Genomic DNA, 115343 nt, shown 5'->3' on the forward strand with positions numbered 1-115343 from the left:
CGGAAACCTAAAATTTCGTTAGCTTTTTCGAATAATTCTTTGGCAAGTGGAGAGTTCTCATATAAGTCTTTGCCCATTCCTGTGAACTGTGCGCCTTGACCTGGAAAAACGTATGCTTTCATAATAGTATGTTTATGTCGTAAATAATTTTAGTAGCAGCAAAAGTACTATTTTTATGGAATGTAAAAAAAACACTCCTGCCTTTTCTTTTTTACTGGTTGTAACGTTTAAAAAATTAAAAGACTAATAGGTAAATCTCTTCAAATTATGAAAAAAGTAATCTTAGTATTCTTTACAGTTTTTATCGCATTCCTTTTGATTTATTTCGGTTTGCCGGTACTTAACTATGGCTTTTTCAAATTGCCTTTCTTTCTATTATTGTTAATTGGAGTAGTGAGTTTATTTTTTATTAAACTAAAAGTAGACCCGAAAACCCACAAGACAACAGTTTTGAAGGTACCTCACAAGGTATTTTATTACAGTATATTGGTCTTACTTTTTTATGTAACTATTGTCCCATTGTTTACAACGGTAAAAATGTTCAGAAGCGAGGCGTACCAACAATTGCTTGGCAAAGTGCATAAAGGTGAAAAAATTACCCAACATATTGCACCTATCGCCATAGACAAAATCCGTGTAGTCGATGAAGAATTGGCGTATTTATTGGGCGAAAAAATATTAGGCTCGCAACCAGCTTTAGGAAGTCAAGTAGAGTTGGGACATTTTTGCATTCAAAAAGTACAAAACGAATTGTATTGGGTAGCTCCATTGTTGCATTCTGGTTTTTTTAAATGGATTAATAATTCCGAAGGAACTGCGGGTTATGTTATGGTTTCGGCTACTAATGAGCGTGATGTAAAATTGGTTCAGCAAATTGACGGGAAACCTTTAAAAATAAAATACCAACCTTCAGCTTATTTTCAGTCCGAAATTCATCGCCACGCGTATCTTAACGGGTATGCAACCATTGGCTTAACCGATTTTACTTTTGAAATTAATGACGAAGGAAAGCCGTTTTGGGTGATTACAACCTATGACAAAACCATTGGTTTCTCTGGAAATAATGCTACTGGTGTTTTGGTAGTCGATGCACAAAACGGAGCCATTCAAGAATATTCCATTGCCAACACACCAAAATGGGTAGACCGCATACAGCCTATAGATTTTATCGAAGACCAATTAGACGATTGGGGAACGCTAATTCACGGGTATTTTAATTTTTCAAATGAAGACAAATTACAAATCACCGAAGGGATGACTCTGGTGTATGGAAAAGACAATAAATCATATTGGTATACAGGCATCACTTCAACCGGTAAAGACGAATCTGCCGTGGGCTTTGTATTGGTTGATACCCGTACCAAAGAAACCACTTTTTACAAGCAAGGTGGCGCTACCGAATTTGCGGCTCAAAGTTCAGCCCAAGGTAAAGTTCAAGAAAAAGAATATACTGCTTCTATGCCAATTCCATATAACATCAATTCCATTCCTACCTACGTAATGACCTTAAAAGACAAGGGTGGATTGGTCAAAATGTTTGCTATGGTTGCCATTTCTGACTATACGATTGTGGGCGTAGGCAATACGATGCGTGAGACCCTTACTGCATACAAAAATGTGTATAATATGGCCGATAATAAGATTAATCCCAATTCGGTAGCCAATAAAAAAATCATTCAATCGGTGGTGACAAGAATTCAAAACGACGTCAAAAACGGCAATAGTTTTTATTACTTCACCCTGCGAAAATCACCCACTATTTATGTAGGTTCTTCACAAATTTCGAGCGAATTACCAGTAACTGTTGTGGGAGATTCTATCAAAATCACCTATGATTTAGACCTTGAAAAAGTAGTAGATATTTCTAGTTTTCAAAATCTAACCTTGAGCAAGAAGTAAAGCGTTTTATTTATTTTTGTAGTTAAATCATAAAGACAATGCCTTCTGAAAAAGAAAAAATGCTCGCTGGCGAATCCTATCTCAGCAACGACAAACAATTGGTGCAAGAGCGATTGTGGGCCAAGAAAATGCTGCAACAAATCAATGCCGAGTATATCGTAAACGGCAAAACACGCGGATTGTTCAAGCAATTATTACCCAATGCCCACAAGCGTTTGTATATAGAGCCGCCGTTTCATTGCGATTATGGGTACAACATCCACACGGGCGAGAATGTCTATTTCAACCTCAATTGTGTGGTGCTCGATACGATGAAAATCACCATTGGCAACAACGTCTTTTTTGGGCCAGGCGTACATATTTACACCGCCTCGCATCCCTTGGATATTGTCGAACGACGCACCTTCGAGCTGTCCAAACCCGTCACGATTGGCGATGATTGCTGGATTGGCGGCAATACCGTGATTTGCCCCGGAGTGACCATTGGCGACGGTTGCACGATTGGCGCCGGCTCGGTGGTGACCAAGAATATCCCGGCACATTCGCTGGCTGTAGGCAATCCCGCGCGTGTCATTCGAAAATTGCAGTAAACTTTTTTAGGAGCAGAAAGAAGGGGCTTTTTTATAGGTAAAGTCCCGTCATCCGCTGTATCTTTGCGGCCGAACCCCGGCCACAAAGGATGCCGCTACTACCGGGGCTAGAAGGCAAGAAAAGGCTTGATTAGCCAACATCCCAAAAAAATAAAAGAATGAAAGTTATCCTACTTACCCCAATGGAAATCGAAGCCGAGAAAGTGCAAAATGCCTTGCAACGCTTTCCATCTTTACAAAATGACTACCAAATCGTAATCTCAGGTGTGGGAAGAGAAACCACCGCCAAAGCGATGATGCATTTGCCTGCGCACGATTTGTGTGTGTTAATCGGCTTTGCCGCCATCGTAGGAAAACCCGAAAATTTGCCAGCCGAATTGCAATTAGGAATGCCGATTGAAATTACCAATGCTTCTCTTTATGGTTACGAAGGACAATTGTTCGAAAACGGTAAACCTATTTTGACGGAACCCAAAACGAACTTGCTTTGTTTGTCTTCGTTAACTTCGGATAAATTTGTCAAAACCACTAATTTGGCCGAACGCACCGTGGTGAATATGGAAGATTATACCTTTATGTATCTCAAACAACCACAGGATTTTATCGTGCGTATTATTTCAGATTTCTTGCCACACACCCACGAAATCGACTTTTTTGAAGAAGTAAAACCCATTGACTTTTACAAAGCCATCGAAGCTATTGAGAAGGTGTTTTGAGTTATGAGTTATGAATTATAAGTTATGAATTATAAGTTATGAAGTTGTAACAAAAACTAATCGTAGCTTTTAATGCAAAGAGTGATTGCTAAATGAAATCGCTAAATACTTTTCACCCCTCACTTCTCACTCTTCACTTCTCACTCTATTGAAGCAATAATTTCTAGCAATTGTGCTTTCAACGCCTCGTTGGTGATTCCTTTTTCTGCATCAAAATTGGTGGCAAAACTTGGTAACGAAAAAGCACCTTTAACATCGGCTCCTTGGAAAGGAAATCTGTTTTTGGCCATCTCCAAAACCGAAGCACCTCCTCGTGGTCCGGGAGAAGTAGCGAGCAAAAGCGTTGGTTTTTCTTGAAAGGTTTTACCGTTGATGCGGGAAGTCCAATCCAAAATATTTTTGAAAGCAGTCGAATAGGCGCCATTGTGTTCTGCAAAAGAAATGACAATAACATCGGCACCGCCCAGTTTGGTAAGAAAATCGTGCGCTAGTTGCGGAATTCCGGTTTTGGTTTCTTTGTCTATTGAGAAAATGGGCATTTCGTAGTCGTTCAAATCAAAAACTTCAACTGTTGCGTTGGCAAATTGATGTGCGGCATAGGTTGCCAATTGTTTGTTGATAGAGGTCGCGCTAGACGATGCGCCAAAGGCTAGTATTTTTTTCATAATTATCATTTTTCTGATTACTAAGAACTGATCACTGACTACTTTTTTTATTGTTCCATCGGGATTTCCATCACCAAAAATTTAGCAGCTGTTGTTGCTTTGATGTCAATTTCTGGAGTATCCCAAATTCCAAGGGCATCTCTTTTGCTCAGTTTTTCTCCGTTGACTTCTATTTCGCCCTCAATAGTCATAATGTAAAAACCGTTACCTACTTTTTGTAAGGCTAATTTTTTAGAAAAATCGGCATCAAAATCAGACAAATAAAACCAAGCATCTTGATGAATCCATACCCCTGCATCGTCTGGATTTGGCGATAGAATTTGAGCAAAATTGTTTTTTTGCTCGGTAACGTCCAAAGTGATTTGTTGGTAGCGAGGTGCTACATTGCGGTATTTTGGAAACAACCAAATTTGGAATAGCTTGGTTTGTTGGTTCGCATTCGGATTGAATTCACTGTGCTGAATACCCGTTCCGGCGCTCATTACTTGTACATCGCCCGTTTTGATAGTTGCGGCATTGCCCATACTGTCTTTGTGCGCCAAATCGCCTTCTAACGGAATGGTGATGATTTCCATATTATCGTGTGGATGCGTACCAAAGCCCATTCCCGCAGCAACAGTATCGTCGTTCAAAACGCGTAGCATACCAAACTGCACTCTATCGGGGTTGTACCAACTAGCAAAGCTAAAACTATGATAAGCATTCAACCATCCGTGGTTAGCGTGTCCTCTTGAATCTGCGGTATGTAAAACTGATTTTTTCATCTTCGTATAAATTTAGTGATTACTAGGATACAAAGGTATGCTCGTTGTGAGCAAAAGTCACTTAACCTAGATTAAGAAAAAAATATGACCTCAAAAAAGCAGGGATTGTGGTTTTATAAAAGTAAGTGCGACTTTTGATTCTCGACTTGTGAAGGCTCCTAAGCGGAAGTGTTTCTACTTTGAGGAATGCTCCAGAACCCGATTGGTATGGGTTGATGGGGTTGGGGTAGCTAACCCAAACGACTTACTCCCCGAAATGACTTTGAAAAAAAATGTGGTTTTGGGATTTTAGGTCTTGGATGGTCATTTACATCTTTTTTTGATTACACCTGTCAGGTTTCAAAAAACTGACAGGTGTGATATTACTAACTCCCTGAAATGACTTTGAAAAGGATGCCGTTTTGGGAGCGGAGGTTTTGGGTGGTCATTATGATTAAGTAACGATTTAACTTTATAGTTGTAATTTAATAAACTTATTTACATTATATAAAACTTCAAAGTTATATTTAATATAAATATCTTCATTTTCTATTTTGAATATATTTTTTAAGGTATCATTATCATAAGTAAAATGAAAATTATATTTTGAGTTTTTGGAACGTTGTTTATTTCTTAAAATTCGAGCTATACATTCTTTAGAGGGTAAATTATGTTTATTTTCTCCATTGACGCTAAACAAATAATTATTACAATCAATTAAATTGTAAAGGGCATCACCATTATTTCCTTTACTACCATGATGAGTAACTTTAACCCAGTCACACACTAGTTTATTATCCTGATTAAATCCTAGTTTTGTTAATGATTTAACAATATCAGTGGGGTGTGAATCTGCTAACCAAAGTATTTTATTATTATTATATTCAGTAAGAACCGAAATACTACTTCCATTTTCAACGGAGTCATCTTCTTTCCATTTATCTAAATTGAAATCATCGATAAGTGTTTTGTAGTCATTTTGTTTTGTAGCAACCGGTTCGCTTATTTTTTCATCTTCTTCTCTTTCAAGTAATTTATTACTATCCAAAGGATATTTTGATCTTAAACGATCTAATTTATTAGAAGTTGGTGACAAGATTGTCAACTTTAAACCATATAATTCAATTGGCTCAATCAAATTTGTAATATCATAATCTAAAAGCTTATTGTTTGTTTTTAAATATTCATAGAATACATCTCCCTGGCCTATACTTTTAAATTCACTAATGCTCTTTGCAGATTTATTGACACTATAAATCCTAGGCGGGTTGTAAAAATATTGTTTAACAATATCACTATATTCCCTATCATTGATAGTATCAATATATTTAACTACACCGCCAATGTGGTCATCGTGGATATGTGAAATAATCCATAAATCAATGATTTCATTATTGACAACAATATTCTGAATTTCATTTTCTAAAACATGACGAAATGTTCTTTCATAACCTGAATCAATAAAAACGTTATGATATTTATTATCATTCCCCAAAAACCTAATACATGAAGCATCTCCACATTCTGCTTGAAAAAATTTGATTTCCATATTTTAATCTCTTTCAAATGAAACCATTTTACCTTTTATTTCACCATTTTCTATAGAATAGACACCACTTAATTCCTTATAATAATTATTATTACTTCTTGAATTATATGAACTTTTCTCTCCTAAAACAGTCCAAATTACGTCTAAATTATTATGAATCAAGAACTCTAAAAATTCTTTCTTTTTTATAAGTAATCCTTTGTAATTCTTATTTGTTACAATAATTTCATTAAATTGATTTTTAAATTCACCATCAATTGGCGCATATTGTAAATTCATACCCTCAAAAATTGTTTTGCAAGGCATATCATAACTAAATTGAGCACCAGATTTATCATCGCTCATATTACTAACGGCATTTGTAGAGGCAATAATAACTTTTAGGTTTGTATCTCGTATCGCACTCCATTTTAATTCTTCATCACTATCAAAATAGGCTGGTGACCAAAATTTTTCCCGATTTATCAAATGACTATGGTCACTACTTTCAGGCATCCAATTACCCCAAAAATTTTGTTGAGCAAGCCAATTAATTATTTTCTTTTTATGATTCTTATTAACTAAATAACCTTGTATTTTATAAAAAAATTCTTTTCGTTGAACTTCATATTTGTCTTGTCCTATAGGCTTTGGTTCGTCCCAAGAAGTAAACTTCTTTAAGTAAATCCAATCCTTATTATCTAAATCTTTTTTTTCTAAAACATCTTTAAGGTTTGGTAAATCTTCTAATTTTTCAATCCATTCAGAGTTTGGTTGATTCCAATATTTATAATCTAAATCTTCCCACCATTCTTTTTTTTCATTTAGAATACCTAAATCATCATTTTCTTCATCTTCTTCAATGTTTTTCACTATAAATGCAGGGTCAATGTCTCTAATGTACAATTGCCAAGCTCCTTTGTAGAACTCATATTTTTTATCGCTACTCCAACTAAATTTATTGAGCTTATAATTATCCGAAATCATTGCAAGAATTTCAAATAATGCTATTTGTTGGTATTTTTTTCCAATTCGGTCAATTTTATTATCATTTCTATAATTGTATCTGCTAACTTGATCATCATAGTCACCGTGCCATTTATGGTTGTAACCAAGTTTAAATACTCTGTCAATTATCCAATATTTAAAAGAAGTAATGTTAGTTTTGCCTAGCTTCCAATTTTTATATTCGTTTTTGGCTTCTAGATAAGGTAGGACTTTGTTTATTACAAGGGCTTTTTCTTCATTTACAAATGTACTGTCAATAAATTCTAGACATTTACTTACCAAATCTTCCAATGACTTTATATGCGCATTGTATTTGTCAATCCCAAAATCATTTCTAAAGCGGTATTGGTTTTCTTTAGACTGAGCCTTTGTTTTAAATATTGAAATTATTGTATTTAAAAACTTCCTTTTATTTTTATCTAATGAATTATAGAACAATTTATACTCAACTTCAAATGTAAAACTTGTGGGTGCAAAGTCATCTAAACATCCATCAATATGCTTACTAAAATCTCCAAATCCAGTAACAGAATGATAAATTCGATTATTCATTAATCTGTAATCTCTTTTTGCTTCGTTGCCATTATTAGGAAAATTATATTTTAATACTTCTTCTTTTGAAGGCAATCTCTCTGGAAGATTGCTTTTATACGGAGGTTTAATGAGATTTGTATCTATTTTAATCTTTGGATTTTTATAAATTGCATATTCAATTGTATTTCGAGCATAATCTCGCAATAAAATATGCTTTGGAGGATTTCCTTTTTTAAAAACCGACTTATAAACAAACATTCCTATTTTATTAATTGAATCAATGTTTTCAGTTCTTAAAATACATCCATAGGCTATAGCATATAACCGTTCTGAAATATATAAATCATCAATTCTTTTAAACTTCTTCAATATTTGTATCAAGGCGTCTGGTTGTTGTTCCAAAAGATTGACCATAGCTTTGGTTGTTTGATCTCTTAATTTACGGTTAGTACTTGATAAAACCCAAGTTAATGTTTGTGCAGTAAGTTTTGTAGTCTCAAAGTCTAATTTACTTGAAATATCCGGAGTCCAAGCCCAATCTATTAATCTGCGAATAGGACATGCAGTATTATCGTCATTATATCCGCTATAATACCTTAAATGTTGTTGCCAAAAGCTATCCCTTTGAGGCATTCTATAGCTTTTTAAAATTCTAAATAGCCTATCACTATTAAAAGGATGACCTATAACTGTAGATAATTCAGTCAGTTTGTAAAAATAATCATCATCCGAGATGCGAAAGTATTCTCCTCTAAACCAATTGACTAATTTTTCATTATCAATACTCTCAATTTTTCTCCAATTCAAGCTGTCTAATAAAAACCTGTTTAATTCACCAATGACGTGGTGTTTATGAAGTTTATCTTCATCACATTCAAAATACCAATTAAAAACTTCAAAAATTTCAAGATTAAATTTTTCGGGTAATAATATAGAAAATGCTTCTAAAATTCCGTCATTGTACCAATATCCATTTCTATCTGAAAGTAACTTTCCAAATTCATTTTCTTTTTTAAATAACTCAATAACTTCAGATTGATTTTCAAATTTCTTTAATAATTCATCAGCAACGTAAAAGTCTCCAAATCGCTGATAAGCAAAGTATAAAATTTCTTCTGTTTGATTACTTTTATAGTTTCGTTGTGGATTTGTAATAAATATGTTTTCTTCAATCAAATCATTTAGTAAAAGTTTATTGTCTGGAAACTCTACTTTTAGTAAATTCTTTACATCTTTTAGAAGTAATAATTTGTTTTCATTATTATAATTTGCAAAAGCAACTTTATGAATTGCATCAAGGACAACATTAGAATATTTATACTCTTCACGTTTTTTCTGGAACTTTAAATTAATTGAATCAATGTAAATTTCAAATATTTTGCTAACACCTTGAAAACCTTGAGGGAAATTTTTATCTGGCGTATCTTTAATAGCATTACAGATTAGTTGCAAAAACAATGGTTTTGTAAATTCGGGTGCAAGTATCGGAAAATGTGGTTGTTTTAGATCGTGAAATTCACAAAATAATTTTAGTGCTGCATATTCATTTCCCTTGAAACCTTCGTGGTTTTTAAAGGTTATAACAGAGTTGTTTTTTACATTTTCAGGGATTACAAAATCCAAATAGGTTGTTCTAATAGTTAAAACTAAACCAACAAAAGGGTATTCATGAAATTCATTTATAAAACCAGCAATTTGTGATTCCCACAAATTTGCTCCAGCACCTTCATTTATAGCATCAATCAATACTAAAACTCTCGAACCAATATGTTTCCCTATGTTATTTAAAGTTTCTAACAGTTGCTTATTTGTACAAGAAATTGATAAGCTAGAATTGATGTTTTCCCAAATATTTTTGCTATCCACAAAATGCTGTCCTAGTAATAACAATGTTGGTAAATTCCTTTCGATTCTTGTTTTTGCTATATCCCCGAGTAAATGAGATTTTCCATTTCCAGCATCTCCTTTGATTATTAGATAAGGATTATTAGCTAAATTGACATTTACTTTATTCGATATATTATCAATAAATTCATTACTATCTTGCTCAATCTCTCTTAATCGACTGATTTCTTGTTCGTAAGGAGACCGATAATTATAATCTTTTGGGATATCTTTGTTTTTTTTCTCTTCCTCCCATTGTAATTTGTAAAGTTCAGTTGTTTTAACTTCAATTTCTTCATTGATTTTGTCTATAGAATTGAATATCCAATTCATTTCTATTTTTTCAGTAACAGAATTTTCTTGTTTCTTAATCCAATGGGTTACTTTTTGTTTTAGTTCAACATAATCAGATTCAGTTTTATCAAGATGAATATTATTCGTTATTTTTCTATAGCCTTTTTCTATAACCCATTTATCAACTATGTTTAAAAAACGTTTAAAGAATAAATTATCTTTTGCAATATCATTGAAAATTTTTGCAATAGGTAATTGAAAATTTAAATCTTTATTAAATCGTGGACCTAAATTTTTAATTGCATTTTGTATGTGTTTATTAAAAAAATCGGGAGTTAATCCGTAATTTCCAAAATAACTAAAAGATATTTTTTGTAAATAATTTATATCTAATAATTCATTAATTGTTTCAACATATTGGCAATAGATTACTTTTCCTTTTTCTTCAGGTCGGAATCTAGTAAAAATACCATAGAGATAAATCTCTTTTCCAGCTATTAAAAATATCGGACTTCCAGAAAATCCTTGAGTAGAATACGCTGAATACGCTTCATTTAATTCGATTTGAAATCTATCATTTTCAAAATGTTGCAACCAAGTCGGATATAATACGGCAATTTCCTCTCCCAAAGTAGCTTTCGGAAAGCCTTTTGTTATGAAACCACTGTAAGTACTTCTTTCTTTTACAGAAGATATTTTAGGAATTTCTCCAATTATACCTTCAACTTCTTTTTTATCTAAAATTAAAACAGCAACATCTTTTTTTTCAGATGTAAATAGTAAGTCTGAATCTACTTGAACTTTAATTGTCTCATAATCGGAGAAATTCGACTTTAATAAATCGATATAGATTTCATTTCTTTGGTTCTGGAACTGATCTGCATCTGTAAACAAACAATGTGAAGCTGTCAGTATATAAACTTTGTCTTTGAAGTTATCCTGATAGTATATGACACCACTACCGATATAGTTATCGTCACTAGCTTTTAGCCTTACTGTAATTCTAGAAATTGTTTTATCTAAAGATGAATTAATCATAAAGATTTATTTTATTTAAACGTATCTCAAAATATCTACTCAGATAGTTTATTAATTTTTTAATTGATTTCTAAAAACCCCATCCAACTCCTCACTCATCTTCTTCCCACTTCTCAACTTACTCGCATTCTCCTGATTAAACTGTATCGTTTCTATCAAAAAATCAGTGATCAAGGTTTCTTTTGGGTGTAAGTAACTTTCGTCTTGGTGGGCTTTTAGTTGCATTAATTCTTTTATTTTATCTTGTATGTTTTGTGGCGCAATGGGCAGCAAGTCGGCAAAAGCAACGGGCGGAAAGCTGATGTTTTCTATAATCCATTTTCCGGCTAAGGCGGTGCGTAACGCATAAAAATAACTTTTTAGTTTTACCTCATCTTGCTCGCATACGGCCATGAATTTTTTGGTCGTGCCCAAATAATGGTGCAAACAGGCGATAGGCGAGAAGCAGTCTTTGGCCAAAGCACGCATTTGGGTAGCAAACGTCTCATTTTCATAATACACCACCGGCGAGTACAGCCACTCCAGCAAAGGTGCATTGCTTTTGGCTAATAATTGTACGGTTTTCCGTAAATCCCAACCGCTACCGTCTAAATCGTCTTCGGTCATGAACTCAATCACATCGTGTTGTTCCCAAAGCGAGAGGTAATAGTCCAAATCGTGGCGGTATATAAAACGTATGTCGTAATCGCTATCGGGCGAGGCAAAGCCCCAGGCACGACTGCCAGATTCTACCGCATAGAGTAGGGTCACGCCTTTTTCGTGTTCTATTTGTTGTAATTTATGGAGGATTTTATCTTTCATTTCTATTTTATAAATTAACAAATAATAAAAGACAAATTCGCAAAAAAGAGATGCGAATTTGTCTTTTAAAACTAATCTTCTCTACTTCCGTCATCAGCCATTCGTACCATTTTTGGGGTGAATTTTGCGACAACTTCAAGCAGTTCTTGTTGAGCAGCCATTACTTGATGAATGTCTTTGTAGGCCATTGGGGCTTCGTCTAGTCCTGCGCCAATAAGCGTTACGCCTTGATCTTTCAGGATGGTTTGCATTTGGTTTGGAGTGATAGTTTTGATGGCTTGCGTACGGCTCATTTGTCTACCAGCACCGTGTGAGGCGGAGTTGATGGCATTTTCCTCGCCTTTTCCTCTAACCAAAAATCCTGGCGCGGTCATACTACCAGGAATAATTCCCATCACGCCTTTTGCTGCAGGAGTTGCACCTTTTCTATGTACAATTACTTCTTCGCCATTCCAGATTTCTTTCCAAGCAAAGTTGTGATGGTTTTCGACTTTTGTCAAAACTTCTGCACCTAGAGCCTGCTGTATTTTGTTATGGATAATCTCGTGACAAGCCGAGGCATAGTCACCAGCCAAATTCATCGCTAGCCAATATTCTTGACCCAATTGGGAATTTAGGTCTAAATAGGCCAAGTTTTTTGCCACGTCTGGAAGTTTACAAACTTCTTTGGCAATTTTGGTATACTGTCCCGCAATGGTTGCGCCCATTCCACGTGAACCAGAATGCGTTAACAAAGCCACATATTTTCCTTTTGGAATATTCAAAAGGACATCGTCTTGTTCAAACTCGATAATTCCAAATTCCACAAAATGGTTTCCACCACCAGAAGAACCCAATTGCGACCAAGCTTTGTCTTTTAAATTTTTCACAAACGGATTCAGATTGAAAGCATCATTTTCTAAAACTGCATGATCTGATTTGTATTGTCCATGAAAGCCATGTCCTGCACCAAACTTAGTATGAGCAATCAATTCTCTTTTGAATTTTGCTTCGTTCTCATAATAAAAAGCCTCTGGAATATCATAGACCGACAATGCCATTCTGCACCCAATATCGACTCCCACACCATAAGGAATAATGGCATTTTTGGTGGCTAGGACTCCGCCAATGGGCAATCCGTAACCTTGATGCGCATCTGGCATTAAAGCACCTGCAACGGTAACGGGAAGTTTCATCGCGACTTCCATTTGTTTTCTGGCACCCTCTTCGATATATTCTAATCCATAAGCGGAATACGCAGTTGGATTTTGGTTTAGAGCGATAAAATCTTCTGGTTTTTCATTGGCTTTCTCGATTAGTGCAACAGCCAATGAGCTGAAAATTGTATCTTCTACATATTGTTCTGGAGTTTCTAATACATTTTTGAAATGTGCTATCATTTCATCTCTTGTGAATCCATTTCTTTTACTGTTTATTTTTAAAGCGATTCCGATTGTTTTTCCTTCAGGGAATCCAAGTGCTTTTATATCGTTTCCTGTTATGGGTGTTTTCATTTTTATTTTCTTTCAAAGGAGCAAAGACTTATAATAATAAAGGGTCTTTACTGCTCTATAGTTATTTTAATACAAACCGTCCACCATTTTCTTGCTGTAGTAGCAAAATTTCATGAATTCGATTTATTTCATCTATAATTGGTTTTATTTCATATTCAACATTGAGCATCTTAAAAACTTGTTTATCATAAAAATATGCTCTAAAAAATATTCTTGAATCATCTACATAAGTTATTGGTCCCACATATTTCGGCATTACTATTCCATTAGTAAATTTTTTTAAAAAATCATCTAATTTTTCATCAAAATGTTCAATATGATTTCGCATATCTCGATTTTTTAAAACACTTGAATCTCTAATGCCATATACTTCGCACAACTTTTTCCCTCTAATTTTATAATTTGCAATATTCTTTGAAGGCCAAAAAAATCGTGAAATTCCTGCTATATTAACAATGATATTTTGAAATATATCTAGAATTGCATCGTCATTTTTACAATCATGATTCCCGTTTTTCCAAATTTCGTTTAATGATTCAACATCATTCAAAATTGCACGTGTTTTATTTAACAAAGATTCTATATAGAAAACTTCATTAAAAGGATGGATTTCAAATTCAGAACTTCCCATGTTTTGTCAATTTATTTTTATAAAGATTCAATTATTACTGTGAATTTTTTCTCAACTTTTTTTAAAATTAATAATTTTTAAAAGAGGTAATGTTTAGGAATGGGTTTATATTCTTTGGACGAAGTATCCATTTCCTGACGACACTCTTTTTAGAGCAATATACTATAAGTGATATTTTAGGATTCGAACCTAATTAAATCAACCAACGAAGTAGCACTTATATACGGCATCTAATATAAAAAGAAGTAAAAAGCAATAAGAGAAACGGGGCATGTCTTGCCAGAGTCGAACTGGATAACCTTGCTGATTTTACAACTTCGCTATTCCTCCCCAAATTTGGACGAAGTAACTCTTATTTACGACATTCTTTTTTATTTATAAAACAAGACAACATTCAAAAAGATATTTCTGCTCTACCAACTGAGCTACATTTCTATTTTTATTATATTTCAGATATGATAGGAATCGAACCTATGACACGAAGGAATTCTTTTTTACGGCACTTGTTTTTTTATTTTCAATGAACATTTCTATTGCAAAGATTCAAATACTACTGCGCAATAATTTTACGCAGTAGATTTTTTTCTACAATTCTATTCGATTAATATAATTCAATGCACTGTTTTTATCCTCTAAAGCATTTAAAACATCAAATACCTTATCTGACCAGCCGGCTATTAAATACACATCTTTTTTTTCGATGTTTATTGGTGTTTGACCATAACCTGCCAAATCAAATAAATACAATTTAGCATTTGGTGCGATAGTTTTATATCGGTTCCAGGAATTTGCAAATGAATTGTTTGTCGAATTGCTATTCCACATTTGAACATCTGTAAACAACATTATTTTATCAGCTATTTCTTTTCGATTTATTAAATCTTCCAAAACCAAATAACCATTTGTTGCGTAACCGACTTCACCTTCACGTTTATAGTATTCATTTACATTTGACAATATGCTTCGTTTTTGCATGTTGATTATTTTCCATCGATCACCAAACATACCGCTAACGACATTTTTACAACGGTTCTGCATCAACATACCCAACATCAAACCAATATCGTAAAGCATTACTTTACTTTTTGGAGAAATATTTTTTTGCATCGAACCTGAAACATCACAAGCAATCACAACAGATGTATTGATGTCAAAACCTTTTATATTTTGCGCACTTATCATAACAGCATCTTCCAAAGCATCCAAAACCATCGAAGTATATTTCAACTTCAATTCTTTCAATTCACGATAAGCAGCTAAAAATCGAAATGGCAATTGTTTTGAATTCAAAACCGCTTTTTCATTAGTAAGGTAATCACATACTTTCATTATATGAAAACCAGAAACATTTGCTTCTAATATATTACGCAAATTACGCATCAAAGCCATATAGCCAATTTTGTTGCTGTCTATCAATTCCTCCCATTTTTGAGTGAAGGCTTTTTGCTTTTCGGTTTCGTTAGCATACTTAAATTGACCCAAATTTGACAACTCAGTTTCCCAAGTATAAGGTGTCTGCAAAGTATTATTTACAATTTTATTGAATAATATTTGCTGTGCTTCATCTTTTGCCTTTGGGTGTACCAAAAACAAAGCATCTTTCAATTTCACAGCACCGTCCCGATTGTATTTTGATAATTGGTATTCATCAAATTTATTGAAAGAAACTGCCAAACCTTTTTGTATTTGTTTAGACAAACGGTTCAATTTTTTAACATCATTGCGATTATTTGCCATTTGATAATACGCCAACAATTCGGTTATCTCATCGGCACGCTGTATTACATGAGAAATCATTTTACTGATCAAAGAATCACCGGAATATATTTTGGCCAATTCAACAACCAAAACCAATGGCACCGAACGCATATGCATTTCATTTCGGACATAAACCGCCAATTTTGCTACGAATACTCGATTGCTTTTTTGGATTAAACTTTTGATTCTTTCCAAACGATCGGTGTCTTTTTCATAGAAAGAAGTATTTAAACTTGTTGTTACAACAGCTGCATACAATTCATATTCTGGAGTTAATGGAAAAGCAATAGTATTTTCATAATTAACAATGGTATTTTTCTGTTTGGTTAAAAAATTGAATTTCATAATTTCTAGTTTTAAAATTAAACAATCATTTGTTGTTTCTTTTTGATGGTACAAAGATTTTAGAACTACTACGCAATTATTTTGCGTAGCAAAAAAGAAATTGTATTTTTGAGCAAAGAAGACTTATGAATTTGCAAGAAAGACATTCTGAATTGTTAGTTTCAATTGGTGTAAATCATAATGAAATTAGCGGTTTATGGCTGGATTTAGAAAAAGCTTATTTAGGACAATCGCGACACTATCATAATTTGAACCATGTACAGGAAATGATTGAATTGTTTGATATTTATCATAGTTACCTCAAAAAGCCTAATAAGGTTTTGTATAGTATTTTCTACCACGACTATGTTTATAAAGCGACTCGAAAAGACAACGAATTGAAAAGTGCTAACCACGCTTTGTCTATTTTGGGAGAGCACGTGACTATGGATGAACAATTGGTTTTTGAAGCCATTTGTGCGACACAATTCCATCAGCATAATGAGATAGAAGACATCAACTGGTTGATTGATTTTGATTTGAAAATACTTTCTAAAGACTGGGAAGCGTATCAAATCTATTGCAGTCAGATTCGGAAAGAATACCGCATGTATCCTGATTTTTTATACAAACCCGGAAGAAAAAAAGCTTTGGAACATTTTTTAGAAAATGAATTTATCTTTCGAACGGAAACCTTTCGAAGTTTGTATGAGGAAAAAGCAAGAACCAATATTAAAAAAGAGATTTCTTTAGTAACGTGACTGCGTGAGGGATGGAAACGGCATCCTATTGTGGCGGGGTTCGCCACAATAGATATAGTGTACAGCCCGACCCTTGGGGCACGCTCAAAACAAATCAATGCAACGATGGCTCAAAATAAAAACGCTTTAATTCGTTATAAAACTATCGATAAATGCCTGCAAAACCAATATAGAACTTGGACTTTGGAGGATTTAATAGCTTCGGTTAGCGATGCTTTGTATGAATATGAAGGCAAAGAAAATCCAGTGAGCAAGCGAACCCTGCAATTGGATATTCAAATGATGCGGAGTGAGAAATTGGGCTACAATGCACCTATTGTGGTGTATGATAAAAAGTTTTACAAGTACGAAGACGAAGATTTTTCGATAACTGATATTCCGCTCACAGAAACGGATATTAATGTGTTGAGTGAAACGGTTTCGATGTTAAAGCAGTTCAAGGATTTTTCTTTATTTAATGATGTTTCGGATATTTTACAGCGGTTAGAAGACAAAATTTATGCTGAGAAGTCGAATACACAACCCGTAATTCATTTGGATAAAAACGAAAATTTAAAAGGATTGCATTTTTTAGATGAGTTGTATCAAGCAATCATTAAGAAAGTGGTTTTAAAAATACGTTACAAATCATTCAAGTCTAGAGAGGAAAGTGAATTTTTATTTCACGCATTCATACTGAAAGAGTTTAATAATAGATGGTTTTTGGTGGGTAGAAAAAAGAAATCACAACCTATTACCAACTTGGCCTTAGACAGAATAATTGCGATTGATTATGATTTTCAAACCCCTTATATTGACGAAGTATTTGACGCTGATCGTTATTATAAAAACACTATTGGAGTCACTGTAAATTCGGGAATACAAGCCAGAAAAATTGAACTTTGGATTGACAAAATCAATGCACCTTATGTGATAACGAAACCCCTTCATGCTACGCAGCGCCTTATTACAACCAATGCTGATGGTAGTATAATAATCCATTTGTTAATCATTGTAAATTATGAATTCGAACGCCTATTGTTGGGTTTTGGTAAAGGTCTAGAAGTCCTAAAGCCGGAAGGTCTGCGTAATAGAATGAAGCAGATTTTAATAGGTGCTCTTGAAAATTACGAAGAGAATGAATCACTTCTTCAATAACCGACTCTTCATTTTACTAAAGAATTCAGGTGTTACGCCAATGTAGGAAGCGATGTGTTTTTGAGGGAGTTTGTGAATTAAAGTGGGGTATTTTTTGCAGAATTTTTCGTAGCGTTCCTCAGCGGTCAAGCTCAAATTATCCATCAAGCGCTCTTGGTGAGTTACTAAGGAATTCTCGGCGAGTATTCTGAAAAAGCGTTCCAATTTTGGGATGGCTTTATAGAGTTCTTGATGGTTTTCTTTGGTTATGGTAACTATTTCAGCATCTTCTAGGACTTCGATAAAAAGATTGCCTGGTTTTCCAGAAATGTAACTGTACATATCGCCCATCCACCAACCTTCGCAGGCAAAATGCAATACGTGTTCGATAATATTATCGTTGATATTGAAGCTTCTCAAAATCCCAGAATTGACAAAATAAGTACTATCGGCCACTTTACCTGCGTGCAACAAAACCGATTTGGCTTTTTGTTGTTGAGTCGTTGTTTTGGACAAAAATAAGGCCTCTTCCTCAGGGGTTAAGGCCACGTGTTTGGCAATATTTTGAAGAATTAAAGCCATTTATTTTACTTCGGGTAACAATTTGAAATACGTCACCTTAAAGCGATTGTCTACAATTTCACCAATTACTTCAGCTTTTCTCACTTTGGCACAAAAGCCTTCTGCTGCATGCGCATCGCCGTGTTTGTCAATGTGTGTACCGTCTACGAAATAAGACTTTCCGTTGATGCGAACGGCTAAATCACACTCTTTTCCTTCCATACCAAATTGGCATTGCCCACAAGAAGCTTCTACAATTTGTTTCTTAGGGGTTTCTTTTTTTTCTTGTGCTGTTACAGCAAAACTTACGAATACCAGAATAAGAGTTATAATTTTTTTCATAAACGAAATAAAAATAGGGTTAGATTTTTTCAAAAATAGGAATAAAAAAGGACAGCTCGCAAGCTGTCCGTACATTATTTAATGAAAGTGATCTTCCTCGATTTCGAATTCGGCGTCTTTTTCCCAAATCTCCATTTCGCAGGGTTTGCAATTGAATTTGAGTTTGTATTCCAATTCACCTTGTTTTAATACCAATGGTTCTTTTACTTTTTTGTCCATATTTTCTCGATGGTATTTTGGACAACGTTCCAATTCGTATTTGATACAATATTTCGTAGTCATTACTCTGGATTTTCCAGGATCCCATTGCAGTTCAAAGGCTTTTTCGATTTCGGTAACGCCGTGACGTTCGTAGAATTTACGGGCTAGTTTGTTCGAAACATTGTACATAAAATCTAGCTTGGTTTCAGGGAAAGGATGGTCTGTTTTTACCAATTGATGTTCTTCGCGATGGTAGTTTTTCAAACGAATCTCGGATAATTGTTCCAAAACGGTGCGTCGCATTTCGTTGATTTTGGAAATTGGCAAGAACCAATTCTCAGTGAACAAAATAGTGATCTCATCTACTGTGTAAGGAGTGAAACCAGTTTTGGCTAAATTGATTTTGAAATTATCAGCGAGTGATTCGTTGTTTTTGGTCGTTTCTTTGGCATGAACCAAGCTAACACTGCTTACGTTGCCATCTTCGTCGGTGGCAATTAATTCAAATCCATTTTCATTCTCGGTCAACAATAAATCCGTATGTATTTTACGAATCGCACTGTCTTCACGAGCTACTAATTTGATAAAAGCCGCATCATTATTACGATAAATAAACGTACCGTCTTTGATTTCTTTCAACACATTAGGATACGCCAAACCATTTTCAACTTTGTTGATGTATAATCCCTCGGCTTCTTTATTTTCATTAATAAAACAAAGGCCATCACCGTTGTTTAGGAATTCGCCGTTTTCGATTTCGTAGGCATTTCCAACGGTTTTAATCAATTTACCAATGTATTGTCCTTTCGATTTTGGGCTTTCCCAAGAACCAATGGACTGATGTCTTTCGTTGACAAAATAATCGGTATAACCACGGTTAAAGGTTTTGTTCAAAGCGGAATCAAAAGTGTAGGTACAAGTTCCAGAAGAAGCTTTGGTGTATTTGTCATAACCATCTCCTTCTAAGAAAGCGTCTAATTTTTGACGTAAATACGAAACGTTATTTTTTACATATACAATATCTTTCAAACGACCTTCGATTTTGAAAGAGCAAATTCCTGCTTCCACTAAATTTGGAATTTGGTCCGAAACGTCAAAATCCTTAATCGAAAGTAAATGACTGTTTTTGATTAAAGTCTCGCCATTGCCATCGATAAGGTTGTAGGGTAAACGACAGTTTTGGGCACATGAACCACGATTGGCAGAACGTTCTCCATTGGCTACACTCATATAACAGTTGCCGCTGAACGACACACAAAGTGCTCCAGTCACAAAAAACTCTAGTTCTACATCGGCTGTGTCTGCAATTTCTTTGATTTGGTGTAAATTCAATTCACGAGCCAAAACCACGCGTTTCATTCCCGCATCTTTTAAGAATTTGATTTTGTGTGGGTCGCGGTTGTTGGCTTGCGTACTGGCGTGTAAAACGATAGGAGGTAAGTCCATTTCCATAATGGCCATGTCTTGAACAATCAAGGCATCAACTCCAATATCGTAGAGTTTCCAAATCATTTGGCGGCATTCTTCCAATTCGTTATCGTACAAAATAGTATTGATTACAACAAAAACTTGCACGTTAAAAAGATGCGCATATTTTACTAATTCGGCAATATCATTAATGGAATTGGTGGCGTTAGAACGTGCTCCAAATTTTGGTGCTCCAATATACAGTGCGTCTGCTCCTGCATTGATGGCCGCCATACCATGAATTAAATCTTTGGCGGGAGCGAGTATTTCAATTTTCTTCTTCATTACTACAACTTTAGCTTTTTATCGGTTAGTGAAAAAAAGTGTGCAAAGGTCTTATAAAAAATTTAAGATTTCTAATTCAGGAATAGATTTTTTTCGGAATAAATGTATCGAAGTATTGGTTTCATTTATTGGTCCATTGATTTTACAAAAAAAAGCCTCAAGAATGATCCTTGAGGCTTAGTGTAAAAATATAACTTTGGTTTATCCAGCCAAAGCGTCTTTGATTCTTTTTAAAGCTTCGGTTAATACAGCTTCGCTGGTAGCGTAAGAGAAACGAATACAATTTGGATTTCCAAAAGCGTCACCTGTTACGGTTGCTACGCAAGCTTCGGCCAAAAGATACATCGAAACGTCGTTAGCGTCTTTTATTTCAGTTCCTCTTAGTGTTTTTCCGAAGAAAGAAGAAACGTCAGGGAATACATAAAAAGCGCCTTCAGGAACATTGATTTTGATGCCAGGAATTTCTTTTAATAGTCCCACCACTAAATCTCTACGACTGTGGAACGCTTGTACCATTTCGTTAAGTACTGATGGATCGGCATCAAGAGCCGTGATGGTAGCGCGCTGTGCAATACTGTTAGCACCAGACGTCACTTGACCTTGGATTTTAGTACATGCTTTGGCGATAAATTCTGGGGCACCAATGTAGCCAATTCTCCAGCCTGTCATAGCAAAAGCTTTAGCCACACCATTAACGGTAATGGTTTTTTCTAACATGCCAGGGATAGAGGCGATGCTACAAAAAGTTCCTGAGAAATTAATGTGCTCATAGATTTCGTCTGCTACCACATAAATATTTGGGTGTTTTTCTAATACTTTGGCCAATGCAGTCAATTCTTCTCGGCTGTAAACGGATCCAGAAGGGTTGCAAGGTGAAGAAAACCACATCATTTTTGTTTTAGGAGTGATGGCTGCTTCTAATTGTTCTGGGGTGATTTTGAAATCGGTTTCTACTGAAGTCGGAACTTCTACAGGTACACCACCTGATAATTTCACAATTTCGAAATAAGAAACCCAGTAAGGTGCAGGCAAAATCACTTCGTCACCATCGTTTAACATCACTTGGGCAATGTTGTACAATGATTGTTTGGCCCCCGTTGAAACTACAATTTGAGTTGGTTTATAGTCTAAATCATTGTCTCTTTTGAATTTTCTGCAAATAGCTTCTTTTAATTCTTGATATCCATCTACAGGAGAATAGGTGCTGTAGTTTTCGTCGATGGCCTTTTTTGCAGCTTCTTTTATAAAATCAGGAGTGTTAAAGTCAGGTTCTCCTAAACTTAAACTGATAATGTCTTTTCCTTGTGCTTTTAATTCTCTTGCTAAGGCTGCCATCGCCAGAGTTTGCGAGGTAGCAAGGTTGTTAATCCTGTCTGAAAGTGGGTTCATTGTTATAGTAAATAGATATTAGTTTGTCTTAGTTTTGGTATTCGAGACCTAGGCTAGTTCTGGTTTGGTACCAAGGTCTTTCAAGTGCTTGAAGTGAGCAATTACAGCACTTGTCATTGTTTTGTATTCGTAATAAGGAAGGTTGCATTCTTTAGCCGTTTCCTTTACTATTTTAGCAATTTTACTATAGTGAATATGACTGATGTTTGGAAAAATATGATGCTCAATTTGGTGATTTAGTCCTCCAGTGTACCAGTTGATAAGCCAGTTTTTTGGCGCAAAATTGGTTGTAGTGAATAATTGGTGAATAGCCCAAGTATTTTCTATTTCTCCGTTTTCATTTGGTAGCGGATTGGTAGTTTCTTCTACTACGTGAGCCAATTGAAAGACAACACTCAAGATTAATCCTGCGGTGTAATGCATTACAAAAAAGCCAATCAATACTTTCCACCAAGTAATTCCAATGACCATTGGCAATACAATCCAAATGGATACATAAATCATTTTGGTAATGATTAAAGTGGTCCACAATATTTTAGGGCTTTTAGGTGTGCCATAGGATAATTTACGTTTCAAGTAACTTTTCATCTGTTTGAAATCGGTGGTAATGGCCCAATTGAACGTCAATAAACCGTACAAGAAAATAGAGTAGTAGTGCTGAAAACGGTGGAATTTTTGCCATTTGGCTTCTTTCGTAAAACGAATAATTCTTCCTGCATCTAAGTCTTCGTCGTGTCCAGGAATATTCGTGTAAGTGTGGTGTAAAACATTGTGTTGCACTTGCCAGTTGTATACATTTCCAGCTAGGATGTAGATCGAGCCTCCCATGAATTTATTGACCCAATTTTTGGTGGAATACGATCCATGATTTCCGTCGTGCATTACATTCATTCCAACACCTGCCATTCCAATCCCGATAACGATGGTTAGCAATAGATAGGCCCAAAATGGTAAATCAAGAGTTAGAATTATGAAATAGGGAGCCAAAAAAACAGTAAACAAAATAATTGTTTTTAAATGTAGTTTCCAGTTACCCGTTTTTTGAAGGTTGTTTTCCTTAAAGTAGTTGTTAACCCGAGAGTTGAGTGTTCTAAAGAATTTTAAATTATCTTGTTTAGAAAAAGTGGGCGCAGTAGTGTTCATAACGATTTTTATCTAGGGGCAAATGTAAGTATTATAAATTTTCGATTATACATTATAGACTTAAAAATTTCCGCGCTAAAATAAGTACTTTTGTTAAAAATTTTACCATGGACGAGATTCTAAAGTATTTTCCTAATCTGACTGATTTGCAAAAAGAACAGTTTGCCAAATTGGATGTTTTATATCATGATTGGAACGAAAAAATAAACGTTATTTCTAGAAAAGATATTGATGCATTGTACACCAAACATGTTTTGCATTCGCTAGGAATTGCTAAAATAAATAAATTCGAGCCCGGAACTTTTGTTTTGGATGTGGGCACTGGTGGCGGTTTTCCCGGAATACCTTTGGCTATTTTGTTTCCAGAGACTCGTTTTTATTTGATTGATGTGATTGCCAAAAAAATAAAAGTAGTCAAAGCGGTGGCGGAAGCTTTGGAATTGAAAAATGTAAAAGCAGAACAAATACGTGCCGAAAATGTAAAAGGAGATTTTGATTTTATTGTAAGCCGTGCCGTGACCAATATGCCCGATTTTGTATCTTGGGTAAAAACTAAAATCAAAAAGCAACACAAGCACCAATTAAAGAATGGTATTTTGTATTTAAAAGGAGGTGACTTGACCGAGGAATTGAAAGATTTTCCGAAAGCCACGGAATACAATTTAGCTGATATTTTTGAAGATGAATTTTTCGAAACCAAAAAAGTAGTGCATTTACCCTTGAAGTTTGTGGTATAAATCGATCAACTTTGAGAAATGGATAAACTAAGTTGTAATTTGGTTTTTTACAAATTTTAATGACGAATATTCTTATTCTATTTCAGATTTGGTCTTGTTTTGTTTTCTTTTTGAATACTTTTGCTAATAATTTAGTAGGTGTATTTTAAATCAAAATTTGTATGTTGACAAAGAGAAAAATTGTTGTTTTTGTAGTTTTGTTTGTATTTTCTATGAGTTCGAATGCTCAAAAAATCAATGACAAAATTTTAGGTTCTGTAGGTAAAGCGGTTAAAGGTTTTAGTTTTAGTAATGAAGAAGCAGTTGCTTTAGCGAAAGCTGCGGTTGATCAGATGGATAAGGAAAATCCGGTGGCTGACGCTAAAGATAAATATGATATTCGTTTAAGAAAAATTTTCGGAAAGCATGCCACAGAAAATGGACTTAAGCTAAACTTCAAAGTTTATAAGCTAAAAGAAGTCAATGCTTTTGCCTGCGCAGATGGAAGTGTTCGTGTGTACCAAGGTTTGATGGATGCAATGGATGATAACGAGGTTTTGGCTGTGATTGGTCACGAAATTGGCCATGTTGCTAATAATGATTCTCAAGATGCTGTGAAAGCCGCCTACAAGAAAGAGGCTTTTATGGATGCGATTGCTTCCCAATCCGATAAAATTGCGGCCTTAACTAGTAGTGATTTAGGGAAATTGGGAAATGTCATTATTGATAGTAAACATTCAAGAATGCAAGAGTCAGAGGCCGATATGTATTCTTATGATTTTATGAAGAGAAACGGTTACAATGTAAATGCGGTAGAATCTGCATTTTCAATTTTGGCAAAATTAAGTGAAGGTGTTGATGCTTCTTTTTTAACCAGAATCACCAGCTCACATCCAGACGCTAAAGAAAGAGCAGAGAATGCTAAAATACGAGCAGAAAAAGACGGTTTGTACAAGCCTTATGTTAAGAAGTCTGAGGCATCAAAAACAAAGACAGTAGTAAAAAAGAAGAAATAATAGCGGTAGAATTAGGAGCGTTCTCTGGTATTCAAATGGTTTTTTTGCACCAAGACCTTCAATTACGTACTTTTTCGAAAAATGGGTTTGGTATAGTTTTAACCTTTTATTCGTAAAAAAATATAAAACCCACATGAACTCAAACAACTTGAATTCTTGTGGGTTTTATTATTGATTTTTTAAATAAGCTAGCCAATTTTCTTTATAACTATTTCCAATTGGTATTTCTGCTGCATTTATTTCCACTTCGTTTTTTGAGTAAGCCGTTAGTTTTTTGGTTTGAATAATATAAGAACGATGGATTCGGACAAAATTTGAATCCAGTACTTTTTCGAAAGTAGAGATATTCTGCTTAAGATGGTGCGATTTTCCGTTTTCGAGGTGAATGGTAATGTAATCTTTTAGACTTTCGATATAAAAAATTTCGTCCAAAATAATTTTGATATTCCTGTTCCCTGATGATACAAAAATGTGATTTTCAAGAACTTCTTTTTTTTCTTTTTTTTGAGTTTGTAACTGTCTGAATTTTTCTATTGAAACAAAAAATCGATCAAAAGTGATGGGTTTCAAGAGGTAATCAATCACATTGAGTTCGTAGCCTTCTAACGCATATTCTCTGTAAGCCGTTGTGAAAATTACTTTAGGGGGATTCTTTAGTTTTTTTAGAAAATCGTTTCCTTTGAGTAACGGCATTTCAACATCCAAAAACATCAAATCTATCGTATTTGATTCTAAAAAAGCATAGGCTTTCAAGGCATTTTCAAAAGAAGTAACCACTTCGAAACTTTCGAAATGAGCTAAATGTGACTCAATTAATTCTCTAGCCAAAGGTTCGTCGTCAACGATAATGCATTTGTATTTCATACAATAGAGGAATAAGTAGTTTCTAAATTTCTAAAAATCTAATTTAGTTGTTTTGCATTGTCTTTTGTGATTTTTTTTAAAACTTCTTTTCCGTTTTTGTTTTCAGGGTTTAACTCAATAGATTTTTTATACATTTTGATGGCCTCTTCTTTTTGATCAATTTTCAATAAAGCTTCACCATAACTGTCATACGTATTTGCATTTGTTGGGTTTAACAGCATGTTTAACTTAAAAACTTCTGCTGCTTTTTGGTTTTCATTTTTGCCTAACAATTCATACCCCCAAGTATTCAAATCATCATCAGAATTATTGAAAGTCAAATCCTCAGCTTTTTCTTCATTGCAAGCCGTTATCGAATATTGTAACGCACGTTCTTGAATTTCAGCTTTTTGATTAGAAGTTCTTGCATACAATTTTGCTATCGTAGTTATTATCAAAGGCGGATTACCCATCCAAATGCCATGACCACAACCATGTGCTATAATACCTGTAACATTCGCGTTGTTGGCGACATAGTTTCTATGGCATTCTTTCCAACGTTCTATTTCTTCGGTTGTTTTTAAGAAAGGAATTCCGTTCACAAAATCAACAACCGGAATATTTTGAGGAATTGATACTTTGCTCATTATTTTCACAGTTTCAAGAATAGTCGAGGCCATGTAATAAGTCCCTTTATTATTTTTCTTCCATTGCGGAATCAATTTGTCTTGTGTAGCGACTACTTTTTCGATATAACCGTCTTCATAATAATTATGATTCACGTCAATTAAAACAACACCTTTAACTAATTTAGGATGTCTTGAAGCATAAAGTTCAGAAAGATAACCTCCATAAGAATGTGAAACCAGCATGATTTCTTTATCATAACCAAGTTTTTTTAAACCAATTTCTAAATCTTCAATACTGCTTATAATTCCGTGTTTTGAATCGTCCTTTTGTAATGTGTCGATTGTACTTTTGCCAAAACCGGCACGATCATACGTAATTAAAGTAGCATTTGTAATCTTTGAAGTCTGATCTAAAATCGAGTTCCAAACTGAGCCATCGTTTCCTCCTCCGGCATCAAATAATATTGGTATTCCTTCCCCTTTGATAATTTTAAAATGAATTTTATGATTGCCAACATCGACCAAAGTGTCAATGACTTTAGATTGGCTTTTCGCCGAAATAAAACTGAAGAAGACAATAGTACTAATTAAGAAGTAGTTTTTCATGTAATAATTTTGAGGAGTGATTTTTAAGAAATTCTAAGCTGTAAGAGAAAGTTTAACGGTATAATTGGCCAGCGTCTCGTCGATCTCTAATTGATGTTTTTTTGGATATAATAAATCGAGTTGTTTTCTAACATTCTCTAAACCAATTTTAGATTTATCCGAAATTCTTTCAAAGCCATTCTGAGGTTTTGTGTTTTCAATAGTAAAAATGATTTTTTCTTTTTTACTTTCTAAATGTAATCGGATTGTAGCTTTTTCAGTTTCGTTAATTACACCATGTTTAAAGGCGTTTTCTGTAAAAGTCAATATAATCAAAGGCGAAATTTTATTGTTTTCCTTGATCTCTTTGGTAAATAAAACATCTAATCGGTTTTCGTTGTAGCGTAATTTTTCTAAGGCAATATAATTTTCAATTAAGGCAATTTCTTTTTCAATAGCAACAAAATCCTCGTTGCAACGGTATAAAACAAAGTCCAGAATTTCAGATAATTTCGCAATTACTTCAGGTGCTTTCTCATCTTTTTTAAGCGTTAAAGTGTAGAGATTATTTAGGGTGTTGAAAAGAAAATGAGGGTTCAATTGGTTTTTTAAAACCTTCAATTCCATTGATTTTTTCTCTTCTTCAAGTTTTAAAAGACGTTGTTGTTTTCTGTTGAAGCTAATAAAACCTAAAATTATAATAGGATAGGTGATAAAAGAAAATTCTCTAAAAATTAATTTGAAAGAAGTCAGCCTTTCCGGAATAGTCATTTTATGTCCTAGCCAATCATCAAAAAAGCCAGGAAATTTAGGTTCAAGATAATAATATTTTAAAGTCATTAATAGAGCAAAGACGAAATACAGCCAACCCAAAGCAGAAACGACAAAAAGCAGGTATTTCTTTTTATTCAGTGTTTGCGGAATAATCCAATAAATCAAGCCGTAGCCGGCTGTTGCTTGTGTCAGAATTTTAAATGTATATACAAAAATAAAATCGTAATAAGTGGTATCGTCAGATTTTCCAGATACATATAATAATAAAAAAGAAATCCAATATACACAATGCATTATGACTCTTTTCAGGTCCTTGTTTTTTAATAAATTCATAAGGTATCTTAATTGGAAGCAAGATAATAAAATATTGAAGTTGGACTAATTCACTAAGATAAATAATGCGTTTTTGCTTCTAAAAAAGGTCTTTTCGCACACGAATATAGTTTTTGTTTTATTTTGATTATTTGAATGTAAAAACATGCTTTTTGAATGCTCATAATTTTAGCGATTTATTCTAGTTCTATATTCGCTAAAACTATAAAGCATGATAAAACTCATTCTGTGCTTCCTGTTATTTGTAATAACTGAGCTGAAAAGAAATTTATTTTAAAAATGGATACTAAACTAAAACTTCATGAAATTACTAATTAAAACTGTATTTGGAATTCTAATTTTACTAAATTATTCAAATTCATTTTCGCAAGAAATTAAACACAATCCTTCTTCAAAATCGATAAAGCCAACATTATTTGCTGATTTAGACGAAACGTGCCAAACGCCAGACGGAATGGCGTTGGACAAAAAAGGAAATTTATATCTGTCGGTTACCAATCCAACAACTTTTGAAAAGTTTGGAAGTAAAATTCTAACTTTCGATAAAAACGATAAACCGATCACTTGGTTCGATAAATTGCCGTTGCATCCAGAAACCAAAAGAGTACATCCAATGGGAATGGAGTTTGGTCCTGATGGAAATTTATATGTGATAGACAATCAGTGTTTTGCAAGGAAATCGGATATTTCAAGATTAATTAGGGTTATTGTGAAAGATGGAAAGCCAATTGAGTCAGAAGTTTTAGTCGAAGGATTTAATTTTTCTGATGGACTTCGTTGGTTTAAAAACCGAATTTATATTACAGATGCATCCTTTAAAAATAGTACGGAAAGTGGTATTTATAGTTTTTCATTAGAAGAATTAAATAAAAATAAGATTGTTTTAGATGTTTCAAATAAACAAAAAAATCTAATTAGCACTTTTAGATTGAAGCCTGAAACCGAGAAACATTCACTTGGAATTGACGGAATCGCATTTGATAAAAAAGGCAATTTATATGCAGGAAGTTTCGGAGATGGTGTAATTACTAAAATTGATTTTTTTAAAAATGGAAAAGTAAAATCGAAGAAAGTTGTTTTTGATTCAGATAAATTAAAATGCTGTGACGGTTTTTTTTATGACAAGGAAAGGAATGCTATTTTCATCGCCAATTATGATAACAACAGTGTGCATCAACTGGATTTAAATACTAACACAATCACTACAATTTGGGAAAACGGTAACAATGATGGTGCCGACGGACAATTGGATAATCCTTGTGAGACGATTATTTATAAAGGAAAATTATTGGTGGTAAACTATGATACATTTAAAGGTCCAAAAAACACAGAAATAGATAATTTTCATACAATTTCTAGTTTTAAGTTGGAAAAATAAAATGGCAAACTCGCACGCTACGATTTCTCCTTTATCGCAATTTACAAAATTGGAGAGCATGACAAAAACAAACCCCACAAGACCTCAAAATAATTTGAATTCTTGTGGGGTTTTAAATCTTAAATCACAAATCGTTAATCCAAAATCTGCAATCTTTTACATCTTTATTCTCCTAAAAATGGATATCTGTAATCTGTTGGAGTAACAAACGTTTCTTTGATAGTTCTTGGAGAAACCCAACGTAATAAGTTCAAGGCAGAACCCGCTTTGTCGTTAGTTCCTGAAGCTCTTGCACCACCAAACGGTTGCATACCTACTACAGCGCCTGTTGGTTTGTCATTGATGTAGAAATTACCAGCTGCATTTTGTAGAGCTACAGTTGCTTCTTCGATGGCGTAACGATCTTGGCTGAAGATGGCTCCTGTTAATGCATACTCAGAAGTAGTGTCTACTAATTTTAAGGTTTCTGCCCAATTCGCATCTTCGTAAACATAGATTGTGATTACTGGACCGAATAATTCAGTTTCCAAAGTTGTGTACTTAGGATTGCTGGTTACGATAATGGTAGGTTCTATAAAATACCCAACTGACTTGTCATAGTTACCACCAACAATGATTTCGGCATCGTTATCTTTCTTAGCTTGGTCGATATAGCTAGCTAATTTATCAAATGATCCTTCGTGAATTACAGCGGTAATGAAGTTTCCAAAATCTTCTGGAGAACCCATTTTCATTGATTTGGTATCGGTAATCAATTGCTCTTTCAAGGCTGGCCACATACTTTGAGGTACATAAGCTCTTGATGCAGCAGAACATTTTTGTCCTTGAAATTCGAAAGCGCCACGAACAATTCCTGTCGCTACTTGTTTTACGTTAGCACTTGGATGCGCTACCACGAAATCTTTACCACCAGTTTCTCCTACAATTCTTGGGTAGGTTTTGTAATGGTGAATGTTCGTTCCGATTTTAGACCAGATATCTTTAAATACATGTGTTGAACCTGTAAAGTGGATTCCAGCGAAATCACGACTAGCCAAAACCGTGTCGGTAATCATTAAAGCATCTCCAAAAACCACATTGATTACACCATCAGGAACTCCTGCTTCTTTGAATACATCGATGATGATTTTTGCAGAGAATACTTGGCTGTCGCTTGGTTTCCAGATCACTACGTTACCCATCATTGCAGCACTTGCTGGAAGATTGGCAGCGATAGCAGTAAAATTGAATGGAGTGATCGCGTATACGAATCCTTCTAACGGACGGTATTCCAATCGGTTCCACATGTCAGAAGTGGAGGCTGGTTGATCAGCATAGATTTGAGTCATAAACTCTACGTTAAAACGTAAAAAGTCAATTAACTCACAAGATGCATCAATTTCAGCTTGGTGAATATTTTTAGATTGCGCAATCATAGTTGCAGCATTAATTCTAGCTCTGTATGGTCCAGCAATCAACTCGGCAGCTTTTAAGAAAATAGCAGCACGTTGTTCCCATGCCATGTTTGCCCATGCTGTTCTGGCTTCTAGCGCGTTAGCAATAGCTTTTTCAACATGTGTTTTTTCGGCTAAATGATACGTTCCTACTACGTGTTGGTGATCGTGTGGAGCGGTCATAGTTCTGGTGTTACCCGTTTTTATTTCTTCACTACCAATATATAAAGGAACGTCAATTTTTGAATTCCACATTTCTTTGTAGGCCGCAAGTACTGCTGCTTTTTCAGGTGAGTTTGGGGCGTAACCTTTTACAGGTTCGTTAACTGCTTTTGGTACGTTAAAAAATCCTTTTAGCATGGTTTTTATTTTAGATGATTGTAAATACTAATTAATATTATTGGGTTTTTCCAAAATTTGAGGTAAAAGTACAAAGTAAAAATGAAATTTTCATTCTAGAGTACAGAATAAAAGTCAAATTAATTCAAGGCAAAAGGAGCGCACAATCTAAAATTAGGCACAAATACTTTGAAATTTTTAGTGGTAGTAAAATTTATCATGTTGAAATACCCTTTCATGGCGCCATAAGGAGAGGATAATAAACAACCAGAACTATACGTGTGTTGCTCTCCAGGTTTCAAGACGGGTTTTTTCCCGATTACACCTTCTCCGTCTACCATTTCGTTGTCATTGAGTGAGTCATAGATTTCCCAGTGACGCGAGGTCAGTTGAACGGAATCTTTACTATGATTTTCAATAGTTATCTGGTAACTAAAGGCAAAGTGAATTTTATAGTTTTTGAAGTATGTCCCTTCAAAACTAGTCAAAACCGAAATTTTTATGCCTCGTGTTATTTGTGAAACCATAGGGTGTGAATAGTTACTAGTGGTACAAAATTACAAAAAAATGTATTGGAATTCTTTTTTTTAACTTAATTGGTTGCGCCTACAGATGTTAGTGCGACAAATCCTATGACGCGATCATATCGCTGTGTGTTTTCTCTATAATAAACGATCACTTCGTATTCATTTTCGGTTTGAAAAAAGTTGCCGTCGATGCTGTTTTCTAAATCTATTTTTCCTTTGGCATCGGCCACTACATATTGATAATTGGTAAAGCCTTGTTTGATTAATAATGCTTTTTCGAATACTTTTTTCTTTTCATTGTATTCCATTTTATTTTCGGGAGCAATTGCGTAATTATTGAACATACCATTGATGTAAATACCTTTGTCAATTTGAAAAGCTGGAGCCGATAAACTAAAATAAACCCAAGCGTAATCAGCTTCTATTTTTGGATTGGTGGCATTAAGGTTGCGCACTACAAAATTTCCGTTTACATCTTGCGTAAAACTATAAGGGAAATTGGCTCGGGCATCGTCCGTAAATAAGAAACTGTTGTAAATCCCACCATTAGAACTAATTTTAGCTACATTATTGGCAGCATTTCTAATTTCTTTATTATCAAAAAAACGGAATTCATTGCCTGCCCAAAACTGAGTTTCGGAATCGTACTTGTAAATCAATTCATTGCCAATGGTGTATTGTGGGACAATGTTTTTGATGCCTGTGTTGAATTGACGGTTTTGTAGCAACAAAACTTTGACATTTTGCAACGGATTTTGAAAGGTAAGGCTCTTGGACGTTATGGTGAAATCTAGATTTTGTTTGCTTTCAATGGTATTTAGATTTCGGCCTCTTTTGATTTGTAATCTTACACTGGCGAGATCTTCGTAGATAATAAATTTTCTAGAAAAAACAACTTCTCTATCGTCGTTCAATATTTTAATAATATAATTCCCGCTTAAGGTTAATTGGGTAAACTGATTGGGTATACTGAGTTGGTAATGTGAATAGAGTTGAAGGCAGTTGAAGGAATTGGAATAGTTGATGATTCTTTGATTATCAAGCCCTTTGAGGTATTCTTGTTTGGGTATGTCTGAGGGTACCCAATTATAATCGCAATGCATAATTTCATAATAATAATCGGCTTCATTCCCAAATAAATCATCAAAGTTGAGCTCAAAAGATTCTCCTAATTTAAAGACCGGGATTACATTTTGGCCATTGTCCATAAAGGAAATGGTCTTAATGTTGTATGGTGGGATTATTTCTTGGAGTGCTTGAGCGTCCGCCAACGAACAAAATAAAAAAAGAAGTATAACAGCAATTTTTCTCATTTCAATTTTATAAATGATTTTCTAGTAAAGATAAGTATTTATTGAAATGTTTTTTAGGTTAAAATAAAATCTAAATTTTCTTCAAGTTCTGGACTGATGTGCTGTTCATCAAGCAATGCATCCGAAAGCAGTTTTTTGTTTTCCTGCAAACGAATGATTTTTTCCTCCACCGTATTTTTAGTGATGAATCGAACTACATTCACTTTATTAAGCTGTCCAATACGATGGGCACGACCAATACCTTGCTTCTCGGCAAAAGGATTCCACCAAGGGTCCAAAAACAAAACATAAGACGCTTTGGTAATATTGAGTCCCACGCCACCTGCTTTTAAGGAAATGAAAAACAATTTTGAGCGCTCTTGCTCTTGGAATTTCTGAACTTGATAGGCGCGCTCTTTTTGAGGCGTAGCACCTGTGAGTTCACAAAAATCAATCTTGTTTTCGATGCTCCATTTTTTATAAAATTCCAGATTCGATACAAACGAACTGAATACTATCGTTTTTTGATTGGACTGTACCAAGGTTTCCAAATAACGCGTCACTGCTATATATTTTCCAGAATCCATTTCAGAGTTGGCATCGACCATTTTTGGGTGATTGCTCAATTGTCTCAAACGCATCAATGTGTTGATAATGTTGATTTTGTCAATGCCTGAACCATCGGTTTTTAAAAGTGCGTTTCTCGCTTTCGACTTTTCTTCTTCGTATAATTTCTCTTGTTCCGGTTCCATTTCGCAATAGAAAACTTGTTCAGAGAGTTCAGGTAAGTCTTTTAAAACTTGCTCTTTGGTGCGTCTTAAAATAAAAGGATTGACTAAGGTTTTGAGTTCTGCGAGACTGTTTTCGTCTTGTTTTTTCTCAATCGGAAATTTGTAATGCTCGGTAAAAAAAGCATAACTCCCCAAAATATTCGGATTGATAAATTGCATTTGCGACCACAAATCGTCGAGTGAATTTTCAATAGGCGTTCCGCTCAACGAGATTTTATGAGTGGTTTGCAGTTGATTAATGGCTTTAAAGATTTTCGAATTTTTGTTTTTGATGTATTGGCTTTCATCCAAAATCAAATAGCGAAATTCGTATTTTTCTAAAATCGAAAGGTCTCTCGCTACCACCGCATAACTGGTAAAAATCAAGTCGTACTTTGCTAATTTTTTAGACAATAGTTTTCGGTCTTGTCCTATATACTGAATTCTTCGAAAGTGAGGCGTAAATTTTCTAGCTTCGTTATACCAGTTGAACACCAAAGAGGAGGGAAGCACAATCAAGGCTTTTAGGTATTCTTTGGCTACGGGGATTTCGTTGCCAAACAAATCTAGTTGTATGTTTTCGGCTTTTTCAAATTCTAGTTTTTCTTGTACGGCAACCAGCGTGGATAAGGTTTGCAATGTTTTTCCCAAACCCATATCATCGGCTAAGCAAGCGCCTAAACCGTTGTTGTAATGTTCCAAAAGCCATTGTACGCCCTCTATTTGATACGGTCGCAACGTGGCTTTAACCAAAGGCGAAGGTTGGTATTGAACAGATTCCTTAACGTGTAAGGATTGTTTCAACTGTGGGATATCTTCAAAAACTGCAAAATTACTTTTGAGAACAGCGATACTTCCATTTTTGATTTTGGCTAATCTTGCCATCGCACTGTAGCGCGTCATCCATTCTGATGGAATCAAAAAGTAATTTCCGTTGGGTAAGGCAAACAAGCGATTTCTATTTTTTATATTCGCAATTAACTCGCTGAAGTTAAACTCAAAATCATCACAAACCACCGTCATTTTGATGTCAAACCAGTCGTTTTGAACGGTGTTGGAGAATGCAATCGTTACGGTATTACTGTCGATTTTCTTCCCGTCTATTTTTAAATTTTCTAATGAAAAACCTAAGGATTCCAGTTTTTCTTTATTTTCGATTGCCCATTGAATGGTTCCGAAAGCGTCTTGATTTGCTGTATTTTGGTTCAACCAAAACAAATTATTCTCGTTTTTACTTAGTCCCAAATCCAATAACGCCTCGTTATAGGTAAGTTCGGCATCCGTTCGTTTGAATTGCATTAATTGGATGTTGTTCAAATCCTTTAAGTCAATTTCTGAATGGGTATTTTTGGGTTTAGTAGCATCAAATACAAAGCCATCATAATCAAATAAAAGCCCAATAAAATAGCTGTTTTTGAAAAAATCATGCACTAGCTGTAACGTACAATGGTGTATGGTTTCGCGAGTAATGACTTCAAATCCTGTAGCCGTAATGTCTACTTTTTTGGCAATGTCTTTGATGAATTTTTCAAAATAATCAGGCACTAATTTCGAGGGAATTTCCACTACTTTTTTGGTTAAAAAAGGGGTGATTTTTTTCGAATTAATGTCTTGTAGTTGATACAATTTATGATACGCAACCAACCATCCCGGTTCATCCAAGAGTAAGTTGACCTTGGTGTTGGAGGGATAAAATGAGGTAGTCTCGTCTTTTAGTAAAAGGGTGTACGAAATTCCGTTGTTGTGTTTGTCAAAATGCAGTTCGGTTTCCAAAGCTGGATTTTGAGTAGTAATTTGGCTGATGCGAAAATCTTTTTCTTTTCCCAAGTTTAATGAGAGCGGGAAATCGTTCTCTTTTACTAAAGCATAAAATTGCGCTAAGCTTATTTTTATAAACTGTTCAATGCCGAATTTTAGTTTCTCGTCTTTAAGTAAATCTTCAATATTTTTGGCTGATTTGCTTTTGGTTCGGTATTTCTTAAACAGCGCTTCAGGTTGGAGTACTTCACAAAGCGACACTGTTTTTTGTGTAGCAGTATTTAAGTTCTCAAGCGTTATCCCCATACTTTGAAGGACTTCAGGACTGGCTTTTTTTTCTAAATAGGTAATGGTATCCGTATGCCCAACTACATACGAAGTAGGGATATAGTAATTGAGTCTCGCTTCGAAACTAACATCAAAGCAAAACTGGAAATTTTTTTCGGGTTCCAAATACAATTATTTATAAGATTGTTTTTGATTTTGGTTTGTTGTAAATACAAATTAACAACTAAATAGCTAGAAAATATTTGTTGAATCTGTGTCTAAAAATTTAACCGCAAATGGCGCAAAGTTTTACGCAAGCACTCAAAGGTTTTTTTAATGCTGTCAAAACTTTTTTAAATCTGTGTAATCTGTGTAATCTGTGTAATCTGTGTCAAATTTTTTATTTAAAACAAACTGGGATAATTTCACCTTTGGCCAAACAATATTTTTCTACCAATTCAGGTGCAATTTTTCGGGTATAATCTTCTTCGATTACCGTAAAACCAATGCTTCTTAATTTGTCAAAATAATCACGGCCGTAAATACGCACGTGGTCGTATTGTCCAAATATTTTCGCGCGTTCTTTTTGGTCGGTAATTGAGTCATCGGCAAACGTCACTTCACGATTTAAGTCCTGCGGAATTTGTAAAATAGCCATTCCGCCAGGTTTCAACACGCGGTACAATTCCTGCATCGCTTTGGTATCGTCTGGAATGTGCTCCAAAACGTGATTGCACAAAATCACATCGTATTGATTGTCTTCAAAAGGCAAATTACAAATGTCTGCTTTTACATCTGCCAATGGCGAAAACAAATCGGTAGTGGTGTAGTCCAAGTTTTTTTGTTTTCGAAACAATTTGTAAAAAGCTTGTTCAGGAGCAAAATGCAAAACTTTTAATGCTGAATTTGTTTCAGCATCTCTCAATTTAATTCTTTTGGTGTTTGTATCTAAAGAATCTGAATCAAGTTTAGATTGAAAAAAATCCGTTTGTTCGTTGAGGTACAACCACAATAAGCGGTGTCTTTCTAGCGAAAGTGTACTTGGAGAAAGCACGTTGTTACGTTGCGTTTCGTATCCGTATGGCAACATCGATTTAAAGCTTTTGCCATCAATTGGGTCCGTAAATTTGTCACCTTTTAAGGTAAAAGCAATGATTGGTCGCGCCACATAACTCAAACGAATTAATAATGGACGCGGAATGGTATTGAGTACGGTTTTGAAAAGTCTTTTCATAGTTGTTACACGGAGATTCACAAAGAAACGCAGAGATTCGCAAAGTTTTAAAAATCTCTAGCGGTATTTATGAATCGTTTTATATTATTTTTTAAAATCTTTGAATTATAATTGATTAGCAATCCCAGTGGATATTGTCCTAATTTTAAGTAGGTTAGAATCTGAGCAAAATGAACTGATGTAAAACTTTCTACAGTTTTTAATTCCACGACTAATTTGTCTTCGATTAATAAATCAATTCTATATCCATGATCAATTTTTATTTCTTTATAGATAATTGGTAACATTACCTCTTTTTCAACTTTAAAACCTGCTTTTTTTATTTCATAAAATAAACATTGTTGGTAAGCAGACTCTAAAAGGCCGGGGCCTAATTGTCTATGAACTTCAATAGCAAGCCCTATTATTTTATAAGAAAGTGATTCTAAATCAGGTGAAATTTTAGATGGCTCTTCTTGCATTTTATTACCAGATTTGGATAGAAATTTTGTGTATCTCTGCGATTTCTTTGTGGATCTTCGTGAAATTTCTATCTATACCACCAAAGGCACCTTTCTAAATTCCTCTTCTTCGTCGCTTTCAATGCCTAATGCTTTGTAAATGTATTTGAAAGTCGATAAAATTTCAGGTTTTCCGTCAATGATGGCCACATCGTGTTCAAAGTGAGCACTTGGTTTTCCATCGGCAGTAGTGATGGTCCAGCCGTCTTTGTGTTGTTTGATGTTTTTGGTCCCCATATTAATCATCGGTTCGATGGCTACCACCATTCCTTCAACAAAAAGTTTACCGCGACCTCTTTTGCCGTAGTTTGGCATTTCGGGGTCTTCGTGCATTTTCTGTCCTAAACCGTGACCTACCAATTCACGAACCACACCATAACCGTGGGCTTCAGTATATTTCTGAATCGCATTTCCTACGTCTTCCACGCGATTTCCTAATTTGAACTCGCGAATTCCAACATACAACGATTCCTTCGTAACCTGTAATAATTTTTTCGTTTCAGGTGCCACTTCGCCAATCTCAAAAGAGTAGGCGTGGTCACCGTGAAATCCGTTTTTGAAAGCCCCGCAATCCACTGAAATCACATCCCCGCTTTCTAGCGGTTTGTTGTTCGGGATACCGTGTACGACCTGAGAGTTTGGGCTCATACACAATGAATTCGGAAAACCGTACAATCCCAAGAAACTCGGTACTGCACCGTGGTCGCGAATAAATGCTTCGGCCAATTTGTCTAAATATAAAGTAGTCACTCCTTCTTTAATTTCGGAGGCAATCATTCCTAAAGTTTTGGAAACAATCAAAGCACTTTCGCGCATCAATTCAATTTCTTCTCTTGATTTTACAATAATCATAGCAGCTAAATTTTCAGTGGGCAAAAGTACGACTTTTAAAATAATTGATTCGTTTAAAAGTTTAATCGTTTAAAAGTTTAAAAGTTTAATTGATGTAAATATTACTTTAGTCTTTGCGTTCCCTTACGTAACCCCTTGCGTCCTTTTCGGTTAAGTAAAATCTTATATGCCCTTCAATTCCTTATATGGTTTAAAAAGAAACCCACAATTTTAACCAAAACTTCTATGACTTATATCTTTTAAACCCCAAAAAATCAATCAGGATTCGCCATAATCTTAAACAACTCCGAATTCGAAATCAAAAAACGATTCTCTAAAGCAATCGAAGCCAGTTGAGCTGAAACCAAATTGTTCTCACGCGTATTAATCAAGAACAACGAACTTTCTCCAAACGAGAACAATCGTTCTTCAGATTGCAGCATCGTTTGATTATTTTTAACCAAGCCCTCAATCAAACTACGTTGTTTGGTAAGCGAAGTGATTTCTGTTTTTTGAGCCGTAATTTTGTTGGTCAATTGTACTCTTTCTAAACTAAGTGCAAACTCAATTTCTTGAACCTTGTATTGCGCCAATTTTAATCCGCCGCGCTCTTTTCTCAAAAACAACGGAAAGGCAAAATTCACTCCAATCTTGTAATCATTAAATTGGTAATTATCGATATAACTGGGTTCAGATAGATATGAATAGCTCAAATCGATTTTCGGTAACAAGGCATTCGCTTTGAGTTTACGGTCTACATTGAGCATATCTATTTTTCGTTCCAACGCATTTATTTTTGGATGGTTTGTTATCGAAAAATCTTGATTTTGTAAATCATTTGTGCGCAAGGTTTCCTGAATCGTAGTAGCTAATTTATTTTCTGGAATCAACGCATCCGAAAGTTCTAGCGGAATACTATTGTCCAACCACAAATAGTTGGAAAGCTCCAATTTGGCTTTGGCTAATTTCAATTCAGAATCCTCCAAACTTAGCGTTCTGTTTTTTACAATAATTCCTGCTTCGGTACTATCAATAGCGGGTTTATCTCCTTGTTGAATTAAGGTCTCAACACCTTTGAAACGAATTTGAGCATTTTTTTGATAGACTTTGTATAATTGAACCTCATCATAGTTTCTTTTCCAATTGAAATACGCTACCGAAGCGTCATACAAAACCGCAATGGCTTCAAGTTTTCTTTCGGCTTGGCTCAATTGCACTTGCATTTTGGCCTTGCGAACATCTGCCATTCGTTGGTTAATCAATAGACCTTGACCCAACGGCACACTAATCCCAAACGAAGTCAAGCCTTGATTTGGAACCGTGTTTTGAGGGTTTAAGTAAATCCCTTCGTTGTTGTCAAAACCCGCTTTAACTTCTATGCCATACCAAGTCGGAATTTTAAAACTACTATTCAAAATAGAATAATACTCTTTATCCTTGAACTGCTTTTTGTCAAAATCAACCTCTATTTTTGGGTCGAATCCACCTCTGGACATCATCAAATTTGCTTGAGCACGGGTGATTTCTAAATCGGCATTTTTTACTAAAGGATGGTATTTTTTTACATAACCCAGAAATTCATTATAGCTGAATTCATTGCTGGAATTGGCCACAGGGACGGTGTTTTGAGCCTGAAGCAAAGTAGCATATAGTAAGAAAACAAGTAAGCACTGTTTCATTATTTTTTTGCATTAATAGGTTTGTCATTTTTTTTAGTTTTGTAATAATCTGGAGGGAATCCGTTGAGGGTTCTCCAAATTTCGAACCATACTGGAACCGTATTTAGTAACGCAATGGTTTCGGCGCCAGAGCCAACTCGTAATTGGCTGGGCCAATCGGCTTCGTTTGGGTCAGGGGCGATCAATACCCTGAATTTTCCGTTGTCGCTAATAAAATTTTCTATGGCTACAATTTGTCCTCCAAAAGTTCCATAAGACATGTCAGGCCATCCAGAAAAGACTATGGTTGGCCATCCATCAAACCAAACTCTAATTTTTTCTCCTTTTCTGATCAAAGGCAAGTCAACAGGGCTAACATATGTTTCGACCGCAATATCATATTTGGCAGGCATAATGGTGGCAATGGGCGTGCCTTCTTTGATGGTTTCTCCAATACCGGCTTGCAGCGCGCGGTTAATATAGCCGCTTTGTACTGCTCGAATATAATACATGCCGTTGCGGATGCTATAATTGGCGTATTGATTTTCTAGTTTGTTTACTTGCGCTTCGGTATCAAATTGATTGCTTAACGCGGTAAATTGGTCGCTTTGTGCTTTGGATACTTTTTCGCCATACTCTGCGGTAATTCTTCCGATCTCTACTTTGGTATTGATGAAATCATTTTTACTGGTTAAGAGTTTATTTTCTTGGGTGATGATTTTGGCTTCAACTTCTTGTTGTTTAAGTCTTTTTTCCTCTACATCGGTTAGGGCTTTGAGTCCTTCTTTGTTTAATTGTAAGGCACGATTGTATTGTGTATTGGCAATTTTTAACTGCGTTTTTACGGCCTCCAAATCAATAGAATCACTTTTTATTTTGAAAATCGCTTGTTTGATTTTGTTTTGTGCTTGTTCTAATTTTAGTCTTTTTTCGTTTTCAATATTTAGAATTTGAGCATCCAAAGTGGTTACTTTCGAGCCGTACGATTGTAAGGCTTGTTTCTTAGCATTGACTTGTTTTTGGGTGTTGGCTACTAAGTTGGGATCCATGTAATCTTCTTTGATTTCGGATATGAACATGATAGTATCTCCTTTTTCAACAAAATCGCCTTCTTGTACGTACCATTTTTCGATACGTCCAGAAATAACACTTTGTATAGATTGTGGACGTTGGTTGGGTTTTAATGTAGTTACGGCTCCTGATCCAGAAATGTTCTGGGTCCAAGGTAAAAACAACGCAATGATAGCCAGTATTGAAAAAGTCCAGATAATTCGGTTCAATATTTTGTAATGCGGCCTTGCGCTTAAATCTCTAACGGTTTTGTAGCGCTGTAATAATTCGGAGCTGGTTTTATTGCCTTCTGAAATATTTAACATGTTCTTTTATTTTTTTATATCTGAAATGATTTGTCCTTTTTCCATGGTGATGTACCTGTTGCATTTAGTTTTCCAATGCGGATTTTTTGAAGAAACCACGATCGTCCAATGGTGTTTTTCTGAGGTAATAAAATCAATGATCTCATTGGCTGTGGCCTCGTCCATATCATCTGTTGGGTCTTCGTAAAACAAAATTTTAGGTTTGCTAACAATACTTCGTGCTAAAAGAATTTTTTGTGCATTTGAGGAAGAAAGTTGCTGTCCTTCTGGGAAAATCAACGTATCAAGACCTTTTGGCATTGATTTGATGTATTGTGCAAGTTGCACTCCTTCTAAGGCCCATTTTATATCCTCGTCAGTGCAATTAGGATTATTGAAAATGATATTCTCTAATATAGTTCCTTCGAAAGGAGTTTCAGTATGAATGATGCCCCCAATTTGAGAGCGGTATTGTTTTAAGTTGATTTTTCTGAAAGTATCATCATTGATGTATAATGCACCTTGGGAGGGTTGCAACAATCCAGACAAAATTCTAATTAATGTTGTTTTTCCGGATCCGTTTTTCCCATCTACAAATACGCGTTCTCCTTGATCTATTTTTAGGTCGATGTCCTTTAAAATTGTACTAACGGTTCCAGGGAATTTTACACTAACCCCTTCTGTAGCCAAGTTGATAGAATGATAGCATTTATTGGCTTCATATTTAGTGTCTTCTTCCATGGCTAAATCAGTAACTAATCCAATTTTCTCAACGGCTGTTAACACATCATATACGGTTTCTAAACCTAATATAATTTTTTCAACGGAATTGATTACTAATAGAATGATGATTTCGGCAGCCACAAATTGACCAATATTCATTTCTTGAGAAATAACCAAAAAACCACCAATAGAGAGTAAACTTGCGGTAATGATAACTTTAAAGAAAATTAAATGACTAAATTGTCTTTTTAGTACACTAAAAAGAGATTCTCTATAGTTGAGATATTCTGTAGCAAACTTGTCATTTTTTTGTAACGCAAAATCATAATTCAACTCTTTTCTAAAGCTGTAATTATTACGTGCCATTTCTTGTAGCCAGCCAGCTACTTTATATTTGTATTTAGAGACTTTTAAACTATTGTCTAATCCAATAAAATAGGAATATTTAAAAATTAAATACAATAAAATGATAAGCAAAACCCCCAACATAATGAAGTAAGGATGATAAAACGAAAGCAATAGGATACCAAATAAAATTTGAAGCAAAGCAGCCGAAAAATCAATCAATAATTTTGAAGTTCCTTTTTGAATGGTCATGGTATCAAAAAAGCGATTGGCTAATTCTGGTGGGTAGGTATCGTTTAATTCTTCAAATTTAATTCTTGGGATACGCGCTGCAAATTCAAAAGAAGAACGAACAAATATTTTTTGTTGTAAGTTTTCGGTAATTCGGAGTTGCATTAAAGAGAGAATACCTACCAATGCCACACCGATTACTACCACCACCACCAAGACGATCCAAGACACGGTTACACGTCCAGATTGTATAAAATTGATGATAGCTTGTATGCCTAATGGAAGAGATAAACTTACTAATCCTGCAAAAATGGAGTAAAAGAAAATTTGATAAACGTCTTTTTTGTCTAACAGTAATAATTTATAATAGCGTTGTAGTGGTGTCATTAGTTGTGTTTTAAAAGACTTGTAATTAAGTGAATATAAAAATCAGCTGGGCTTATTTGGGCGTTACAATTGGTAATTGTTTTAAGATGATTCATCAAAAAATGTTGATGGCTTGAACCCTCAAAAAGCGAAGAAGCCAAACTTTTTGCAAATGGATATTTTGGGTCAACCTCTTCAATCATCTGAATTACTCGATTGATTAACCGTTTGTAAATCAAAAAAAAGCCTTCTTTGTTTTCTTCGTCTACCTCTTTAGTGTGAATCGATTTAGTGAATTCTTGAATAATAATCTGATTCAAGATATATTCGTTAATGTGTGTTGTAGAGGTGTCATCTTCTACTTTTTCAGTGATTACCTGTATCGCTTTGACGAGTTTATCCATTGGATTGATAATGTTGTTGGTCGCAAATACCAAACGGTATTCCACCCAGCTCCAATACCAAGATGATAAATATACCAATAATTTATGCTTGTTTTCGAAATAGCGGTAAATAGAGCTTTCATTCGATCCTATTAGTTCCCCTAGTTTTTTAAAAGTAAATTCTTCAAAACCAATTTCGTGTATCAATAAAATGCTATGTTGAATGATTTTTTTTCCTAAAACGGATGTCTCAGGATCTTTAACATATACTTTATGATTGATTTGAATTTTTATATTGTTTAAAATGCTGTCCATTTTTTTAATTTACTATCAGTATTTAGTATTGTACTTTTGTTTTATTTGGGGCTATTTATAGTAAGAGAATAATTTTATGAAAGTGGGTTGGTTAATGCGTAGCTAACACTTTCAATAAACCTTAGTTCATTCTGTATTAGAAAAAAGGAGAGAATTAAAAGTTAATTCTAAATCCAAAATTCATGTTTTCTTGAAGATTCATAGGCACTCGAATTGGATTGTCTTTGAGGTCCAGTTCTTGTAAATGTTGTAAGCCTTTGAGTTCTTTAGGAATTTCTTTGAAGCGATTTTGGTTCAAATACAACTGCGCTAAATTTTTTAGTAAAGCAATTTGACTGGGTAATTGGTCCAAATTATTGTTTTCTAAATGCAACATCGTTAAATTGGGTAATTTGGCTAAAGCTTCAATAGATTGCGGTAAATTCAAGTAGTCGTACTCATTAAGATAGACCTCTTCTAAGCTTTTTATGGTACTAATTTCTTCTGGCACTTTTTTAAAATCGTTACCACTCAATTCCAGTACTTTGAGTTTTTTTAAGCTAAGGACTCCTTTTGGTAAAGTTTTTAACTGATTGTTGTTTAAGTTAAGATATTCAAGATTTTTAAATTTTATCCAAACAGGAGAATCTACATTTATTTTTTGATTACTCAAGTTCAAGCGGTATACTTTTTCAGGCTCTTTAATGGCTTTTTCCCAGCTGGTATACACTTTTTTTTGCTGAAGTGAATCCTTCGTTTGTCCCCAACTCAGTTGTAAACCAACAGCTAACAGGATAATGATTTTTACAAATAGTTTCATAGTGATCGTTTTATTGTGAGTATTCTGGTTTTGGTATTGAAATAATTATCAACAAAAGTAATAGTAATACTTTTAATTTTGTTTTATTTAACGTTTAATTAAGATTTGGTTGTGCTGTCAAATTGTAGGTTCAGTTTTTTGTTTTAGGAACCAAAAAAGTTATCTTAGAGGGATAAAAAAACAAGTAGTATGGGTAAATATGTTACCGCACAAGAAGCTGTAAAAATTGTACAATCGAACGACAGAGTCTATGTACATGCGGCCGGTGCAACACCAAATTGGTTAACACAGTGTTTAACGGATAGAGCTTCAGAACTTCGAAATGTCGAGATTTGTCATTTGCATACCGAAGGTCCAGCTCCTTATGCCGATCCTCAATATACCGATAGTTTTCATGTGAATTCCTTTTTTATAGGTCAAAATGTACGGCATACTTTGGCTGCAGGAAACGGTTCTTATACCCCAGTTTTTTTGAGTGAATTGCCTAGATTGTTTCGAAAAAGGGTTGTGCCGCTTGATGTGGTATTCATTCAGGTTTCTCCACCGGATCAACACGGTTATTGTTCATTAGGGGTCTCGGTCGAAGCCGCAGTGGCTGCCATCGAAAGTGCTAAAACCGTTATTGCTCAAGTAAACGTAAACATGCCTAGGACTTTTGGTGATGGTATTTTGCACGTTGCAGAGATTGATTATTTGGTGGCCCACGATTGCCCGATACATGAGAAAAAAGAAGAACAAATAACACCGTTAGAATCCAAAATAGGTGCCTATATCGCATCCTTGATCGAAGATAAAAGTACGCTTCAACTCGGTATCGGATCAATTCCAAACGCGGCTTTGGCCAATTTAATGAATCACAAAGATCTAGGATTGCATACTGAAATGTTTTCTGATGGTGTCATTGATTTGATCGAAAGCAATGTTATCAATTGTAATTACAAAGGGGTAACACGCGGTAGGGTTTTATCCACTTTTATGTTGGGATCAAAACGCCTCTATGATTTTGCCAATGATAATCCTTTTATTGAATTAAGAGAATCTTCTTATGTAAATGACACAGCCAAAATCAGGAGAAATCCAAAAATGGTAGCCATCAACTCGGCCATCGAAGTAGACATTACAGGTCAGGTTTGTGCCGATTCTATTGGGGCTAATATGTATTCTGGAGTAGGAGGGCAGATGGATTTTGTGAGAGGAGCTGCTTTGAGTGAGGGTGGAAAGGCCATTATCGCCCTGCCTTCAGTCACCAAAAATGGAGCGAGTCGTATTGTCCCTTTTTTAAAACAAGGAGCAGGCGTAGTTTCTACACGTTCGCATGTGCAATACATTATTACAGAAAATGGTATTGCTGATTTATATGGAAAAACGCTCAAGCAAAGAGCGGATCAAATGATTAAAATTGCCCATCCAGATCATCAAGAGTCAATCGATAAAGCTTATTTTGAATTGCTCAAACAATCACGAGCGCAGTGAGTTTTTTAGGTGTTTATTGAGGTCTTTTAGGTATAGTCAAAAATTAGCTAGAGGCACGCCTAGGTGGCCACTAGCTAATTTTTAATCGTTATATAAAAACCAAAAGCTATAAATAATTATATTTGTGCAAAAATCAACCTTATGTTTGGAATTGGAGGAGGAGAACTCATTTTTATATTGTTTATTGTATTAATGTTATTTGGTTCTGACAAAGTTCCCGAAATGGCGCGTACTATGGGCAAAGCCATGGCACAGCTAAAACATGCCACTAACGATATTAAAAACGAAATTCAAAAAGGAGCCGAAGCCAATGGCTTAGACCAAAAGTCATTATCGGATTTAACTGGAGGATTTAATGCCGAAATTGAAAAAGCCAAACAAAGTCTATTGGGTGATTCAACAAATTCGATCACAAACCTTGCCAACGACATTACTTCTGAAATCAATCAAGCAGCAAAAAGTACTGTAGCTGATGCAAAAGAGAGTGCTGATGCAATCAATAATCAAGCTGAAGGCCCTGTAAAAAGACAAATGTAATGTTAGAAAAATTAGAAGCGTTAGATGTTCAATTATTTGTTTTTTTAAATAGTTTAGGTTCTGAAAGTTTTGATGGTTTATGGTTAATTGTCACCAAACAAGTTACTTGGATTCCTCTTTTTATCCTTTTTTTATATCTTATTTATAAGAAAATAGGCATCAAACAGACCTTAATCTTATTCTTGTTTGTATTCGTTTTATTGACCATCACTGACCAAACCGCCAATTTTTTCAAAAATACTTTCGAGCGTTTGCGTCCTTGCAACAATACCGATATCAACTCCTTTATACGAGTAGTACAGGTACGAAATTCTTTTAGTTTTTACTCCGGTCATGCAACAAATTCAATTGCAATTGTTGCCTTTTTGTTTTTTATTTTAAGAAAACAGTATCGCTTTTTTGGAGTGTTTTTTCTGTGGCCACTAATCTTCGCTTACAGTCGTATTTACCTTGGGTTGCATTATCCATTAGATATATTGACGGGTTACGCTTTTGGAATAGGGTTTAGCTTCATCGTATACAAAATATACAAAGTGTTGCAAAAAAAGTATTTTCCAGTGGTTTATTTGTAGCTTAATCCAGCTGTACATTACAATCTTTAGGCTTGAAATTGTTTTTTTATTGGCCCAAAAAAGAGCTTCTTTTAGTCGCTTTTTTTGGACCATAAAAAATACATTTCAACCCCAAAGGATTTTCATTCCCATCTGGGCTAAAAGAGGTCTGCCACACGAGGGTATTTATAAAACTCGACTTACCGTTAAACCATCTCTAATTGGGAGTAACACTGTTTCAACTCTTGGGTCATCCGCCAAGCGTCTGTTGTATTCTAATAATACTTTGGTACTCATGTCCTTTTCTTGCAAAGGCTCTACTACTTTGCCACTCCACAATACATTGTCCGACAAAATAATGCCTCCAGTATTCATTTTCGGAACAATAAGTTCAAAATAATTCAAATAATTTTCTTTATCGGCATCAATAAACACCAAATCAAATTTTAAATCAATCGTTGGGATAATGTCTACGCCTTCTCCTAAATGCTGCACGATTTGAGCGCCCCAAGCCGATTTGTCAAAATGTTTGCGTTGAAAATCAACCAGTTCTTCTTTAATATCTATCGTGTGCAATTGGCCGTCTTTTTGCATGCCTTCACACAAACACAAAGCGGAATAGCCGGTATAAGTACCAATCTCAAGAATATTTTTTGGTCGAATCAACTTCGAAAGCATGCTCAATACTCTTCCTTGAAAATGGCCACTTAGCATTCTGGGCAATAAAATTTTTTGATACGTCTCCTTGTTCAATGCCGCCAAGTGTGCGGGTTCTTTTTCGGAATGTTGTTCAATATAGTCCTCTAAATCTTGAGATAGAAAATGCATCTTTGTTATTTTTTGGTTTCAGTCACAAAGGTATCATTTTGTAGATTGGGATACAAAAAAGCCCTTAGATTAGTCAGGGCAAACGCATGAGTTAATTTTCAACACGAATTTCATCAATGAGCATGAATTCTTGATAACCAAAACAGACTATTTTTCGATTATTAAACAAAAATTATGATCCGTGATAACTATAATCGAATAGTACTTATAATTTTTTTGGTCTCCAAATCTGAGAAATCTATGTCAGATTGTTTTTTTTGAAACTGCCCTGTTAGATTACTGCATCCAAGCTCTTGTTAATGCCAACACTAGAATAAAGCGATTCCTTTAGTTGCATTTGTTTTTTGTTTGGGAAGTGTTGCTTTTTTGCCTTTTGTGCTAGGGGTTTTGACTGCAGTTGCTACTAGTAATGCACCAGCATTGTATTGAGTGTTGATTTCGTCATAGGATAAGGCCACATTGTAAATTTTTAATTCATCAATATCAGCATTGATACTTACCAAGGAATTAATATTTCCAATTTTGAATACAGATCCCAAGGTGTTTCTGTTGGGCGCATTAAAATTTTCGATCAAAATCCCATTTCTGTAAATGCTAGCAGTAGTGCCATCATATACATAAACGTAATGGTACCATACTTCTGCAGCAAGTGGTAAATCGGTGACAAAATCATTTTTGTACCCCCAAGACGCAACGTTCAATGCCGATTCATTAGTAGTGGTTCCTTGATGGATCAGACCGCAGTATTGATTGTTAGCGGCAGCTCCATAGCCCCAAATATAATTGGAATTACTGATGTCGTTAAATTTAATCCAAATCGAAATAGTTCTTGAAGCAGAAGATTGCGGAAGATTTCCAATATTAGCGGAGAGACTTTGTTGGTTTAAGCGAATCGCTTTTTTATCTATTCCCGAACGATCCTTTACATATTGTACCGTACCGTTAAATGTAGCCGTTTGATCTTTGTTTACTAAAGAGGCATCAAATTCAAAAAGATGAATAGGGTTTTGAGCGCTAGTGATTAACACAAAAAAAATAAAAATGAGGGCTAAGTCTCTTTTCATAATCAAAGGAATTTGGCGTGAATTGTGAATTTACTGCTAATCTAAAGGCTTTATTTTGGGATTAAAAATTTTGACGATGAAGGGTAGTATTTACTCGTTTAATTTCTTTTTTTACGCTAAATATTTTTTTTCAGATATAAAAAAAACCACTTAAAAAGTGGTTTTAAAATTATGTATGGTGTAAATGCTAATTTTTGTAAAGATTGAAGTTAACCAAAATTTGATCCTCTACTTTAATCAAACCAGCCATTTTAACTGGAGCTGTTAGACCAACGTCTGAAAAGTTAAAAGCTATTGCTCCGTAAATTTTGTTGTTATTACTTTTAAGTAAAAAATCTTTGTAGAACCTGTTTTTGTTAGTGATGCAAAAGTTTAAATCGCATTTGAAATTACTGCCAAAGGGTCTTATGTTAGATAACGTTACAAAACTCGAGGGGAACTGATTTACTTTAACGGTTGATTGTAGATCTTTGGTCATTATTTTATTTCCACAATCAAATTTCACCATTGGAATTTCGGCTTTGATACTGTTTTTAGTAGCAATATTCAAAAAAATGGTGTCGTTCTTGGAGAAAGTGGTACTGCAATTGTACTTGCCTACAGTAGAATGACCAGTGATGCTAATTTCAATTTTATTGATAATAAGGGAGGGATCATTTGTATGAAAATTGGGCGTAGCACTTCCCAAAAAAAAGAGAAATACTACGCTCAAAAAACCTATTATTATTCTTTTATTCATTGAATTAGAAAGTAATTACAGCTTCAAACATTAAACCGTTGAATTTACCTTGGTAAAGATCGTTCACTGTTCCATTGGCATTAAATTGACCAAAATCTTTGTATTGTTGATTTACATAAGCCAATTTTGATAAGATATTTTTTGTCATAAACCAACCTGCAGAAGCTTCAAAACGATTAATTGAAATTTTGTTTGCATGTACATTGTCTAATTTACCTGATAAGGTGTTGTATCGTCCACCTACATAAAATTGTTCAGTTTTTCCAAAACGGTATACAACATCACCTGCAAATTGGTTAACTGTACGACTTTCGTCCATTCCTTTTTTGTTACCACCTTTAGCAGTTTCAATAGTTCCGAAAAACTCTAATCCTTTGTATTTTACAAATGGGTTAATCATTACAGAAGTTAGCTTGTTACCAAATCCTGGGTTAAAACGTCCTGTGTTTTGATTCCCTTGTAAGTCTTTTGTAAAATCATTGTCAACGGCTGTGGTTCCATTTTGATAAGCAGCATGAGTCATTACTCCGTAGTAACGGCTACCAGCTCTATCAGAAGAATATAAATTTCCGCTTGTGTTCGCATTGTGGTATAATGATCCTGTAAGACGCACTCTTAAGTCTTTGTTAAGTTGTTTGTCATATCCTAATTTTGCTAAAACAGTTGGACTTACTGTTGTATTTTGATCAGGTGCTGCAACCGTTGGTTTTCCTGGGACGAACTCAGCAACGTTCTGGTTCAATTTAGAGTTGGTTACTCCAATCATGCTTACCCAACCATTTCTGTTGTAATAAACTTCCATCCCCATTTCAGTTATGAATGCATCCATAATGTTTCCTTCTATAAAAGGGTTCATCAAAGCATTACCGTTATCTGATCTTCTAAAGTGTGCATCACCATAGTTGTTCTCCATTTGACCAATTTTGATCGTAGCATATTTCATGAAGTCTTTCAAGAAATCTTTTTTAATGAAATCTAATTTGTCAATTTGTAAATAGCCACCTTTTACCCAAGTTTCGTTGTGGTGTCTTGCAGCTAAATAGATATCCAAATTCACGCGTACCCCATCAAACAATTGTGCTCCAATAGTCATATTGGCTGTAGGTAAATTGAAATTGTTAGCCAAATTATTTAAGAGGTAACCTGTGATAGTATTCCCAGTTGGCCCTTTAAATGCACCTTCTTGGTGTCCGTTAAAAGAATTAACAGCTTGAAATTGTAAAGCAAAAGCAGCTCCTAAGTCAAGGCTTAACCCTTTGAATTCTACACTATCCTTTTTTACATCAAATTGATTGATTCCTGTTTTGTCTCTTGGAATTAAGTTTTGAATTTGTCCAAAACGATCCTGGGCTTGTACAGCAGTTAAGCTTAATAAAGCAGCTGCTAAAAATAAATTACTCTCATGTTGTTAGTTTTATTTGTAATTAAGGTTGAATTTTATTGTTAGATCTTTTCCTGTTTTGATAGTGCCTAATAGGGCAGTAGGTGCTTTCATTCCAAATTCGTCAAAAGTGATTTTGTTGGCACCTTGAATGTTAACTACTCCATTTACTACGGCTACTTTTATTTGTGTTTTTAAGTCTTTGCTAACTCCTGCAATGGTGTAGGTTCCTGTAAGGTTCCAAGTAGTCTCGTTTACTTTTGAAGCTGATTTCAAAACATATTTAATGGTTTTGAATTTTTTTATATTAAGCGTTTCGTAAGCTATTTTATCCATCCCGCTTTTTCCACTTTTAATAGTTTCAACTGCTAAATCAATGTTGATGGAGTTAATATCTACAACTTTTGAATCGGTTACAGTAAGATTAGCATTACCATTTTTGGAAGCTGAAGTCATTTCCCAATCATGTAATGTTGAAGTTCCAAAAACCGAAAAACTAGTTTTGGTATCTAAGATGTAATTTTTTTGTGCCGATGCTGTAATGTTAATAAAAACCAAAGCAAAAAGGACTAGTATAGATTGTTTTTTAGAAAATTTCATTGTTTTCAAATTTGAATATTTTACATTTTTGTTTTTATAAAACCAGATTTATTGATTTTAATTTATTATTTCGGTTTGTTTTTTAATTATACCGCAAATAAATAAAGAATAGATTTTACTAAACATGATAAAAATCAGATCTAATAATTTTAACATTTCTACAACGATATAGTTGTTAATTTATTTAGAAATAGTTTTAATAAAAACAATTCCGTTGATTATTTTGAAAGAAAAGTATTGTTTTTTTTTCGGTAATCAAATCTTTGTTTTTTACTTTTAAATGAATTCTATAGTAGATAAAAGTTCCAATTTTTAAAAAGTTTTTTACTTTTTATGCCGTCAAATTGCTATTCCTGCTAAAAATCGAATTCAAAACATTAAATTTTGAATAAATTTGCAGCATGGAAATCGAAAAGAAAGATATTAGAGCATTGTCTAAAGATGAATTGAGAGCCTTTTTTGTAAGCAATGATGACAAAGCTTTTCGTGGCAATCAAGTCTATGAATGGTTGTGGACCAAAGGGGCGCATAGTTTTGAGGACATGACCAATTTGTCTAAAACGACAAGATCTGCTTTGGAAGCCAATTTTGTAATTAATCATATCAAAGTTGATACTATGCAACGCAGTGAAGATGGTACTGTAAAAAATGCCGTTCGTTTGCATGATGGATTGGTGGTCGAATCGGTTTTAATTCCTACCGAAACCAGAACCACCGCTTGTGTTTCGAGTCAAGTGGGCTGTAGTTTGGATTGCAATTTCTGCGCTACCGCTCGATTAAAACGCATGCGAAATTTAGAACCCGCCGAAATTTACGACCAAGTGCTTGCGATAGATAGGGAGAGTAGACTTTATTATAATCATCCGTTGTCTAATATCGTTTTTATGGGAATGGGCGAGCCTTTGATGAATTACAATAATGTATTGAAAGCTATAGAAATGATTACTTCTCCAGAAGGATTAGGCATGTCTCCCAAAAGAATCATGGTGTCTACCTCGGGCATTCCCAAAATGATTAAAAAATTAGCCGATGATGAGGTGAAGTTCAAATTGGCAGTATCACTTCATTCTGCAATAGACGAAACTCGAGCTAGAATTATGCCTTTTAGTGCCAATTTTCCTTTGAAGGAATTGAGGGAATCTCTAGAATATTGGTACCGAAAAACCAAGTGCAAGGTTTCCTATGAATATGTGGTTTGGAAAGGTATCAATGATGATAAAGCTTCAATTGATGCTTTGGTTAAATTTTGCAAATATGTGCCTTGCAAAGTGAATCTCATTGAATACAACCCTATCGACGATGGCGAATTTCAACAAGCCTCAGAAGAAGCTGTGGATGCCTATGTTAAAGCGCTTCATGCGATTGGTGTTGTGGTCAAAGTAAGAAGAAGTAGAGGGAAAGATATAGATGCCGCTTGCGGACAATTGGCGAATAAAGAAGCATAAGCTATTTCGTTGCCTTTTTTGTAAAATCATAAATGCCATTTTATTTTTTTATTTTTTCTGACACTTATTTCTGTGGTGATATTTATCACGTTTTAATATTTAAATAGGATGTATTTTCGCAAAAAGGCTAGTTTTTTGTGAAAGTAGTATTACGTCATTTTTTATTGTTTTCTCTGCTCTTTGCTGTGGTGTTCTATAGTTTTAGAATGGCTTTTGCGATCCTTTATTATTCGTTTGATAATGTTGCATTTACTGAGAAATACTGCGAAAATAAAGCCAAACCTCTCTTGAAATGTAATGGGAAATGCCAGTTAGCCAAACTAGCGAACGAAAACAAAACCGAACAAAACGAAACTGTCAATTTTTCTCTAAAAGAAATAGTTTTGTACTTTCAATCGATTACCAATACAGATTTTTTAGTTTTTTTGCCTCAAAAAAGCACTATTATTTCTAAGAAGAATAGCTATCGTTTTGCTCTTTCTCCTTTTCTTTTTCGTCCGCCAAATGCTAGGTTTTTAATATCGTAAAATCAAAATTAATTTATTAAAAACGCAACAATGAAAAACACATTCATTATAGCTTTGCTATGGTGTTTTGTTTCGTCGACGGCACAAACCAAAGAGACGAATGCAAACCAAACCCCAAAAGACACGTTAAAAGAAAAGTTCATTTTACTCAAAGAAGTAATCGTTACCGGAAACGTAAAAACCGATCCCAACCTAACTATTGTCAAAAGTGATTTCTCTGAGAAGGTCGTACAACCCAAAAATTCTGGAGAATTGTTCACTGACATTAATGGTTTTTCACTAATCAAACGCGGAAATTACGCCGTAGATCCTTCCTTTAGAGCGAATCAATACGAACAACTCAATGTTCAATATGACGGAGGAACTCGAGCTTTTCACGCGTGTCCCAATCGAATGGATCCTATTACAACCTTAGTAAATCCAGAAGAAATTTCAAAAATTGAAATTATTAAAGGTCCATTTTCTGTTCGTTACGGAAACACTTTTGCAGGGGTCGTTAATATGGTTTCTCAATACGGAAACGCTAGTTCGAAAGCTTTTGCTGGTTCCTTTTCTTCTGGATACGAGAGTAATAGCAACTCTTTGGTCACGATTTTACAGCTTTCTAGTAACTGGAAGAAATTTGATATTGTGGGTGACTTAAGTTATCGTAACTATGGAAATTATAAGGATGGGAATCAAAATGAAATCCCTTCTTCTTTTAATAGTAAGGGATATGGGTTTAAAATGGGATATCAATTTTCTGAAAACCAACGGTTACAAGTCAATGTGCGTCAAAATTTTGGAAGAGATGTGCTTCATGCTGGATTACCAATGGATACTGATGAGGATAACAGCAGCATTGCGAGTTTAGATTATACTTCGAAAAGTAATGCTCCCTTTTATAAAGGAGTAACTGCCAAAGTATATTATTCGTATGTGGATCACATTATGAGCAATTACAGCAGGCCATCATTTGCAAATAGCTCAGCAATTGCGAAAGTAAATGCAACTACTTTTGGAGGAAAAGTAGAAACAGAATGGGATTTATCTCCCAAATGGAAATTGTTTGCAGGAGTCGATATGGTTCATTTATCGCGAGACGGCGGAAGAGATCGTCTGGTAAAAAAGAATATGGCTGGAGTGGTTTTACCCAAACCGCTTGCTTTTTATGATAAAATTTGGCAAGATAGTTACACGGCTACTTTTGGAACTTTTGCCGAAGCCAAATGGTATTTATCAGAAAAATCAATTGTTAATTTAGGAGCTAGAGTCGATGTTGTTGGTACTGATGCCAGAGATTTAGACGAAAGTTTTATTAAACTGTATCCGAATATTGAAAAAAGAAACGAGACAAATTTTAGTGGAACGATCTCTTATAAACGACTGCTTTCACCCGATTACACGTTAGAAGTAGCTTTTGGTAGAGGAACGCGCTCGGCTAATATTGAAGAGCGTTTCATTGCTTATTTTAACATCGGAAGAGATCCTTACGAATACATAGGCAATCCAAATCTAAAAGCAGAAACCAATAATCAGTTTGAAGTTGGCTTTACAGGGAAAGAAAAACTTAACGGTTTTGCCAATCAAATTAATTTTGGAGGGTCTGTGTATTACTCCATCTTCGAAAATTATATCTTAGCTGTGGTTGATAAAAATTTGGTTCGAAAATACAATCCTACAACGCCACCAATTCATCCCAAAGTATTTCAAAACATTGATCGTTCTTTCAAAACCGGATTTGAATTTTTTGGGGATGTAAAATTTGCTAACTATTTTAATTTTTTAACCGAAATGGCTTATGTGTACACCGAAAATCAAGATTTTAACGAGAGTTTGCCGCTCACTCCTCCCTGGGTAACCCGATTAAAATTAAGCTATGAAAAAGGGAAAGTTTGGGCTTCTGTTCAGTATACACTTACGGCCAAACAATCCAAAATTGCTTCTTCATATGATGAGATTGCCACTCAGAGCTATGAAGTAATGGATTTGAAAGTAGGCTATAAACCCATTAATAATTTAAGCGTTGGAGCGAGTGTACTCAATCTTTTGGATCAATATTATAACAACCACTTAGCCTTTGCGTTCAACAATCAAGCTGGTTTTGGTAGGACACCAATAACTGAACCCGGACGAAATTTCACCTTGTTTTTGAATTATAAATTTTAGAAACCCAATACTATAAAAGAGAGGAGCAATCCTCTCTTTTTTGATTAGTAGCCAGCTGACAAGGTTGTAAATCCGTTCGCAGTTTGATGAAATTTTTTTGAATGTTTTTTTTTTATTGTCACTTTTTGTGACAATAAAAAAGCAAGTTGTTGTTGGTGGCTGATTTGATTGATGTTAACAAAAAGGTATTTTGTATCAAATAAAAAAATGGATTTTAGATTTTTTTTATTTTATGTGCTATATTTGAACCCTCAATGAACATCACCTCACAAATAAAGCAGCCCATCTTTGATGAAATGGAACTTTTTGAAAAAAAGTTCTATGAATCAATGACTTCTCAAGTGGCGTTGCTCAACAGAATCACGTATTATATTGTCAATCGAAAAGGAAAACAAATGCGTCCAATGTTTGTTTTTCTTACCGCAAAGATGATTTCTGGAGGTAAAGTAGAAGAGCGTACTTATCGTGGTGCTTGTGTGATTGAGCTGATTCATACCGCTACATTAGTACATGACGATGTGGTTGATGATAGCAATCGTCGTAGAGGTTTTTTCTCCATTAATGCCTTATGGAAAAATAAAATTGCGGTTTTAGTTGGTGATTATTTGTTATCCAAAGGTTTGTTATTATCCATAGATCATGGCGATTTCGATTTGCTACGAATCATTTCAGTAGCCGTTCGCGAAATGAGCGAAGGAGAACTATTGCAAATAGAAAAAGCCAGAAGACTCGATATTACAGAAGAGGTGTATTACGAAATTATCCGAAAAAAAACAGCTACACTTATTGCGGCTTGCTGTGCTTTAGGTGCTAGATCTGTTAGTGATAATGAAGTTGTTGTTGAACAAATGCGCAAGTTTGGAGAGCTTATAGGTATGGCTTTTCAAATTAAAGACGATTTGTTCGATTACACCGAAGACGCTATCGGTAAACCTACTGGAATTGATATCAAAGAGCAAAAAATGACTTTGCCTTTAATTCATGTTCTAAATACCTGTACTACAAAAGAAAAAAGTTGGTTAATTAATTCCATCAAAAACCATAACAAAGACAAAAAGCGAGTAAAAGAAGTTATTGCTTTTGTAGTTAACAATGGTGGACTTTCTTATGCCGAACAAAAAATGATTGACTTTCAACAAGAAGCATTAGCTATTCTTGAAAATTTCCCCACTTCAGATTATAAATCGGCCTTGACCTTAATGGTCAATTATGTAATCGAAAGAAAAAAATAATTTTTTTTCGTCTGTAAAGTTCCGTAATCATTGGTATTTCTATTTTTTTATCAAAAATAAAACAACTGCATGCAACCTTTTTGTTGCTTGCCTCGTCTATGCTAATAGAAGTCGGTTTTACAAAAACAACAACTGCTGACCAACACGTTTTATTATATGAAAGTAATTCCATTACATCATGAAGAACAAAAATTGATTCAACTTGCCATTGAAAACAATAGGCAGGCGCAACAACAGTTGTATTCTAAATTTTCTTCAAAAATGTTAGGAGTTTGCAGACAGTATATCAAAGATATTCATCAAGCAGAAGATGTAATGATTACCGCATTTATGAAGGTTTTTGTGAATCTAAGAAATTTTGAAAACAAAGGAAGTTTCGAAGGTTGGATACGCAGAATTATGGTCAATGAATGTATTTCTTTTTTGAGAGTTAATAAAAAAATGAAATATACCGAAGACGAGTTTTTTGTTGAGGAAAGTTTTGATGCCATTGGAGATCAGTTCTCGGTAGAAGAAATTCAAAATTTAATCGATACACTTCCAGAAGGGTATAAAATGGTGTTTAATTTATATGCGATAGAAGGATACAAACATCAGGAAATTGCTCAATTGCTTGGTATTTCTGAAGGTACTTCAAAATCACAATTGTCGCACGCTAGAAAAATGTTACAACAGCAGATTACCTGCTTAAAAAATAAGCAAAATGGAACTAAATAATTTTGAACAACAAGTCAAAGAGAAGCTCTCCAATCGAGAAATTACTCCCTCAGCTCAAGCTTGGGGCCGATTAGACGCCATGTTGTCTGTCCAAGAAAAGCCAAAGAAAAAAATGACTTGGTGGTATGTGGCAGCAAGTGTTACGGGACTTTTATTGGTAGGAACACTTTTTTTTAACACATCAAAAGAAAGTAATGTTATAACACCATCTCAAGAAATTGTGGTGACTTCCACTGAAGAGAAAGATTCGGTTACAACACAACCTTCAATTGAACCAACAAACGAAGTAAGTGTTCAGCCTAAATCAGCTTTGGCAACAAATGAGCCTAAGGTTATCAATAATTCAATAAGAACTACAAAAACAAATCGTCAGGAGCTTTCAATCAACAATCAAATCACAACCACCAACAATCAAATGAGTACTACTATCGAAAAAAGCACAGAGCATCAAGCTATTGCTGCAATAGACGAAAAGGTACAAGTAGCACCCACAGTAGTCCCAAAAAAGCAAAAAATTCAAGTCGATCCTTCTACTTTATTATCACAAGTTGATGGAGAATTGGAGCTCTCTTTTAGAGAAAAAGTAATCGCCAAAGTGAATAAAAATTATCAAACCGTAAAAGTGGCTTTGGCCAACAGAAACAATCAAGAATAAAACAATCAATCATCAATCAAATTTTTAAAAACTAGTAATCATGAGAAATTTTACCATTTATCTAGCCGCCTTATTCTGTCTTTTAGCCAGCAAAATGATAGGGCAAGAATCCTTCGAAAAACGAGCTAAGGAAATCGCAACACGCATTGAAAAAATCACCAAAGAAGAAAAAGCAGCGCTAAAGGAAGAAATCGAAGCCGTCAATCTTCAGTTACAAGCAGGTACAATCACTAAAGAAAAAGCCGACGAGAAAAAGAAAGTATTGGCCGAAGCTAGAGCCATCAATATCGAAGCCAGAGTAGCCAAAGAGCAAGAACAATTGAACGAATTGGTACAGTTAAAAGTGGATGGAAAAATCAAAGAAGACTCTGTTAGACCATCTGTTACAATCTATTGGAACGATGACTTTGACTTTAAAAATAAAAAGAAAGAAAGAAAATTTGGTGAAAAAAGAACCACAAGCCAGTTTGTTTTTGCTGCCGGTTTAAACAATCTTATGGTTGATGGCGCGATGCAAGACAAAGATTTCAAATTTATGGGTTCTCATTTTTACGAATGGGGAACTACCTACAACACCAGAATCCTAAAAGACAATAACTTGCTGCATTTCAAGTACGGGATGTCTGTAATGTACAATAATTTACGTCCTACAAATAACCGAACTTTTGTAGTAAATGGAAACCAAACTAATCTTGAAGTATACTCAAAAGACCTCAAAGAATCTCGTTTCAGAAACGTTTATTTGGTAGTGCCAATGCATCTAGAATTCGATTTTTCGGGTAGCACCATGAAAGATGATAAACGCCAATTCCGAACCCACAAGGCCTTTCGTTTTGGTCTAGGAGGCTATGCCGGAGTGAACTTAAAATCAAAACAAAAATTAGAATACCGCGAAAACGACGATAAATTTTACGTAAAAAACAAATCCGATTTCAATACCAGTAATTTTATCTACGGTTTGAGTTCATACATAGGCTACAAAGAAACGAGTTTGTATGTAAAATACGATTTGAATCCATTATTTAAAAACAATACAGTAGATCAAAACAATATTTCTATGGGAATTCGTTTCGATTTCAATTAAACCCAGAATCCGCATTAGACTTCGTAGCGAAACTGAATTATTCAATAAAAGCAAGAGCTCACGGACTATTTTTGAAGAAGGAAACAACGTTCAGTGAATACCTATATAAAATATAAACCAATGAGCTAATACTTTTGTATTTTGAATTTAAAAATGGGAGTAAGTTCTTGCTTTTGAAGAAGAAATTCATTCACTGAACTCCGCTAAAGAATATAAAAATGGTGAAGTAATTTAGTTGTAGTAGATTTCTAATGCGGAATCTGGGTTAAAATTAGGAGCGAATCATCAGGCATTTCAGGCACATCGTTCCCGCCATCATTCCTAAACCTCGCGAGCTGAACCCCAGCTCACGAGGTTTTTCCCTTCTGTCGGGGCTATAAGACTAGCATGGTTTTTTTACTTGGAAGAAATTTGGTAATATCGGGTGAATGATAAATTATGTTTTGTAACTAATCAGGTGTTTTTTTGAATATTAATTGCCTCCAACTTTAGTTGGAGGGGTGAAATTTGAAATCATTAAAGGCTTTAGCCCAAATTAGATGCTTTTATTTGGTTAAAGCTAATGAAATCAATCCCCATAACTTCAGCTAAAGCTGGAGCCAATTGAAAGCAAGACAAGCTAAATAGTTACTATATTTTTTTAAACCACCCACACCACCTATCTACTTAAATCCGCAAAATCTGCGTGCCATAATTCGTGCATTGATTTAGCAGATTCACTAAGACTTTTTTCAATTGAAACACAAAGCCAAAACTTTGCGAACCTTGCGATTTTTCCTTTGCGAACCTTGCGGTTAAAATTTCACACTAATTTGTGTTGAATCAGTACATTCGTATCCAAAACTGTTATAGAAGAATCTATGGTGCAATAATACTAAGTTTAATTATACAAAATTAACTTTGTATCTTTGGCCTTTGCCAACTTTATTCCCTTATAAATTGATTTCAAAAGCAACCATAGATACCGTTTTCGAAACCGCTCGTGTAGAGGAGGTTATTGGTGATTTTGTACAATTGAAACGTGCTGGGAGCAACTTCAAAGGCTTGAGTCCATTCTCTGATGAGCGTTCACCTTCGTTCATGGTGTCGCCAGCCAAAGGAATTTGGAAAGATTTTAGTTCCGGAAAAGGAGGAAATGCAGTGGCTTTTTTAATGGAGCACGAACATTTTACTTATCCAGAAGCTATCCGATATTTGGCCAAAAAATACAATATCGAAATCGAAGAAACAGAACAAACCGATGCGGAAAAAGCCAATACTGATGTTCGAGAAAGTATGTTTTTGGTGTCTGAATTCGCGAAAAATTATTTTCATTCCACACTATTAAACACCGAAGAAGGAAAGGCGATAGGCTATTCGTATTTCAAAGAGAGAGGCTTTACCAGCGAAACCATAAAAAAATTCGGTTTAGGCTATTCTCCAGAAACTTGGGATGCGCTGACGAAAGAAGCGTTAGGAAAAGGATATCAATTACAATATCTAGAAAGTACAGGCTTAACCATTCCAAGAGACGATCGCCCTTTTGACAGATTCAAAGGAAGGGTGATGTTTCCTATCCAAAGTATGTCGGGTAGAACCTTAGGATTTGGAGGCCGAATCTTAACCAATGATAAAAAAGCGGCCAAATATTTAAACTCTCCAGAGAGTGAAATTTATCATAAGAGCAAAGTCTTGTACGGAATTTTCCAAGCCAAACAAGCCATTGCTAAACTCAATAATTGTTATTTAGTTGAAGGATATACGGATGTAATTCAATTCCATCAAGCTGGAATCGAAAATGTCGTAGCCTCTTCAGGTACGGCTTTAACACCCGACCAAATCCGTTTAATTAACCGATTAACCAAAAACATTACCGTACTTTTTGATGGTGATGCTGCAGGACTTCGCGCTTCCATTCGAGGCATCGATTTGATTTTGGAGGAAGGAATGAACGTAAAAGTTTGCACTTTTCCTGATGGCGATGACCCAGATAGTTTTGCCAAAAAAACATCTTATGATGATTTGGTAGCTTATTTAGAGCATAATGCAAAGGATTTTATCCAGTTCAAAGCCTCGCTTTTAATGAACGAAGCTAAGAACGATCCGATCAAAAAAGCGGATTTAATTCGGGATATGGTAACGAGTATTTCTAAGATTCCAGACCGCATTCAACGAGAGATTTATTTGCAAGAATGTTCTAGGATTATGGATATTTCGGAGCAAGTTTTGGTGAGTACTTTAGCGCAATTAGTACAAAAAGATGTTGCCGAAGTAGGTAAAAAACAAAAGCAAGAGCAAAAAGCTTTTGAAGTTGTAAAAAACGAAAATCCTATAGCTCCTGATAAAGTCGATGTCTTGTACCGTTTGGAACGAAAAATCATTGAAATACTATTGCTGTATGGGAATAAAAGCGCAATTTTTGAGGATGTATTGTTGAAAGCTAATGCCGAAGGCGAAATTGTTCAGGTTGTTGAACAGAAAGAATACAAAGTTTTTCATCGTATTTATCTGAGTTTACAAGAAGATGAAGTAGAGTTGGCGAACCCCTTGTTTAGAGCTATTTTTAATGATTTGATTAATTATTATTTGCAAGCGCAGGCCGAGGGTATTGAGCAGTATTTGAAAACTTTGAAACCTGAATTTGCTCAAGAAGTAACGGATATTTTAATGGAGGAGGAGCAAATTGTCTTACACAATTGGGAAGGACAAAATATTTTTGTAAAGCAAAAAACAGAAACCATTAGTCAGCATACTTCAGAAACCATAATTTCAATTCGTGAATATTTAATCAATAAGTTGATCATGGATTTGATGAATGAATTTTCAGTAAATCCACAAGCTGATGGGGCCGAGTTGATGGTAATGATTAATGATTACAACAAACTCAAAGTGAATATCACCGGAACAATTGGAAGAATACGTTCTACTTATTTATAAAAAATGTTACCCAAGATGCTTTTCTGAGAATGGTTTGTATGAAAATCATTTTCGATAGATTCTGAATATTTTGCCATAAAAAAGAGGCTGTCCAACGTTTCGGACAGCCTCTTTTTGTAAACAGCTAAATTTAGCTAGCTCAAATTGCTACACAATTTCTAGTGTTTTGGCTTTGTTGACTAAATCAACCAAATTGGTTACATTTAATTTTGTCAACAAGCGCAATTTGTAGGTGCTAATTGTTTTTTCGTTTAAAGAAAGAATATCGGCTATTTCATGGTTTTTCTTCCCATCGCTTAAATAGCGTAATACTTCTATTTCTCGGTTGGATAATTTACGGTACAAACGTTCGCTTTTACTTTGTTTGGCTATCAAAGCCATGTTTTTACGAACATTCTCGTTTACGATAATTTTTCCTTGCTGAACTTTGACAATAGATTGACCTAGTGTTTCAAGTTTTTCAGTTTTGTGCACATAGCCCGCCACACCTGCTTTAATTGCATTTGGAGCATAAATTTGTTCCGAAAGGCTGCTATAGATAATGATTTTTGTGTTAGGGTAGTTTTTCAACATTGCCTTGATTTCAAAAATACTAGCTAATCCTTCAAGTTCTAAATCAATTACTAAAACATCAATTTCTTTGCTTTGAAGAATTTCTCGAACCATCGAAAAATTACCTACATTGGCTACAATTGAGATCTCATCATGATCCTTGAAGTACGATTTAACTCCAAAATGAGTTACTGGAAAATTATCTGCTAAACAAACTTTAATCATGGTATTTTTTTTTTAAGAGTTGTCTATCAAAATGATTCGATAAATGTAGTAAAAAAAATACAATAATTTTTAATATTTAAGAAAATTTTTTAATTTTCTGTAAAAACACACACGGGTATTGGGTTCATTTTGTGTTGATTAGCATAATTTAGGCGTTTATATATGGTTAAAACCTCTTTTTCTCTATTATCAAAGTCATCTGATGTTTTGCCAGCTTCGTCTTGTAACATGGCCCATTCTAATTCATCATAACTAGCACCTAATTGATCCTCATCGGAACGGTCGTCACCAAATAAGCCATCGGTTGGAGGAGCAACCAAAATTGAATGGGGGATCTTTAAATAACTTCCTAGAGCATAAACATCTGACTTTAATAAATCGGCAATTGGACTCAAATCCACTCCGCCGTCACCATATTTGGTGTAAAATCCAACACCAAAGTCTTCTACTTTGTTTCCTGTTCCAGCTACCAATAAACCATGTATTCCAGCATAGTAGTACAAAGTGCTCATGCGTAATCGCGCTCTCGTATTGGCTAACGATAAATTCATTTTATCGGTATTTTCGTGTTCTGGAACAGCTGTTTTAAAGGCTTCAAAAACCGGTGTAAGATCTGAATTTACACTTTTTACGTTTGGGAATCGTTCTTTTAACTGCTTGATGTGTTCTTGAGCGCGACTTACTTGAGAAGGTGCTTGATGAATGGGCATTTCTATACATAAAACCTCTAAACCTGTTTGGGCACAAAGTGTTGAGGTTACAGCCGAGTCAACTCCTCCTGAAATCCCAATAACAAATCCATTTGACTTTGCATTCTTAGCGTAATCCGTTAACCATTTTACGATTTTTGTGTTAACTTTTTCTGGTGTTAAAGATGTTTTTTTAATCATTATAGTTTATGTTTTAAAAAGCAGGAATGTATATTTGCACAATGTTTTAAAGGAAATCAAATTTGAAATGATTTTAAAGCGAAAATAATTAATATATATGAAATGGCCATGTTTCCAGTCTATAAACTCGAAAAAGGTAAATCTATAAAATAGATTCGAATGAATCAAAAAAATATGAGAAAGTGTCTTTTGTCTTTACTGTTGGTGTTGTTTTTTTGCTCTTGCGATAAAAAGAGTAAAGTAGAAAAAATTGTAGAAGAAATCCCAGTTGAGATAAAAGTAGAGCGTTTTGATCAAGCTTTTTTTGAAACAAAACCTGAGAATTTATTACAATTGAAGCAAAAGTATCCTCTTTTTTTTCCACAAGGAACTGAAGATGCGGTTTGGATCGAAAAAATGCAACATCTGCAATGGAGAGAGCTTTACCAGGAAGTACAAAAAAAATATAAGAATTTTGATCCTGTAGCGGCTGATATCGCTACTTTATTTAAGCATATTAAGTTTTATTTTCCAAAAATCAAAAATCCAAAAGTTGTAACGTTGATAGGTGAAATGGATTACAATACCAAAACGATATATGCTGATAGTTTGGTTTTGGTTTCTTTAGAATTATATTTAGGAAAACAGCATCGATTTTATCAATTTCCAGAATACATCAAACAAAATTTTGAGCAAAATCAGATTGTACCTGATATTGCTTCTAGTTTTTTGCAATCCAAAATACCGCCTGCAACTGATAAAGCCTTTCTTTCTCAAATGATTGCCTTTGGCAAAGAATTGTATGTAAAGGAATTGTTGTTGCCTGATTTTTCGGAGGCAGATATAATGGGGTACACCGCTGCTCAACAGAATTGGTGTTTAGAGAACGAAGGCTACATTTGGCGTTATTTTATAGACAAAGAAATGTTGTACAGTGTAGATGCCAAGTTAATTCCTCGTTTTATAAGCCCAGCTCCTTTTTCTAAGTTTTATTTGGAGATTGATAATGATTCACCTGGGCAAGTGGGCGCTTGGATTGGATGGCAAATGGTGCGTTCTTACATGAAAAATAACGACAGTTCATTGGAGGCTATGTTGGCTATGAGTGCAAAAGAAATTTTTGAAAAATCGAAATATAAACCTAAGAAATAATGTCAAACACACATACATCAGAAATTAAATTTCAAGTTGAATTAGACGAAAACCGAGTACCCGAAAAACTATCTTGGTCCGCTGAAGATGGGGGAGTAGCACTTCAAGAAGCGAAGGCGATTATGCTTTCTATTTGGGATAGCAAACAGAAGGAAAGTATGCGCATTGATTTGTGGACCAAAGATATGCCAGTAGATGAGATGAAAATCTTTTTCCATCAAACCTTAGTGGCGATGTCTGACACCTTTAAAAGAGCCACCAATGACGAAAAAATGGCTGCCACCATGATTGATTTTTGCGATTATTTTGCCGAAAAGTTGGAGCTAAAACAACAATAATAAAACATAAAAAAAGTGATGTAGAAGTTTATCTAGATCACTTTTTTTTATTGTTTGTATTTTAAGTCTTTTAATTAGAAAGTTTAGTTGGAGCCAGTTGTGCAATATCCAGCTTTTAATTTTTGCTTCTCCTCAGGTTTATGTCCTGATCCTTTTTTTTTAATAAACTTTTCATTTAAAAACAAAAAAAACTCCTTAATTGCTTAAGGAGTTTCTTGGTGGGCGATGAGGAAACAGAACTTTCTTAATTTGTAGGAAATTGAATTTTCATAAAAACAGACGTAAAGTCAATAATACAAGAGCTTTTGTGGTTTTTATACTTACAGAAAAATTAGGTTAAATTCGGATTGATTAGAATGAATCAGTGTTTTTTCGGGATTATTTCGGGATTTTTATTATATTCGTTTTCTAAATTATCGGGTATGAACCTAAAATTTTTTATCAAGAAAACTAAATCTGCCACCTCGAATATCTATGTTCGCTTTTGGGATAGTAACAGAATTGACCAAACCGCAGGTACCAAATTAAATGTTCAGTTTGAACATTGGAACAAAGATAAACAAGAAGTCAAGAATATTGTCAGTATAACTAATAGGGATTTTACAAATAGTAAATTACGCAACCTAAAAACATTTATTTTGGATCAATACAATATTGATTCGAATTCACAAGTAAGTATTCAAAATACATGGTTAAAGTCGCAAATCAATATTTTCTTTGGTAGGGTTAATAGCGATGAATCCCACAAAGTTTATTTTGTCTCGTGGATAGAGAAATTTATTGCTGATTGTCCTAATAAAGCAATGCCTCCTTCAGAAAGTACAATTATAAAATTCAATAGAGTTAAAAACAAGCTTTCCGATTATCAAACCCACTTTGATGTAAAGCTTCGTTTTCAAGATATTGATTTGAAATTTTACGAGAGTTTCCTTTTCTATTGCCAAAAAATAGAAATGCTCAACAACAATACGGTTGGCGGTTTTATCACCATTATTAAAAATTGGTGCAGTAAAATTGAAATTGAAGGATTACCGATAAGTCCACAATACAAACACAGCGATTTTAAAGCGCTGTCCAACAAAACTAAAGATATTTATCTTACCGAGGATGAAATTGATGCTGTCTTTAATCATAATTTTGAAGGGTCAGAACGATTAGACAAAACAAGGGACAATTTCATTATAGGGTTGCGTACAGGCTTGAGAATTTCAGATTTTATGAAGTTAAAACAACTCAATATTGTAGGCGATTATATAGAAATTGAAACAAGTAAAACCGAACATCCAGTAGTTATTCCGATGCACAGCCAAGTAAAAGCCATTTTACAAAAAAGAAACGGCAAACTACCTCCTGTAATTTCCGACCAAAAATTTAATGAATATGTAAAAGAAGTTTGTAAAACTATTGGCTTTGCAGAAATGGTGGATGGTGCAAAAATGGTCAACAAAAAAGACGAAAAAGATTTTTTTGGTGACAGCAAAGTCAAAATAAAAAGTACAATGCGCAAAGAGTTTGGTACGTTTCCAAAGCATGAATTAATCACTTCTCACACCTGTAGACGTTCCTTTGCTAGTAATCTATATGGGAAATTAGATAATCCCACGATAATGGCCATCACAGGACATAAAACCGAGACTATGTTTCTGAAATATATCAAAATCACACCTCGGGAGCATGCTGAAAAACTAAAAGAGCATTGGCAAAAAATGGAAATTGAAAAACAAGCTAAAAGGAACGATACTCAAAATGATTGATCAATATAAATACATCAGTAAACTATATACTTTAGAGGAATTAGTATCGGGGAATCCTATTTTTAAAGTGTATTATGATTTTTTCTATAACTTTTATGAATGGCAACAAAAACAAGATTTAGATGTTATAGACTATACCGATAGGCAACATCTTGAATTGCTCTTCAACGAATTCTTACATGCAATTTCATTGTTTTTGTACGATAAAATAACCTTTAATGAAACGCTTAAGGCATTAAAATCAAAAACAGAAGAGATTGAAATGTTTGGATTTATGCTGGAATGTCTTCCCTTCATTTTAGAAGAATATCCCTTTTTATATGAGGAAACCTTAATGGATAAAACGAGAGACTACTTTAGCATATCTTATAACTCCGAAAGCATAATTCCTATAAGCGAGGAAGATAATAACAGTCTTTCTTTAGTTGTGAGTCAATTTCTCAATGAAATTAAAAAGGCACTTACAAAGGAACATATTTTTGACTTGACTCTTTTTTTCGATAAACCAATCAGTAATGGTTTGAATGAATTCTTTAGTGAATTCAATCCAAATTCTAAAAGAATAAAGAATCAAAACAGTTTGGCATGCGACTTATTTCCAACCGAAACACAGAAGGGATTAGATGCTTCACAAAAGGTATTACTGATTGAAGAACTCATTAGAAGTGATAAATGGGGAAATGCGACCGAAAGGAAAAAAGCCGAGATCTTATCTTTAATTATAGATAGAAATTCAGATAATATTAGACGAATTTTATCCGAAACGAATAAGCCTTTATCTAATACTTCTCAGAAATTCAAAGACGATTTACTGAAAGCACAAAACATACTTAAACTTTTGGGGTAGCCATTGGGGTATACCCCACACTTTAAAAAACATATACCTAGATTAAGTTTGTCATAACTAATTTTTAAAAAATAATAATTATGACAAAAGTTCTTCAATTAGAAAACACCAATGCACTAGAGTTTAAAACTGAAATTTTAGAAGGCATTAAAGTCTATCTCAACGACTTTGTAGCTACTTTACAGCCCGAAACCGACCAACTCCTAACTAGAGAACAAACAGCAAAAATGCTTTCTGTTTCTTTAGTAACTCTTTGGGATTGGACACGCAAAGACATCATTCCAGCTTATCGAATTGGAAACAAAATTCGGTATAAAAAAAGCGAGGTTTTAAAATCCTTAAATCAAAAAAACCGATTTGATTAATCAAAAACCAAGCTAGAAGAAATGATGAAAACGCTATACTACATCAGAAACAAAAAGGAACTACAAGAGCTATACTTGAGTCAGATACCTGAATCACATATTAGAGCAGAGATGAACGAAATTCTCAAGCAAACTCGAGCTTCAATTCCGTTAGGAATGAGAACAAACCTCAAAAATATAACTACTAAAGAAGCAATCATATTTATAGAACAAAATGGAACCCCAGATGGTTATGTTTTATCAGACGAGTTGCAACTCAAACTCAAAGAATATAAAGAATCGTTGCGAAATAGAAAAAACGAAGGGAACTAGTTAGGAAAACAGCATCACAACTAAAATTGTGATGCTTTAAATCAATTATCTATGAATGTTACATCAGCAACCAAAGCAGCCATTTTGAACCAAACAACGCCTGAGGAAATTTATAGGAAGTTCCTAAATCTTAACGATTTTCCGAAGGGGAACATTTCAAGTCCTTACACAAAGGATGCTCATCCTTCTTTTAAAGTATACAAAAACGGAAGCTTCAAATGTTTTAGTTCAGGCCATCAAGGAGATGTTTTTCAATTGGTGGCCGACCTAGAAAAATTAGATTGTAAAACCCAATTTCATGAAGTTTTAAACTGCATTGCTTCGGAAATGAATATTATTTTAGACGATGCCACGCCATACAAAAGTGTTGCAAAGGGAAATCAAAATTTTGCAAAGGTTTTGCAAAAACCGTTGCAAACACCATTGCTACAAAACTCAAAACCCGTTGCAAAGGAAAAAGAAGGAGCGACTTTAACTGTAGAAAAACGAGATTTCACCGCTTTAGACTTGGCGTATTGGAACCAATTAGGCGTTAAGCAGGAGATTCTAGAAAAATTTCAATTGCATTCCATTTCAAGTTATACGTGGACTGGCAAAAAGCCAATGTATACCAAAAAAGAAAGTGTGGCTTTTGCTATTGAACTCCATGGAAATTTCAAGCTCTACATCCCCAATCAAATTGAAGTTGGAGTAAAGAAAAATGTATTGCCCCCTTTCCCAAATGGTATTTTTGGTTTGACACAATTGGGTGCCGAAACAAAGCAAGACATTATAATTTGTGCAGGCGAAAAAGACACCATTGTTGCTCATTCACGTGGATTTCATACGGTCACTTTTGGGAGTGAATCCATTTATCCTAAAGAGGAGCAAATAATAAAACTCCGAGCACTTTGCAAAAATCTGTTTATTTGTTACGACAAAGATGCTACAGGAGAAAAAGGCAGCCAAACCATGGTGCAACGTTTTCCAAAGATTATTCCAATTGCCTTACCACCCAACGACAACATTAAAGGATATGATCTCACCGATTATTTTCAAGACCATTCTTCTGAAGATTTTAGAAAACTGATGGACTTAGCCCTGAAAAACAAAACCGAAGTGATTCCTGAAAATGATTTGACTACCATTTTTCATGTCGCTGAAAAATACCTCAAAGAACACTATGATTTCAGAAACAATATTATTTCCCTCGAAATTGAGTGTAGTCCTAAAGGTCAAAACGAATGGACTTCCTGCAATGAAAATTCACTTTGGCTAGAAATTCAAAAGAAAAGCATCAAAATCTCTATTAACTCTTTGATAGCTATTTTGAAAAGTGATTTTGTTCCGAACTATAACCCACTAATCAATTACTTCACGAGTTTACCTCAATGGGATAAAAAAACAGATTTTATCAAACAATTTTCCGAATACATTCAACTCGAACAGGGAGAAGACAAAGAACAATTTGAGTATCATTTTAAAAAATGGTGTGTGCGTGCGGTAAAATGTGCCACTATTGATAATTATTTCAACAAACAAGCCTTTGTGTTAACCGATGATGGAAATGGTCAAAATATTGGTAAAAGTTCGTGGTGCAGGTTTCTTTGTCCAAGCGAACTTTCCAACTATTTGGCCGAAGACATGAGCGATGACAAAGATGCTCGTATCTTGCTTTGCAAAAACTTTTTGATCAACCTTGACGAATTGGCTGCTTTATCCCGAAAGGAAATAAATCAGTTGAAATCCTATTTTAGCAAGGCGCAAATCAATGAACGCTTGCCCTATGATAGAAAAAATTCCATTATTCAAAGAGTGGCCAGTTTTATCGGTTCTACCAATATGACTACTTTTTTACAGGACGAAACTGGTTCGGTGCGCTGGTTGTGTTTTATTGTAAAGTCCATCAATTGGAAGTATAAAAATGAGTTCGTGATTGATAATTTGTGGGCACAGGCTTATTCTCTTTCTAAAGACAACACCTTTGATGAAACCTTGAGCATCGAAGACATCCGTCAAAATGAATTGCGAAATGAAAAATTCCAAATTATTTCCCCTGAGAAAGATTTGATTCACAAGTATTTTGAAATCCCAACAAAAATCGAACAGGCAGAATTCCTCACCTCCACCGAAATGTTACACCATATCAATTTATATACGGCTGGCATCAGGCTTTCGAACGTGGGAATCGGAAAAGCCTTAAAAAGCATCGGCTTTAAAAGAGAAAAACGCAACCAAGTCTACGGATACTGGGTAATCAAGAAAACGATTTGACAAATAATTTCCAGTAAAAACAAAAAATCACTACAAAAATTTATTTCTTCTTACCTATCTTACCCAATCTTTGCAAAGCCCTATAATCATATATGTTAACATGGGTAACTTATAACTATTTCTTCTTACCCAATCTTACCCTTTGTTGCCTTACCACAAAAGTAAAAGGGGGAAGATTTTTCACTTTCCATTTTATTTAATTATCTTGAAAATAAATTTAACAAAAGAATGTTTATGGTATTTATATATCATGTTTGAATCATAGTAATTGACTGTTTGTAGACTTTAAAATTATTGACAAGTTTTTTGCTGTTTTTTGTAAATTTGAATAGCTAAATTTTCAAACTTATTTGCCCGATAATGTTTGATTTGATTACAAACCCAAATTTAACTACCTACTATGATATTACCTGTTTTTCTTCTAGAAGACCATAAATACGTTACGGAATCATATATTAGTGCGCTTCGAAATATATCCGTTGAAGCTGAAATGGTCATTTCCTATTCTTTGACTGATGCTCTTAAGAAATTAAACAATAAAAACCTCAAAGGTTTGCAATTAGCTATATTAGAATATAGCATACCTCCTTGTGAAATAAATAATTTAAGAAATGGTGAGGATATTGCTAAGATCATAAGGGATATGTTTCCAGAGGCTAAAATTATTATTATTTCAGCAATGTTTTCTAATTTTGAACTAGAAAGTGTTTTGAAAAGCATTAATCCAGAGGGAATCATTGAAAAATCAGATATGGATTTTAGCGAGTTATGTTTGATTTTACAAAAAGTTCTTAACGGTGAAGTATTTTACAGTGCAAGAGTTCATAAAACGCTACTTGAAAATGAAGCTAAATTTCCTTTTTTGGACGCATTGAATGTGAAAATTATTGGGTTGTTATCTCAAGGAATAGCAACAAAGAATTTGCCAAAGTATCTTCCACTGTCCTTAAGTGGGGTTCATAAAAGAAAAGCAAAAATCAAAGAGGCCTTAAACATTGATACTGGCTCTGATGAAGCTATAATAAAAGAAGCAAGAAAAAAAGGATTCATCTAAATTCGAATTTTAACATATTGGGTAGTTTTACTACCCTTTTTTTGTTTTTAAGAGTTTTATTTTTGGGCATGTTTTTTACCAAAATAAGCTTAAAATGAAAAAAAAATATACACTTTTATTCTTTTTGTTTTCACTATTTGTATGTGCCCAAGATAGAATACTGTTTAATTATGATACAGCAGGCAATCAAGTGATGCGAGAAATTTGCTTGAATTGCATTACTTCAAAGAATGTAAAAGCTATTAAGGACTTAAAGGAGGATGATTTGCTGGTAATGGATCAAATCTCTTATTACCCTAATCCAGTTTCAGAAGAATTGTACCTCAGTTGGGAACTAGTGGATGAAAAGAAAGTATCCCAACTTCAAATGCTATCGATGAGTGGTCAAACAATAAAAACTATAGTACCTGATAGAGGACAACTCACGCTGGGATTTCAAGGATATCCAAGTGGGGTATACTTCATTGTTTTTTCTTATAACAATGGAGAAGAAAAAACCATCAAAATTTTAAAGAAGTAAATAAATTCCTTTTAAGCTTTTGGGGCTATAGAGGACTTGCATTTTTCGCTACTACTTATTACAATCTATATTTTCTACTCATGAAAAAACTTTACATTCTATTTGTTTTTTTAAGTCAACTTATTTTTTCGCAAAATTTTACCGATACCAAGGGAGAATTGCAAATTTCAGGTTCAGGAACAGCGACCTATTCTTTGCCTATTGCACTGCCGCCAAGTATTAAAAACGTGGCGCCTGTTATTAATCTTACTTACTCTAGTGGGGTTCGTGGCGGTATAGCAGGACAAGGTTGGAGTATTAATAGCATTTCGTCTATTACACGTATGTCTACAAGAAGAGACATAGATGGGTTTGTGGATGGGGTAGACTTTGATAGTGAGGATAAATTAGCACTAGATGGTCAGCGTTTATTAATTAAATCTGGAACGTATTGGGGAAATGGCTCTACCTATGAAACGGAATACAAGAGCAATACCAAAATTGAATATGTAATGCAAGGGAGTATGACTTTCTTTATCGTTACAGCTCCAGATGGTTCCAGATCATGGTATGGAAGTACAGGTAATGGAACCTATCAGAATGCTGTTTCAGCGACGGCTTGGCATATAGTTCGATTTGAAGATGCCAGTGGAAATAGAATAGACTATAATTACACGAATGTAGTATATAAGGCAACTAATCAACTTTATATAGCCAGTATTTCATTTAGTGGGAATCCTACAGCTGGAATAGCTTTTCAAAACTCAATAGTTTTTAATTTTAGAGATGCCAAACGAGTAGAACGTGATTTTATCAATGGAAATGCCAATTATGCTTCTAAAATACTTGAAAGTGTTGATGTACTAACTAATAATACAGTTTTTAGAAAATACAAACTTACACATGTAGAAGATACTTCTTTGGGATATGAAAGAGTTTCACAGATTCAAGAATATAATGCTCAGAATGAAGCTTCAAATCCTGTAGTATTTGAATATGCTCAAAGTCCAACGAATCTAGAAAGAACAGAGAAAACCTACACTAATACTTTGGCTTTTGATAAAGTTGATTTAGCAGGTGATTTTGATGGAGATGGTCGTTTGGATTTTGTGGCAAATAATCAGGTATTTACTAAATTATTTGAGGCTAACGCAGGTAATACACCAGTTGCTCTACCATTTACATCGGATAAAAGAAAACTATTTACAGCAACTACTTTGACAAATAATAAATTGAATCAATTTCAATCGATAGTGCACGCTAATGAAACTGCAACTGGAACTGAATTTAAGGTATATAATTTTTCTAATAATTCATTTCTAAGTTCATATAACAAAACAATAACAATTGATAATATTGCTCATTTAGGATCAGAAACGAATTATGATTATTATTGCTCTTATGATGAGTATAATTGTGGATATGAAGCTAACAATAGTAACTGTTCTTTTAGTGGAATTAAAAATTCAACAAGTTATCTTGAAGGGGATTTTAACGGAGATGGTATAAGTGAAGTATTAATAATGAGTCGTGCAAATGAAACCCACGATATTTATCGTACCACATACTATACTAATTATGGTTACAATTTGATTGATTGCGTTGATTCAATTAGAGAACCGAATAATGTGGAATACTTTTTAGTAGACTTAAATCCAAATTCAAGTAATCAATTGAACTCATCAAGTTATGTGAAATTATTAAATTCAAGTCTGTTAGGAGGTTTTGATACAGGTGAAACAAAGATTGTTGCAGATTTTAATAGTGATGGTAAATCAGATGTATTGGTGATATATTTAAATGGAACTTATAAAATAGTAGGTTTTAAACAACTTACTGCATCACCTTGGATAGAACTTGAAATCATTGGGCAAGGGATCATTGATAAATATTCAAATAAAAAACAAATTCTTTTTGGTGATTATAATGGAGATGGCAAAACAGATATTATGCTACCTGATACTGAAGGAGGAAGCGGTCATACGTTATGGCATATCTATTATGGTAATCCAAAATCAACTGGGGGAGAGTTCTTTACTAAAGAAAGTCAAAATATTGTAGAATATTGGCCTAATACGGGAACTTATTATAACACACAAACTCATTTTAGTACCTACTATGCTATTGATATTAATAAAGATGGAAAATCGGATTTAGTTCGAGTTTGGAGGAAATATTATAAGCCAAAATGGACGATTAACGATCATAATACTCAGTGGCAGGTAACTGGCTTTACTAATAATATTGGTAGAGCGACCAGCCCAGGTTTTAATTTGACGTATGATTCAGGATTATTTGACTCAGGTTCTCCAGATATACCAATTCCATTAGTTTCTAATTTTAAATATAATGGAGCTAATACTGATTTAGTGTTGGTAAGGGGACATTATAATAAAATAGAATATTACCAATTCAATAAAAATGTCGAAACCGAAAACAGGTTGGTTTCTGTTACTGAATCGGCGGGTAATATCAAACAAACTATTGACTACAAACCTATGGAGGCTAGTAACGCTAGTTTTGGTTTTGCAGCTACCGATTTTTATTCTTCAAGTGACTCGGCCACCTATCCTAACATTGAAATTATTCGAAATCCAACTAGTTTTTTGGTATCTAAATTAACCGCTACCATCAATGGGGTGTCTAAATACCAAGATTTCAGATATAGGGGCTATGTGTCAAATTACAATTATGGGACTGTTGGTTTTATTCGTTCCACTAGAAGTAGTTGGTATTTATCAGATGCAGATACTAAGATTTGGTCTACGCAGCATAATGATATCACACTAAAAGGAGCCAATACCATTACTTGGTCCAGTACCATTGGCGCTACTGTTTTTGACCCTGTGCCTACGGGATTATTAAGTACGAAAACCAATACTTTTGAGACCTATACTAATCCAACTTCAAAAGTGTACAATGTATTGTTAAACAAACAAACCACAGTAGATGCTTTAACTGGAGTAATTTCAGAAGATACTTTTACCTATGATGGCTTGGTGACTTCTGCTTCATATTATGGATTGGAGACGCAACGAGTTTCTAAAAAAATGATAGGATCTGCGGTACAAGGAACATCAACTAGTACTACAACTTATGACAGTAACCCTACAGGTGTTGGGGCAAGTTATTACATAGGACGCCCTAAAACGATTGCAACTTCAACATCAAACTCCACTGGCGACACAAGAACCTCTAGTGAAACGTATACTTACACTGGAACAAATTTATCCAAAACCGAAAAGACGGGACACAATACGGGTTATGCTTTAGTTGAAGACATGACTTATGATGCGGTTGGTAATCTATTAACAAAAACGATTAGTGCTCCAGGGGCAACCAATCCAGTTGCCGCGAGGACTATTACAGACGAATACGATACTTCCAAAAAATTCGTACTAAAGAAAACTGATCATCAAGGATTTAGCGCTCAGTTTCTCTATAATGCCTTAGGACAGGTGCTTACATCTACCAATTATTTAGGAGTAATTACTAGTAATGGCTATGATAATTGGGGAAAACTAATTTCTACTACTATAACCAATGCATCAGCAACTCCAATAAACACTAATATAGTATACGCCAAATTAGGCAATGGTGGTTATACCACTACCACTACCAATACATTGAATGCGTTAACTGTGGTGGAGTATGATGTATTAGGCCGAGAGGTACGTAGTTCAATCAAAGGAATGGCTGCTGGGTCTACAGTGTCTAAACAAGTGGTCTATGATGGTCTAGGTAGAAAAACCAAAGAAAGCGAACCTTACTTCTCAACCCCTAGCCGATGGACATCCTACGAGTACGACTTTTTGCAACGTCCTACAAAAGTGACGGCTCCGACGGGACGTATTCAAACCCTGTCGTATTCAGGATTGACCACTACAAGTATTGATGATGGAAAAACAACGACTACAACACTAGATGCCCTTGGGAATAAGATTGAAACTACAGATCCTGGTGGAGTAATCGCATTTACTTATTATGCCAACGGACAATTAAAAGAATCCAATTATGAGGGGCATAAAGTAACGATTAGTATTGATGGATGGGGCAACAAAATCGCCATGAATGACCCCAATGCAGGCAATTATACCTATACTTATGATGCTTTTGGTCAATCCTTAACAGAGACAACGCCAAAAGGAAGCACGACCAATACCTATGATGCTTATGGTAAATTAAGCAAGAAAAAATTAGTAGGCGATGGCACAGACATCGAAACGGATTATACCTATAATGCATTGGCACAACTTACTAATGAGTCGAGTAAAAAATCCAATGGTACAAGTATAGATGCGTTTACGTATGGGTATGATAGTTTAAAACGACTCGTAACTACTACCGAATCCAACAGTCGATTCACACAAACAAAAACCATTACCTTCGATACGTTTAGCAGACCTATTACTGGCACTACTACTACCCAAGAATTGATTACAGGAATGGTGGCTACAGTAGTGACCAAAAACAATTACAATACCTACAATGGTATTATGGACAAAATCACAGATGGTAATGATGCGGTATTGTGGCAATTGAATACCGCCAATGAAAAAATGCAATCTTTAACGGATACCTTAGGAAACGGAATAACCATTACGAATGCCTATACGGTTGATGGGTATTTCAGCTCTCAAAAGCACATGTTATCAAGTACTGCTATTTTGCATAATACCTATAATTTTAATGGCGTAAAAGGAACACTAGACAGTCGTCAGAATCTAGCCTTAGGTACAAGCGAAAGTTTTACCTACGACAACTTAGATCGCTTAACGCAATGGACCAACCCGTTGAATGGTACTACGGATTCTAACAGCTATGATAATAAAGGGCGTATTACTAGCAATAATAAATTAGGAACGGTTACCTACAATGCCAATTTATCGACAGGAATTTATCGTAAAAGCTCCATTTTGCTAACTCCTGAAGGGAAGAATTATTATACGACCTTACCCAAACAAGTAGTGTCGTATACCATGTTCAAAAGCCCAATAAGTATCAATGAGAGTGACAAAGGAAGCACGGCTTTTACTTACAATTCGCATTTGTCGCGACAAACAATGAATTATGGTTTTACCATTACACCACCTGCAACCACAGGAGTGTATACTAAAACCAAGGATTATACAGATGATGGCACGGTAGAAATTATAAAAACACCTACCACCATTACCATTCGTACCTACATAGGTGGTGATGCCTACGATGCTCCTTTGTATGTAGAAAAAATAAAAACCATAGCTACAGGGGCAGTTGTCGACAAAAAGTATTATTTGCATCGTGATTATTTAGGTAGCATTATTGCCATTTCTGACGAAAACGGTGTGGCCTTGGAACGTCGTCATTTTGATGCTTGGGGAAATTTAGCTAAATTGCAACAAAACGGAGTAGCCATAACTTTGCCAACGGATGGTACAGGGGCAAAACTACTTTTGTTAGATCGTGGTTATACGAGTCACGAACATCTTGCCGAAGTAGGCTTAATACATATGAACGGTCGTTTGTATGATCCTGTTTTACGTTCTTTCTTAATGCCGGATAATTTCATCCAGCAACCGGAAAATACCCAAAATTACAACCGCTATGCCTATGTATTGAACAACCCATTGATGTATACGGATCCTAGTGGGGAAATTGGAGTGTTTTTAGCTATTGGTATAGGTGCTTTAGTAGCGGCTACCACTTATACTATGACTGCTTTATTGGCAGATGTGCCTTTTAGTGTGGGCGGGCTGTTGAAATCTACTTTTATTGGAGCAGCGAGTGCCGCAGTTACATTTGGAATTGGTACAGCAGCAGGTAATTTGTTTTCCAATTTTTACTCGCAAGCCGCTTTTCAGGCAGCTGCGCATGGTACTTTTCAAGGAGGAATGACTGCTATTTCTGGAGGTAAATTTTGGAGTGGTTTTGCCGCTGGTGCGTTGAGTAGTATTGCGAGTAGTGCTTGGGGTGGAGGGATGAGTTCTGAAACAGTTGATGATGTTACAACTCAGACAATACATAAGGGACTAAGTGGAGCATCTGGTATGAATAACGGATTTGGTACAATTGCATTTGGAACAGTTACAGGTGGTGTTAGTGCCAAGCTTACAGGAGGTAACTTTTGGCAAGGAGCTGTTACTGGGCTGTTTGTCAGTGCTTTAAATCATACTTTTCATGAATCAGGAGATAAAAACAAAACAGGTTTAAGTACACGAAGATATCACAAAGATGCTGATGGAAATATAGATAGCGAAAGTTTAAATTATCATAACAAAAATCAAAATCCAGAATTGTACGCAAGAGCGGAAGCAGAACCCTTAAGAATGAATGAACTAACGATTTATGGGCATGGAAGTCAAACAAGTTTAATGGGAGTAGGGGGGTTATCAAATAGCAATTTAATTACAGCAAAATTATATGCGGATAGTGTTATGTTTAGAAATTTTATAGACGGTAATTCTAAAAGTTTGACTATGGTGTTAAAAGTATGTACCACAGGTGAAATGCGATATTATGGAAATAATATTGCAAAAGTTTTATCTAAAACCCCTGGATTAACTATCTATGCCGCCGCAGGATATTTTTTCCCGAGCGGAAAAGTTGGTTTTCATAGTGGAGGAGCTTTTCATAGTGCGGGTTATAATAAATTTCAAAATGGTGAATTTAAATACAACGTAGGTAATAAATAATTCTTTAAAGTTAAAAATTATGCTAAAGACAAAAATATTATTATTTTCATTCATCATATCTATGATTGGATGCCAAAAGAATCAAACTACTAAAAGTAATGAGAATACAAATATTATAAACATTAAACCGGGAGGAGTGCCCGTTATTGCTAAAACAAAAGCGGAATTTAAAAAATCGAGTTACTTCAAAGAAGATCGAGTTAAAGATGATAAATATGATGTGATGCAAAATGGAAACGAGGTGTCATATAACGAATTATTACTGTATTATGACTATAATATATCTAAAAGACACGAACTCTTACCCTATACGTTATTTATGATTGAGAAACACAAAAAATATAATTATTGTACAAATGCTTTTGTCAATTTATATGAATTTTATTCGGATCAGGATATTCATTATTGTGATGGTACAGACGCAAGTTATATTCAATATTTCAAAAAGATTAATACTTTAGAACCTAGAGTAAGAAACTATTGTCTTTCCTTTATTGAATTAGGAAGTAAAAATGAGGACACTCTCAGTTTAAAATTTTTAGAAATATTTTATAGATATGGTTTTGGTTTCAATAAGGATATTCAAAAAGCTGATAGTTTAAAATTGGCTTATCAAAAGAAATCTGAAATAGATTTTAATAAATATAAAAAAAATTAACTTAAGCTAAATAGGCCTGCTGAAAAACCCGCTCCCCAGCTGGCGCGAGCAAAAATAAGTTCAACGGCTAGCGCGAGCGTCTCGCTCATGCCCACAACGTGAGTAAGCAAAACAAGCTACAACCCTAAAAAAGTTATAGTTTTTGTTTTAATAAATATTTATATTTACGAAAATTCACCAGCTATGAACATTTAGCAGAAGTAGGCTTACTACACATTGCCTATCCCGATTTTTCGGAAAACGGTCGTTTGTAGCCTGTCTCGAAGTATTGAGAGAATCCTGTTTTACGTTCTTTTATAATGCCGGATAATTTCATCCAGCAACCAGAGAATACCCAAAACTACAACCGTTATGCGTATGTGTTGAACAACCCACTGATGTATACGGATCCTAGTGGGGAGTTGATTTTTACTACCGCAGTCTTAATTGGCGCTTTAGTTGCTGCAACTACCTATACTATGACGGCATTATTGGCTGATGTACCTTTTAGCGTAGGTGGTCTAGTAAAAGCTACTTTTATTGGAGCGGCTTCTGCGGCGGTTACATTTGGGATTGGTAGTGGTGCAGAAAATCTGTTTGCCAATTTCTTCTCGAGAGCTGCTTTTCAGGCTGTTGCTCATGGCACTTTTCAGGGAACGATGACCGCTATAAGTGGTGGGAAGTTTTGGTCTGGTTTTGCCGCTGGGGCGTTGAGTAGTATTGCGAGTAGTGCTTGGCAAGGAGGAGGGGCAACAAGTAACTATCATGGCGTAGGAAAATTTGCTAATTCAGATGTGGTATGATTGCTTTTGGTACTGTTTCTGGTGGTGCTGGTGCTGCATTAACAGGAGGTAACTTTTGGCAAGGAGCGGTTACGGGTTTGGTGGTTAGTGGGTTGAATCACGCGATGCATAATGGGGATAGTCCAGACAATGGCTATGATGAAAATGGTAAACAAATTAACAAAAAAGGAGGAGATACTACTGACTACATGTATGATAAAGATGGTAATATCATCTCTTCAACTTCAGTAAAATTCAAAGGAGCTGTTTCTAGTAGTGGAGATTTAAGAGGTTATGGGTTCAAAGGTTTTGCATTGTCTAGTGGAGCCATAACCGATGACTCCCTTAATTTTACGTCTAATTTATTTGCTGTAGGGGAAATTTATGCAGGTGCTAAATTAACAATAATGGGGCTTACGACTGTTTCTAAATCTAGTTTAGGTATTAGAGTAGCTTTAGGAGGTTCTAAAACAACATTAAAGTCTTCAGTATATTTTCAAAGAACATTAGGTATTAATTCTACAATGCCTTGGCGTTTACCAACAGTAATGGGTGTTCCTACAAATAATTTAGGGGTTTTTCTAGGAAGAAATTCTTCTGTTATTGGAACTGGACTCATGGTTCACGGAAGTAATACACTTTATAATGGATTTAAACCTTAAAAAAATGACACAATTAGAAACGGAAATAGTTAACTTTTTCAAATCTTCTACAGGCCTAAGAGATATAGGTTTAGATACAAATATAGGGAATGAAAAGTATAAAATATTTGATTTAGATGCTGAAAATTTAATGGAAACATTCTTTAAAAAGTATAATATTGATTATTCCAATTTCACAGTTAGTAAGTATTTTATATATCCGAATTATTCTTGGAGAAGTTTAGTTTTCATTCGATTATTTTTTGATAAAGTAGAATATCCTTTAAAACCAGCGCTCACAATAAAACATTTAATTGAAGTCGCTATGAGAAAAAAATGGTTTGATCCATCATAGAAGTTAATAATAAAGCCAAACGATCCTCTGGTTTATTAATTCTGAGGGTTCGGATATTTTATAAATTTCCCCCGATCTACAAAGTGTTCTTATTGACAAATAAATGTGTTGTGTATGCTACGCAAAGTGTCCTCACTTTTCGCCTTTTAAATCGTCTAATATTCCGTAAAAATGTCAAAAATCTCCTGACTTTTAATCCGGAACGTTTTGATAGATTGTAATTACATTTGGTGTTTGTATAGTACTAATAGTATTCATAATTGTTAGTGAGCTTCATGAGAAACTACGCGCTTCAAAAGACAAATCGAATCGATTACAATAAGTTTAAAACCATTTCAAGATGAAGTGGTTTTTGTTTTGAAAGTACTAATTGTAAAGCTTTTTTAGCAATGGTTTTGTTGTTTACTTCTTTTGCGTTAGGGATTGTAGTGGAAATCCTTTTTTGAGGCTCTTTTTGCCTCAAAAAAGATTGTAGCGAAAAGCCCGACCCTTGTGGTAACGCCCAAATAATTGACATTTAAATGTCATAATTTTTGGATAAAGAGATTTTTGCATTTGGGATATCGTCAAAATAAATCTTGTCCGAGAAGATCCTAAAATCAAAAATCATCACAAAAACTCATTTCTTCTTACCCATCTTACCCAATCTTTGTAAAGCCCTATAATCATTGCCCCTAACGTGGGTAACTTATAACTTTTTCTTCTTACCCAATCTTACCCTTTCTTTCCTTAATACAAAAATGAAATGGGTAAGATAGGTAAGAAGGGTAAGATTGCTTTTTTTACTGCAATCCCTTGCTATTATTGGGTTGGGTAAGTTGGGTAAGGTTTTTTCGTTTTTTTGGAGGTAATGAAAAATTTTTCTAGTTAATTTTTTATTTTCTGTTCATAAATAAGTAGAGGACGTCTTGCTTTTGCAATAAAAACAAATCCATTTTTCTTATATTGGCACCTTATTAAATTTTCTAATTTATGCCTTTATTTCAAAATTCAGTTGTTGCTAAGTATCTAAAAACTCAAGATAAAACCCATCTAACAAAGCAATGGAATGACTTCAAAAATCATTTTCATAATCCTACTATCCAAGAAAATATTCGAAATAGTAAAGAAGAGCAATACCAAGAGGGATTTTTGAGGGATTTGTTTGTGAAAATTCTAGGCTACAGCCTTAATCCTGATACTAATTTCAACCTGACTACTGAATACAAAAACGTAAAAGATAGCAAGAAAGCCGATGGCGCTATTCTTATTGACGATAAAGTAAAAGCGGTAATTGAACTCAAAGGCACTAACACTACTGATTTAGGGAAAATAGAAACACAGGCTTTTGGCTATAAAAACAACCAGCCTGATTGTGTGTATGTAATTACTTCCAACTTTGAGAAGATTCGTTTTTATATAGACAATGCCATAGAACACATTGAGTTTAATCTTTTCACGCTAACCGAAGCCGATTTTGACTTACTGTATTTGTGTTTAGCATTTGAAAATATTTCCAAAAACATTGCCAAGAAAATCAAAGACGAATCGGTAAGTGAGGAAGATGTCATTACCAAAAAGCTGTACAAAGATTACTCCCTATTTAAAAGAGAGTTGCACCAAAACCTCGTACAATTAAATCCTGAATTTGATCCTTTGGACTTATTCAAGAAATCGCAAAAATTACTAGACCGCTTTTTGTTCCTGTTCTTTGGAGAAGACCGCCATTTGCTACCTCCCAATTCTGTTAGATTGATTTTGGCACAATGGAAGCAATTACAAGAATTAGACGAATACACGCCACTTTATGACCGTTTCAAAAAATATTTTGGGTATTTGAACACAGGCTACAAGGGAAAACAATACGATGTGTATGCCTATAACGGCGGACTTTTTAAGCCCGACACCATTTTAGACAGCATAAAAATTGACGATGAGTTATTGTACACCCATACTTTAAAACTCTCTGAATATGACTTTGCCAGCGAAGTAGATGTAAATATTTTGGGGCATATTTTTGAAAACTCTTTGAACGAGTTAGACGAAATAAAAGCCCAATTGGAGGGAACCAATATTGACAAAACCAAAACCAAACGCAAGAAAGACGGCGTTTTTTATACCCCAAAATACATTACCAAATACATAGTCGAAAATACTATTAGTAAATTGTGCGAGGAAAAGAAGTTAGCATTATCCCTTATTGAAGAAGACTATAGTACCGACAAGAAAAGACAAAAGAAAACCATTAAAGAGCTAGTAGATAAACTAGAAACGTACCGTAAATGGCTGTTGCAACTCACCATTTGTGACCCCGCTTGTGGTAGTGGCGCTTTCTTGAACCAAGCTTTGGATTTTTTAATTGAAGAACACCAATATATTGACGAACTGCAAGCCAAATTATTTGGAGATGCCTTGGTGTTAACCGATATGGAAAACAGCATTTTGGAAAACAACCTTTTTGGAGTAGACTTAAATGAAGAAAGTGTAGAAATTGCCAAACTCTCCCTATGGTTACGCACTGCACAACCTAATAGAAAACTAAACGATTTAAGCGGTAATATTAAATGTGGCAACTCCTTGATTGATGACCCAGAAGTGGCAGGAGACAAAGCTTTTAATTGGCAACAAGCCTTTCCTAAAGTGTTTGAAAAAGGCGGTTTTGATGTGATTATTGGGAATCCTCCTTATGTTTTTGCAAGAGATAATTTTAAAAAAGAAGAAAAAGATTTTTTTGTAAATGAATATGTTTCAGCTAAATATCAAATAAATACTTACTTGTTGTTTATTGAAAAAGCGGTTCATATTTTAAAAGAAAATGGTATTTACGGATTAATTATTCCTAACTCTTGGTTAATGATGTATTCTGGAGAAGGATTGAGGAAATTTTTATTAGAAACGAACAAACTAAACCAGATTATAAATTTAGCAGGATATTCTTTTGAAAGTGCTAATGTTGAAACGGTTATTTTATTAGCAGAAAAAGAAACCATAAAAAATGAAAATTCAATTCAAATCCTTTTAAACAATGGAAATGAGTTTTATTTTTCACACTCTAAACTACAAACTGAATTTGCCAATAATGACGGTTTTGAATTTAAAGTATTTTTAGATAATGATACTGACGAACTAAATTTAAAAATCACAAGCAATTCAGAGGAATTAGATAGTTTAGTAGAAATTAAAGCTGGTTTACAAGCTTATGAAAAAGATAAAGGAGATCCAAAACAAACTGCTGAAGATGTTAAAAATAGACCTTATGATTATGATTATCAATTTGACGAAAACACATTCAAATATTTAGATGGAAAAGATGTTGGCAGGTATTTTGTAAGTTGGTCTGGATTATATTTAAGATATGGAAAACATTTAGCTGCACCAAGAACTTTTAACCTCTTTGATGGTAAAAAAATTATAGTTAGAGAAATTACAGGGAACTTTCCAAAGTGTTTAATTACAACTTATTCAGAGGATATTTATCTATATAATAGAAGTAATATTGCCATAGTAGAAAAGGTAAATTCTGAAATTTCATTAAAATACATTACTGCCATTTTAAACAGTAAATTGATTTCTTATTACTTTATAAAGAACACTGCAAAATCTGTTAGAAAACTATTTCCAAAAATTATTCTGAATGATTTAAGAAAGTTTCCAATCAAAAACATTTCACTTTCTGGGCAACAACCCTTCATCGAAAAAGCAGATTTAATGCTTTCCCTAAATAAAGACTTACAAGACGTTTCTTCAAAATTCCAAAGAACGCTTCAACGCAAATTTGAGCTAACCGATTTGCCCAAAAAACTGCAGGATTGGTATTTGTTGTCGTATGGAGAATTCATCAAAGAATTAGGCAAAAAGAAAATCAAACTTTCCCTTTCCCAAGAAGCAGAGTGGGAGGATTACTTCAGCCAAGAACAGCAAAAAGCCCTTGCTTTAAAACAACAAATCGACACCACAGATAAGGAAATTGACCAAATGGTGTATGCCTTGTATGGGTTGAGTGAAAAGGAGATTGCGATTGTGGAGAATTCTTAAAATATGGGAAAAAAGAAAGAGCATAAACAACAAGAAAAATTTAACCAAGGTTGGTCGGAATATAGAAATTCTGTTTCAGCGAATAAGAATAAAAGTCAGGATGATTTTGAAAAGTATATAAATCTTTTGGCTTCTGGAGGAATAATTGTATCGTTAACTTTTCTAGAAAAAATAACGGCCGTTGTAAAAATTGAATATATAATTTTTTATTTGATAGGATTGTTTTTGTTAGTTGTAACACTAATTTCAAATCTTTACTCTCATCATAAATCAATTCAAGATGCTGATTCAATTATTAAAGAAATTGATGAAGAAAAATATGAAGACATTTTTAAAAATATAGACAAAAGAAATAAGCCAATCAATTTACTAAATATAACTTCCATTTGGAGCTTAATTATTGGAACAATATTAATATTAACATTTGTATCTATAAATCTTTTCGCAATGAATGACAATCAAAAACCACGGCCAAGTGATAGCCCTAGACAACAACCTAAACCGTTAACTGAAGAAAAAAGAGGAAGAACTAATCCACCACCTCCTCGAACTAATCCAACTTCAACTCCTAAAAAATAGAACTTATGGATAAAGAAACGAGCAAAAAACCTAAAGTTTTATTGGACGTAGTGGAAAAATTAAGTTCCCTAGATACCAATCGTAATTTTGAAAGGCAAGCAACAGCAGGCCGTGTTAATCCGACACCTTCATTTACATTAAAACCAAAACTTATTGTCAAACCTAAAAATGACGAGGGGAAATAGATCTAATAGTTTGTCATTTGTACGGATTGATTGAAGGGGACATTGTTGAGGGATAATTTAAAAAGACATATGAATATAAAATTTTTAAAAGCATTCAATGGTGATGCAATTTGGATTTCATTTTTAGAAAATGGGGCACCGTGTAATATATTAATTGATGGAGGTGCGGGAAATACATACAGGAGTCGATCGAACGTCAAAGGTGATTTGCATAAAGTAATTGAAAAAATCCGAGAAGATAAGCAGTTCATAGATCTTCTAATTCTAACTCATTTTGATGATGATCACATTGGAGGTATTTTGAGATGGCTGAATAAAGACAAAGTGGCATCTACACTTATTAAAAAGGTTTGGTTTAACTCAGGAAAGGAAATTGCTAAGAAGTTTAATATTGATGAAAACAAAGATTTAGATGTTGAAATAATTGATGGAGCGGAAGATTTCTACTCAAGTCCCAAGCAAGGGATTAAATTTGAAAAATATCTTAGAGATAATAATATATGGGAAGGTAAAATTATTGAACAAGGTTCAGAATTTGATTTATTAGGTTTGAAATTTAAAATATTGTCTCCTAACAACAAGACATTGGATAAACTTTTAAAATTGTACGAAAAGCAGAAGAATTATTTTACTGCAGGTGGTGAATATGACTTCAATAATTTGCTACAAGATTTTATAAATGATGAAAATAAATCTGATTTTAAATTTAAGGAAGATAATGATGTTGCCAATGGTAGTTCTATTGCTTTTATAATGGAGTATGACAGCAAAAGTTTTTTATTCTTAGGGGATGCACACCCATCTGTTGTGATAGAAGGTTTAAAAATGTTTGGCTTCGATAAAGATAATACTTTGAATACGGAATTAATGAAGGTTTCTCATCACGGAAGCATGTATAATACAAATAAAGAACTTTTAGAAATTGTAAAAACGGACAATTATTTAATAAGTACAGATGCATCAAAGCATGGACTACCAAATAAAAGAACAATAGCTAGAATTATCAATAATAATCCTAATGCTATAATCCGCTTTAATTATGATTTAAAAGATAGAATTTTTTTAAAAGAAGATTGGAATGGCTTTTCATTTTTTAAAGCTATGGAAACAAATGAATTTATTTATCAATGGAAGAAAACGATTTAAAAAGATATACTGTCATTCTAGGTTCTGGTAGTGGAATTTTGTTTCAACCTTTAGATGAATCAAAAACTTATGTGCTTTCTGCAAAACACGTATTTTATGATAAGGATAATACAGGACATGAAACAAAATATACCCTTAAACATAAGATTAATTTGTGCTTTTTTAATACACAAAATGAATTAAAAGAAATTGAAATTACAAACGGAGTAAATTATTTTGAGCATTCTGATGCAGACAATGATTCAGCGATTCTAATTCTAAATGAGAATTTGGGTTATAATCAAATTTTCGTTGATGAAGATTGTATTGCATTTAATGAATGTTTATTATGTGGTTATCCTAGTAAAATAGATGATAATAAAAATGACAGATATAGTAATCATCAAATTAATCGTAAAATCGATACAACAAATAATGGGTATTTTAGATTAGAGACAAACTTCGGAAATCTAAATCACGAAGATATTATAGGCTTCTCTGGTGGTGGAATTTTGAGATTAAGTAATGGAATGATACACATTGTTGGTATTCAGTCATCTACAACTACGGATTATGCAAATGGGCAAATAGATGTTGTTCCAATCAGCAAGTTTTTAGAAATAGTTGAGGAGAATAAAGATAAATTATCGGAAATGATTCCACAATATCTTTCGAGCTTTGAATTTTTAAAAAGTAAAGTATTTGATTTCAGTGCTGGTTCTGATGAAGAAGACATCATACTAACTAAATCACTTTTAAAACGCAAAGCTATAGAAGTCATTAATAGTGATATTACTCCTAGTTTTATAAAAAATCATTTTAAAGACAAATTGTTAATAAATGAAAATGATTTGTCCAATCTCAAAGATGAACTAATATATATAACCTGGTTAGAATTTTTAACTTTTTTAAATATTGTAAAAACTAAAACTTGTACTACTGATGAATTAATAGAAGTGCAGTCAATTATTAGACTTCTTTGTAAAATGGATGAAACAGAATGGCTAGGAGATAATTTTATAAAAGATTGCTTGTCTTTTAATTATGACGATCTTGGTGATAATGGTACCGTTTTTATTAAGACAAAAAGTAAGCCTAGTAAAATTAAAGATTATAGTATTCCTAAAGGAGCTATGATATCTAGTATTGCTTCAATTAAAAATAGTTATTTAAAAGGTGTTCCTGTCTATGATGGAGCAGGAGCTGATATCTTTAATGCTGAATCAGAAACTAAAGAGTTCATTTTTGATAAATATAATTTTATTCATTTTGAGTATCTTAAATATGTAATGCTTGTAGAAAACAGTGGTGATTATCGGCACTTTACCAGATTAACTGAAAATGAATTATTAATAAAACTTAAAGAAGAATATGGAAAAGTATTTGGAATATAGTACTGCAGTTATAAATCAATTGAAGGAAAAATATAAGACTTGTGATTTTCATTTTCATTTAGATGATGTAAATGTTAAATTATCTGTCTTTTTTGTATTAACAAATAGTTCAAGTCTTCGAGAATCAGAATCTTGGAAAAAAATATCAGAAGAAATTGCTTTAAAATATCAGACTAAATTAGATACGGTATATGAAAAATGGAATCTGTACATCATATATATCACAAACGATATAGCTCCCAAAGAACTCAAAAACCAAATTGAAAATGACAAATTTTCAAGTAGAAAAATTGTTGAAGATTGTTATGGCAAAGAATTTAATGATGATGAGGCGAATCGTTTAATTATTAAGCACATTACAAATTCAGATTTAAAAGAAATTGTAGATGCAACACAAGAAGTTACTATTTTGGAATATATTCCTAAAAATGAAAAACTTTGGAAACTTCTTATTAGAGAAGAAAAAGTCATTGGTGACAGAAAAGCTCAGGAAGAATTCATAAAAAAAATAATTGCATTATGAAAATCAAAAGTGTAAAAATTACTGGTTTCAGAGCGTTTGAAAAAGAGGAAGATTCAACTTTTGATTTTACGAAAGATGGCGAAATAATGAATTTTGCTTCAATATATGCTCCAAATGGATTCGGTAAAACCTCATTCTATGATGCTGTCGAATGGGGTGTGACCCATAAAATCCAACGATTCGATAGAATGGTGGATTTTGAAAAAGTAAGAAAAGATAATGATGCACCTTTATTGTTGAATAAGGCTTCAACAGAAGGAAAAGTTATAGTTGAAACAAATAATGAACTTTTTGAAAATATAATAAATATTCGAAAAAAATACGATTATAAAGCAAAGGCGAGTAATGAATATTTTAAAGACCAAATATTAACTCAAGATTTGATTGATGCTTTTCTTAAAGAAGAGAAAGCTGATAAGCGATATGAAAATTTTTTGGATATTGATGATAATTTAAAAAAATATGATTCGATATACAAAAAGATAAACCGCTTGTTGGAATATATCAAAGATGAAAAGAAAGGCCTAGTTAATAAAAAAGGAGAAGAAGAAAAAAAACTTCAAAGCGAAATTGATTTTGAACAAGAGTTTAAAAAATTTGATGAAATTAATCAAATAATCAGTTCACTTAATAATGAAAATGAAAACTTTAATTTGATTGATCAAAGTACATTCAATCAAACTTCTCATGATAATTTATCTAGGAATGTTGAGATTCGATTGTTTTCATTGGAAGAAGAATTAATTAAAGCTAAACAACGAATCGATACCATAATATTAGCAAGAGACGGAGAGGAATCTGAAGATAAAAAATTAAATAGGGGGATTTTATCTCATCTAGATAGTAGGAGTAAAATTCTGAAATTAGATGAACAACAAAATGAATTTAATCAGATAGTTAAATGGTTTGAAGCTCAAGAAAAGATTAATAATGAATCCAATGTTAACGATGAAAATTTACAAATTCAACAAAATAGATTGGAGCACGCTCTAAATATTGAGAAGCAGTTTGAAACATTTCTTGGTATACAAAAAGAGATTGATAGTTTACACAAGAATATTGCAGAGTTTAAAGACAAATTACTTAATACCGAACGTGACAAGTTTGATTTTGAACAGAAGGAAAACGATATAATTATAAGATTTAATGAATTAAAGAATTCTCTTGAGAACAATCGGTCTAAATTAAACAATTTACCTGGTCAGCAAAAACAGATGGAATTAATCAATCAGAGTATTGTTGATTCACAAAAGAATATTGATGATTTATCAAAATCAATTGGTACAGAAGAAAAGAAGCAGAATGACCTAAAAACAATTTTAGATGAATTTGGATATTATGAAGATAAGATCAGAAATGATATTGCACTTTTGCTAGAATTTAAATTATTTGACCAACATAAAGAATTGATTACTAATTACATATATGAGAAAAAAAAATTAGAAAATTTTAAAAGAAACATTCAGGAAATCCAATTTAAAATAGATAATCAAAATCAGTTCAATAAAGAACTTAATGATTTTATCAATTTAGGATTGGAATTGGTAAATAATTCAAAAAGTTCCGATTGTCCCTTATGTAATTATAGCTATTATTCGTTTGAAAAACTTTCTGAAAACATTTTATCTAACAAATTGTTGGATAGTAAGTTGAAAATATATTTAGAAGAAAAGATTGAGATTGAATCAAATGCAAATAAACTAGTATTACAGCTATCTGTTAATAAAGAAAAAATTGAGAAAGCTTTTACTTTAATCAAACAACCCTATTTGTCAAATTATAAGAATAGACAGAATGTATTAGATAAATTAGACTCCGAGAGAAAGGCCAACTTAGAAAAATTAAATAGTAATCAAGCGATCTTAAACAACATTAATTTATCATTAGGAGATTCGAAGACATTTGAAGAATTATCAACAAAAACACAAAAAGATTTATCAAAAATAGATAGCCAGATATTAGAGCTCTCTAATCAAATGAAAAAAAATGATGAAACATTATTAGAGAAAGAAACATTAATTAAATCAACTCAAGAAAAATTAGAAATTTCAGAACGTAACCTGTTAAAATATCAGTCTTCAAATGAATATAAGGAAATCAGAGAGTATTTTATTAAAGAATTAAATGTTAATAATATTGAAAAATCTATACTATCAGAAGGCATATCTAATATTCAGATAAATATAAATGATTTAACAAGTAAAAAAGAAAGCGCAATCAAATCTTTGCATGAGTTAAAGATAAAATTATCAAATTACACTTTATCTAAGAATGAATATATTAAGAGTATTGAAGAAGTAAATGATCTTAAAAATATAATGTTGAGAATTTATGAAAGCTATGAAAATTATATTCAATCAGAATTTGGTATAATAATAAGCGATAAAGATAAATTTCAAATTGAAAATGCTTTTATAGATTTGATTGAAAGACAAAAGGAAATAGAAAGGCAAGCTGAATCTAAAATTGAAAAATTTAAGATTGTTAAAATTTTAAATGACGCTTGCATAAAAGCTACTGAATCAAAAAAAGTACAAGATCAAATTAAAATGATTACCAATAATCTTAAAGAGTTAGGTAATTCTGAGGAAGTGTTGAATATCGAAAAAGAACACCTTCGATCGTACCTGAAAGATACGATCGAAGCATATTTCTATACGCCATTAATTAATGCCATTTATAGAAAAATTGATCCACATCCCGATTATACCTTGATTAAATTTGAGTGTGATTTTGCAGAGAATAAACCTCGTTTACAAATTTATACTGGAACTGAGGAGGAAGACTGGTCAGTACCTTCGTTATATTTTAGTACCGCTCAAGTAAATATTTTAAGTTTAAGCATATTCTTAGCACGTGCTCTAAAAACAAAAGATGATGATAAAAAAGCGGTAGATTGCATCTTTATAGATGATCCAATTCAATCAATGGACAGTATTAATATTCTATCGTTTATAGATTTATTTAGAGGTATGACATTGTTTTTAGATAAACAATTAATTGTATCAACTCATGAAGAAAACTTTCATCTTTTATTAAAAAAGAAAATTCCTTCGGAGTTATTTAAATCAAAATTCTTAGAGTTTGAGACTTTTGGAAAGTTGAAAGCTGAAGATAATGAGCTACTGAAGACATAAAGCCATAATTGGATTATTCAAAACTGCCAATCAAACAACTATAAATAACTGATATCAACTTTAGATTTCCAAAGAAGCTAAAAAATGAACTAATCGATGGATAATAGCTCGATTCAAAAAGAACAAAACGAATACGCCAAAAACGTAAAAGGAGAACCTATATACATCCTTGAAGCCGAAAGCGGTCGTAAAGGCTATTGGTGTATGGGCTGTGATGCAGAAATGGAAGCGGTTATTCAAAAGAAACATACTCTTTATAAATCTTATTTCCGGCATATAGCAAAAGATGTAAAAAAGGGAGAAATCCCATGTACATTCAGTAATCAGGATTATAGGCACAACTTAGCAATTGATATTCTTCAAAGAACGAAACGAGTAAAAGTACCAAACTTGTATAAATATGCACTAGACGGTAAAAGTGCAAAACTAATTCAAGAAGCTACTTTTGTCGAGGCACATTCTGTAAAAAAAGAACTTTCATTTTACGAAGATGATGATGGTGAAGTGAAATTTGGAAAGAATCCAGAAATTGATACTAAGAATTTGCTCATTAGACCAGATGTAACATTCTTCGATATTCATGGAAAGCCAATACTACTAATCAAAATTGTTGTTTCACATAAATTGAATGAAGAAAAAAAAGCAAAAATAAGGAGGTTAGGGATTGACACCATTCAAATCATTATTCCTAAAGACTCTCCTGAGAATATTGCAAAGAACTTTCTCGTAACAAAAAGCACAAAATGGGTATTTAATCATGTCGAACAAAACACCAACTTCTTTCAACTTCCCACTGAACACTCAGAAGGAATTTCACAAATTGATGAACTCCAAATGGGATTTTTCGGAGAATCTATCATCTGTAGAAAAAACCAAATTAGCAATCTTATACGGTCAATTACAAGATGCGTGGAATCGCAATTTTATAAACGAGTTGAATTCAATATTGGACAGGAAATATCAAGAATTGAGGCATCTACAAGAAAGCATCAATCAAGATTGGACGAAATACAAGCAGGAATTGAAAGAGAAATACATTCAGAGAACTTGAATCAAGAAGAGAAGAACTTGAATCAAGAAGAGGAAAGCTTGAAGAAAACGATCTTGACCTGGAAAAACGATATTTTAAGCGCAGACAAGAAATTACAGATGAACAAGCTGATACTGACAGGGAGATTGAGCTTAGACACCGAATTGGAAAATCTGAAGATGACATTAGAAGAGAATTTGAATCAGAAGAAGCAAGAATTGACAGTGAGCTCAGCAGAATTAAGCGAGAACAAGGGCATATTGTCGATGAAATCCAATCAGAATCAAGATTCGAAGAGAATTTTGATGGAGAAAAATTACGAATTGAAGATGAAGAAAGAGACCTTGAACAAGAATTTGCAGACCTTGAAAGACAAGAACGTGAAGGATTTGAAAGCCTTAGAAAAAAGTTTCAACCTGATGAAGGAACAAATGGAGAATTCACAAAATTCACAATTGAGGAGAGAATATGAAGCGAATTTGAAAGGAAACACGAACAAGTTGTTGAAAGAGTTAACAATAGAGATGTACAGCCAAATGACGAATTGTCCCAAAGAATTAAAACTATACTTGAATTACGGGGAGTACTTGATGATTATAACGATGTACAAGCAACTCTCGAAAGATGCCGAACAGGAAAAGAAATTGTTAAAATCGGATCTTATAAAGAATGGGATTAATGAGGAATGGTTTATGAATAATTTATCATAGCTCGTTCAATAAAAATTGAGGATTCTATCTGTACTATAGGCAAAATTGAGTTACTGAGAAATGCTCGAAAACTACCAACAATCATATAAAAGCAATGCAAAGTATAGTATTTTTGTTGACAGAAAATTTAGAATTAAGAAATAACCATACAGTTAAGCATGGAAAACTTAAAAGAATTAGTAGAACGATTAAACTTATCGGATGAATGCACCGATTTGGAAGCCAAACGCGCTTCTGAAATAGGTAAATCAGTGCTGGAAACCGTTTGTGCTTTTAGCAACGAGCCAGGTCTTGGCGGTGGTTATTTGCTGTTAGGGGTTGAAAGAGAAGATGAGGTTACAAGCTTGTTTCCAAGCTATATTGTTTCTGGAATCCCTCAAGAAAACCTTGATAAGATACAGGCCGATTTGGCCAATCAGTGTGCAGAAAACTTTAATATTCCTATTCGTCCTCAAATCACAGTTGAAAAAACAACAGCAGATAAATATGCGATCGTAGTTTTTGTTCCCGAACTGAGTCCCGAACAAAAACCGCTTTTTCTTAAACACAAAGGCTTGCCACAAGGAGCCTATCGCCGTATTGGTTCGGCTGACCACAAATGCACTGAAGATGATTTGGTAATTTTTTATCAAGGAAACGAAACCTTGGACAAATCCATTATTAAAGATGCCGATTTGGATGATATATCAGAGGAAGCAATATCCCTTTACAGACGTTTCAGGAAAAACGTTAATCCTTCTGCCGAAGAACTTACCTATGATGATAACGATTTGTTGAAAGCATTAAACGCAATCCGAAAAAGTAATGGAATCTTTCAGATTACCTATACAGGATTATTATGCTTTGGATCAAGAATGGCGCTCCGTAGATTATTGCCTATGGTAAGAGTCGATTACATTCGTGTAAGCACCAACAAATGGATTGAAGACGCTGACAAACGTTTTGATGCTACACTGGATATGAGAGGATCGCTTTTGGAATTGGTACAACGGATCATTTCGACAATATCCGATGATTTACCTAAAGGTTTTGTGTTAAACGACAATAACATTCAGGCCAAAAATATTGGGTTGCCAATGCGTGTTCTACGTGAAGCTGTCGTGAATGCGCTAATCCATCGTTCCTACAGAGAAAACAGCCCGATACAGATTATTCGATACCCTAACAGGATTGAGATTATAAACCCAGGCTTTTCATTAAAAACCGAAGACCAATTGGGCGAACCGGGTTCGGTAAACAGAAACCCTTTTATATCCGCAATTTTCCACGAAACCAACTTAGCGGAAACCAAAGGAAGTGGTATTCGTACGATGAGAAGCTTGATGGAAAAAGTCGATATGATGCCTCCTACTTTTGAAAGCAGTAGAGAAAACAACACGTTTACGGTAAGGCTTTTATTGCACCACCTGCTAAATGAAGAAGATATTCATTGGTTAAATAGTTTCAGTAATTTCGAGTTGAATGATAATCAAAAACGAATTTTGATTTTCGTTCGTGAAATAAATGCAATTGATAATTCAACTGCCCGACAAATCAACGGTTCCGATATTCTTACGGCAAATACCGATTTAAGAAAATTAAGGGAATTGGATTTGTTGAACCAAAAAGGCAAAAGTAAATTCACATATTACACCACTTCGGAACTTCTGAAATCCTATATTTCCAAGGAAGAGGAAAACCTTAGTGCACTACCTCCCGACCTTAGTGCACCACCTCCTGGCCTTAGTGCACTACCTACCAGCGATGATATTCCTAGTGAACTAAAACAACAGATAGTATCATTAGGTAAAAGAACCAATGATAAGGAGAAAATAGCAAATATTATTTTGCAGTTATGTTCGCATAAACCCATGAAAAGCAAGGAAATTGCACAGATTTTAGAAAAAACGGAAAAGTATATTTTTAGGGAATTTTTAAAACCACTATTGGATGAAAAAAAATTAAATTATACCATTCCAGATATGATTAATCATCCCAATCAGGCTTATGAAACAATTGACAAAACAGACGAAATAGCAGAATAAAATAGCTTAGTGCACTAGTTAAAAGTTTTAGTGCACCATTCTATATTAAAAAAATATTTAGACCCGATTTATGGAAATTCCAGAAATTTTTAATTACATATTCGGCACAGTATTAATTACTGCAATAGCAACAATCTTTGTTATCACAGGGAATTCCGGAGCAAACTAATACAATATTGTCTCCCACTTTTCAATTTATAAAATCTTAAATAACACTGAACAACAATTACTAGTGAAGAAAATGGAGATATTTTTTTTACTTTATCCATTTGAAGCACTTTTAATTTAAACAAGAACAACATAATCTTCAAAAAATCCCGAAAGAAAAAGAAATGTATTTCAAAAGAATAAAATATTTTCGGGAAAATTTCGGGATAAATAAAATAAAAAATCCGTAAAAACTTGATTTTCAAGTCGTTACGGATTTTATTTGTGGGCGATGAGGGGTTCGAACCCCCGACCCCCTCGGTGTAAACGAGGTGCTCTGAACCAGCTGAGCTAATCGCCCTATTTTACTAGGTTGCTATCATTTCGTGATTGCGAGTGCAAATATACAACCCTTTTTGGGATGTGCAAGCAAAAATGAAAAAAAATTACAAAATTTCTGCAACTACAAAAGTACTGCCGCCAACGTAGATAAAGTCAGTAGGAGCCGCATTTCTCAATGCTTCTGCGTAGGCTTCTGAAACAGAAGAATATACTTCTCCGTTCAGCCCAAAAACCTCCGCTTCGGTTTGAAGTATGGTTGCTTCTAAGCCACGTGGAATATTGGGCTTGCAGAAATAATAAATCGCATTTTTGGGAAACAAAGGCAATACTTCTTTCAAATCTTTGTCATTAACTACTCCCAAAACAAGATGCAATTGGTCAAATTTCTCTTTTTGAATTTGACGCATCACGATTTCAAGGCCGTTTTTGTTGTGAGCCGTGTCGGCAATTACTTTGGGTTGTTCTTTCAACTGTTGCCAACGACCTTGTAGTCCTGTGTTTTTTATTACGTTGGCCATTCCCATTTGGAGTTGTTTTGGCGAAACCACTATTGTTTTGTTTTCGTTCAAAACGGCTATGGTTTGCATTACCGTTTTCTTGTTGTGCACTTGGTAATCGCCTAATAAATCTGAGGGATATGTACTCGATATTAAATCCGAGGCCAAATGTATTTCTGCAAAACAACTTTTGGCTTTGCTAATAAAAACAGGCAAGGTTTCTGGAGTGTATTCGCCAATCACTACAGGAATACTTGGTTTTATGATGCCAGCTTTTTCACCAGCAATTGCCGCTAGTGTATTTCCTAGAAATTGAGTGTGGTCCAATCCTATATTGGTAATAATCGAAACTAATGGCGTAATAATATTGGTAGCATCCAATCGGCCACCCATTCCTACTTCTATGATAGCGATGTCGACTTGTTCTTTTACAAAATAATCAAAAGCCAGACCTACCGTCATTTCGAAGAAACTCATATCCTGTGTTTCAAAAAACGAACGGTGTTGGTTCACAAAATCACAAACAAAGTCCTCTGGAATTTCTTTCCAAGCTTGTTCTGGAGTTGCATTTGAAATAATTTTGATACGCTCTCTAAAATCGGTGAGGTGTGGTGAGGTGTACAAACCAACTTTTAGTCCTGATTCTTTGAGAATAGAGGCTAGGAGGTGAGAGGTAGAGCCTTTGCCATTGGTGCCTGCCACGTGTATGCACCGTAATTTTTGCTCGGGATGCCCCAAGTATTCGGCTAACAAATGTACGTTGGTCAAATCTTTTTTATAAGCCGATGCGCCTTGCAATTGATACATGGGCAACTGATTATAAAGCCAGTGGAGGGTTTCTTGATAATTCATTTTTTGAGTAAAAAAGAAGGGTTTAAAATAATTTTCATTTTTTTTAGTTTAATACTAGAACGAAAAGTATCTTTAGTGCAAAATTGAAATATTTTTTAGAATTAATTCGTAAAAATCAAGAATAAAATATGTTTACTTTACTCTCTCTACAAGCCGACTCACTTACTGCTGCGACTTCTACTGCTGTTATTGAAAATGTTGCTCCAAATACTGAAATTTCGGTATTGGAATTTATTTTGAAAGGTGGGTTTTTCTTAATTCCGATTGCCATTTTGTTATTCTATACTTTTTATATAATTGCCGAGCGCTATTTATACATAGACAAAGCTTCAAAAATAGACGATCGTTTATTACGCGATGTGGGAGAGCAATTGCAATCCGGAAATATAGAATTGGCTAGAGCCATCGTAGAACGTTCTACTAATGCTTCAAGCACAATTATAAAAGAAGGAATTTTGGTGATTGGTCGTCCAATCGCAGAGATTGAATCGAATATGGATCGCGCTGCCGATATCGAAATTGGACAAATGGAAAAGCATTTAGGCCATTTAGGATTAATAGCAGGTATTGCTCCCACACTTGGATTTATCGGAACCATTTCGGGGGTAATAAAGATTTTTTATAGCATTTCAGTTACAGAAAACATCAGCATCGGAAACATTTCTGGTGGATTGTATGAGAAAATGATTAGTAGTGGTGCCGGATTAATTGTTGGAATTATCGCCTACAGCGCCTACCATTTGCTGAACGGAAAGATTGATAATTTTGCGCTAAAAGTGCAAAAACAGATTTTAGAATTCGTTAATATTATTCAAAGAGCATAGTTATGGCGATAAAAAGAAAAAGAAGATTTCACGCCGAAGTAGCGACCTCTTCGCTCAGCGATATTATGTTTTTCTTATTGTTGTTTTTCCTAATCATCTCCACATTGGCCAATCCAAATGTGATTAAAATGACTTTGCCCAAAGCCAAGTCCAACGAAAAAACGAATAAGCAATACATTAGCCTTTCGGTTACCGAAGACAAAAAGTTCTACCTCGATAAACAACCCGTTGCTTTCGAAGACCTAGAAACCACTTTGATGAGTAAAATTGGCGGAGAAAAAGACCAAACGGTAATCGTCAGAATTCCATTCAACCTACAAGTGCAAGATTTAGTAGACGTTCTTCAAATCGGTGTCAAAAATAACCTAAAGTTTGTCATAGCCACCAGTCCAAAATAAGTATAATTTGGGCGTGACCCCATAAAAGCAAAGGGGCGAATAGCATAGGTGTTATTCGCCCCTTTGCTTTTCTGCGGTCGGGCTATCCGCGCTACTTCGGTAGCCAGCTCCTATCCCTCACGCATTTTAACTAGTCCCAAGACGTATTGTTGTTACGCTATCTAATTCAAGTTGAAATTATAAACAATCTTGCCGACTTGTTTCTCTGGTGCGTTGCTGCTAGCGTCCCATTTGGTGTTCATCGCCGCAATTTTGGCTTGGTCCAGAAGACATTTGGCGGTATTGGTGGTTCCTTTGCTTCCGGCAATGGCGCTTATGGTGTTGCCGTTACGGTCTACGGCTACTTCTACTACTACTTTGCCTACTTCGTTGCAAGTGTATTTTGGGACTGGTTTTGAAATGGCTCTACGGTTGCCTAGAGAATAGCCTGCGCCTCCACCAGAGCCACCGCCGCTTCCTGCGCCATAACCACTTCCGGTGCCAATGCCATTTCCAGTTCCGTTGCCTCCGCCTGTGCCACCACCAGAACCTCCAGAGCCATAATAATCTTTGGCGCTCAAACTTCCGTTGGTTTTTCCTTTGTTGCCCGCTACTTTATCGTCGCCATCGCCTCCTTTGTTGGAACCTTTTAGGATACTCGATAAGGCATCGTTGGTAGCATTGGAAACTTTTGGTTTTTCGACAACGGGTTTTGTCGTTTCTTTTGGGGTAGGCGTGGTGTTTTTTACTTTCTCCTTTTTAGGAATGACTACGCTTTCTTCTGTAGCCGTTTCTTGTGATAAGATGGCCTCGTCTGGAGTTGAGGGTGTGGGTGCAACTTTGGTTTGGTTTTTTACGTCCAACACTTCGCTTTGGTAATCCGCACCCTGTCCCATTTCGCTATCGCCAAAGTTGACTGTAAGGCCACCGCCACCACCGCCACCAAGTGCTGTAAAAGAATCGGGGTTGTAGGGAGGCCAAAAGCGGATAAAAAATAAAATCAACAGCAGTATTCCGTAGATTACTAGGGAAAAGGCGATGGCTTTTTTCTTATCTGAGGTAACTGGGGATTGCATTATGGTTTTGAATTTTAAGTATGGGTTAAAAATGCTGAAAAGTACTAAAAATTGTCAAGAAATGCGTCGGTTTGTATTGAAAATGATAGCAAAAATTGAGGTTGTTGCTCTCTATCAGTCAGCAGACTGACATTAGTTTAAATAGGAGTGGTCGTATTAATTGGTTTTGCCACGTATTACATTAATGAAACACAAATTGGACAGTGGATTTAATACCACAAATTCCTATAAACGTATTATTTGTGACTTAAAAAAAAGTAATGTAACTGTGATTTGTGAATTCGTGGCTTTTTTTGCGACTATAAATGGGAAAGTATAAAAAAAGGTGCGGTTGATGAGCCGCACCTTTGGGAAATTCGTATGTTGATTTTATACCAATTGTTTCAAAGCGATTTCGAAAGCCGTCGCGCTAATGTTGTTTTTCGCAGCGCTTAAAGCGTTTGCTTTTACGATAGCATTTTTGATGGTTTCGGACGTGTCTTGAAAGATGGCTTCGTCAGTCATTTGTACTTTTTTCTCCATAAAATAAGCAAAAACTCTTGCCATTCCACAGTTGGAAATAAAGTCTGGAATCAAGCTTACTTTGTGGTCAACGTCTTCCATAATTGAGCCAAAGAAGATTTCTTTGTCGGCAAAAGGAACGTTCGCGCCACAAGAAATAACTTCCAATCCGTTAGCAATTAAACTGTCAATTTGGGATTGGGTTACCAAACGTGAGGCAGCACAAGGCGTGAATATTTCTGCGCCAATAGTCCATATTTTTTGGTTGATTTCTTCAAATGGAATCATATCTTCGGATACCAATTTGTTGCCGTCTTTGTTCAGGAATAAGGTTCTGATTTCTTCGAATGAGAAACCATTTTCGTTGATTAATCCTCCGTCTCTATCAATGATTCCGACGATTTTAGCGCCCATTTCGGCAAGATAAAAAGCTGCGGCCGAACCTACGTTTCCAAAACCTTGAACAATCGCTTTTTTGCCTTTGATGTCGCCACCGTAAATGCTGTAATAGTGTCCAACAGCTTGAGCCACGCCATAACCGGTAATCATATCGGCAACGGTGTATTTCTTGGTTACATCGGGAGAGAATTTAGGGTTTTCGATTACTTTGATTACACCTTGGCGCAATTGCCCGATGCGATTGATTTTGTCTGCTTCGGTAGGCTTGAAGTGTCCGTTGAACACCCCTTCTTGCGGATGCCAAACGCCACATTCTTCGGTCATTGGGATCACTTCATGGATTTCGTCTACATTCAAATCGCCACCGGTTCCATAATAACTTTTTAATAAAGGGGAAACGGCTTTGTACCAACGTTGTAATACTCCTTTTTTTCTTGGGTCGTTAGGGTCAAAATTAATACCAGATTTAGCACCACCAATAGCGGGACCAGAAACAGAGAACTTTACTTCCATGGTTTTTGCCAAAGACAAAACCTCGTTCATATCCAATCCTTTTCTCATTCTTGTGCCACCACCAGCAGCACCTCCACGTAAGGAATTAATTACCGTCCATCCCTCTGCTTCGGTTTCGGTATCTTTCCAGTTGAAGACAATTTCAGGTTGTTTGTTCTCGAATTTCTTTAATAAATCTTTCATTGAAAATGGGTGTTATTTTGTTAAGCAAATTTACTTTTTTCAGCATATGAAAAAAAAATTTTGGCATTTTTTGAATTATTTGATACCAATCGGTATCTTTGCGCATGAAGTCGTCAGAAATTACAAAAAGCAAGGTTTTACAAGAAGCAATTTCTCTTTTTAATACAAAAGGGTATCGGGCAACTTCATTGAGCGATATTACCAATGCCACAGGATTAACCAAGGGAGCCATTTATCGTCATTTTGAGAATAAAGAGCAATTGGAAATCGAAGCATTTCAAAATATGATGCATTCGATTTTTGAGACTTTGCAAAAAAGAATCAAAGCCGAAAAGAACACAAGAGATAAGTTGTTTTGTGTTTTGGAGCTATTTCAGGCTTATGTTATTGCTCCTGATTTCGTGGGCGGTTGCCCATTATTAAACCTAGCAATTGAGGTCGATGATACTCAAAGCCCACTTAAAGACAAGGCTTTGGCAGTGTTACATTCATTCAAAAATTGCATAGAGACAATAATTATTAACGGTAAAACTCATAAAGAAGTAAAGGGTATTGTTAATGAAAAATTGGTTGCAATTGTTATTTTGTCTTCGCTGGAAGGAGCGATTATGATGAGTAAACTTCAGGATTCTACTGCTGATATTGAGGCCGTGGTAAAACACCTTAAAAATTGGATTGTGGCTGATGTTTTAATTTAAAAGATAATCGATTAAATTAATACCAATCGGTATCAAAAAGCATTAAGAATAGAAAAATTTAAGAAATAGCAGCTTGTGAAAGTAGGGTTTTAGCTTCTTTTATTTGTCAATATTGATCTAAAAATACTTCTTAACAGCAAAAAAAAAACATTGTTGGTGAATGGAAAGCATTATTTTTGGGAGAAAGAATTTAAAATAGTTTTCTAAATTTAGTATTTGCTTGACAAGTACATATGACAGAAAATGCCGTTGTGAGTAATGTTATCACAACGGCATTCTATTTTTTTAATGTCAAAAAGAGAGTGAGATGCTTTTATTTTACTTTTCCTAAAAGCGCTTCTTTGAGTTCCAAGTCTACTGGATTTTCAGAAAGCCAAATACCAAAAAAGGCTTTTTTGAAATCAAACCCTTGAATTTTCCCTTCCAATTGGTTGTTTTTGTAAACTAAAATAGATTTTTCAGTTGAAGAATAAATTAAATTGAAGGCGTCATTCTCTACTGTTGCTTCTCTATTTAATATTTTTTCTAATAAATCTAATTGGTTTTTAAATTTGTCCAAGTTTTCTTCTCCAATAGATTTTGTCATTCCTTTGTGTAATGATTTTGATAGTTTTTGAGAACTTACCAAAGCAGAGGTAACTTGCAAACGAATCCCCATATTGGTATCACTATCCAAAATATCTTTGGCATCTTCAGATAAAACAGTCAAATACAAAGCTTGCACATATACTTCTGTCCAAAATGTAGTTCTTGAACCAAATCCGTTGAGTTGTAATTTTTGGTTCTCAAAATCGATTGTTCTTGGAACTGAAACGCCGTTGATAGAAAATTTTTCTTGAGCTTTTCCAGTTGCAGCGCAAAGGGTTAACATCAAAATTAAAAGTAATGTAATCGAATTTTTCATAATTTATTGTGAATTAAAAAACAGTGTGCAAATTTAAATCAAGAAAAAGGTTTCTCAATATAGTTTTTTTGAATTAGTTAAGTTTTCAATTATTCTGAAATAATTTCAAAATCAATAAGGTGTAAATGTAGTATATAGTATATTTTGAATGTTTTATCGGTACTTATTGTGTTAAAAATATAGTATTAAAAAAGGGGTAAAATAAAGTGGTTGAAAGGTTTAAGCTATAAAAAAAAGTGAGTATGTAAATTATTGCCGATGATAACTTGGATGAGGATTTATAATTTGTAAAAAAAGCAATCGTTATTAAATTCGAATAGTTAAATCTAATTTTTATTTTTTTTCCAAAAAAAATAGATAATATTTTGAACAAACGCTAAATTCACGAAATCGTTTGAATTTCTGATTTATTAATTCTATTTTTGGCTCCAAAATGTCAATAATTACAATAAATAACGATACATACTATGGATTTTAATCTTACTGAAGAACATTTAATGATTCAACAGGCAGCAAGAGATTTTGCTCAAACAGAATTGCAAGCTGGAGTTATTGAAAGAGATGAACACTCTAAGTTTCCGACCGAACAAGTTAAAATGATGGGTAACTTAGGTTTCCTTGGGATGATGGTCGATCCTAAGTATGGTGGAGCGGGCTTAGATAGTATTTCTTATGTTTTGGCGATGACTGAAATTGCCAAAGTAGATGCGTCTGCTGCCGTAATTATGTCAGTAAACAACTCTTTAGTATGCGCAGGATTAGAAAAATATTGTAGCGAAGAGCAAAAAATGAAATACTTGGTGCCTTTGGCGAAAGGCGAAGTTATTGGTGCGTTTTGTTTGTCAGAGCCTGAAGCAGGTTCGGATGCGACTTCACAAAAAACTACCGCTATAGATATGGGAGACCACTATCTATTGAATGGGACAAAAAACTGGATTACCAACGGTGGTACGGCGTCTACTTATTTAGTAATTGCTCAAACCGATATTGAAAAAGGACATAAAGGAATCAATGCTTTCATCGTAGAAAAAGGATGGGCAGGATTCGAAATTGGACCTAAAGAAAAGAAAATGGGTATTCGCGGTAGCGATACACATTCGTTGATGTTTACCGATGTAAAAGTGCCTAAAGAAAACAGAATTGGAGCAGACGGTTTCGGATTTGCATTTGCCATGAATGTGTTGAATGGTGGGCGAATTGGTATCGCTTCGCAAGCGCTTGGAATTGCAACAGGGGCTTATGAGTTGGCTTTGAAGTATTCTAAAGAAAGAAAAGCATTTGGAAAAGAGATTTTTAATCATCAAGCTATCGCATTCAAATTAGCCGATATGTATGTTAAAATTACAGCGGCGAAATTGTTGATCATGAAAGCCGCTTGTGAAAAAGATGCTGGACAGGATATTGCGCATTCTGGTGCAATGGCCAAATTGTATGCTTCTGAAATTGCTTTGGAAGTAGCGAATGAGGCCGTTCAAATTCACGGTGGAAATGGATATGTGGCAGAATACCACGTTGAGCGTATGATGCGTGATTCAAAAATTACTCAAATTTATGAGGGAACTTCAGAGATTCAAAGAATAGTGATCTCAAGAGGACTCACGTTATAATTTTTTTTTTTTTTTAAAGGTAAGCCATTAAAAGATATTATTGTTGTGTGAACGATAATCTTCTTTTAATGGTTTTTTATTTTTAATAATAGATATATTTGTCCTATGTCGGATGAATTAAAGTATTGGTATTTGCGAGATCACAAATTGTTTGGCACCTTAAGCGGAAGCCAATTAAAACAATTGTGCATTATTACGGGATTTAAAAAAGCTAGAAAAGCCGAAGTTATCTACTTGTCTTCCTCTGATTTACCTCGTGTGTTTTTGCTCAAAAAAGGAAACATAAAAATCGTATCTGTTGATGAAGAGGGTAATGAAACCATAAAGGATATCATACAAAAAGGAGATCTATTTGGAGAGTTGGAGTTAGATAGCGATAAAAATTCAAACGAATATGCTAAAGCGCTCACAGATGAGATTATAATTTGTAGTTTTTTACTTTCGGATTTTGAGAACTTGTTGTTGCAATATCCAAACTTAGCTTTGTCGTACACGAAGTTTGTGGGGCTAAAAATGAAACGTATAAGGAACAAGTATGCAAATCTTATTTCAAAAGATGCCAAAACCCGATTACTTACTTTTTTAAAAGAGTGGGCAGAAAGAGAGGGAAAACACCATGGACATCGTATTATTCTTGACAATTATCTTACCCAAAATGATATTGCTCAAATTATTTGTACCTCAAGACAAACGACTACCCAATTACTCAACGATCTGGGAGAAAAGGGGATACTTCATTACAGCCGAAAAGAAATTGTCATTGAAGATATCTCGCTTTTGTGATTTTTTAGAAACTGTCAAGTAACCGACATTTGCATTTGTCAAAGCGATGTAGTTTTGGAGTAAAATATAAATATTATGAAAAAATTACTCTTAATCACTTTTCTATCATTAGTTGGAATGGCTAATGCTCAAAAGGAACTGCCCAAGACAGCACAAGATATTTCTCCTTTGTTAATTGGAGAAAAAGTGCCAGCGCTTAGTTTACTTTCATCTGAAGGAAAAAAAGTGCAACTGCTAGATTTGTTGCAACAACAAAAAACGATATTGGTTTTTTATCGAGGCGGATGGTGCCCGTATTGTAATGTGCAATTAGCAGCTTTAGGGCAAAGCGAACAAGAATTGTTAGGTCTAGGATACCAAATTGTTGCCGTAAGTCCAGATGCTCCAGCGGCTATGAAAGTCACAGACGAGAAAGAAAAACTAAATTATTTGCTGTTGTCTGACAGCAAAGGCGAATTGTCTCGAGCGATGGGTTTGGCTTTTCAAGCTCCAGAAAACTACAAACCAATTATAACAAAGGGTTCCGAAGGAGTCAATGCTACTTTTTTACCCGTTCCTGCAGTATTTTTTGTTGGTACGAATGGTTTGATTCAGTTTGAGCACATTAACCCAGATTATAAAAGTAGAATTTCTACCAATTTATTGCTTGCGGTAGCCAAAGTATTGCCATAGTTTTTTAGTGAAATAAATGAACTGTAAAAAGAATTAGCTCAAAGTAGTATTACTTTGGGCTTTTTTTTGGTTTTCTGTTTCATGTACAATTCAGTCTTAGGCTTTTTGGTAAATCAAAAGTAAGAGCTTTCAGATGGTTTCCGAAGAATAAATTCGATCTAGATTCATCTTCAATGTGTAAATCGGATTCATAGAAGGGTTATAAAATGAGTTTTTATTAAATTCATCAACATTACACGATAAGCTTTTGCATTTTACAAAGTCAATTTGTTTCGGTTTTGTTATTTTTGCCGTATGAAAAAAATTATCATTACGGGCACCAGTAGAGGTATAGGATATGAATTGGCTTTGCAATTCGCTAATGCGGGTCATCAAGTCTTGGCTATTTCAAGAAAAACTCCCCAAGCGTTGATCGAGAACGAAAACATCACTTGTTTGTCTGTCGATTTGTCTACGGAAGACGATTTGTATAAAGTAACCGATTTTTTGGATAGTACTTGGAAAAATGTAGATGCGATCATTCATAATGCAGGCGCTTTGTTGAATAAACCTTTTGCTGCCATTACGCAAGCGGATTTTGAAGCCATTTATAAAGTTAATGTTTTTGGAGTGGCCAATTTGACGCGAGTTGTTTTGCCTTATTTGCAAAAAGGAAGTCATGTGGTTACCATTAGTTCGATGGGTGGAGTACAAGGAAGTTTAAAATTTGCTGGTTTGGCGGCTTACAGTTCTAGTAAAGGAGCGGTAATTACCCTTTCAGAATTGCTAGCCGAAGAATATAAAGCACAAGGTATTGCGTTCAATGTATTAGCGTTAGGAGCCGTTCAAACTGAAATGCTTGAAGAAGCTTTTCCTGGGTATCAAGCCCCACTTTCGGCAGCAGAAATGGCAAACTATATTTTTGATTTTGCTCTAAACGGAAACAAATACTATAACGGAAAAGTATTACAAGTAACAACTAGTAATCCGTAGCCCCTTAACCCCAAAAGGGGAATTACTATGAGCGAAACTCTTTTAAAATATTTGCCCGAACATGCCGTAAAGCCAGTTTTTGAACTGATTGTTGCGAATCAAGTGCATCTGAAAATTGTCAATGAGCGTGTTACACGTCATGGTGATTATCGTAAAGGAATGAGCGGAAAGCACGAAATTACGGTGAATGCGAGTTTAAACCAATACCGTTTTTTGATCACTTTAATCCATGAAATTGCGCATTTGGTGGCTTTTGAAAAATTTGGTCGTAACATTAAACCCCATGGTGCAGAATGGAAATATACTTTTCAGCGCTTAATGATTCCTTTTATTAGACCCGAAATTTTCCCCAACCACTTGCTGCCCTTGTTGGCGCGTCATTTTAAAAATCCAGCAGCAAGTAGCGATACAGACACTACTTTAGCTTTAGCTCTAAAACAGTTTGACCAACAAAACGATAAAAATTATATCTTTGAGATCCCTTATGGAAGTGTATTTAGAATCCATAACGGTAAAATTTTCCAAAAAGGAGCCCTAAGAACCAAACGATACGAGTGTGTAGAACTGAGTTCTAAACGCATGTATTTATTCAATCCGAATGCGGAAGTAGAATTGTTGCCGCATTGATTGCGGTGCTTAATTCTAGTAAAAACGAAATACCATGAATAAAAATTATTACGCCATTTTGATGGCTGGAGGAGTAGGATCCCGGTTTTGGCCTGTAAGCACTACAGAATTTCCAAAACAATTTCACGATATGTTGGGAACGGGAGAAACGCTTATTCAAAAGACATTCAGTAGATTATCGCAGCTAATTCCTAAAGAAAATATCTTAATTCTGACCAATGAAGCTTACAACGCGATAGTGTTAGAACAATTACCAATGGTAAGTCAAGAACAAATTGTTTTGGAACCTGCCATGCGAAATACGGCTCCTTGTATTTTATTTGCCTCCCTAAAAATAAAAAAGAAAAACCCAAATGCTGTTGTTGTAGTAGCACCGAGTGATCACTGGATTGAAGATGAAATGCAGTTTATAGCCAATTTGCAATTGTCTTTTGATCTCTGTGCTCGAGAAGATTCACTTATGACGTTAGGGATTTTACCAACGTTCCCTAATACAGGATATGGGTATATCGAATACGATAAATTAGATAGTAGACCGATAAAAAAAGTAGTACAGTTCCGAGAAAAACCTGATTATGCTACAGCCCGAAAATTTATTCAAAGTCGTAACTTTTTATGGAATGCGGGAATTTTTATTTGGAGTATTCATTCCATTCTGAAGGCTTTCGAAACCTTTCAGCCCAAAATGTTAGCGCATTTTATGGAGGGTTACTCTAGTTATAATACACCCACAGAAAATGATTTTATCAAAGAATATTATCCTTTGGCCGAGAATATTTCTATCGATTATGCCATTATGGAAAAAGCAAAAAATACTTTTGTTTTGTCAGCGACTTTTGATTGGAATGATTTGGGAACTTGGGGTTCATTGTATGATAAGTTGCCCAAAGACGACAAAGATAATGCAGTAGTCAATGCTACAGTGGTTTTAGAAAATGCCTCACATAACATCATTCGAACCGCTACTAAAAAGACCGTGGTTATCGATGGTTTGCATGACTTTATAATAGTTGATAAAGAAGATGTTTTGCTGATTTATCCTAAAAGTAAGGAACAAGATATTAAGTTAATTGCTAACAAATTGAAGCAATAAAAAAAGAGGCTTGATCGCAAAATCAAGCCTCTTTTTTTATCCTTTTAAGTAGGCTTCGCGCACTTTTTTGAATAAGTTCGATGAATACACAAAATCAACTATCGCTTGATTGTCGGTTCTAAAAATTTCTTCTTTGGTACCTTGCCATTCTTTGATTCCGTTTTTCAGGAAGAGGATATTTTCTCCAATTTCCATCACAGAGTTCATATCGTGTGTATTAATCACTGTGGTAATGTTATATTCCTCTGTGATTTCTTTAATCAAATTATCAATGATAGTTGAGGTATTTGGGTCCAATCCTGAGTTGGGTTCATCACAGAACAAATATTTTGGATTGTTGACAATGGCTCTTGCTATAGCAACTCTCTTTTGCATCCCGCCAGATATTTCCGAAGGTAATTTTTTGTGTGCGTCAATCAAGTTGACTCTTTTTAAAACAAAATCTACGCGATCTCTGGTTTCCGATGGAGAATTGTGTGTGAACATTTTTAGAGGAAAACCAACATTTTCTGCCACTGTCATAGAGTCAAACAAGGCGCTTCCTTGGAAAACCATACCTATTTCCGTACGTAATTCTCGTTTTTCTTCGGGTAAAAGATCGGAATAAATTCTGCCATCAAATGAAATTGTGCCCACTTCGGGTGAATGAATTCCCAAAAGACTTTTTAGTAAAACAGTTTTTCCAGAACCACTTTGCCCAATGATCAAGTTGGTTTTTCCAGCTTCAAAAAGGCAAGAAACTCCTTTTAATACTTTGCTGCTCCCAAAAGACTTTTCTATGTTTTTAATTTCGATCATGAGCCCAATAATAACTGCGTTAATATGTAATTGAAAGTAATAATACAAACCGAGGTCCATACGAACGACACGGTACTAGCTTTACCTACTTCGAGTGCGCCACCTTTCATGTAATACCCATGAAAGGAAGGTATAGTAGCCAATAGCATGGCAAATATTAGCGTTTTGATAAATGCGTAGGTTATGTGAAAAGGAATGAAATCCAATTGTACTCCTGTAATAAAAGATTCACTAGAGGTAAAACCACCATAAACGGCTGCCATCCAACCACCAAAAATGCCTAAAAACATACTAATTCCTATAACGAATGGAAATAATAGCAAGGCAACTATTTTTGGAAAAACTAAATAATTGAGTGAATTGACTCCCATTACTTCTAAGGCATCAATTTGCTCGGTTACACGCATGGTACCTATACTTGAAGTTATAAATGATCCCATTTTACCGGCCATAATTACCGAAATAAAAGTAGGAGCAAATTCTAAGATTACCGATTGACGTGTAGCAAAACCAATTAAGTAGGTTGGAATTAACGGATTGGTTAAGTTCAAAGCGGTTTGGATAGATACAACTCCGCCCACAAAAAACGAGATAAAACAAACAATCCCCATGGAGTTGATGATTAAGTCATCGATTTCTTTAAAAATAAGATCTTTCATCACAGACCATTTGGTTTGTTTGATAAAGATTTCTTTGAGCATCAAGAAATATTTCCCGATTTGTGATATGTAGCGAATTAGCATCATAGGTTGTAAAATAGTACCAAAAATAGTAATTAGTTTTCAACTGTTTGTTAAAACAGTTTTTCTTTCATTTTTTTCCAGCGGTAGTTTCTAAAAAATTTAGCTTGCTCTGCTGTTACAAATAATGGTTTGCCAGATGATTTTGCTTTCCAAAAACCCATTATGTAATCTATAAATAAAAGAGGTTTCCCTTTTCGCATTGCCAATTTTAATGATGAAATAGCCGTGATGATAAATCCGTAACCCAAGCTGTAAAAAGCTTCTCCTTGTTTGTATCTAGCGGCTTTGTTGTAGCTAGAACCAGTTGGTTTGAGGTGTTTTACATGTAAACTTTCGTCTGTGACCACTTTCCAATTGTGAAATTTGCATAACAATTCGTCAACGGTATCCCAACCCATTGCAGGTTTTAGCCCACCAATTTGTTGGAAAGTCTCTTTTCGATAAGCTTTTAGCGCACCACGAATATGGTCTTTATCGGTTAAGTTTTCGAGTATCCACTCCCCATTTTTTTCGATGTAACAAAATCCACCCACCATGCCAATGCGCTCATCGGATTGGAAATGTTTGATAATGGTTTCGAAATAATTGGAAGGGAATATTAAATCGGCATCAATCTTTACAATTAAATCATAGTTGTCGTCCAAGGTTTCGAATCCTTTTTCAAAAGCTTGAATGACTTTGCTACCTGGCAGATGTATGTTTTCTGATGATTTGTTGACTAAACTTATGTATGGATTGTTTTTAGCAAATTCCAATACAACATCAGAGGTTCTATCTGTTGAATTGTCATTGACCACTACAATTTTTGAAGGCAATACAGTTTGCGAAATCAGTGATTGCAGTGTCAAACCAATTAAAGCTTCTTCGTTATAAGACGGTATGACGATGTAGTAAGCCCCCCAGCCCCGAGGGGGGAGTTTGATATGGTTTCTGATTTAAGGTTATTCATGAAAATAAATTTATTTCTATTTATTTTATTCCCCCTTTGGGGGTTAGGGGGCTCTTTTCAGCGTAAACAATATAATATCTTGGTGTGAAAAAACGCAATAGCGGACGGAATCCTATTTTTTTTACGGGATGTGTAAATTTTTCTCTTGCGATAATTTTCCAGCCTGTTTTTTCTAACAACCAGTCCAATTGCCAATCTTCAAATTCGTGGTAGTGTCTGTCCCACATGTCAGTTTTGCTGCGATAAGCGGGTGAAAACCATAAACGAAGAGGGATTGAAATCAATAATTTGTCGCATTTTACATTTTGTAAAACGGTATAGGGATTCAGTAAATGTTCAAATATTTCGAAGGCGGTAAAAACTGTATAGTTTTCAGTTTGTAAGGCGTTTTGATTGTTGTCTAAATCCTCGCCAGTAGTGTTCTTTACGTTATATCCATTTTCTTCCATAATTTTTGAGAAAGGGTTGGGAACACCTAAATCAAAAATGGTTTCTTGGGTAGTGATGTGTTTTTGTAAAAATTCTAAAGTATGCTTGAATCGTTTATTTGGAAATGTTTTTTCGTACATAGTAATGGGTTGTTGACCTTTTGGAAACAAGGCGCAAATATACAAATTATATGCGTTTTGAAGGCATTGTATAGCCCAGATAAAAGCGAAAAGCCCACAGCTCTGGGGTTTAATTTTTGCTGGTGCATCAAAGCGACTAAAAGAAGCTCTTGAGGCGCCTTGTAAAAATAAACTCCAGGGCGAGGACTTGTAGTGGATAGCTGGATGGGCTCCTTATTATGTGGATAGTCCTTAGTGATTAGCATTTGTTAGGGAAACTTCAGCTAAGGACTTAGGACTAAGTTACTAATCACTACTAATAGCGATATACAAAGGCGTTCACATTCATACCGGCACCAACGGAGGCAAACATAATGACGTCTCCTTTGTGAATTTCGTGGTTTTCGATTTGTCCTTTGGTGAGCAAGTCGAATAAGGTAGGAACAGTTGCAACACTGCTGTTGCCTAATTCGTGTATGCTCATGGGCATGATATCGGCAGGAGGCGTTTGTTTATAGAGTTTGTAGAATCTGTTGATGATGGCTTCGTCCATTTTTTCGTTCGCTTGATGGATGAGGATTTTTTTGACTTCGCTGATGTCGATGCCGCTTTTATCCAAACAGCTTTTCATGGCTGCTGGCACTTTACTGAGTGCAAATTCGTAGATTTTACGTCCGTACATTTTAATGTAACGAGTTTTTGGATCTAAATCGGGATTGTATGATTTTCCGAAAAATAGATAATTGGCTTCGTCTATGGCAAAAGTTCCGCTTTCGTAAGAGAGCATACCTGTTTCAGAATCTGAGCCTTCAATAATAGCTGCTCCAGCTCCATCAGCATAAATCATAGAATCTCTATCGTGCGCATCTACAACTCTTGATAGGGTTTCGGCTCCAATGACTAAACAACGCTTGGCCATTCCTGAAGTAATAAAGGCATTGGCTTGTAGCACGCCTTCAATCCAACCAGGGCACCCGAAAAGAATGTCATAAGCCACACATTTTGGATTCTTGATTTGCAATTTGTTTTTTACTCTTGTAGCTAGACTTGGTAAAGTATCTGACTGAATGGTTCCGTGGTTTACATCGCCAAAATTATGGGCATAAATGATGTAATCGATGGTTTCGGGATCAATTTTGGCATCTTCTATTGCTTTTTCGGAGGCAAGATGTGCCATGTCCGAAGAGTTGATATGATCCTCTGCATATCTGCGTTTTTCGATTCCAGTTATGCCTTTAAATTTATCGATAACCACATCATTAGGGTAGGCGAAAGGTGTTCCATCCTCGTTTAAAAAGACGTGTTTATCGAAGTCGGTATTTTGGATTTTTAGGGTTGGAATGTAACTTCCAATCCCTGTTATTTGTATTTTCATTAGATATAAATTGGCATTATAAATGCTAAAGTAAGCATTAAAAAATAATTTGTAGCAGAAAATATACTATGCATGCATATAATTATCAAATAACAGTATTTTTGATGATTTATTGTATATTTTTTAATGAAATTTATATTTTTTTGTTATTTCAATCGATTGAAATAAGCTGTTATTAAGCTTTTTATTTTTTTGAAGGTTATCCTGAGTTGTTTTTTGTGAACGTATTATTTTGGAATAAAAAAACCCGACAAATTTTATTCTGTCGGGTTATGTAAATCAGATAGTGTTCGTTTTTTAACTTTCCATATATGCTTCAATAGGAGCACAGCTACAAACTAGGTTTCTATCTCCGTAAGCATCATCGGCTCTGCGAACGGTTGGCCAGAATTTGTTTTCAGCGATGTAATCCAATGGGAAAGCAGCTTGTTCTCTGCTGTATGGGAAATCCCAAGTTTCAGCAGTTAGCATTGCTAAAGTATGAGGTGAATTTTTCAATACATTATTACTGTCCTCGATAGTTGCTGCTTCAATTTCTTTTCGGATGGAAATCATAGCATCACAGAAACGATCCAATTCTTCTAAGTTTTCACTTTCGGTTGGTTCGATCATTAAAGTACCTGCTACTGGGAAAGAAACGGTTGGAGCATGGAAACCATAATCCATTAAACGTTTAGCGATATCAGTTACTTCGATTCCTTTTTGTTTGAATGGGCGACATTCCAAAATCATTTCGTGAGCTGCACGACCCATTTCCCCAGAATATAACGTGTCATAGTGACCGTTTAGTTTTTCTTTGATGTAGTTGGCATTTAAAATAGCGTGTTCCGTTGCTGATTTTAATCCCTCAGCACCTAACATAGAAATGTATCCATAAGAAATTAGGCAAACCAAAGCAGATCCCCAAGGTGCAGCAGAAATAGCGGTAATTGCATGTTCTCCCCCAGTTGGAATTACTGGGTTTGATGGTAAAAATGGAACCAATTGAGGCGCCACACAAATTGGTCCAACACCTGGTCCACCACCACCGTGAGGAATAGCGAAGGTTTTGTGTAAGTTCAAGTGGCAAACATCCGCTCCAATAGTTGCTGGATTGGTTAAGCCTACTTGAGCGTTCATGTTCGCGCCGTCCATATATACTTGACCACCGTTGTCGTGAATTAATTTTGTTATTTCGATAATGGCACTTTCATAAACTCCGTGAGTAGATGGATAAGTAACCATCAAACACGAAAGGTTGTCTTTGTGAAGCATCGCTTTTTCACGTAAATCTTCTACGTCAATGTTTCCGTTGTCTAAGGTTTTGGTTACCACTATTTTCATACCTGCCATAGCAGCAGAAGCTGGGTTGGTTCCGTGAGCTGA

Annotated in this window: 98 protein-coding genes and 1 tRNA gene (2 of these 99 cut by a window edge); 51 read left to right on the plus strand and 48 right to left on the minus strand. The window is 34.6% G+C overall.

Annotated features, from left to right (window positions below; genetic code table 11):
• Positions 1-122, minus strand: the 5' portion of a protein-coding gene (fabD, locus tag BXU11_RS03880) for an ACP S-malonyltransferase (RefSeq protein WP_078211075.1). Its footprint begins 751 nt before the window's first position; the window shows 122 of its 873 coding nt (coding positions 1-122); it begins with the start codon at positions 120-122; its stop codon lies off the left edge, out of view.
• A 145-nt stretch (positions 123-267) separates the two neighbouring features.
• Here fabD and BXU11_RS03885 point away from each other — a divergent pair, with 145 nt between their 5' ends.
• The 3 genes from BXU11_RS03885 to BXU11_RS03895 all read left to right on the plus strand — a co-directional run bounded on the left by BXU11_RS03885 (position 268) and on the right by BXU11_RS03895 (position 3205).
• A complete protein-coding gene (locus BXU11_RS03885; RefSeq protein WP_078211076.1) occupies positions 268-1899 on the plus strand; it encodes a hypothetical protein in 1632 nt (543 codons plus the stop codon).
• 38 nt (positions 1900-1937) lie between these two features.
• Positions 1938-2489, plus strand: a complete 552-nt coding sequence (locus tag BXU11_RS03890) for a sugar O-acetyltransferase (RefSeq protein ID WP_078211077.1) — start codon at positions 1938-1940, stop codon at positions 2487-2489.
• 158 nt (positions 2490-2647) lie between these two features.
• The gene (locus tag BXU11_RS03895; RefSeq protein ID WP_223253664.1) at positions 2648-3205 is read left to right on the plus strand and encodes a hypothetical protein; all 558 of its coding nucleotides are present in this window, start codon (positions 2648-2650) and stop codon (positions 3203-3205) included.
• A gap of 140 nt (positions 3206-3345) precedes the next feature.
• On the opposite strand, the gene BXU11_RS03900 is transcribed toward BXU11_RS03895, so the two are convergent.
• The 8 genes from BXU11_RS03900 to BXU11_RS03935 all read right to left on the minus strand — a co-directional run bounded on the left by BXU11_RS03900 (position 3346) and on the right by BXU11_RS03935 (position 15927).
• On the minus strand, positions 3346-3870 hold the full coding sequence (locus BXU11_RS03900) for an NADPH-dependent FMN reductase (RefSeq protein WP_078211078.1): 525 nt from the start codon (positions 3868-3870) through the stop codon (positions 3346-3348).
• A gap of 47 nt (positions 3871-3917) precedes the next feature.
• Positions 3918-4634 (minus strand): pirin family protein, encoded by a 717-nt coding sequence (locus tag BXU11_RS03905; RefSeq protein ID WP_078211079.1) that lies wholly within the window; start codon positions 4632-4634, stop codon positions 3918-3920.
• Positions 4635-5085: 451 nt separating this feature from the next.
• Positions 5086-6162 carry an MBL fold metallo-hydrolase gene (locus tag BXU11_RS03910; RefSeq protein WP_078211080.1) on the minus strand — a complete coding sequence of 359 codons (1077 nt, stop codon included), beginning with the start codon at positions 6160-6162 and terminating at the stop codon, positions 5086-5088.
• Positions 6163-6165: 3 nt separating this feature from the next.
• Positions 6166-10899, minus strand: a complete 4734-nt coding sequence (avs2, locus tag BXU11_RS03915; RefSeq protein WP_078211081.1) for an AVAST type 2 anti-phage system protein Avs2 — start codon at positions 10897-10899, stop codon at positions 6166-6168.
• Between the two features lie 51 nt (positions 10900-10950).
• On the minus strand, positions 10951-11700 hold the full coding sequence (locus BXU11_RS03920; RefSeq protein ID WP_078211082.1) for a nucleotidyltransferase domain-containing protein: 750 nt from the start codon (positions 11698-11700) through the stop codon (positions 10951-10953).
• A 71-nt stretch (positions 11701-11771) separates the two neighbouring features.
• The gene (locus BXU11_RS03925; protein ID WP_078211083.1) at positions 11772-13193 is read right to left on the minus strand and encodes an RtcB family protein; all 1422 of its coding nucleotides are present in this window, start codon (positions 13191-13193) and stop codon (positions 11772-11774) included.
• Positions 13194-13254: 61 nt separating this feature from the next.
• Positions 13255-13824, minus strand: a complete 570-nt coding sequence (locus BXU11_RS03930; protein ID WP_078211084.1) for a hypothetical protein — start codon at positions 13822-13824, stop codon at positions 13255-13257.
• 585 nt (positions 13825-14409) lie between these two features.
• On the minus strand, positions 14410-15927 hold the full coding sequence (locus BXU11_RS03935) for a TROVE domain-containing protein (protein ID WP_078212059.1): 1518 nt from the start codon (positions 15925-15927) through the stop codon (positions 14410-14412).
• 125 nt (positions 15928-16052) lie between these two features.
• Here BXU11_RS03935 and BXU11_RS03940 point away from each other — a divergent pair, with 125 nt between their 5' ends.
• A complete protein-coding gene (locus tag BXU11_RS03940) occupies positions 16053-16667 on the plus strand; it encodes a hypothetical protein (protein WP_078211085.1) in 615 nt (204 codons plus the stop codon).
• A 105-nt stretch (positions 16668-16772) separates the two neighbouring features.
• Complete coding sequence (locus tag BXU11_RS03945; RefSeq protein ID WP_078211086.1) at positions 16773-17804, plus strand: YafY family protein; 1032 nt, start codon at positions 16773-16775, stop codon at positions 17802-17804.
• On the opposite strand, the gene BXU11_RS03950 is transcribed toward BXU11_RS03945, so the two are convergent.
• From BXU11_RS03950 to BXU11_RS03970, 5 genes are all read right to left on the minus strand, one after another.
• Entirely contained in the window at positions 17790-18365 is a 576-nt protein-coding gene (locus BXU11_RS03950) for a Crp/Fnr family transcriptional regulator (protein ID WP_078211087.1), read from the minus strand. The genes BXU11_RS03945 and BXU11_RS03950 overlap by 15 nt on opposite strands.
• On the minus strand, positions 18366-18686 hold the full coding sequence (locus tag BXU11_RS03955; RefSeq protein ID WP_078211088.1) for a DUF6370 family protein: 321 nt from the start codon (positions 18684-18686) through the stop codon (positions 18366-18368). It abuts the gene before it with no gap.
• Between the two features lie 78 nt (positions 18687-18764).
• Complete coding sequence (locus tag BXU11_RS03960; protein ID WP_078211089.1) at positions 18765-20639, minus strand: U32 family peptidase; 1875 nt, start codon at positions 20637-20639, stop codon at positions 18765-18767.
• A gap of 201 nt (positions 20640-20840) precedes the next feature.
• Positions 20841-22028, minus strand: coding sequence for a pyridoxal phosphate-dependent aminotransferase (locus BXU11_RS03965; RefSeq protein ID WP_024981404.1), 1188 nt, complete (start codon positions 22026-22028; stop codon positions 20841-20843).
• Positions 22029-22076: 48 nt separating this feature from the next.
• On the minus strand, positions 22077-23171 hold the full coding sequence (locus tag BXU11_RS03970) for an acyl-CoA desaturase (protein WP_024981405.1): 1095 nt from the start codon (positions 23169-23171) through the stop codon (positions 22077-22079).
• Positions 23172-23278: 107 nt separating this feature from the next.
• Between BXU11_RS03970 and rsmG the strand changes: the two genes are divergently transcribed.
• Both rsmG and BXU11_RS03980 read left to right on the plus strand, forming a co-directional pair.
• Positions 23279-23908, plus strand: coding sequence for a 16S rRNA (guanine(527)-N(7))-methyltransferase RsmG (gene rsmG, locus BXU11_RS03975; protein WP_024981406.1), 630 nt, complete (start codon positions 23279-23281; stop codon positions 23906-23908).
• A gap of 161 nt (positions 23909-24069) precedes the next feature.
• Positions 24070-24903, plus strand: coding sequence for a M48 family metalloprotease (locus tag BXU11_RS03980; RefSeq protein WP_078211090.1), 834 nt, complete (start codon positions 24070-24072; stop codon positions 24901-24903).
• 168 nt (positions 24904-25071) lie between these two features.
• On the opposite strand, the gene BXU11_RS03985 is transcribed toward BXU11_RS03980, so the two are convergent.
• The 3 genes from BXU11_RS03985 to BXU11_RS03995 are packed head-to-tail and all read right to left on the minus strand — an operon-like array spanning position 25072 to position 28028.
• Positions 25072-25767: a LytTR family DNA-binding domain-containing protein gene (locus BXU11_RS03985; protein WP_078211091.1), complete on the minus strand. Its 696-nt coding sequence runs from the start codon at positions 25765-25767 to the stop codon at positions 25072-25074.
• Between the two features lie 38 nt (positions 25768-25805).
• The gene (locus BXU11_RS03990) at positions 25806-26981 is read right to left on the minus strand and encodes an alpha/beta fold hydrolase (RefSeq protein ID WP_078211092.1); all 1176 of its coding nucleotides are present in this window, start codon (positions 26979-26981) and stop codon (positions 25806-25808) included.
• Positions 26982-27014: 33 nt separating this feature from the next.
• Complete coding sequence (locus BXU11_RS03995) at positions 27015-28028, minus strand: sensor histidine kinase (protein ID WP_024981410.1); 1014 nt, start codon at positions 28026-28028, stop codon at positions 27015-27017.
• 340 nt (positions 28029-28368) lie between these two features.
• Between BXU11_RS03995 and BXU11_RS04000 the strand changes: the two genes are divergently transcribed.
• The gene (locus BXU11_RS04000) at positions 28369-29445 is read left to right on the plus strand and encodes a hypothetical protein (RefSeq protein ID WP_078211094.1); all 1077 of its coding nucleotides are present in this window, start codon (positions 28369-28371) and stop codon (positions 29443-29445) included.
• A gap of 164 nt (positions 29446-29609) precedes the next feature.
• On the opposite strand, the gene pruA is transcribed toward BXU11_RS04000, so the two are convergent.
• From pruA to BXU11_RS04060, 12 genes are all read right to left on the minus strand, one after another.
• Entirely contained in the window at positions 29610-31238 is a 1629-nt protein-coding gene (gene pruA / locus BXU11_RS04005) for an L-glutamate gamma-semialdehyde dehydrogenase (RefSeq protein ID WP_078211095.1), read from the minus strand.
• A 119-nt stretch (positions 31239-31357) separates the two neighbouring features.
• Entirely contained in the window at positions 31358-31744 is a 387-nt protein-coding gene (gene apaG / locus BXU11_RS04010) for a Co2+/Mg2+ efflux protein ApaG (RefSeq protein ID WP_024981413.1), read from the minus strand.
• A gap of 65 nt (positions 31745-31809) precedes the next feature.
• Complete coding sequence (locus tag BXU11_RS04015) at positions 31810-33057, minus strand: DUF5103 domain-containing protein (RefSeq protein ID WP_078211096.1); 1248 nt, start codon at positions 33055-33057, stop codon at positions 31810-31812.
• Positions 33058-33110: 53 nt separating this feature from the next.
• Entirely contained in the window at positions 33111-36017 is a 2907-nt protein-coding gene (locus BXU11_RS04020; protein ID WP_078212061.1) for a DEAD/DEAH box helicase, read from the minus strand.
• Positions 36018-36231: 214 nt separating this feature from the next.
• Positions 36232-37065, minus strand: coding sequence for a class I SAM-dependent methyltransferase (locus BXU11_RS04025; protein WP_078211097.1), 834 nt, complete (start codon positions 37063-37065; stop codon positions 36232-36234).
• A 47-nt stretch (positions 37066-37112) separates the two neighbouring features.
• A complete protein-coding gene (locus BXU11_RS04030) occupies positions 37113-37526 on the minus strand; it encodes a GxxExxY protein (protein WP_051536657.1) in 414 nt (137 codons plus the stop codon).
• 72 nt (positions 37527-37598) lie between these two features.
• A complete protein-coding gene (gene map, locus BXU11_RS04035; RefSeq protein ID WP_078211098.1) occupies positions 37599-38417 on the minus strand; it encodes a type I methionyl aminopeptidase in 819 nt (272 codons plus the stop codon).
• 254 nt (positions 38418-38671) lie between these two features.
• Positions 38672-40075, minus strand: coding sequence for a TolC family protein (locus tag BXU11_RS04040; protein WP_078211099.1), 1404 nt, complete (start codon positions 40073-40075; stop codon positions 38672-38674).
• Positions 40075-41430 (minus strand): HlyD family secretion protein, encoded by a 1356-nt coding sequence (locus BXU11_RS04045; RefSeq protein ID WP_024981421.1) that lies wholly within the window; start codon positions 41428-41430, stop codon positions 40075-40077. Before BXU11_RS04045 ends, BXU11_RS04040 begins: the two co-directional genes overlap by 1 nt.
• 6 nt (positions 41431-41436) lie before the next feature.
• Positions 41437-43095: a peptidase domain-containing ABC transporter gene (locus BXU11_RS04050; protein ID WP_078211100.1), complete on the minus strand. Its 1659-nt coding sequence runs from the start codon at positions 43093-43095 to the stop codon at positions 41437-41439.
• A complete protein-coding gene (locus tag BXU11_RS04055; RefSeq protein ID WP_078211101.1) occupies positions 43095-43772 on the minus strand; it encodes a TetR/AcrR family transcriptional regulator in 678 nt (225 codons plus the stop codon). The genes BXU11_RS04050 and BXU11_RS04055 overlap by 1 nt, the downstream gene beginning before the upstream one ends.
• Before the next feature lie 154 nt (positions 43773-43926).
• A complete protein-coding gene (locus BXU11_RS04060; protein ID WP_078211102.1) occupies positions 43927-44571 on the minus strand; it encodes a leucine-rich repeat domain-containing protein in 645 nt (214 codons plus the stop codon).
• Between the two features lie 189 nt (positions 44572-44760).
• On the opposite strand from BXU11_RS04060, the gene BXU11_RS04065 reads away from it, so the two are divergent.
• The 3 genes from BXU11_RS04065 (at position 44761) to BXU11_RS04075 (ending at position 47153) form a co-directional block, all read left to right on the plus strand.
• Positions 44761-46044, plus strand: a complete 1284-nt coding sequence (locus tag BXU11_RS04065; protein ID WP_078211103.1) for an acetyl-CoA hydrolase/transferase family protein — start codon at positions 44761-44763, stop codon at positions 46042-46044.
• A 141-nt stretch (positions 46045-46185) separates the two neighbouring features.
• A complete protein-coding gene (locus BXU11_RS04070) occupies positions 46186-46581 on the plus strand; it encodes a twin-arginine translocase TatA/TatE family subunit (RefSeq protein ID WP_024981425.1) in 396 nt (131 codons plus the stop codon).
• Positions 46581-47153 (plus strand): phosphatase PAP2 family protein, encoded by a 573-nt coding sequence (locus BXU11_RS04075; protein ID WP_078211104.1) that lies wholly within the window; start codon positions 46581-46583, stop codon positions 47151-47153. Before BXU11_RS04070 ends, BXU11_RS04075 begins: the two co-directional genes overlap by 1 nt.
• A 165-nt stretch (positions 47154-47318) precedes the next feature.
• Here the strand turns inward: BXU11_RS04075 and BXU11_RS04080 are convergent, their stop codons facing one another.
• The 5 genes from BXU11_RS04080 to BXU11_RS04100 form a co-directional block, all read right to left on the minus strand.
• Positions 47319-47960, minus strand: a complete 642-nt coding sequence (locus BXU11_RS04080; protein WP_078211105.1) for an O-methyltransferase — start codon at positions 47958-47960, stop codon at positions 47319-47321.
• 308 nt (positions 47961-48268) lie between these two features.
• Positions 48269-49024 (minus strand): LamG domain-containing protein, encoded by a 756-nt coding sequence (locus tag BXU11_RS04085; protein WP_078211106.1) that lies wholly within the window; start codon positions 49022-49024, stop codon positions 48269-48271.
• A gap of 187 nt (positions 49025-49211) precedes the next feature.
• Positions 49212-49763, minus strand: a complete 552-nt coding sequence (locus BXU11_RS04090) for a hypothetical protein (RefSeq protein ID WP_078211107.1) — start codon at positions 49761-49763, stop codon at positions 49212-49214.
• Between the two features lie 4 nt (positions 49764-49767).
• Positions 49768-50889 carry a hypothetical protein gene (locus BXU11_RS04095; RefSeq protein WP_223253665.1) on the minus strand — a complete coding sequence of 374 codons (1122 nt, stop codon included), beginning with the start codon at positions 50887-50889 and terminating at the stop codon, positions 49768-49770.
• Positions 50890-51177: 288 nt separating this feature from the next.
• Positions 51178-51744, minus strand: coding sequence for a YceI family protein (locus BXU11_RS04100; RefSeq protein ID WP_035717570.1), 567 nt, complete (start codon positions 51742-51744; stop codon positions 51178-51180).
• A 401-nt stretch (positions 51745-52145) separates the two neighbouring features.
• Here BXU11_RS04100 and rlmN point away from each other — a divergent pair, with 401 nt between their 5' ends.
• From rlmN to dnaG, 8 genes are all read left to right on the plus strand, one after another.
• Positions 52146-53189: a 23S rRNA (adenine(2503)-C(2))-methyltransferase RlmN gene (gene rlmN, locus BXU11_RS04105; RefSeq protein ID WP_024981432.1), complete on the plus strand. Its 1044-nt coding sequence runs from the start codon at positions 52146-52148 to the stop codon at positions 53187-53189.
• 137 nt (positions 53190-53326) lie between these two features.
• Positions 53327-53716 (plus strand): hypothetical protein, encoded by a 390-nt coding sequence (locus BXU11_RS04110; protein WP_139225524.1) that lies wholly within the window; start codon positions 53327-53329, stop codon positions 53714-53716.
• A gap of 30 nt (positions 53717-53746) precedes the next feature.
• Positions 53747-55864, plus strand: a complete 2118-nt coding sequence (locus BXU11_RS04115) for a TonB-dependent receptor domain-containing protein (protein ID WP_078211108.1) — start codon at positions 53747-53749, stop codon at positions 55862-55864.
• A 254-nt stretch (positions 55865-56118) separates the two neighbouring features.
• Positions 56119-57096, plus strand: coding sequence for a polyprenyl synthetase family protein (locus BXU11_RS04120; protein WP_078211109.1), 978 nt, complete (start codon positions 56119-56121; stop codon positions 57094-57096).
• 156 nt (positions 57097-57252) lie between these two features.
• A complete protein-coding gene (locus tag BXU11_RS04125; protein WP_078211110.1) occupies positions 57253-57813 on the plus strand; it encodes an RNA polymerase sigma factor in 561 nt (186 codons plus the stop codon).
• Positions 57800-58468 carry a hypothetical protein gene (locus BXU11_RS04130; RefSeq protein WP_078211111.1) on the plus strand — a complete coding sequence of 223 codons (669 nt, stop codon included), beginning with the start codon at positions 57800-57802 and terminating at the stop codon, positions 58466-58468. Before BXU11_RS04125 ends, BXU11_RS04130 begins: the two co-directional genes overlap by 14 nt.
• 40 nt (positions 58469-58508) lie before the next feature.
• Positions 58509-59552, plus strand: a complete 1044-nt coding sequence (locus tag BXU11_RS04135) for a hypothetical protein (RefSeq protein WP_078211112.1) — start codon at positions 58509-58511, stop codon at positions 59550-59552.
• 939 nt (positions 59553-60491) lie between these two features.
• Positions 60492-62468 carry a DNA primase gene (gene dnaG, locus BXU11_RS04140; RefSeq protein WP_078211113.1) on the plus strand — a complete coding sequence of 659 codons (1977 nt, stop codon included), beginning with the start codon at positions 60492-60494 and terminating at the stop codon, positions 62466-62468.
• Positions 62469-62615: 147 nt separating this feature from the next.
• On the opposite strand, the gene BXU11_RS04145 is transcribed toward dnaG, so the two are convergent.
• The gene (locus BXU11_RS04145; RefSeq protein ID WP_024981440.1) at positions 62616-63245 is read right to left on the minus strand and encodes a response regulator transcription factor; all 630 of its coding nucleotides are present in this window, start codon (positions 63243-63245) and stop codon (positions 62616-62618) included.
• A gap of 89 nt (positions 63246-63334) precedes the next feature.
• Entirely contained in the window at positions 63335-64135 is an 801-nt protein-coding gene (gene nadE, locus BXU11_RS04150; RefSeq protein ID WP_078211114.1) for an NAD(+) synthase, read from the minus strand.
• Positions 64136-64309: 174 nt separating this feature from the next.
• On the opposite strand from nadE, the gene gldB reads away from it, so the two are divergent.
• From gldB to BXU11_RS04220, 14 genes are all read left to right on the plus strand, one after another.
• Positions 64310-65266 (plus strand): gliding motility lipoprotein GldB, encoded by a 957-nt coding sequence (gldB, locus tag BXU11_RS04155; protein WP_078212063.1) that lies wholly within the window; start codon positions 64310-64312, stop codon positions 65264-65266.
• A complete protein-coding gene (gene gldC, locus BXU11_RS04160; RefSeq protein ID WP_024981443.1) occupies positions 65266-65604 on the plus strand; it encodes a gliding motility protein GldC in 339 nt (112 codons plus the stop codon). The genes gldB and gldC overlap by 1 nt, the downstream gene beginning before the upstream one ends.
• A gap of 422 nt (positions 65605-66026) precedes the next feature.
• The gene (locus BXU11_RS04165; protein ID WP_189318499.1) at positions 66027-67358 is read left to right on the plus strand and encodes a tyrosine-type recombinase/integrase; all 1332 of its coding nucleotides are present in this window, start codon (positions 66027-66029) and stop codon (positions 67356-67358) included.
• The gene (locus BXU11_RS04170) at positions 67318-68205 is read left to right on the plus strand and encodes a hypothetical protein (RefSeq protein WP_139363433.1); all 888 of its coding nucleotides are present in this window, start codon (positions 67318-67320) and stop codon (positions 68203-68205) included. Before BXU11_RS04165 ends, BXU11_RS04170 begins: the two co-directional genes overlap by 41 nt.
• A gap of 80 nt (positions 68206-68285) precedes the next feature.
• On the plus strand, positions 68286-68570 hold the full coding sequence (locus BXU11_RS04175) for a helix-turn-helix domain-containing protein (RefSeq protein WP_078211117.1): 285 nt from the start codon (positions 68286-68288) through the stop codon (positions 68568-68570).
• A gap of 21 nt (positions 68571-68591) precedes the next feature.
• Positions 68592-68882, plus strand: coding sequence for a hypothetical protein (locus tag BXU11_RS04180; protein WP_139363434.1), 291 nt, complete (start codon positions 68592-68594; stop codon positions 68880-68882).
• A 51-nt stretch (positions 68883-68933) separates the two neighbouring features.
• Positions 68934-71135 (plus strand): VapE domain-containing protein, encoded by a 2202-nt coding sequence (locus tag BXU11_RS04185; RefSeq protein ID WP_078211119.1) that lies wholly within the window; start codon positions 68934-68936, stop codon positions 71133-71135.
• Between the two features lie 400 nt (positions 71136-71535).
• Positions 71536-72189 carry a response regulator transcription factor gene (locus BXU11_RS04190; RefSeq protein WP_078211120.1) on the plus strand — a complete coding sequence of 218 codons (654 nt, stop codon included), beginning with the start codon at positions 71536-71538 and terminating at the stop codon, positions 72187-72189.
• A gap of 94 nt (positions 72190-72283) precedes the next feature.
• Entirely contained in the window at positions 72284-72709 is a 426-nt protein-coding gene (locus BXU11_RS04195; protein WP_078211121.1) for a T9SS type A sorting domain-containing protein, read from the plus strand.
• A gap of 80 nt (positions 72710-72789) precedes the next feature.
• On the plus strand, positions 72790-79362 hold the full coding sequence (locus BXU11_RS04200) for an RHS repeat-associated core domain-containing protein (RefSeq protein WP_078211122.1): 6573 nt from the start codon (positions 72790-72792) through the stop codon (positions 79360-79362).
• A gap of 19 nt (positions 79363-79381) precedes the next feature.
• Positions 79382-80020 carry a hypothetical protein gene (locus tag BXU11_RS04205; protein ID WP_139363435.1) on the plus strand — a complete coding sequence of 213 codons (639 nt, stop codon included), beginning with the start codon at positions 79382-79384 and terminating at the stop codon, positions 80018-80020.
• A gap of 299 nt (positions 80021-80319) precedes the next feature.
• On the plus strand, positions 80320-80802 hold the full coding sequence (locus tag BXU11_RS04210; protein WP_078211124.1) for a hypothetical protein: 483 nt from the start codon (positions 80320-80322) through the stop codon (positions 80800-80802).
• The gene (locus BXU11_RS04215) at positions 80799-81443 is read left to right on the plus strand and encodes a hypothetical protein (protein ID WP_078211125.1); all 645 of its coding nucleotides are present in this window, start codon (positions 80799-80801) and stop codon (positions 81441-81443) included. The genes BXU11_RS04210 and BXU11_RS04215 overlap by 4 nt, the downstream gene beginning before the upstream one ends.
• Before the next feature lie 4 nt (positions 81444-81447).
• Positions 81448-81777 (plus strand): DUF1493 family protein, encoded by a 330-nt coding sequence (locus BXU11_RS04220; protein WP_189318500.1) that lies wholly within the window; start codon positions 81448-81450, stop codon positions 81775-81777.
• Between the two features lie 313 nt (positions 81778-82090).
• On the opposite strand, the gene BXU11_RS04225 is transcribed toward BXU11_RS04220, so the two are convergent.
• A complete protein-coding gene (locus BXU11_RS04225; RefSeq protein ID WP_078211127.1) occupies positions 82091-82294 on the minus strand; it encodes a hypothetical protein in 204 nt (67 codons plus the stop codon).
• Positions 82295-82749: 455 nt separating this feature from the next.
• Here BXU11_RS04225 and BXU11_RS04230 point away from each other — a divergent pair, with 455 nt between their 5' ends.
• From BXU11_RS04230 to BXU11_RS04270, 9 genes are all read left to right on the plus strand, one after another.
• Positions 82750-85791, plus strand: coding sequence for an N-6 DNA methylase (locus BXU11_RS04230; RefSeq protein ID WP_078211128.1), 3042 nt, complete (start codon positions 82750-82752; stop codon positions 85789-85791).
• A gap of 3 nt (positions 85792-85794) precedes the next feature.
• Positions 85795-86370 carry a hypothetical protein gene (locus BXU11_RS04235; RefSeq protein ID WP_078211129.1) on the plus strand — a complete coding sequence of 192 codons (576 nt, stop codon included), beginning with the start codon at positions 85795-85797 and terminating at the stop codon, positions 86368-86370.
• Positions 86371-86375: 5 nt separating this feature from the next.
• The gene (locus BXU11_RS04240; RefSeq protein WP_078211130.1) at positions 86376-86555 is read left to right on the plus strand and encodes a hypothetical protein; all 180 of its coding nucleotides are present in this window, start codon (positions 86376-86378) and stop codon (positions 86553-86555) included.
• Between the two features lie 69 nt (positions 86556-86624).
• Entirely contained in the window at positions 86625-87701 is a 1077-nt protein-coding gene (locus tag BXU11_RS04245) for a ComEC/Rec2 family competence protein (RefSeq protein ID WP_139363436.1), read from the plus strand.
• Entirely contained in the window at positions 87683-89074 is a 1392-nt protein-coding gene (locus tag BXU11_RS04250; RefSeq protein WP_078211132.1) for an ABC-three component system protein, read from the plus strand. The genes BXU11_RS04245 and BXU11_RS04250 overlap by 19 nt, the downstream gene beginning before the upstream one ends.
• Positions 89052-89597, plus strand: coding sequence for an ABC-three component system middle component 1 (locus tag BXU11_RS04255; RefSeq protein ID WP_078211133.1), 546 nt, complete (start codon positions 89052-89054; stop codon positions 89595-89597). The genes BXU11_RS04250 and BXU11_RS04255 overlap by 23 nt, the downstream gene beginning before the upstream one ends.
• Positions 89594-92734, plus strand: coding sequence for an AAA family ATPase (locus BXU11_RS04260; RefSeq protein ID WP_078211134.1), 3141 nt, complete (start codon positions 89594-89596; stop codon positions 92732-92734). Before BXU11_RS04255 ends, BXU11_RS04260 begins: the two co-directional genes overlap by 4 nt.
• A 96-nt stretch (positions 92735-92830) precedes the next feature.
• Positions 92831-94474 carry a hypothetical protein gene (locus BXU11_RS04265; RefSeq protein ID WP_078211135.1) on the plus strand — a complete coding sequence of 548 codons (1644 nt, stop codon included), beginning with the start codon at positions 92831-92833 and terminating at the stop codon, positions 94472-94474.
• Between the two features lie 158 nt (positions 94475-94632).
• Positions 94633-96498, plus strand: coding sequence for an ATP-binding protein (locus tag BXU11_RS04270; protein WP_078211136.1), 1866 nt, complete (start codon positions 94633-94635; stop codon positions 96496-96498).
• Positions 96499-96931: 433 nt separating this feature from the next.
• On the opposite strand, the gene BXU11_RS04275 is transcribed toward BXU11_RS04270, so the two are convergent.
• Both BXU11_RS04275 and BXU11_RS04280 read right to left on the minus strand, forming a co-directional pair.
• Positions 96932-97006: transfer RNA gene (locus tag BXU11_RS04275), tRNA-Val, on the minus strand.
• A gap of 85 nt (positions 97007-97091) precedes the next feature.
• Complete coding sequence (locus BXU11_RS04280) at positions 97092-98336, minus strand: folylpolyglutamate synthase/dihydrofolate synthase family protein (protein WP_078211137.1); 1245 nt, start codon at positions 98334-98336, stop codon at positions 97092-97094.
• Positions 98337-98464: 128 nt separating this feature from the next.
• Between BXU11_RS04280 and BXU11_RS04285 the strand changes: the two genes are divergently transcribed.
• Positions 98465-99160, plus strand: coding sequence for a MotA/TolQ/ExbB proton channel family protein (locus tag BXU11_RS04285; RefSeq protein WP_024981445.1), 696 nt, complete (start codon positions 98465-98467; stop codon positions 99158-99160).
• A 2-nt stretch (positions 99161-99162) separates the two neighbouring features.
• Positions 99163-99558: a biopolymer transporter ExbD gene (locus BXU11_RS04290; protein ID WP_024981446.1), complete on the plus strand. Its 396-nt coding sequence runs from the start codon at positions 99163-99165 to the stop codon at positions 99556-99558.
• A gap of 161 nt (positions 99559-99719) precedes the next feature.
• Here BXU11_RS04290 and BXU11_RS04295 read toward each other — a convergent pair whose 3' ends face one another.
• Positions 99720-100613: a hypothetical protein gene (locus BXU11_RS04295; RefSeq protein WP_078211138.1), complete on the minus strand. Its 894-nt coding sequence runs from the start codon at positions 100611-100613 to the stop codon at positions 99720-99722.
• Positions 100614-100982: 369 nt separating this feature from the next.
• Positions 100983-102209: a Glu/Leu/Phe/Val dehydrogenase dimerization domain-containing protein gene (locus BXU11_RS04300; RefSeq protein ID WP_078211139.1), complete on the minus strand. Its 1227-nt coding sequence runs from the start codon at positions 102207-102209 to the stop codon at positions 100983-100985.
• Positions 102210-102313: 104 nt separating this feature from the next.
• Here BXU11_RS04300 and BXU11_RS04305 point away from each other — a divergent pair, with 104 nt between their 5' ends.
• Positions 102314-102907, plus strand: coding sequence for a TetR/AcrR family transcriptional regulator (locus BXU11_RS04305; RefSeq protein WP_078211140.1), 594 nt, complete (start codon positions 102314-102316; stop codon positions 102905-102907).
• Between the two features lie 313 nt (positions 102908-103220).
• Here BXU11_RS04305 and BXU11_RS04310 read toward each other — a convergent pair whose 3' ends face one another.
• The gene (locus tag BXU11_RS04310; RefSeq protein WP_024981450.1) at positions 103221-103811 is read right to left on the minus strand and encodes a chalcone isomerase family protein; all 591 of its coding nucleotides are present in this window, start codon (positions 103809-103811) and stop codon (positions 103221-103223) included.
• 467 nt (positions 103812-104278) lie between these two features.
• On the opposite strand from BXU11_RS04310, the gene BXU11_RS04315 reads away from it, so the two are divergent.
• The 6 genes from BXU11_RS04315 (at position 104279) to BXU11_RS04340 (ending at position 109565) form a co-directional block, all read left to right on the plus strand.
• Positions 104279-105418: an acyl-CoA dehydrogenase family protein gene (locus tag BXU11_RS04315; protein ID WP_024981451.1), complete on the plus strand. Its 1140-nt coding sequence runs from the start codon at positions 104279-104281 to the stop codon at positions 105416-105418.
• A 105-nt stretch (positions 105419-105523) separates the two neighbouring features.
• Positions 105524-106201 carry a Crp/Fnr family transcriptional regulator gene (locus BXU11_RS04320; RefSeq protein ID WP_024981452.1) on the plus strand — a complete coding sequence of 226 codons (678 nt, stop codon included), beginning with the start codon at positions 105524-105526 and terminating at the stop codon, positions 106199-106201.
• Between the two features lie 75 nt (positions 106202-106276).
• Complete coding sequence (locus BXU11_RS04325; RefSeq protein WP_078211141.1) at positions 106277-106873, plus strand: peroxiredoxin-like family protein; 597 nt, start codon at positions 106277-106279, stop codon at positions 106871-106873.
• Positions 106874-107167: 294 nt separating this feature from the next.
• The gene (locus BXU11_RS04330; protein ID WP_078211142.1) at positions 107168-107845 is read left to right on the plus strand and encodes an SDR family oxidoreductase; all 678 of its coding nucleotides are present in this window, start codon (positions 107168-107170) and stop codon (positions 107843-107845) included.
• A 27-nt stretch (positions 107846-107872) separates the two neighbouring features.
• Positions 107873-108472 carry a SprT-like domain-containing protein gene (locus tag BXU11_RS04335; RefSeq protein ID WP_024981455.1) on the plus strand — a complete coding sequence of 200 codons (600 nt, stop codon included), beginning with the start codon at positions 107873-107875 and terminating at the stop codon, positions 108470-108472.
• Positions 108473-108506: 34 nt separating this feature from the next.
• Positions 108507-109565 (plus strand): mannose-1-phosphate guanylyltransferase, encoded by a 1059-nt coding sequence (locus BXU11_RS04340; protein WP_024981456.1) that lies wholly within the window; start codon positions 108507-108509, stop codon positions 109563-109565.
• Positions 109566-109601: 36 nt separating this feature from the next.
• Here the strand turns inward: BXU11_RS04340 and BXU11_RS04345 are convergent, their stop codons facing one another.
• The 6 genes from BXU11_RS04345 to gcvP all read right to left on the minus strand — a co-directional run.
• Positions 109602-110363: an ABC transporter ATP-binding protein gene (locus BXU11_RS04345; RefSeq protein ID WP_024981457.1), complete on the minus strand. Its 762-nt coding sequence runs from the start codon at positions 110361-110363 to the stop codon at positions 109602-109604.
• The gene (locus tag BXU11_RS04350) at positions 110360-111109 is read right to left on the minus strand and encodes an ABC transporter permease (RefSeq protein ID WP_024981458.1); all 750 of its coding nucleotides are present in this window, start codon (positions 111107-111109) and stop codon (positions 110360-110362) included. Before BXU11_RS04350 ends, BXU11_RS04345 begins: the two co-directional genes overlap by 4 nt.
• 47 nt (positions 111110-111156) lie before the next feature.
• Complete coding sequence (locus tag BXU11_RS04355; RefSeq protein ID WP_078211143.1) at positions 111157-112029, minus strand: glycosyltransferase family 2 protein; 873 nt, start codon at positions 112027-112029, stop codon at positions 111157-111159.
• 46 nt (positions 112030-112075) lie between these two features.
• Positions 112076-112624 (minus strand): methyltransferase, encoded by a 549-nt coding sequence (locus tag BXU11_RS04360; protein ID WP_078212065.1) that lies wholly within the window; start codon positions 112622-112624, stop codon positions 112076-112078.
• A 295-nt stretch (positions 112625-112919) separates the two neighbouring features.
• Positions 112920-113978, minus strand: a complete 1059-nt coding sequence (locus BXU11_RS04365; protein ID WP_024981461.1) for a 3-oxoacyl-ACP synthase III family protein — start codon at positions 113976-113978, stop codon at positions 112920-112922.
• Between the two features lie 297 nt (positions 113979-114275).
• Positions 114276-115343, minus strand: the 3' end of a protein-coding gene (gene gcvP / locus BXU11_RS04370) for an aminomethyl-transferring glycine dehydrogenase (protein ID WP_078211144.1). Its footprint extends 1782 nt past the window's final position; the window shows 1068 of its 2850 coding nt (coding positions 1783-2850); its start codon lies off the right edge, out of view; its stop codon occupies positions 114276-114278.

The sequence above is a fragment of the Flavobacterium sp. LM5 genome, assembly GCF_002017945.1.
Taxonomy (GTDB): domain Bacteria; phylum Bacteroidota; class Bacteroidia; order Flavobacteriales; family Flavobacteriaceae; genus Flavobacterium; species Flavobacterium succinicans.

What these genes read in the sequence shown, in the direction of transcription:
- BXU11_RS04185 (WP_078211119.1), top strand. Translation starts at nt 68,934, where the DNA reads ATGAATGTTACATCAGCAACCAAAGCAGCCATTTTGAACCAAACAACG.
- BXU11_RS04180 (WP_139363434.1), top strand. Translation starts at nt 68,592, where the DNA reads ATGATGAAAACGCTATACTACATCAGAAACAAAAAGGAACTACAAGAG.
- BXU11_RS04120 (WP_078211109.1), top strand. Translation starts at nt 56,119, where the DNA reads ATGAACATCACCTCACAAATAAAGCAGCCCATCTTTGATGAAATGGAA.
- BXU11_RS03890 (WP_078211077.1), top strand. Translation starts at nt 1,938, where the DNA reads ATGCCTTCTGAAAAAGAAAAAATGCTCGCTGGCGAATCCTATCTCAGC.
- BXU11_RS04195 (WP_078211121.1), top strand. Translation starts at nt 72,284, where the DNA reads ATGAAAAAAAAATATACACTTTTATTCTTTTTGTTTTCACTATTTGTA.
- BXU11_RS04230 (WP_078211128.1), top strand. Translation starts at nt 82,750, where the DNA reads ATGCCTTTATTTCAAAATTCAGTTGTTGCTAAGTATCTAAAAACTCAA.
- rlmN (WP_024981432.1), top strand. Translation starts at nt 52,146, where the DNA reads ATGGAAATCGAAAAGAAAGATATTAGAGCATTGTCTAAAGATGAATTG.
- BXU11_RS03945 (WP_078211086.1), top strand. Translation starts at nt 16,773, where the DNA reads ATGGCTCAAAATAAAAACGCTTTAATTCGTTATAAAACTATCGATAAA.
- BXU11_RS04315 (WP_024981451.1), top strand. Translation starts at nt 104,279, where the DNA reads ATGGATTTTAATCTTACTGAAGAACATTTAATGATTCAACAGGCAGCA.
- BXU11_RS04265 (WP_078211135.1), top strand. Translation starts at nt 92,831, where the DNA reads ATGGATAATAGCTCGATTCAAAAAGAACAAAACGAATACGCCAAAAAC.
- BXU11_RS04260 (WP_078211134.1), top strand. Translation starts at nt 89,594, where the DNA reads ATGAAAATCAAAAGTGTAAAAATTACTGGTTTCAGAGCGTTTGAAAAA.
- BXU11_RS04040 (WP_078211099.1), bottom strand. Translation starts at nt 40,075, where the DNA reads ATGAAACAGTGCTTACTTGTTTTCTTACTATATGCTACTTTGCTTCAG.
- BXU11_RS04200 (WP_078211122.1), top strand. Translation starts at nt 72,790, where the DNA reads ATGAAAAAACTTTACATTCTATTTGTTTTTTTAAGTCAACTTATTTTT.
- BXU11_RS03930 (WP_078211084.1), bottom strand. Translation starts at nt 13,824, where the DNA reads ATGGGAAGTTCTGAATTTGAAATCCATCCTTTTAATGAAGTTTTCTAT.
- BXU11_RS04165 (WP_189318499.1), top strand. Translation starts at nt 66,027, where the DNA reads ATGAACCTAAAATTTTTTATCAAGAAAACTAAATCTGCCACCTCGAAT.
- BXU11_RS03935 (WP_078212059.1), bottom strand. Translation starts at nt 15,927, where the DNA reads ATGAAATTCAATTTTTTAACCAAACAGAAAAATACCATTGTTAATTAT.
- BXU11_RS04130 (WP_078211111.1), top strand. Translation starts at nt 57,800, where the DNA reads ATGGAACTAAATAATTTTGAACAACAAGTCAAAGAGAAGCTCTCCAAT.
- BXU11_RS04240 (WP_078211130.1), top strand. Translation starts at nt 86,376, where the DNA reads ATGGATAAAGAAACGAGCAAAAAACCTAAAGTTTTATTGGACGTAGTG.
- BXU11_RS03885 (WP_078211076.1), top strand. Translation starts at nt 268, where the DNA reads ATGAAAAAAGTAATCTTAGTATTCTTTACAGTTTTTATCGCATTCCTT.
- rsmG (WP_024981406.1), top strand. Translation starts at nt 23,279, where the DNA reads ATGGACGAGATTCTAAAGTATTTTCCTAATCTGACTGATTTGCAAAAA.
- BXU11_RS04115 (WP_078211108.1), top strand. Translation starts at nt 53,747, where the DNA reads ATGAAAAACACATTCATTATAGCTTTGCTATGGTGTTTTGTTTCGTCG.
- map (WP_078211098.1), bottom strand. Translation starts at nt 38,417, where the DNA reads ATGATTATTGTAAAATCAAGAGAAGAAATTGAATTGATGCGCGAAAGT.
- BXU11_RS04345 (WP_024981457.1), bottom strand. Translation starts at nt 110,363, where the DNA reads ATGATCGAAATTAAAAACATAGAAAAGTCTTTTGGGAGCAGCAAAGTA.
- BXU11_RS04295 (WP_078211138.1), bottom strand. Translation starts at nt 100,613, where the DNA reads ATGCAATCCCCAGTTACCTCAGATAAGAAAAAAGCCATCGCCTTTTCC.
- BXU11_RS04145 (WP_024981440.1), bottom strand. Translation starts at nt 63,245, where the DNA reads ATGATTAAAGTTTGTTTAGCAGATAATTTTCCAGTAACTCATTTTGGA.
- BXU11_RS03925 (WP_078211083.1), bottom strand. Translation starts at nt 13,193, where the DNA reads ATGAAAACACCCATAACAGGAAACGATATAAAAGCACTTGGATTCCCT.
- BXU11_RS04360 (WP_078212065.1), bottom strand. Translation starts at nt 112,624, where the DNA reads ATGTACGAAAAAACATTTCCAAATAAACGATTCAAGCATACTTTAGAA.
- pruA (WP_078211095.1), bottom strand. Translation starts at nt 31,238, where the DNA reads ATGCTAAAAGGATTTTTTAACGTACCAAAAGCAGTTAACGAACCTGTA.
- BXU11_RS04055 (WP_078211101.1), bottom strand. Translation starts at nt 43,772, where the DNA reads ATGGACAGCATTTTAAACAATATAAAAATTCAAATCAATCATAAAGTA.
- BXU11_RS04290 (WP_024981446.1), top strand. Translation starts at nt 99,163, where the DNA reads ATGGCGATAAAAAGAAAAAGAAGATTTCACGCCGAAGTAGCGACCTCT.
- BXU11_RS04030 (WP_051536657.1), bottom strand. Translation starts at nt 37,526, where the DNA reads ATGCAAGAAGAGCCATCTAAAATTTCACCTGATTTAGAATCACTTTCT.
- BXU11_RS04125 (WP_078211110.1), top strand. Translation starts at nt 57,253, where the DNA reads ATGAAAGTAATTCCATTACATCATGAAGAACAAAAATTGATTCAACTT.
- BXU11_RS04245 (WP_139363436.1), top strand. Translation starts at nt 86,625, where the DNA reads ATGAATATAAAATTTTTAAAAGCATTCAATGGTGATGCAATTTGGATT.
- BXU11_RS04350 (WP_024981458.1), bottom strand. Translation starts at nt 111,109, where the DNA reads ATGATGCTAATTCGCTACATATCACAAATCGGGAAATATTTCTTGATG.
- BXU11_RS03970 (WP_024981405.1), bottom strand. Translation starts at nt 23,171, where the DNA reads ATGAACACTACTGCGCCCACTTTTTCTAAACAAGATAATTTAAAATTC.
- BXU11_RS03950 (WP_078211087.1), bottom strand. Translation starts at nt 18,365, where the DNA reads ATGGCTTTAATTCTTCAAAATATTGCCAAACACGTGGCCTTAACCCCT.
- BXU11_RS04225 (WP_078211127.1), bottom strand. Translation starts at nt 82,294, where the DNA reads ATGTCAATTATTTGGGCGTTACCACAAGGGTCGGGCTTTTCGCTACAA.
- BXU11_RS04215 (WP_078211125.1), top strand. Translation starts at nt 80,799, where the DNA reads ATGATTGCTTTTGGTACTGTTTCTGGTGGTGCTGGTGCTGCATTAACA.
- BXU11_RS04085 (WP_078211106.1), bottom strand. Translation starts at nt 49,024, where the DNA reads ATGAAAAGAGACTTAGCCCTCATTTTTATTTTTTTTGTGTTAATCACT.
- BXU11_RS04210 (WP_078211124.1), top strand. Translation starts at nt 80,320, where the DNA reads ATGCCGGATAATTTCATCCAGCAACCAGAGAATACCCAAAACTACAAC.
- BXU11_RS04255 (WP_078211133.1), top strand. Translation starts at nt 89,052, where the DNA reads ATGGAAAAGTATTTGGAATATAGTACTGCAGTTATAAATCAATTGAAG.
- apaG (WP_024981413.1), bottom strand. Translation starts at nt 31,744, where the DNA reads ATGGTTTCACAAATAACACGAGGCATAAAAATTTCGGTTTTGACTAGT.
- BXU11_RS03995 (WP_024981410.1), bottom strand. Translation starts at nt 28,028, where the DNA reads ATGCATTGTGTATATTGGATTTCTTTTTTATTATTATATGTATCTGGA.
- BXU11_RS04060 (WP_078211102.1), bottom strand. Translation starts at nt 44,571, where the DNA reads ATGAAACTATTTGTAAAAATCATTATCCTGTTAGCTGTTGGTTTACAA.
- BXU11_RS04325 (WP_078211141.1), top strand. Translation starts at nt 106,277, where the DNA reads ATGAAAAAATTACTCTTAATCACTTTTCTATCATTAGTTGGAATGGCT.
- BXU11_RS04175 (WP_078211117.1), top strand. Translation starts at nt 68,286, where the DNA reads ATGACAAAAGTTCTTCAATTAGAAAACACCAATGCACTAGAGTTTAAA.
- BXU11_RS04235 (WP_078211129.1), top strand. Translation starts at nt 85,795, where the DNA reads ATGGGAAAAAAGAAAGAGCATAAACAACAAGAAAAATTTAACCAAGGT.
- BXU11_RS04135 (WP_078211112.1), top strand. Translation starts at nt 58,509, where the DNA reads ATGAGAAATTTTACCATTTATCTAGCCGCCTTATTCTGTCTTTTAGCC.
- gldB (WP_078212063.1), top strand. Translation starts at nt 64,310, where the DNA reads ATGAGAAAGTGTCTTTTGTCTTTACTGTTGGTGTTGTTTTTTTGCTCT.
- BXU11_RS04000 (WP_078211094.1), top strand. Translation starts at nt 28,369, where the DNA reads ATGAAATTACTAATTAAAACTGTATTTGGAATTCTAATTTTACTAAAT.
- BXU11_RS04100 (WP_035717570.1), bottom strand. Translation starts at nt 51,744, where the DNA reads ATGAAATTTTCTAAAAAACAATCTATACTAGTCCTTTTTGCTTTGGTT.
- BXU11_RS03940 (WP_078211085.1), top strand. Translation starts at nt 16,053, where the DNA reads ATGAATTTGCAAGAAAGACATTCTGAATTGTTAGTTTCAATTGGTGTA.
- BXU11_RS04340 (WP_024981456.1), top strand. Translation starts at nt 108,507, where the DNA reads ATGAATAAAAATTATTACGCCATTTTGATGGCTGGAGGAGTAGGATCC.
- BXU11_RS03900 (WP_078211078.1), bottom strand. Translation starts at nt 3,870, where the DNA reads ATGAAAAAAATACTAGCCTTTGGCGCATCGTCTAGCGCGACCTCTATC.
- BXU11_RS04305 (WP_078211140.1), top strand. Translation starts at nt 102,314, where the DNA reads ATGAAGTCGTCAGAAATTACAAAAAGCAAGGTTTTACAAGAAGCAATT.
- BXU11_RS04220 (WP_189318500.1), top strand. Translation starts at nt 81,448, where the DNA reads ATGACACAATTAGAAACGGAAATAGTTAACTTTTTCAAATCTTCTACA.
- gldC (WP_024981443.1), top strand. Translation starts at nt 65,266, where the DNA reads ATGTCAAACACACATACATCAGAAATTAAATTTCAAGTTGAATTAGAC.
- BXU11_RS04065 (WP_078211103.1), top strand. Translation starts at nt 44,761, where the DNA reads ATGGGTAAATATGTTACCGCACAAGAAGCTGTAAAAATTGTACAATCG.
- BXU11_RS04070 (WP_024981425.1), top strand. Translation starts at nt 46,186, where the DNA reads ATGTTTGGAATTGGAGGAGGAGAACTCATTTTTATATTGTTTATTGTA.
- BXU11_RS04250 (WP_078211132.1), top strand. Translation starts at nt 87,683, where the DNA reads ATGGAAGAAAACGATTTAAAAAGATATACTGTCATTCTAGGTTCTGGT.
- BXU11_RS04280 (WP_078211137.1), bottom strand. Translation starts at nt 98,336, where the DNA reads ATGAATTATCAAGAAACCCTCCACTGGCTTTATAATCAGTTGCCCATG.
- BXU11_RS03920 (WP_078211082.1), bottom strand. Translation starts at nt 11,700, where the DNA reads ATGAAAGATAAAATCCTCCATAAATTACAACAAATAGAACACGAAAAA.
- BXU11_RS04025 (WP_078211097.1), bottom strand. Translation starts at nt 37,065, where the DNA reads ATGAAAAGACTTTTCAAAACCGTACTCAATACCATTCCGCGTCCATTA.
- avs2 (WP_078211081.1), bottom strand. Translation starts at nt 10,899, where the DNA reads ATGATTAATTCATCTTTAGATAAAACAATTTCTAGAATTACAGTAAGG.
- BXU11_RS04300 (WP_078211139.1), bottom strand. Translation starts at nt 102,209, where the DNA reads ATGAAAGATTTATTAAAGAAATTCGAGAACAAACAACCTGAAATTGTC.
- BXU11_RS04365 (WP_024981461.1), bottom strand. Translation starts at nt 113,978, where the DNA reads ATGAAAATACAAATAACAGGGATTGGAAGTTACATTCCAACCCTAAAA.
- BXU11_RS03955 (WP_078211088.1), bottom strand. Translation starts at nt 18,686, where the DNA reads ATGAAAAAAATTATAACTCTTATTCTGGTATTCGTAAGTTTTGCTGTA.
- BXU11_RS04270 (WP_078211136.1), top strand. Translation starts at nt 94,633, where the DNA reads ATGGAAAACTTAAAAGAATTAGTAGAACGATTAAACTTATCGGATGAA.
- BXU11_RS03910 (WP_078211080.1), bottom strand. Translation starts at nt 6,162, where the DNA reads ATGGAAATCAAATTTTTTCAAGCAGAATGTGGAGATGCTTCATGTATT.
- BXU11_RS03895 (WP_223253664.1), top strand. Translation starts at nt 2,648, where the DNA reads ATGAAAGTTATCCTACTTACCCCAATGGAAATCGAAGCCGAGAAAGTG.
- BXU11_RS03965 (WP_024981404.1), bottom strand. Translation starts at nt 22,028, where the DNA reads ATGAACCCACTTTCAGACAGGATTAACAACCTTGCTACCTCGCAAACT.
- BXU11_RS03980 (WP_078211090.1), top strand. Translation starts at nt 24,070, where the DNA reads ATGTTGACAAAGAGAAAAATTGTTGTTTTTGTAGTTTTGTTTGTATTT.
- BXU11_RS04335 (WP_024981455.1), top strand. Translation starts at nt 107,873, where the DNA reads ATGAGCGAAACTCTTTTAAAATATTTGCCCGAACATGCCGTAAAGCCA.
- BXU11_RS03985 (WP_078211091.1), bottom strand. Translation starts at nt 25,767, where the DNA reads ATGAAATACAAATGCATTATCGTTGACGACGAACCTTTGGCTAGAGAA.
- BXU11_RS04015 (WP_078211096.1), bottom strand. Translation starts at nt 33,057, where the DNA reads ATGAGAAAAATTGCTGTTATACTTCTTTTTTTATTTTGTTCGTTGGCG.
- BXU11_RS03990 (WP_078211092.1), bottom strand. Translation starts at nt 26,981, where the DNA reads ATGAAAAACTACTTCTTAATTAGTACTATTGTCTTCTTCAGTTTTATT.
- BXU11_RS04310 (WP_024981450.1), bottom strand. Translation starts at nt 103,811, where the DNA reads ATGAAAAATTCGATTACATTACTTTTAATTTTGATGTTAACCCTTTGC.
- BXU11_RS04320 (WP_024981452.1), top strand. Translation starts at nt 105,524, where the DNA reads ATGTCGGATGAATTAAAGTATTGGTATTTGCGAGATCACAAATTGTTT.
- BXU11_RS04090 (WP_078211107.1), bottom strand. Translation starts at nt 49,763, where the DNA reads ATGAATAAAAGAATAATAATAGGTTTTTTGAGCGTAGTATTTCTCTTT.
- nadE (WP_078211114.1), bottom strand. Translation starts at nt 64,135, where the DNA reads ATGATTAAAAAAACATCTTTAACACCAGAAAAAGTTAACACAAAAATC.
- BXU11_RS03960 (WP_078211089.1), bottom strand. Translation starts at nt 20,639, where the DNA reads ATGAAGAAGAAAATTGAAATACTCGCTCCCGCCAAAGATTTAATTCAT.
- BXU11_RS04285 (WP_024981445.1), top strand. Translation starts at nt 98,465, where the DNA reads ATGTTTACTTTACTCTCTCTACAAGCCGACTCACTTACTGCTGCGACT.
- BXU11_RS04045 (WP_024981421.1), bottom strand. Translation starts at nt 41,430, where the DNA reads ATGTTAAATATTTCAGAAGGCAATAAAACCAGCTCCGAATTATTACAG.
- BXU11_RS04190 (WP_078211120.1), top strand. Translation starts at nt 71,536, where the DNA reads ATGATATTACCTGTTTTTCTTCTAGAAGACCATAAATACGTTACGGAA.
- BXU11_RS04075 (WP_078211104.1), top strand. Translation starts at nt 46,581, where the DNA reads ATGTTAGAAAAATTAGAAGCGTTAGATGTTCAATTATTTGTTTTTTTA.
- BXU11_RS04205 (WP_139363435.1), top strand. Translation starts at nt 79,382, where the DNA reads ATGCTAAAGACAAAAATATTATTATTTTCATTCATCATATCTATGATT.
- BXU11_RS04080 (WP_078211105.1), bottom strand. Translation starts at nt 47,960, where the DNA reads ATGCATTTTCTATCTCAAGATTTAGAGGACTATATTGAACAACATTCC.
- BXU11_RS04050 (WP_078211100.1), bottom strand. Translation starts at nt 43,095, where the DNA reads ATGACACCACTACAACGCTATTATAAATTATTACTGTTAGACAAAAAA.
- BXU11_RS04330 (WP_078211142.1), top strand. Translation starts at nt 107,168, where the DNA reads ATGAAAAAAATTATCATTACGGGCACCAGTAGAGGTATAGGATATGAA.
- BXU11_RS03905 (WP_078211079.1), bottom strand. Translation starts at nt 4,634, where the DNA reads ATGAAAAAATCAGTTTTACATACCGCAGATTCAAGAGGACACGCTAAC.